84 protein-coding genes and 1 tRNA gene (2 of these 85 running past the window's edge) are annotated in these 115343 nt (G+C 64.7%); 36 read left to right on the forward strand and 49 right to left on the reverse strand.

The window, feature by feature from the left end; translation table 11 throughout:
* The 3 genes from ACN9MU_RS30130 to ACN9MU_RS30140 form a co-directional block, all read right to left on the reverse strand.
* On the reverse strand, positions 1-28295 hold the 5' portion of the coding sequence (locus ACN9MU_RS30130) for a LysM peptidoglycan-binding domain-containing protein (RefSeq protein WP_426343866.1). It extends 4714 nt beyond the left edge of the window; the window shows 28295 of its 33009 coding nt (coding positions 1-28295); its start codon is at positions 28293-28295; the stop codon falls past the left edge of the window.
* Positions 28296-28496: 201 nt separating this feature from the next.
* Positions 28497-28570 (reverse strand) — tRNA-Gly (locus ACN9MU_RS30135).
* 55 nt (positions 28571-28625) lie between these two features.
* Positions 28626-30140, reverse strand: coding sequence for a family 43 glycosylhydrolase (locus ACN9MU_RS30140; protein ID WP_426343867.1), 1515 nt, complete (start codon positions 30138-30140; stop codon positions 28626-28628).
* A 193-nt stretch (positions 30141-30333) separates the two neighbouring features.
* Between ACN9MU_RS30140 and ACN9MU_RS30145 the strand changes: the two genes are divergently transcribed.
* Complete coding sequence (locus ACN9MU_RS30145) at positions 30334-31581, forward strand: M28 family metallopeptidase (protein WP_426165702.1); 1248 nt, start codon at positions 30334-30336, stop codon at positions 31579-31581.
* Here the strand turns inward: ACN9MU_RS30145 and ACN9MU_RS30150 are convergent.
* A complete protein-coding gene (locus ACN9MU_RS30150) occupies positions 31578-32477 on the reverse strand; it encodes a LysR substrate-binding domain-containing protein (protein WP_426165704.1) in 900 nt (299 codons plus the stop codon). The genes ACN9MU_RS30145 and ACN9MU_RS30150 overlap by 4 nt on opposite strands.
* Before the next feature lie 93 nt (positions 32478-32570).
* Here ACN9MU_RS30150 and ACN9MU_RS30155 point away from each other — a divergent pair, with 93 nt between their 5' ends.
* Entirely contained in the window at positions 32571-33011 is a 441-nt protein-coding gene (locus ACN9MU_RS30155; protein WP_426172336.1) for a carboxymuconolactone decarboxylase family protein, read from the forward strand.
* A 116-nt stretch (positions 33012-33127) separates the two neighbouring features.
* Entirely contained in the window at positions 33128-34723 is a 1596-nt protein-coding gene (locus ACN9MU_RS30160) for a methyl-accepting chemotaxis protein (protein ID WP_426343868.1), read from the forward strand.
* Between the two features lie 11 nt (positions 34724-34734).
* Here ACN9MU_RS30160 and ACN9MU_RS30165 read toward each other — a convergent pair whose 3' ends face one another.
* From ACN9MU_RS30165 to ACN9MU_RS30180, 4 genes are all read right to left on the reverse strand, one after another.
* Entirely contained in the window at positions 34735-35721 is a 987-nt protein-coding gene (locus ACN9MU_RS30165) for a TraB/GumN family protein (protein ID WP_426165708.1), read from the reverse strand.
* A gap of 53 nt (positions 35722-35774) precedes the next feature.
* A complete protein-coding gene (locus ACN9MU_RS30170) occupies positions 35775-37139 on the reverse strand; it encodes a Gfo/Idh/MocA family protein (RefSeq protein WP_426165710.1) in 1365 nt (454 codons plus the stop codon).
* Positions 37140-37170: 31 nt separating this feature from the next.
* On the reverse strand, positions 37171-40146 hold the full coding sequence (locus ACN9MU_RS30175; protein ID WP_426319520.1) for a TonB-dependent receptor plug domain-containing protein: 2976 nt from the start codon (positions 40144-40146) through the stop codon (positions 37171-37173).
* Positions 40147-40220: 74 nt separating this feature from the next.
* The gene (locus ACN9MU_RS30180; RefSeq protein WP_426343869.1) at positions 40221-43541 is read right to left on the reverse strand and encodes a TIM-barrel domain-containing protein; all 3321 of its coding nucleotides are present in this window, start codon (positions 43539-43541) and stop codon (positions 40221-40223) included.
* 316 nt (positions 43542-43857) lie between these two features.
* Between ACN9MU_RS30180 and ACN9MU_RS30185 the strand changes: the two genes are divergently transcribed.
* The 8 genes from ACN9MU_RS30185 (at position 43858) to infA (ending at position 52541) form a co-directional block, all read left to right on the forward strand.
* Positions 43858-44994 (forward strand): SIS domain-containing protein, encoded by a 1137-nt coding sequence (locus ACN9MU_RS30185; RefSeq protein ID WP_426319522.1) that lies wholly within the window; start codon positions 43858-43860, stop codon positions 44992-44994.
* Positions 44981-45931 carry an ROK family protein gene (locus tag ACN9MU_RS30190; protein ID WP_426319523.1) on the forward strand — a complete coding sequence of 317 codons (951 nt, stop codon included), beginning with the start codon at positions 44981-44983 and terminating at the stop codon, positions 45929-45931. The genes ACN9MU_RS30185 and ACN9MU_RS30190 overlap by 14 nt, the downstream gene beginning before the upstream one ends.
* 7 nt (positions 45932-45938) lie before the next feature.
* Complete coding sequence (locus tag ACN9MU_RS30195; RefSeq protein WP_426319524.1) at positions 45939-47267, forward strand: D-tagatose-bisphosphate aldolase, class II, non-catalytic subunit; 1329 nt, start codon at positions 45939-45941, stop codon at positions 47265-47267.
* A gap of 32 nt (positions 47268-47299) precedes the next feature.
* A complete protein-coding gene (locus ACN9MU_RS30200; protein WP_426165722.1) occupies positions 47300-48067 on the forward strand; it encodes a DeoR family transcriptional regulator in 768 nt (255 codons plus the stop codon).
* Between the two features lie 2 nt (positions 48068-48069).
* Positions 48070-49155, forward strand: coding sequence for an N-acetylglucosamine-6-phosphate deacetylase (locus ACN9MU_RS30205; RefSeq protein WP_426165724.1), 1086 nt, complete (start codon positions 48070-48072; stop codon positions 49153-49155).
* Positions 49156-49171: 16 nt separating this feature from the next.
* Positions 49172-51034, forward strand: coding sequence for an MFS transporter (locus tag ACN9MU_RS30210; RefSeq protein WP_426343870.1), 1863 nt, complete (start codon positions 49172-49174; stop codon positions 51032-51034).
* 130 nt (positions 51035-51164) lie between these two features.
* Complete coding sequence (locus ACN9MU_RS30215) at positions 51165-52010, forward strand: TolB family protein (protein ID WP_426343871.1); 846 nt, start codon at positions 51165-51167, stop codon at positions 52008-52010.
* 267 nt (positions 52011-52277) lie between these two features.
* A complete protein-coding gene (gene infA, locus ACN9MU_RS30220) occupies positions 52278-52541 on the forward strand; it encodes a translation initiation factor IF-1 (protein ID WP_426165730.1) in 264 nt (87 codons plus the stop codon).
* Here the strand turns inward: infA and ACN9MU_RS30225 are convergent, their stop codons facing one another.
* The 10 genes from ACN9MU_RS30225 to leuS form a co-directional block, all read right to left on the reverse strand.
* Positions 52542-54149 (reverse strand): SEL1-like repeat protein, encoded by a 1608-nt coding sequence (locus tag ACN9MU_RS30225; protein ID WP_426343872.1) that lies wholly within the window; start codon positions 54147-54149, stop codon positions 52542-52544.
* A gap of 6 nt (positions 54150-54155) precedes the next feature.
* Positions 54156-56369 (reverse strand): putative bifunctional diguanylate cyclase/phosphodiesterase, encoded by a 2214-nt coding sequence (locus ACN9MU_RS30230; protein ID WP_426165734.1) that lies wholly within the window; start codon positions 56367-56369, stop codon positions 54156-54158.
* Positions 56370-56376: 7 nt separating this feature from the next.
* Entirely contained in the window at positions 56377-58545 is a 2169-nt protein-coding gene (locus tag ACN9MU_RS30235; protein WP_426165736.1) for an HDOD domain-containing protein, read from the reverse strand.
* A gap of 159 nt (positions 58546-58704) precedes the next feature.
* Positions 58705-59928 (reverse strand): multidrug effflux MFS transporter, encoded by a 1224-nt coding sequence (locus ACN9MU_RS30240; RefSeq protein ID WP_426344909.1) that lies wholly within the window; start codon positions 59926-59928, stop codon positions 58705-58707.
* Between the two features lie 181 nt (positions 59929-60109).
* The gene (locus tag ACN9MU_RS30245; RefSeq protein ID WP_426165738.1) at positions 60110-61300 is read right to left on the reverse strand and encodes a THUMP domain-containing class I SAM-dependent RNA methyltransferase; all 1191 of its coding nucleotides are present in this window, start codon (positions 61298-61300) and stop codon (positions 60110-60112) included.
* Between the two features lie 133 nt (positions 61301-61433).
* Complete coding sequence (locus ACN9MU_RS30250; RefSeq protein ID WP_426165740.1) at positions 61434-61850, reverse strand: CopD family protein; 417 nt, start codon at positions 61848-61850, stop codon at positions 61434-61436.
* Between the two features lie 2 nt (positions 61851-61852).
* Positions 61853-63124, reverse strand: a complete 1272-nt coding sequence (locus ACN9MU_RS30255; RefSeq protein ID WP_426343873.1) for a glutamate-5-semialdehyde dehydrogenase — start codon at positions 63122-63124, stop codon at positions 61853-61855.
* Positions 63125-63142: 18 nt separating this feature from the next.
* Entirely contained in the window at positions 63143-64159 is a 1017-nt protein-coding gene (gene holA, locus ACN9MU_RS30260) for a DNA polymerase III subunit delta (RefSeq protein ID WP_426336553.1), read from the reverse strand.
* A 9-nt stretch (positions 64160-64168) separates the two neighbouring features.
* A complete protein-coding gene (gene lptE / locus ACN9MU_RS30265) occupies positions 64169-64810 on the reverse strand; it encodes an LPS assembly lipoprotein LptE (protein WP_426165746.1) in 642 nt (213 codons plus the stop codon).
* Positions 64811-64817: 7 nt separating this feature from the next.
* Positions 64818-67448 (reverse strand): leucine--tRNA ligase, encoded by a 2631-nt coding sequence (gene leuS / locus ACN9MU_RS30270; protein ID WP_426165748.1) that lies wholly within the window; start codon positions 67446-67448, stop codon positions 64818-64820.
* Between the two features lie 69 nt (positions 67449-67517).
* On the opposite strand from leuS, the gene ACN9MU_RS30275 reads away from it, so the two are divergent.
* From ACN9MU_RS30275 to map, 4 genes are all read left to right on the forward strand, one after another.
* Positions 67518-68345 carry an AraC family transcriptional regulator gene (locus tag ACN9MU_RS30275; protein ID WP_426343874.1) on the forward strand — a complete coding sequence of 276 codons (828 nt, stop codon included), beginning with the start codon at positions 67518-67520 and terminating at the stop codon, positions 68343-68345.
* A 196-nt stretch (positions 68346-68541) separates the two neighbouring features.
* Positions 68542-69015 carry a hypothetical protein gene (locus tag ACN9MU_RS30280; RefSeq protein ID WP_426319532.1) on the forward strand — a complete coding sequence of 158 codons (474 nt, stop codon included), beginning with the start codon at positions 68542-68544 and terminating at the stop codon, positions 69013-69015.
* Positions 69016-69090: 75 nt separating this feature from the next.
* Complete coding sequence (locus tag ACN9MU_RS30285; protein WP_426343875.1) at positions 69091-69456, forward strand: VOC family protein; 366 nt, start codon at positions 69091-69093, stop codon at positions 69454-69456.
* Positions 69457-69471: 15 nt separating this feature from the next.
* Positions 69472-70263, forward strand: a complete 792-nt coding sequence (gene map, locus ACN9MU_RS30290) for a type I methionyl aminopeptidase (RefSeq protein WP_426343876.1) — start codon at positions 69472-69474, stop codon at positions 70261-70263.
* A 92-nt stretch (positions 70264-70355) separates the two neighbouring features.
* On the opposite strand, the gene ACN9MU_RS30295 is transcribed toward map, so the two are convergent.
* From ACN9MU_RS30295 to ACN9MU_RS30315, 5 genes are read right to left on the reverse strand one after another with little or no spacing between them, the layout of a single operon-like run.
* Entirely contained in the window at positions 70356-70673 is a 318-nt protein-coding gene (locus ACN9MU_RS30295; RefSeq protein WP_426319535.1) for a barstar family protein, read from the reverse strand.
* On the reverse strand, positions 70673-71095 hold the full coding sequence (locus ACN9MU_RS30300) for an ExbD/TolR family protein (protein ID WP_426165760.1): 423 nt from the start codon (positions 71093-71095) through the stop codon (positions 70673-70675). Before ACN9MU_RS30300 ends, ACN9MU_RS30295 begins: the two co-directional genes overlap by 1 nt.
* A gap of 4 nt (positions 71096-71099) precedes the next feature.
* Positions 71100-71756: a MotA/TolQ/ExbB proton channel family protein gene (locus ACN9MU_RS30305; protein WP_426165762.1), complete on the reverse strand. Its 657-nt coding sequence runs from the start codon at positions 71754-71756 to the stop codon at positions 71100-71102.
* 7 nt (positions 71757-71763) lie between these two features.
* The gene (gene dapB, locus ACN9MU_RS30310) at positions 71764-72573 is read right to left on the reverse strand and encodes a 4-hydroxy-tetrahydrodipicolinate reductase (RefSeq protein ID WP_426165764.1); all 810 of its coding nucleotides are present in this window, start codon (positions 72571-72573) and stop codon (positions 71764-71766) included.
* A 16-nt stretch (positions 72574-72589) separates the two neighbouring features.
* The gene (locus ACN9MU_RS30315) at positions 72590-73117 is read right to left on the reverse strand and encodes an outer membrane protein assembly factor BamE (RefSeq protein ID WP_426343877.1); all 528 of its coding nucleotides are present in this window, start codon (positions 73115-73117) and stop codon (positions 72590-72592) included.
* A 106-nt stretch (positions 73118-73223) separates the two neighbouring features.
* On the opposite strand from ACN9MU_RS30315, the gene fur reads away from it, so the two are divergent.
* The gene (fur, locus tag ACN9MU_RS30320; protein WP_090439976.1) at positions 73224-73652 is read left to right on the forward strand and encodes a ferric iron uptake transcriptional regulator; all 429 of its coding nucleotides are present in this window, start codon (positions 73224-73226) and stop codon (positions 73650-73652) included.
* A gap of 4 nt (positions 73653-73656) precedes the next feature.
* Here the strand turns inward: fur and hrcA are convergent, their stop codons facing one another.
* A complete protein-coding gene (hrcA, locus tag ACN9MU_RS30325) occupies positions 73657-74670 on the reverse strand; it encodes a heat-inducible transcriptional repressor HrcA (protein WP_426165769.1) in 1014 nt (337 codons plus the stop codon).
* Between the two features lie 4 nt (positions 74671-74674).
* Positions 74675-75370, reverse strand: a complete 696-nt coding sequence (locus ACN9MU_RS30330) for an HAD family hydrolase (protein WP_426165771.1) — start codon at positions 75368-75370, stop codon at positions 74675-74677.
* Between the two features lie 136 nt (positions 75371-75506).
* Between ACN9MU_RS30330 and ACN9MU_RS30335 the strand changes: the two genes are divergently transcribed.
* From ACN9MU_RS30335 to ACN9MU_RS30345, 3 genes are all read left to right on the forward strand, one after another.
* Entirely contained in the window at positions 75507-76118 is a 612-nt protein-coding gene (locus ACN9MU_RS30335) for a hypothetical protein (RefSeq protein ID WP_426165773.1), read from the forward strand.
* A gap of 12 nt (positions 76119-76130) precedes the next feature.
* Entirely contained in the window at positions 76131-76706 is a 576-nt protein-coding gene (locus ACN9MU_RS30340; protein WP_426165775.1) for a hypothetical protein, read from the forward strand.
* Positions 76707-76951: 245 nt separating this feature from the next.
* Complete coding sequence (locus ACN9MU_RS30345) at positions 76952-78043, forward strand: glycosyltransferase family 4 protein (RefSeq protein WP_426165777.1); 1092 nt, start codon at positions 76952-76954, stop codon at positions 78041-78043.
* An 85-nt stretch (positions 78044-78128) separates the two neighbouring features.
* Here the strand turns inward: ACN9MU_RS30345 and rsmA are convergent, their stop codons facing one another.
* The 4 genes from rsmA to ACN9MU_RS30365 are packed head-to-tail and all read right to left on the reverse strand — an operon-like array spanning position 78129 to position 83684.
* Positions 78129-78899 (reverse strand): 16S rRNA (adenine(1518)-N(6)/adenine(1519)-N(6))-dimethyltransferase RsmA, encoded by a 771-nt coding sequence (rsmA, locus tag ACN9MU_RS30350; RefSeq protein ID WP_426165779.1) that lies wholly within the window; start codon positions 78897-78899, stop codon positions 78129-78131.
* Between the two features lie 15 nt (positions 78900-78914).
* Positions 78915-79997, reverse strand: coding sequence for a 4-hydroxythreonine-4-phosphate dehydrogenase PdxA (gene pdxA / locus ACN9MU_RS30355; RefSeq protein ID WP_426336558.1), 1083 nt, complete (start codon positions 79995-79997; stop codon positions 78915-78917).
* Between the two features lie 16 nt (positions 79998-80013).
* Positions 80014-81408, reverse strand: a complete 1395-nt coding sequence (locus ACN9MU_RS30360) for a peptidylprolyl isomerase (protein ID WP_426343878.1) — start codon at positions 81406-81408, stop codon at positions 80014-80016.
* A 41-nt stretch (positions 81409-81449) separates the two neighbouring features.
* The gene (locus ACN9MU_RS30365; RefSeq protein ID WP_426343879.1) at positions 81450-83684 is read right to left on the reverse strand and encodes an LPS-assembly protein LptD; all 2235 of its coding nucleotides are present in this window, start codon (positions 83682-83684) and stop codon (positions 81450-81452) included.
* A gap of 98 nt (positions 83685-83782) precedes the next feature.
* Here ACN9MU_RS30365 and ACN9MU_RS30370 point away from each other — a divergent pair, with 98 nt between their 5' ends.
* From ACN9MU_RS30370 to ACN9MU_RS30390, 5 genes are read left to right on the forward strand one after another with little or no spacing between them, the layout of a single operon-like run.
* Positions 83783-84835 carry an aminoglycoside phosphotransferase family protein gene (locus tag ACN9MU_RS30370; RefSeq protein ID WP_426343880.1) on the forward strand — a complete coding sequence of 351 codons (1053 nt, stop codon included), beginning with the start codon at positions 83783-83785 and terminating at the stop codon, positions 84833-84835.
* A 10-nt stretch (positions 84836-84845) separates the two neighbouring features.
* Positions 84846-85541: an N-acetylmuramate alpha-1-phosphate uridylyltransferase MurU gene (gene murU / locus ACN9MU_RS30375; protein ID WP_426165789.1), complete on the forward strand. Its 696-nt coding sequence runs from the start codon at positions 84846-84848 to the stop codon at positions 85539-85541.
* Positions 85538-86854, forward strand: coding sequence for a Xaa-Pro aminopeptidase (gene pepP, locus ACN9MU_RS30380; protein ID WP_426319543.1), 1317 nt, complete (start codon positions 85538-85540; stop codon positions 86852-86854). Before murU ends, pepP begins: the two co-directional genes overlap by 4 nt.
* The gene (locus ACN9MU_RS30385; protein WP_426343881.1) at positions 86851-87987 is read left to right on the forward strand and encodes a UbiH/UbiF/VisC/COQ6 family ubiquinone biosynthesis hydroxylase; all 1137 of its coding nucleotides are present in this window, start codon (positions 86851-86853) and stop codon (positions 87985-87987) included. Before pepP ends, ACN9MU_RS30385 begins: the two co-directional genes overlap by 4 nt.
* Before the next feature lie 10 nt (positions 87988-87997).
* Positions 87998-88858: a TIGR02285 family protein gene (locus ACN9MU_RS30390; RefSeq protein WP_426319545.1), complete on the forward strand. Its 861-nt coding sequence runs from the start codon at positions 87998-88000 to the stop codon at positions 88856-88858.
* Between the two features lie 136 nt (positions 88859-88994).
* Here ACN9MU_RS30390 and ACN9MU_RS30395 read toward each other — a convergent pair whose 3' ends face one another.
* The 3 genes from ACN9MU_RS30395 to ACN9MU_RS30405 are packed head-to-tail and all read right to left on the reverse strand — an operon-like array spanning position 88995 to position 91990.
* Positions 88995-90527: an NAD(P)(+) transhydrogenase (Re/Si-specific) subunit beta gene (locus tag ACN9MU_RS30395; protein WP_426319546.1), complete on the reverse strand. Its 1533-nt coding sequence runs from the start codon at positions 90525-90527 to the stop codon at positions 88995-88997.
* Positions 90524-90868 carry an NAD(P) transhydrogenase subunit alpha gene (locus ACN9MU_RS30400; protein ID WP_426319547.1) on the reverse strand — a complete coding sequence of 115 codons (345 nt, stop codon included), beginning with the start codon at positions 90866-90868 and terminating at the stop codon, positions 90524-90526. The genes ACN9MU_RS30395 and ACN9MU_RS30400 overlap by 4 nt, the downstream gene beginning before the upstream one ends.
* A gap of 9 nt (positions 90869-90877) precedes the next feature.
* Entirely contained in the window at positions 90878-91990 is a 1113-nt protein-coding gene (locus ACN9MU_RS30405; RefSeq protein WP_426165801.1) for a Re/Si-specific NAD(P)(+) transhydrogenase subunit alpha, read from the reverse strand.
* A 165-nt stretch (positions 91991-92155) separates the two neighbouring features.
* Between ACN9MU_RS30405 and ACN9MU_RS30410 the strand changes: the two genes are divergently transcribed.
* Complete coding sequence (locus ACN9MU_RS30410; protein WP_426165803.1) at positions 92156-92638, forward strand: NUDIX hydrolase; 483 nt, start codon at positions 92156-92158, stop codon at positions 92636-92638.
* A 76-nt stretch (positions 92639-92714) separates the two neighbouring features.
* Complete coding sequence (mnmA, locus tag ACN9MU_RS30415; RefSeq protein WP_426165805.1) at positions 92715-93824, forward strand: tRNA 2-thiouridine(34) synthase MnmA; 1110 nt, start codon at positions 92715-92717, stop codon at positions 93822-93824.
* Here mnmA and ACN9MU_RS30420 read toward each other — a convergent pair.
* A complete protein-coding gene (locus ACN9MU_RS30420) occupies positions 93810-94241 on the reverse strand; it encodes a response regulator (RefSeq protein WP_426165807.1) in 432 nt (143 codons plus the stop codon). The genes mnmA and ACN9MU_RS30420 overlap by 15 nt on opposite strands.
* 8 nt (positions 94242-94249) lie before the next feature.
* Positions 94250-95029 (reverse strand): 5'-3' exonuclease, encoded by a 780-nt coding sequence (locus tag ACN9MU_RS30425; protein ID WP_426165809.1) that lies wholly within the window; start codon positions 95027-95029, stop codon positions 94250-94252.
* A 193-nt stretch (positions 95030-95222) separates the two neighbouring features.
* On the opposite strand from ACN9MU_RS30425, the gene ACN9MU_RS30430 reads away from it, so the two are divergent.
* The 3 genes from ACN9MU_RS30430 to ACN9MU_RS30440 are packed head-to-tail and all read left to right on the forward strand — an operon-like array spanning position 95223 to position 95846.
* Complete coding sequence (locus ACN9MU_RS30430) at positions 95223-95456, forward strand: hypothetical protein (protein WP_426336560.1); 234 nt, start codon at positions 95223-95225, stop codon at positions 95454-95456.
* Positions 95453-95656 (forward strand): PIN domain-containing protein, encoded by a 204-nt coding sequence (locus ACN9MU_RS30435; RefSeq protein ID WP_426319551.1) that lies wholly within the window; start codon positions 95453-95455, stop codon positions 95654-95656. Before ACN9MU_RS30430 ends, ACN9MU_RS30435 begins: the two co-directional genes overlap by 4 nt.
* Positions 95640-95846 (forward strand): PIN domain-containing protein, encoded by a 207-nt coding sequence (locus ACN9MU_RS30440; RefSeq protein ID WP_426319552.1) that lies wholly within the window; start codon positions 95640-95642, stop codon positions 95844-95846. Before ACN9MU_RS30435 ends, ACN9MU_RS30440 begins: the two co-directional genes overlap by 17 nt.
* 34 nt (positions 95847-95880) lie before the next feature.
* Here ACN9MU_RS30440 and ACN9MU_RS30445 read toward each other — a convergent pair whose 3' ends face one another.
* Both ACN9MU_RS30445 and ACN9MU_RS30450 read right to left on the reverse strand, forming a co-directional pair.
* A complete protein-coding gene (locus tag ACN9MU_RS30445) occupies positions 95881-96426 on the reverse strand; it encodes an NADAR family protein (protein ID WP_426319553.1) in 546 nt (181 codons plus the stop codon).
* A gap of 188 nt (positions 96427-96614) precedes the next feature.
* Positions 96615-97286 (reverse strand): glutathione S-transferase family protein, encoded by a 672-nt coding sequence (locus tag ACN9MU_RS30450; protein ID WP_426319554.1) that lies wholly within the window; start codon positions 97284-97286, stop codon positions 96615-96617.
* 28 nt (positions 97287-97314) lie between these two features.
* Between ACN9MU_RS30450 and ACN9MU_RS30455 the strand changes: the two genes are divergently transcribed.
* Positions 97315-97686, forward strand: coding sequence for a group III truncated hemoglobin (locus ACN9MU_RS30455; RefSeq protein ID WP_426165819.1), 372 nt, complete (start codon positions 97315-97317; stop codon positions 97684-97686).
* Here ACN9MU_RS30455 and ACN9MU_RS30460 read toward each other — a convergent pair.
* The 3 genes from ACN9MU_RS30460 to ACN9MU_RS30470 all read right to left on the reverse strand — a co-directional run bounded on the left by ACN9MU_RS30460 (position 97679) and on the right by ACN9MU_RS30470 (position 100951).
* Positions 97679-98242 (reverse strand): hypothetical protein, encoded by a 564-nt coding sequence (locus tag ACN9MU_RS30460; RefSeq protein ID WP_426319555.1) that lies wholly within the window; start codon positions 98240-98242, stop codon positions 97679-97681. The genes ACN9MU_RS30455 and ACN9MU_RS30460 overlap by 8 nt on opposite strands.
* Positions 98232-100520, reverse strand: a complete 2289-nt coding sequence (locus ACN9MU_RS30465; RefSeq protein ID WP_426343882.1) for a TonB-dependent receptor — start codon at positions 100518-100520, stop codon at positions 98232-98234. The genes ACN9MU_RS30460 and ACN9MU_RS30465 overlap by 11 nt, the downstream gene beginning before the upstream one ends.
* Before the next feature lie 95 nt (positions 100521-100615).
* Positions 100616-100951, reverse strand: a complete 336-nt coding sequence (locus ACN9MU_RS30470; RefSeq protein ID WP_426343883.1) for a DUF2946 family protein — start codon at positions 100949-100951, stop codon at positions 100616-100618.
* 139 nt (positions 100952-101090) lie between these two features.
* On the opposite strand from ACN9MU_RS30470, the gene ACN9MU_RS30475 reads away from it, so the two are divergent.
* Positions 101091-101375 (forward strand): hypothetical protein, encoded by a 285-nt coding sequence (locus ACN9MU_RS30475; RefSeq protein WP_426319558.1) that lies wholly within the window; start codon positions 101091-101093, stop codon positions 101373-101375.
* 43 nt (positions 101376-101418) lie between these two features.
* On the opposite strand, the gene ACN9MU_RS30480 is transcribed toward ACN9MU_RS30475, so the two are convergent.
* Genes ACN9MU_RS30480 through ACN9MU_RS30490 form a run of 3 tightly spaced genes read right to left on the reverse strand, consistent with a single transcriptional unit; the run spans position 101419 to position 103864 of the window.
* Positions 101419-101694, reverse strand: a complete 276-nt coding sequence (locus ACN9MU_RS30480) for a DUF6587 family protein (RefSeq protein ID WP_426319559.1) — start codon at positions 101692-101694, stop codon at positions 101419-101421.
* 3 nt (positions 101695-101697) lie between these two features.
* On the reverse strand, positions 101698-103587 hold the full coding sequence (gene feoB / locus ACN9MU_RS30485) for a ferrous iron transporter B (RefSeq protein ID WP_426165831.1): 1890 nt from the start codon (positions 103585-103587) through the stop codon (positions 101698-101700).
* A 4-nt stretch (positions 103588-103591) separates the two neighbouring features.
* A complete protein-coding gene (locus ACN9MU_RS30490) occupies positions 103592-103864 on the reverse strand; it encodes a FeoA family protein (protein ID WP_057261371.1) in 273 nt (90 codons plus the stop codon).
* 157 nt (positions 103865-104021) lie between these two features.
* On the opposite strand from ACN9MU_RS30490, the gene ACN9MU_RS30495 reads away from it, so the two are divergent.
* Positions 104022-104231: a (2Fe-2S)-binding protein gene (locus ACN9MU_RS30495; RefSeq protein WP_057261372.1), complete on the forward strand. Its 210-nt coding sequence runs from the start codon at positions 104022-104024 to the stop codon at positions 104229-104231.
* Positions 104232-104241: 10 nt separating this feature from the next.
* Positions 104242-104922 (forward strand): energy transducer TonB, encoded by a 681-nt coding sequence (locus tag ACN9MU_RS30500; RefSeq protein ID WP_426319560.1) that lies wholly within the window; start codon positions 104242-104244, stop codon positions 104920-104922.
* A 128-nt stretch (positions 104923-105050) separates the two neighbouring features.
* On the opposite strand, the gene ACN9MU_RS30505 is transcribed toward ACN9MU_RS30500, so the two are convergent.
* Positions 105051-105731, reverse strand: coding sequence for a Fe2+-dependent dioxygenase (locus tag ACN9MU_RS30505; protein ID WP_426336567.1), 681 nt, complete (start codon positions 105729-105731; stop codon positions 105051-105053).
* Positions 105732-105733: 2 nt separating this feature from the next.
* Complete coding sequence (locus tag ACN9MU_RS30510) at positions 105734-108028, reverse strand: TonB-dependent receptor (RefSeq protein WP_426165839.1); 2295 nt, start codon at positions 108026-108028, stop codon at positions 105734-105736.
* 156 nt (positions 108029-108184) lie between these two features.
* Between ACN9MU_RS30510 and bfr the strand changes: the two genes are divergently transcribed.
* The 3 genes from bfr to ACN9MU_RS30525 are packed head-to-tail and all read left to right on the forward strand — an operon-like array spanning position 108185 to position 109562.
* Positions 108185-108661, forward strand: a complete 477-nt coding sequence (gene bfr / locus ACN9MU_RS30515; protein WP_057261376.1) for a bacterioferritin — start codon at positions 108185-108187, stop codon at positions 108659-108661.
* A complete protein-coding gene (locus tag ACN9MU_RS30520; protein WP_426336568.1) occupies positions 108661-109143 on the forward strand; it encodes a helix-turn-helix domain-containing protein in 483 nt (160 codons plus the stop codon). The genes bfr and ACN9MU_RS30520 overlap by 1 nt, the downstream gene beginning before the upstream one ends.
* A complete protein-coding gene (locus ACN9MU_RS30525) occupies positions 109140-109562 on the forward strand; it encodes a VOC family protein (RefSeq protein ID WP_426165844.1) in 423 nt (140 codons plus the stop codon). The genes ACN9MU_RS30520 and ACN9MU_RS30525 overlap by 4 nt, the downstream gene beginning before the upstream one ends.
* Here the strand turns inward: ACN9MU_RS30525 and ACN9MU_RS30530 are convergent.
* The 5 genes in view from ACN9MU_RS30530 to ACN9MU_RS30550 are tightly spaced (at most 30 nt apart) and all read right to left on the reverse strand, a layout consistent with a single transcriptional unit that may run on beyond the window.
* Entirely contained in the window at positions 109559-110488 is a 930-nt protein-coding gene (locus tag ACN9MU_RS30530) for a PfkB family carbohydrate kinase (protein WP_426336569.1), read from the reverse strand. The two genes, ACN9MU_RS30525 and ACN9MU_RS30530, sit on opposite strands and share 4 nt — an antisense overlap.
* A gap of 30 nt (positions 110489-110518) precedes the next feature.
* Positions 110519-111871: an MFS transporter gene (locus ACN9MU_RS30535; protein ID WP_426336570.1), complete on the reverse strand. Its 1353-nt coding sequence runs from the start codon at positions 111869-111871 to the stop codon at positions 110519-110521.
* Complete coding sequence (locus ACN9MU_RS30540) at positions 111868-112809, reverse strand: PfkB family carbohydrate kinase (RefSeq protein WP_426343884.1); 942 nt, start codon at positions 112807-112809, stop codon at positions 111868-111870. Before ACN9MU_RS30540 ends, ACN9MU_RS30535 begins: the two co-directional genes overlap by 4 nt.
* A 21-nt stretch (positions 112810-112830) precedes the next feature.
* On the reverse strand, positions 112831-114687 hold the full coding sequence (locus ACN9MU_RS30545) for an alpha-amylase family protein (protein ID WP_426336572.1): 1857 nt from the start codon (positions 114685-114687) through the stop codon (positions 112831-112833).
* Between the two features lie 13 nt (positions 114688-114700).
* On the reverse strand, positions 114701-115343 hold the 3' end of the coding sequence (locus ACN9MU_RS30550) for a TonB-dependent receptor (RefSeq protein WP_426336573.1). 1685 nt of this gene lie beyond the right edge of the window; 643 of the gene's 2328 nt are visible here — the last part of the coding sequence; its start codon lies off the right edge, out of view — the gene reads right to left on this strand; its stop codon occupies positions 114701-114703.

The following is a 115343-nucleotide window of genomic DNA, read 5'->3' on the forward strand; positions in this document are numbered from 1 at the left end:
CCGGCGATATCAACGTTCTTCAGCAGGTCGCCGACCGCCGAGCTGGCGGCCGCTGCGACGCCGGATGCAGCCACCGAGCGCCAGTTGAAGTTCTTCTGCTGGCCGAAGGCGATGCTGATGCCCTGCGTTGCCACGTTCGATGCCATTGCCGTCAGGCCGGTATTGATCGCGGTGGACGGCGTCAGGTTGAACACGCCTGTGCCGCCGATGCCGGCTGCCACGCCGGAGCCGATAGCGCTCATGGCCACGCTCTTCCAGCTGAAGTGTTCCTGAATGCCGACCGCCATGCCAACGCCCTGGCTGACGATAGAGCCGATGGCGCCACCGATCATGGCCGCGCCCAGGCCGGCCATGCCGCCAGCACCGCCCAGCACGGCCAGGCCGGCGCTGAAGGTGGTTGCGCTGGCAGTCGCCGACAGCGACGCGCCCATCAGGCCAGCTGCCGCACCCGCGGTGTAGATCGTCACCACGATGGCAACGATGATCACCAGGATCTGCAGGAAGCCGCCGCACTTCTTGCCTTTCGGCGGTGGCGACTTCAGGTTCGGCAGCTTGCTGCCGACGATCTCGTTCTCGTTGTAGGTCTTGTGGGTCTGCGAGGTGATCGGCTCGGACTTGCCGTTGGACGGCACCACCAGCACTTGGCCAGCCTTCAGCTCCTCGGTGCCGGACAGGCCGTTGGCCTCGGCCAGCACGTACCACTGGCCTGGGTTGCCCCACAAGGTGTTGGCAATGCCCTGCAGCGTTTCGCCGCCCTTGACGGTGTAGCTGGAGGTCGCGCCGCCCGGGAAGTCCTTGCCGTAGTTCTCGAACAGGGCGTAGTTCTTGGTATCGATCGCGGTGTACGCGCCGCCCTGGATCGCGGTGCCGGTTTCGGCCACCGGATTGCCCTGGGCGTAGACATAGTCGATGCGGTCGCGCGCGCCGTCCTTGCCGTTGTCGTGCCACTTGGCGACGATGTGGTCGTCGTTGTCGTAGACGTAACGGGAGATCTCGTCACGGTCCTGGCCATCGCCGCGGCCCTGGTTCATCATCACCAGCTTGTCGTTGGCGTTGTAGGTGAAGGTCGCGTTGCCGCTGGCATCGCCGAAGGCGCGGATCGACCGCTCGCGGCCATCGCCGTAGTAGTCGTAGGTGTACTGGTAAGTCTTGGTCGACTTCGGCGTCACCGTGCGCATGGTGGTCTTGCTGACCTTTCCCGCCGCGTTGTACTGCTGCGAGAGTTCCTGGCTTTCGCTCTCGGTCTTGACCCATCCGGCCGGGCTGTAGCCCTTGTGGATGGCTTCCGCTGCGCTCATGCGGCGCAGGTCGAACAGGTGGCCGGTGATCGGCAGCGCGTTCGGATCAAAGTCGAGCTTCTTGAGCGTGTTGGTGTTGCTGGTCAGGTTGCCGTTCGACTGGTCGTAGGTCTTGGTCGCAGTGGACCAGGTCACGCCATCGCGCTTCTCGATGAACAGCGTGTTGTTGCCTGCAACGTCGTATTGCCAGATCAGCTCTTCGTCGCGCGACAGCTGCAGGGTACGGCCGCTCAGGGTCGCAAAGGCATCGGCATCGAAATCGACAATGCCGTTGTCCTGCGCGATCTTGGCCCAGCGGTTCGCATCGCGGTACTGGACGATGGCAATCGCCTGCAGCGCCTCGCGTACCGTCACGCTGGTGTAGACCGGATTGCCCATGTCGTCTTCGTGATCGGTGAAGCGCAGGTCGCTTTCGCTCACGGCGTAGGCATCGGGCTGCTTGACGCTGAGCGCCGTGGCAGGACGGTTATGGTCGTCGTAGGTGTAGGTGGTCACCACACCGCCGGCCGTGTAGGTGCTGCGGCGGCCTGCGGCGTCGTAGGTGTAATGGCCCACCACGGCATTGCTGTTGCGCAGCGCGATGACGCGGCCTGCACCATCGAAGTCGGTGCCATGGTCGACGCTGGTGCCGCCGCCATTGCCTTGCACCCGCACCTGGTTGCCCACTTCGTCGTAGCTGATGGTTTCTTCCAGGCCGGTGACGCTGTCCTTCCAGTACGTCATGCGGCCCAGTTCATCGAAGCGGTAGGCCAGCATGCGGTTATGGGTGGCGCTTTCGAAGTCGACCACGCCGGTGGTCTCCTCTTTCACGCGCTGGCCCATGATGTCGTAGCCGTAAGTGGTGCGCACGCCGGTGGCCAGGTCGAGGATCTCGACCAGGTGGCCGGCCTCGTCGTAGGCGCGGCGGATATTCTTGCCGCTGACGCTGGTCTGCGAAGTTTCGCGGCCGAAGTCGTCGTAGGTGTAGCTGGTGACGCGGCCGTCTTCGTCGATCGCGCGGCGCAGCTGGGCAAAGCCGCCGAACTGGCTTTGCTTGGTCTTGCCGTTGCCGTCGGTTTCCGCGATCAGGTTGCCGAATACGTCGTAGCTGCGGTAGCTGGTGGTGGCGATGTCCACCGAGCTGCCGTTGACACGGCGCCATTGGGTCACGGACTGCACGCGGCCCAGGCCGTCGTAACGCATCTCGATGCGGTGGCCGGACGGGTTGTTCAAGTCGTACGAGGCGGTGCGGTTGCCGCGGCCGTCGTAGCCGAACTGGTTGAAGCCCTGGCGCACCACGCGGCCCTGCGCGTCGTAGACGATAGGCGTGGTCTGGCCCACGCCGTCGGTCAGGGACGTGATGCGGCCCAGTGCATCGTAGCCGTACCTGGTCACCACGCCGCCGCCGTCGGTCTGCTCGACACGGTTGCCATGGCTGTCATAGCGCGACGTGCTGGTGAAGCCGCGTTCATCGGTGACCGCAATTTCGCGGCCCAGGTTGTCGTAGCTGAAGGACTTGCTGTGGCCCAGCGCGTCGGTCTGGCGCAGCAGGGTGCCCTGCACGTCGTATTCGCGGGTGCTGGTATTGCCTGCAGCATCGGTGCGCGACACCAGGTTGTTCAGGAAATCGTAGCTGGAACGGGTGACCGGACGGCGTGCGCTGCCCTCGCCGGATACCACGAAGGCGACATCCCACTTGGTCAGCTCGTTGCCGCGCAGGTCGTACTGCGAGTACGACACGGTCCCGTTGACGTTGCCCTTCTTGCCCAGGGTATGGGTGGCAACCGCATGGCCGGCGGCATCGACGTCGTACTCGCGCCAGATGCCATCGTTCTCGGTCGAGGCGATCTTGGCATTGAGCGCGTTGTAGCGCGTTTCGCTGAAGTAGCCGCTGTCGCTGGCCACCGCATCGAGCGCGCCGCCGGCCAGGCCGGTTTCCTCGCTGGCCAGCTGCATGCCCTGCAGGAAGTCGGCATTGCTCAATGGGCCGACGTAGGTGCCGGCGCTCATGGTGGCGCCGCTGATGCTGCCGCCGTCTTCGCCCGCCAGGACGATGTAGGACTCGCCGCTATGCAGGGTGTTGGCGTCGTCCGCCGCACGGTTCCAGTCGACGATCACTTCGCGGCCTTGCGCGTCCAGGTACCAGACCTTGTAGTCCAGCGACTTGGCCGGCAGCGGAATCTTCGCCACGGTGTGGTTGTACTGGCCGTTGCCCAGGTCCTGCATCAACTCGTCGTTGTCGAAGGCCACGCCGTTGCCGCTGCCGGTGCTGCGCCACGACAGGTGCAGGCCGCCCGTCACCAGCGCTGCTTCGCTCGGATGCAGCGTGGTGTTGAAGGCCAGGTTGTAGCCGCGTTGTTCCCAATGGCTGGTGTCCTTGCCTTGCGCGTCGGCCGAGACCACCCATTCCTTCCATTCGCTGGAAGTGGTGGAGGTGGTGTGGCTGGCCAGCACGCGGTTGGCGTAGTAGACCGCGGTGGCGCCGCTTGGGCTGCCGCTGGTGTGCACCAGCATGCGGCCTGCGTAGCGCTCCGCCACGACCGGCTGGCCCTGCACGATGACCAGCTGGTCGGTGCCGGCCGCCGGCGCCTCCCAGGTGGAGGCGTTGTACTGGCTGGACTTGCCCGCTTCGCCGGTCGGGGTGTAGACCAGGTGCTCGAGCACGACCTCGCGGCCGTCGGCGGTAATGCCGGTGATCTCGATCTCGTAAGCCTGGCCCACGGCCAGCGGCGCATCGGCGCCAATGGCCATCGCGCCGTTGGTGGAACCGTTCTGCGAGAACGGACGGTCGCTGCCCTGCACGCGCCACTTGGCCACGTACAGGTTGAACGCCAGGCCGCCGCCGTTGACTGACAGGCCCATGTTCAGCATCACGCCGCCCGGCTGCACGGATTCGTTCAGCGAAGTGCTGGTGCCCACGCGCTGGCCCGGCGCCTGGAAGGATTTCTCGCCGGTGCTGAACTGCACGCCGGCGGCATCCTGCCATTGCAGGCGGAAGCCCAGCTGGCCAGGGTCGCCGTTGACCGGCAGGGTGGTTTCGTAATAGCCGTCGCCAGCCAGCACCATCGGGCTGGCCGTGTTGGCGCCGCCATGCGGGCCGTAGAACAGGGTCGGCGACTGGCTGCCGGCGCCGAACTTGACGCGCACGCGCATGGTATTGGCATCAGGACGGCTGACCTGCACGTCGTCCACGGCAGGCGGCATCACCACCTTGCTCTCGCCGGTGTACACGCAGTTGCCCGCCACGTCCTGCGTGACGACGCGGTAGTACAGCGTGGTGCCCGCTGCCGGGCGTGGCAGCGCGGCGTGGCCGGAGCCCGCTTGCAGGTTGGTGCTGGTCTCGGTGCGGTTGGCGTAGCTGGCCGCATCGGCGTGCGAGACGGTGTCCCACACCACGTAGGACGCCATGCCGCTGGCGCCGGTGTTGTAGTCCAGCGCCAGGTCGTTGCCATCGACGCTGAGCTTGATGTCGCTGGCCGGAATCGCCTGGTTCTTCATTTCGCCGGTGTAGCGGAACACCACATTGCCGGCGGCATCGTAGAACTGGCGGCTGCCGCTGCCGTCCGGCTGCTGCACCTGCACGGTGCGGCCCATGCCGTCGAAGGCGCTCTTGACGGCGAAGCCGTCCTGGTCCTGCACCCAGCTGCGGTTGCCCACTGCATCGTACTGGTAGCTGCGGCGGGTATAGCCGTTGTAGCCCACGTTCAGCGTGTCGCCGGTGGCGCTGACCGAGACGCCGCCCAGGGCGTCGTCCTGGGTCGCCAGGCGGCCGCGCGCATCGTAGGAATACAGCGAAGCCTGGTCGGCCGGGTCGCTGGAGACCACGCCCAGCAGGGCGCCGTAGTTGTTGGCCAGGGCGCTGGCGTTGACGCCGTCCGCCACAGGGCGCGCGAAGTGCACGCTGCGCGTCATGCGGCCCTGGGCGTCGTAGTTGAACAGCGACAGGCCGCGATGGCTGTCGATGCTGCCGATCATGCGGTTGCGGCTGTCGTAGTAGTAGTACTCGACCGCTTGCTGCGCCGTGCCGGCTGCCATGGTCTTGGCCAGCACATTGCCGGCCTTGTCATAGGTGTAGCTGGTCACGCGCGCCTGCAGCGACACGGTGTTGGTGGCCGGGTCGGTCACTTCCACGGCCGGATCGCGCTGTTCGAGCAGGCGGTTGGCCAGGTCGTATTTGTAGCTGGTCACGGCCACCTTGCCGGCCGGCGCCGCCGGGACGCTGGCGGCGCTCAGGCCCGCCGTCGCCAGCGGGGTGGCGTAGACGCGCTTCTGCAGCACGTTGCCGCTCTTGTCGTAGTCGAACTGGGTCAGGTAGCCCATGGAGTCGACTTGCGCCGTCAGGCGGCCCAGCGCGTCGCGGTAGCTGAAGGTGTGGCCGCCGTCGATGCCGTCGTTCTGCACCAGGTTGCCCCAGGCGTCATAGGCGTTATGTTCTTCCGGCGTCACCATGGCCGTATTCACGGTCGGGTCGTTGCCGGCCGTGTTGGACAGGCTGCCCAGGCTGACCTGCGGGTAGACGGTGCGCAGTACGCGGCCGTTGATGTCGTGCTCGTACTTGTAGAGGCGCACTTCGCCTGCCGGCGCGGCCGGACGCTGCGCCGGGTTGTGGGCGGCGGCGGCCAGGCGCGTCATGTACAGGCGCTCGGCAACCTGGTTGCCGAAGCCGTCGTACTCGAATTCATGCAGCACGTTGTCGCCGTCGATCTGGGCCACCATGCGGCCCTTGGCGTCGTAATAGCTGGTGGTCGGCAGGCCGTTGGCATCCGTCACCTGTACCACGTTGCCCAGCGAGTCGTAGCGCACGGTGGACTGTGCGGTGCCGAAGCTGCTGCCGTTGGCGATGGAGAACTGCTGGGTCGCCGCCACGGTTGCAGTGATGCGGCGGTTGTTGCGGTCATAGGTGTAGGTCTTGAGGCCTTCCTTGCCCGATTCGGTGGCCACGTTGCCGGCCGCGTCGTAGGTATAGGACTGCACGACTCCGCCCATGCCGTCGCGCACGAAGGCCAGGCGGCCATTGCCGTTGTACTCGTAGCTGCTGCGGCGGCCTTCGCCGTCGGTGGTTTCGATCACGTTGCCCAGGTCGTCGTACTTGCTGGACTGGGCCACGCGCAGGCCGTTCGGGTCGAACACGGTGCTGGTGCGGCGGTTGTCCAGGTCGTAGCCGTAATTGGTCACGCGCACCGGCTCGCCGGCATAGGCCAGCGACTGCTGCACCTGGTTGCCCACGATGTCGTAGGCATAGGTGGTCACGCCGCCGTCGAAGCCGGCCTGGCGCAGCAGGCGGTTGCCCTTGTCGTAGGCGTAGTCGGTGGTGCGCGCCGAAGCAGTGCCGGCATGCTCCACCTGCTGCAGGCGGTTGCCCGCGGCATCCAGCACGTAGCTGGTGCGGAAACCGTCCGGCGTGGCCAGCAGGGTCTGGCGGTTCGCCAGGTCGTACTCGGCCAGCTGCACGCGGTCCATGGCGCTGGCCGCCACGGCCGGCGGCTGGGCCGGATCGAGGGCGCCGTGCCAGGCGTTGGCGAACTGGGTCACCGCCAGGCGGTTGCCCGCGAGGTCGTAGGTGATCTTGCTCAGGTAGCCCATGGCGTCGACCGTGGCCACCAGGCGGTTGCCCTGGTCGTACCAGTTGGTGGTGACGTTGCCCAGGCCATCCTTGGCGCTGATGCGGTTGCCCACCTTGTCATAGGTGTACTCGGTGCGGTTGCCTTCGCCGTCAATGAGGGCCGTTTCGCGGCCGTCCAGGTCGAACTCATGGCGCACGCCGGCGCCGCCGGCGCTGGTGGCGGCTTCGTTGCCCGCTGCATCGTAGGTATGGCTGGTGGTGACGCCGCCTTCCGTTTCGCTGATGACGCGGCCGTTGCCGTCGTAGGCATACAGCTTGGTGGTCGCGGCGCCGAAGCGGTTTTCGTGGGTTTCCTGGGTTGGCTTGTCCAGCTGGGCGCTGCCATACTCGTAGGTCACCACGGCGCCTTCCGGCGATTCGGTGCGGCGCAGGCGGCCTTCGGAATCGTAGCTGTAAAGCGTGGTGCGCGCGGCAGCAGTGCCGGCGCCCGCCGTGACAGCGCGGCGGTTGCCGAAATGGTCGTAGGCCGTGGTGGTCACCATGCCCATGGCGTCGGTCGCCGCCACCACGCGGTTCAGCGCGTCGTAGGCCAGCTTGACTTCGGCCGGACGGGCATGTGCCGCCAGCGCTGCGTCGTAGCCGGCATCGCCAGGCTGCAGCAGGTATTGGCCGCTGACGGCGGCAATGCGGTTGCCGAACAGGTCGTAGCTGGCCGTGGCGGTATAGCCCAACTGGTCGGTGCTGGACACCAGGCGGCCCATGATGTCGTACTGGCTGCGGGTGCTGCGCGCGTCGCTGCCATCGGCACGCGACAGCGTGCTGGAGGTCAGCTTGCCGTCGATGTTCCAGGCCTGGGTGGTCAGCGCGCCGGCCGCGTCGAGCGCGGTCAGCAGGCGATCCTTGACGTCGAAGGTCTGCACGGTGCTGCGGCCTTCGGCGTCGGTGATGCGCACGCGGTTGCCGTAGCCGTCCAGCTGGTAGCTGGTGGTGAAGCCCATCGGGTCGGTGACGCTGGTCAGGCGGCCGTCCAGGTCGTAGGCGTAGCGGGTATGGCGTTCGCTGCCGGCGACACCGGCCGCTTCCACCGTCTCCACCAGGTTGCCGGCGCCGTCGTAGCGGAACTGCGTGACGTTGCCGCTGCCGTCGGTGCTGCTGTCGACGCGCTTGTCCGCATCGTAGTGGTACTGCGTGCTGTGCGACTGGCCGGCGTTGCTGGTAGTGATCCTGTTACGGTTGCCGAAGGCATCGTACTCCATGGTCGTCGACTCATCGCGGAAGCCGTCGTTGGAGGTCCTGATCAGCTGGCGGTTGCCGTCGTACTGGAAGTGCCTGGTCCGCGCCTGCGTCAGGTCGTCCGACACGGTGCTTTCCACCACCAGGTTGCCGACCGCATCATAGCCGCGCTGCGTGCGCTGGCCCAAAGGATTGACCTCCAGCGCCAGGCGGTGCATGAAGTCGTACTCGTAGCGCGTGACGCGCACCTCCGGCGTGCCGGCGCCTTCGCTGGCGCTCAGCAGGTTGCCCATGCTGTCGTAGGTGAACTCGGTGCGCTTGCCGATCGCGTCGGTTTCGGAGGTCTTGCGGCCCAGCAGGTCGTAGCTGTAGCTGGTGGCGCGCTCGTTCGCCGTTCCGGCGAATTCCGCCACCTGGACGCGGTGGCCCAGCAGGTCATAGGCGAAACTGGTCACGCTGCCATCGACGCCAGTGCTGGACAGCATGCGGCCCATGATGTCGAACGAAGCGGACGTGGTGCGGCCCGCGTCGCCCGCCGCCGCTTGCGGCAGCGCGCCGTTGGCCGGCAGCGCTACGGCCTGGCCGTAGCGCGTCGAGGACACCACGTTGCCGGCCGCGTCGTAACGCTGCGTGCTCAGTTGGCCGGCAGCGCTGCGCTCGGCCACTTGCCGGTTCAGCGCATCGTAGTAATAGCTGGTCTTGGCCGTGGTGCCGGCCAAGTCGATCTGCTGGTGCTGCTCCAGCACGTTGCCGACCGCGTCGTTGACGAAATCGGTGCGCCAGCCGTTGCCGTCCACCGTCGACACCACGCGGTTGGCCGCGTCGTAGGCGCTGGTGGTGGTGAAGCCGCCGCGCGCCACGCTGATCTGGTTGCCGACCGCGTCGTAGCCGTAGCTGGTGGCGAAACCATTGGCGTCGGTGTGTTCCACCAGGCGGCCGTCGGCATCGTAGCGGTACTGGTTGTGCTTGCCGAGTTCATCCGACTTGTCGGTCAGGTTGCCCGCGGCGTCATAAGTGTAATTGACGGACTGGGTCCAGATCACGTACTCGCGCTTCAGGCGGTTGGCGTAATCGTATTCGTAGTTGCGTTCCAGGCCGAGCGCATCGGTCTTCTTGCTGACATTGCCGACCTCGTCGAACTCATAGCGCGTGGTGCCGCCGAGCGCGTCGGTCTCGCTGGTACGGCGGTTGTTTTCGTCGTAGGTCCAGCTGGTCTTCACAGCCAGCGCGGTGCCGGCGCCGAGCACGCGCTCGGTCTCGTTGCCCACCGCATCGTAGGCATGGGTGGTGCGCACGCCGTCGGCGTCCTTCTGCAGCACCAGGCGGCGGTTGCCGTCGTATTCGAAGACGGTGGTGGCGCCGGCGGTGCTGGTGGCGGTCAGGCGGTTGCCCACCGCATCGTAGCTGAAGCTGGTCTTTTGGCCCAGCGCGTCGGTCTGCTGCAGCAGGTCGCCGCGCGCATTGTAGGCGTAGCCGGTGCGGCGGCCCAGCGCGTCGACCGTGGCGGTGCGGCGGCCCAGCACGTCGTACTCGTAGCTGGTGGCCTGGCCCAGGGCGTTGGTGCTGGACAGCTGGCGGCGCAGGCCGTCAAAGGTGGCGGTGCTGGTATGGCCGTTGGCGTCGGTGACCGAAGTCTGGTTGCCGACCGCGTCGTAGCCGTAGCTGGTGACGTTGGACAGCGGATCGGTGCTGGTGGCCAGGCGGTTCAGCGCGTCGTAGCTGTAGTTCCAGGTACCGATGCCGTCCGCGTGCGTCAGCGTGTTGCCGACCTTGTCGTAGGTCCAGCGCTGGGAGTGGCCGCTGCTGTCCTGCTGGGTGAGACGGCCGAGGCCGTCGTAGTAGTAATAGGTGGTGAAGCCGCGCGTATTCCTCATGGAAGCACGGTTGCCCAGCTTGTCGTACGTGAACCAGGTGGTGTGGCCCAGGGCATCGGTGACGCTGGCCACGCGGTTGTCGGCGTCGTAGGCGTAGCTGGTGGTGTGGCCGTTGGCATCGGTCACGCCGACGCGGTTGCCCACGCCGTCGTAGCTGAAGCGGGTTACATTGCCCAAGGCGTCGGTGCTGCTGTCCTGGCGGTTCAGCGCATCGTAGCTGGCCAGCGTTGCGAAGCCGGCCGCGTCGACCGTGCGCAGGCGGTTGCCGTTCTGGTCGTACTCGTAGCGGGTCACGCCGCCCATCACGTCGGTCGTGCTCAGCAGGCGGTTGTCGGCGTCATAGGTATGGCTGGTGGCGTTGCCGGCAGCATCGGTTTCCTTGACCAGGTTGCCCAGCGCATCGTATGCGTAGCTGCGCTTGCCGCCCAGTGCATCGGTCTCGCCCACGACACGGCCCAGGCCGTCGTAGCTGTAGCGCGTGACGTTGCCGTTGGCGTCGGTCTGGCTGGTCACGTGGCCCAGGGCGTCGTACGCGAAGCGGGTCACGCCGCCCAGCGCGTCGGTGACGCTGGTCTGGCGGCGCAGCGCGTCGTAGCTGTAGCTGGTCGTGTTGCCGTTGGCGTCGGTGCGGCTGAGGCGGTTGCCCACCGCGTCCACCGTATAGCTTTCCTCGTTGCCGAGAACGTCCTTGGTGCGCACCAGCGCGCCGGCCTGGTTGTAGTAGTAGCTCGTGTACTTCTGGTTGGCATCGCGGACCTGGCTCAGGTTGCCAACACCGTCGTAACTCGTTTCGGTGTAGTTGCCCAGCGCGTCGATGACACTGACGCGGCGGTTCAACTTGTCGTAGCCATACTTCGTCGTGTTGCCGCGGGCATCCTGGACGCTGGTGCAACTGCCGTTGGCGTCGTAGCCGTACCTGGTCACATTGCCCAGGGCGTCGGTCTTGGTGCTGACGCGGTTGTCGGCATCGTAGGCCAGCGTCGTCACGTTGCCGCGGGCATCGGTGATGGCGACACGGTTGCCGGCCACATCGTACGCGTACGACACAGCAGCGCCCATGGCGTCGGTCTGCTTGACCAGGCGGTTGTCGCCGTCGTAGGCGAACAAGGTGCGGCCGCCGGCGGCATCCTGCGCCGCCAGGCGGTTGCCGACCGCATCGTACTCGTAGCTGGTCTCGCCGCCCAGGGCATTGGTTTCCTTCAGCAGGCGGCCCAGCAGGTCGTAGCTCCAGCGCGTGCTGAAGCCCAGCGCGTCGGTGCTGCTGGTTTCCTGGCCGGCGGCATCGTAGACGTGGGTGGTCACGCCGCCCATGGCGTCGGTCTCCTTCAGCAGGCGGCCGGCGGCATCGTAGCTGTACTCGGTGCGCGCGCCGTTGGCGTCGACCATGGCGGTGCGGTTGCCCAGGATGTCGTACTCGTAAGTGGTGACATTGCCCAGCGCGTCGGTCTTGCTGATGACGCGATTGCCTTTGTCGTAGGCATAGGTGCAAGGGTTGCCATTGCCGTCGCGGACGACGATCCGGTTGCCGAAGGCATCGAGCTCATAGGACTGCTGGCGCTCGTTGCCTTCGCGGAAGTCGGTCTCGACCAGGCGGCGGTCGGCGTCGACGCTCTGGCCGAAGTAGGAGCCGGTGCCGTCATAGGTATAGCGGCGGTCGCCATTCTTGTCGTAGGCGTGCTGGATCTTGTTGCCCAGCGCGTCGGTGACCATCAGCAGGCGGTGTTCGCCGTCGTACTGGTAGGTCGTGGCATTGCCCAGGGCATCGGTGACCTTGACCAGGTTGCCGACCGCGTCGTATTCGCTGCGCTGGACGTTGCCTTCCGCGCTGCGGCTGAGCACCTGGCGGTTGTTGGCATCATACTCATAGCTGGTGGTATGGCCGTTGGCGTCGGTAACGCTCAGGCGGTTGCCCACTGCGTCGTAGGTGTTGCCGCTGATGCCGCCCAGGGCATCGGTGGTGGACGTCACACGACCCAGGGCGTCGTAGGCGCTCCTGGTGACGCCGCCCAGCACGTCGGTCACGGCAACGCGCTGACCCAGCACGTCATAGCTGTAGCTGCTGGTCTGGCCCAGCACGTCGGTTGAGGACAGCAGCAGGTGGCCTTCGTCGTAGGTGTAGCTGACGGCATTGCCCTGTGCATTGACTTCGCGCACCAGGTTGCCGACCGCGTCGTACTCGCGGGTCGAAATGCCGCCCAGGCTGTCGACGCTGCGCACCAGGCGGTTCAGCGCGTCGTATTCGTAGGCCGTGACCTGGTCGTGCGCATCGTCGGCCAGCGGCAGGTCGATGCGGAAGCTGTCGCGGTCGCCCCACCATGGGTCCGGCAGCTGGCCGTCGACCTTGTTGGCATAGCGGGTCTGGCGCACCATGTTGCCGTTTTCGTCGTATTCGTAGTGGGTCAGGTAGCCCAGCGCCGACACGCTGTCCGTCAGGCGGTTGTTGTCGTCGTAGAAGTAGCGCGTGGCGTTCTGCAGCGCGTCCGTGCGCATCAGCACGTTGCCGTTACTGTCGCGCGTGAGATTGTCGCTCAGGCCATCGGTGCTGTCGTGCCCGCTCACCCGGCCGACCTGGTCATACCAGGTGCTCTTCCAGTTGTCGAGGGCATCCGTGACGCGCGACACCTGGTGGTGTTCGCGCACGTCGAACCTGGTGACATTGCCCAGCGCGTCGGTATGGCTGATGCGGTCATCGGCCGCATCGTAAGCATTGGTCGAGGTATGGCCGTTGGCGTCGGTCGTGCTGGTCAGGTTGCCGACCTTGTCGTAACCGTAGGTGGTGGCGCCGCCCAGGGCATCGGTGGTCTTGACCAGGCGGTCCAGTACATCGTAGGCATAGGCAGTGCTGTTGCCGGCGCCGTCGGTGGTGCTGGTACGGTTGCCGTTGACGTCGTAGGCGTAGCGGGTCACCGTGCCGCGTGCATCGGTTTGCTCCACCAGGCGGTTGTCGGCGTCGTACACGCTGGCCGTGGTGCGGCCCAGCGCATCGGTGGTGCCGATGCGGTTGCCCTTGGCGTCATAGCGGTACTGCGTCACGCCGCCCAGGGCGTCGGTGCTGCTGACCAGGCGGTTCAACAGGTCGTAGGTGTAGCGCGTGGTATTGCCGCGCGCGTCGGTCGAGGCGACCATGTTGCCGTTCGCGTCGTATTCGCTGCTGGTGGCAAAGCCCATCGGGTCGGTGCTGCCGATGCGGCGGTTCTCCTTGTCGTAGCTGTACGACGTCATGCGGCCGCGCGCATCCGTGACCATGGTGCGGTTGCCGGCGTCGTCGTAACGGTATTCGACCCGCCTCCAGTCTTCGTTGCGGTAGCCGACCAGGCGGCCTGCCGCGTCATGGGCGTAGCCGCCGTCCTTGTTCTCGGCTTCGTCGTAGTTGCGATAGAGATTGGCCTGGTGGATTGCGTTATAGGTATAACGCTCGCGTTCCTCCCAGTAGTCCCAGTTGCCGTTGTCGCGCAGCAGCGTCGAGCGGGTCATGCGGTGCAGCGGATCGTATTCGTACTCGCGGACATGGCCGTTCGCATCTTCGACCCGGGTGCGGTTGCCGCCGGCGTCGTACTCGTAGCGCGTCTCGCCGCCCAGGGCATCGGTGGCCAGCAGCAGCTGGTTGATCGCATCGTAGGCATAGGTGGTCACCGCGCCGTTCGGGCGCGTGCGGCTCAGCTGGTTGCCGACGGCGTCATAGGTGAAGGTGGTGGCGGCACCCAGCGCGTCGGTGCTCGCTACCATGCGATACAGCTTGTCGTAGGCGTACTGGGTGATGCCGCCGGCTGCGTCGGTCTGGCTCAGCACATTGCCAACCGCGTCATAGGTGGACGAGGTGACACCGCCCAGGGCGTCGGTAGTGCCGACCAGGCGGTTCAGTGCGTCCCAGCGCTGCAGCGTGGTCGCGCCGCGCGGATCGGTGGTGCTGACCAGGTTGGCATTGGCGTCGTAGGCATAGGTCGTGACATTGCCCAGCGCCGAGGTCTGGCTGATGCGGCGGTTCGCGGCATCATAGGCGAAGCTGGTCTCATTGCCGTTCGGATCGATGGAAGCGGTCATGTTGCCGTTCGCATCGTATTCGTATTCGGTCGGCGCCAGGCCGCCATGCGATTCGCTCGCCACGCGGTCGCACTCGTCGAACGTGCGGTTGATGGTGAAGTGCAGCTCCATGTCGTCGACGCCGCCACCCTCTTCGCCGCCCCAGATCTGCTCGTAGTAGCGGTCTTCGAAGATGATGTTGCCCACGCCGTCGTAGCCGTAGTCGGTCACATGGCGCGGCCCGTAGTGCGGCTCTTCCCAATCACCGCCGTAGGACAGTGCGCCAGGAACCAGCATCGCCTCGCCGCCGGCCCTGGTCAGCGTCAGGGATTCGCCCCAGCCGGGGGTATGCATCATGTGCTCTTCGCGTACCAGGCGGTCGTTGGCGTCGTAGTGATAGAACGTCTCGTAGCCGAGCGGATCGTCCTTCTCGATGCGGTTGCCGACTGCGTCGTAATAGTAGTAAGTCGTATTACGGTTGGCGTCGTATTCCCGGATCATCCGGTGCAGCGCATCGTAATGGAACTCCGATACGTTGCCGTTCTTGTCCTCCACGCTGATGCGGTTGCCCACTTCGTCGTAGGCGTAGCTCTCCTTGTTGCCCAGCGCGTCGACCAGCGTTGCGACGCGGTTCAGCGCATCGAAGTGGTATTCGGTGGCGTTGCCGTTCTTGTCGGTGATGCTGGTGCGGTTGCCGTTGGCGTCGTAGGTGTAGCTCTCGGTATGGCCCAGGGCGTCGGTGGTCGACAGCAGCTGGCTCAGCGCGTCGTAGCTGAACCTGGTCACATTGCCGTTGCGGTCCACCGTTTGCAGCATGTTGCCGGCCGCGTCGTAGCTGCTGGACACCGTATGGCCCAGCGGGTCGGCGGACAGCAGCAGGCGGTCGCTGGCATCGTATTCGAAGGTGGTGACGCCCCCGTTGCGGTCGGTGTAGCGCGTGCGGTTGCCGGCGGCGTCATACTCCACCTTGTCCGCATAGCCTTTCGGATCGGTGGTTTTCACCACGCGGTTGACGGCGTCGTACTCGTAGGTCGTGGTGTGGCCGTTGCCGTCGGTGCGCGCAATGCGGTTGCCTTCGGCGTCGAACTCGAGTTTGGTGGAGTAGCCCATCGGGTCTACCTTCTCCACCTGGCGGTTGACGGCGTCGTACAGGAACTGGGTGCGGTGGCCGTTGGCGTCGATGCGCGCGGTCAGGTTGTAGACCGCGTCGTATTCCTGGCGGGTGTGACCGTCCAGCGCGTCGATCGTGTCGACCAGGTTGTACACCGCATCGTAGACGTACCTGGTGGTGAACCCCAGCGCATCGGTGGTGCTGACGCGGTTGCCCACGGTGTCGTAGGCGTGGGTGGTCGCGTTGCCCAGCGCATCGACCTGCTTGACCATGCGGTTCAGCACATCGTAGTCGAAGCTGGTCTTGTTGCCGTTGCGGTCCGTGGTGCTGGTGCGGTTGCCCAGCACGTCGTAGGTGTAGCTCTCCTTGTTGCCCAGCGCATCGGTCTGCTCAACCAGGCGGTTGTTCAGGTCATAGGCGAAGCGGGTCACGCTGCCAAGCTGGTTGGTGGCCGACGTCTTGTTGCCGACGGCATCCCAGGTGAAGGACTGGGTGGCGCCCATCGGGTCGGTCTGGCGCAGCAGCTGGCCCAGTGCATCGTATTCGTACTTGGTCACATGGCCGTTGCGGTCCGTGTTGCTCAGGCGGTTGCCGACCGCGTCATAGCTGCTGCTCGACACATTGCCCAGCGCATCGATGGTGCGCAGCTGGCGGCCGGCATCGTCGAACTCGTAGCGCGTGGTGTGGCCGTTGCGGTCGGTGTAGGCGATGCGGTTGCCGGCGGCGTCGTAGGTCGTGCTGTCGGCATTGCCATTGCCGTCCACGGTGCCAACCAGCTGGTTGACGGCGTCGTAGCTGAAGCGGGTTTCGTTGCCGTTGCCGTCGACCAGCGAGGTGCGGTTGCCCACTGCGTCATACTGGTAGCTGGTGCTGTTGCCCAGCGCATCGGTGACCGTGGTCAGTCGGTACACCTTGTCGTACTCGTAGTTGGTGCTGTTCTGTTCCGCATCGACCATGGTGATGCGGTTGCCGACGCCGTCATACACGTAGCGGGTCGATACCACGCGCTGGTAGGTCTGCTCGTAGCCCTGGTTCCAGTAGTGCTCGTCGAAACGGTCGAAGATGGTCTTGACCAGGCGGTTCAGCTGGTCGAATTCGTATTCGGTGGCATGGCCCTTGGCATTGGTGCTGCGCACCAGGTTGCCGTTGGCGTCGTACGCGTTGGCGGTGACGTTGCCCAGCGCGTCGGTGACGGTCACGACGCGGTTTTCCTCGTCGTAGGCGTAGGCGGTAACGCCGCCATTGCGGTCGGTCACGGACAGGCGGTTGCCCACAGCGTCGTAGGCATAGCTTTCGGTCTTGCCCAGTGCATTGGTGACGGCGACCAACTGGTCGTTGGCGTCGTAGGCGTAGGTGGTGGCCTTGCCGTTGCGGTCGACCAGGGCAATGCGGTTGCCGACGGCGTCGTACTGGTATTGCTCCATGTCGCCCAGCGCATTGGTGACGGACAGCAGGCGGCCGTCCGCATCGTAAGCGAAACTGGTGGTGTGGCCGTTGCGGTCGGTCACGGAGGTGCGGTTGCCGGCGTCGTCGTAGGCGTACTGCTCCGCCTTGCCCAGCGCGTCGGTCGCTGCAATCATGCGGCCGGCCGCGTCGTAGCTGTAGCTGGTCTGGTTGCCGTTGGCGTCGGTGACCGAAGTGCGGTTCACGCCGTCGTAGGCGTTGACGGTCTCCCCGCCCAGCGCGTCCTTGGTGACGGTCAGGCGGTTGATCTGGTCGTAGCTGTATTCCGTGCGGTTTTCGTTCCGGTCGATCATTGCGACGCGGTTGCCCACGCCGTCATATTCAAAGCGGGTCACCAGTTCTACCGTGTAAGGGTCCTGGTAGCCGGTGAAATGGCCGCTGCCGTAACCGTAGCCATAGCCGTAGCCATAGCCGGAATCGTCGCCGCTGGAGACAGCGAGGCTGTTCATGCGGAGCATTGGAGGCCAGCCGCCAGGAGGCGGCTCTTCCGGTTCGCCCGGTTCTTCCGGGAACTCCGGCTCTTCCGGTTCGGTCGGCGGTTCGATATCGGGATCGACCACCCACTTGATGTCGCCGGCGGCGCTGGTCACGCTGTTGCGGATCGCGATCAGGCGGTCGTCGGCGTCGTATTCGAAGTAAGTGCTGTTGCCGTGGCGGTCGGTCAGCTGGATGCGGTTGCCCACGCCGTCGTAGGAATACACTTCGAGATGGCCCAGTGCATCGCGGCTGCCGATCAGGCGGTTGCCGGCGTCATAGCTGAACTGGCGGGTGTGGCCGTTGCGGTCGGTGGCCGAGAGGCGGTTGCCGACTGCGTCGTAGGCGTAGCTTTCCTGCTTGCCCAGCGCGTCGGTACGGCTGGCCACGCGGTTCAGCTTGTCGTAGGCCTGCTGCGTGGTGTGCCCGTTGCGGTCGACCGTGCTCAGCAAGTTGCCCATCGCATCGTAGGCATAGCTTTCCTGCTTGCCCAGCGCATCGGCCATCGTGACCTTGCGGTTGGCGGCGTCGTAGCCGAAGGTGGTGCGGGCGCCGTTCTTGTCGCTCCGGGCCAGCATATTGCCAACCGCGTCGTACTCGAACTGCTCGCGGTGGCCCAGCGCGTCTTTTGCTTCCAGCAGGCGGTCGGCAGCGTCGTAGCTGAAGGTGCTACGGGCGCCGTTCTTGTCGGTAAAGGCCAGGCGGTTGCCGGCGCCATCGTACTCGAACAGTTCGGTGTAGCCGAGGGCATCCTTGCTTTGCACCAAGCGGTCGGCGGCGTCGTAGCTGTAGCTGGTGGCGTGGCCGTTCTTGTCGGTGAAGCCGGTGCGGTTGCCGACGCCGTCGTAGACGTAGGCTTCGGTGTAGCCCAGCGGATCGGTCAGCCCGGTCAGGCGGTTGTCCTTGTCGTAGACGTAGCTGGTGGTGTGGCCGTTGGCATCGGTGGAGGAAACGCGGTTGTCCACCTTGTCGTATTGCCAGCTGTTGCTGAAGCCCAGCGCATTCAGGCTGGACGTCATGCGGTTCTTGGCGTCGAAACTGTAACGGGTCGTGTTGCCGTTGGCGTCCTCGAGCGCGATGCGGTTGCCGACCTTGTCGTATTCGTATGCGGTCACGCCGTCCAGGGCGTCGATCACTTGCAGCAGGCGGTTGTTGGCGTCGTAGGCGCGGCGCGTGACGTTGCCGTTGGCGTCGGTCTGCGCCAGCAGGTTGCCCACTGCGTCATAGGCGTAATCAAAGCCGTTGTCCAGCGCATCCTGCTGGCGCACCAGGCGATGTTCGGCATCGTACTTGCTGCGCTTGGTGTGGCCATTGGCGTCGGTCACGGCAACCTGGTTGCCGACCGCGTCGTAGCTCATGGTGGTGGTGTTGCCCAGCGCGTCGGTGCTGCTCACCATGCGGCCAGCCAGGTCATATGCGTAGCGGCGGGTATGGTCGTTGCCGTCGGTCTGTTCCAGCAGGCGGCCCACGGCGTCGTAGGCGTAGCGGCTGGCATTGCCCATGGCGTCGGTCTTGACGACCAGGCGGTTGCCGGCGTCGTACTGCGACAGGGTGGCATGGCCATTGGCGTCGGTCAGGTTCACCACGTTGCCCACGGCGTCGTAGAAGCGGCGGGTTTCGTAGCCCAGCGGGTCGGTCACCAGGGAGACGCGGTTCAGCGCGTCGTATGCGAAGGCGGTTACGCCGCCGTTGGCGTCGACCACCGAGGTGCGATTGCCGACCTGGTCGTAGCCGTAGGCGGTGACGCCGTCCAGCGGATCGGTCACCGAGACCAGCTGGTTCAGCGCGTTGAACGCGCGCCTGGTGGCGTTGCCGTTGCGGTCGCGCTCGAGCAACTGGTTGCCGACATTGTCGTACTCGAAGATGTTGGCGTTGCCCAAGGCGTCGGCATGCGCCACCAGGCGATTCAGCTCGTCGTATTCGAAGGTGTTGTCGTTGCCGTTGCGGTCCACGACCGACAGGCGGTTGCCGACGGCATCGTAGGTGTAGCTCTCGATCGCGCCCAGCGCGTCGGTGTGCTCCTGCAGGCGGTTGTTGGCGTCATAGGCGAACTTGTTCTCGGCGCCGATGGCGTCGATGACCGAGACGCGGTTGCCCACGGCATCGTAGGCGAAGCGCGTTTCCGCGCCCAGCGCGTCGACCTGCACTACCAGGCGGTTGGCGGCATCGTACTGCGCCGAGGTGCTGGCGCCGTTGGCGTCGATGCTGCCGACCAGGTTGCCGGCTCCGTCGTAGCTGTGGCGGGTCACGCCACCCAACGCGTCGGTCGCGCGCACCACGCGGTTGGCTGCGTCATACTCGCTGGCGGTGACGTTGCCGCGCGCATCGGTCACGCTCAGGCGATTGCCGGCGCGGTCGTAGGCATGGCGGGTCTTGCCGCCCAGGGCGTCGGTCACCTGCACCAGGCGGCCGTTGGCGTCATACTCGAAGGCGGTGGTGTTTCCGCGTGCGTCGGTGACGCCGGTGCGGTTGCCCACATGGTCGTAGGCGAACCCGGTCTGGTTGCCCAGCGCATCGGTGGTGACGGCCAGGCGGTTCAGCGCATCGTAGGCGAAGCTGGTGGTGTTGCCGTTGGCGTCGGTTGCGCTCAGGCGGTTGCCGACGGCGTCGTAGCTGACACTGCTGTCGTGGCCCAGGGCATCGGTCTGCTTGACCATGCGGCTCAATGCGTCGTAATGGAAGCTCGTGACGCGGCCCAGCGCGTCGACCACCGAGGTGCGGTTGCCCAGCACGTCGTAGGCGAAGGATGTGGCATTGCCCAGCGCGTCGGTCTGTTTCAACAGGCGGCGATTGGCGTCGTAGCTGAAGGCATTGGCATTGCCGTTGGCGTCGACCACGCGCACCTGGTTGCCGACGGCATCGTATTCGTGCTGCGTCGCGTTGCCAAGCGCGTCGGCCTGGCGCACCAGGCGATTGTTGGCGTCGTAAGCGGCGGTGCTGGTGTGGCCGTTGCCGTCCGTGACGGCGACGCGGTTGCCGACCTTGTCGTAGCCGTAACTGTTCATCTCGCCCAGCGCATTCTTCACCTGGACCAGGCGGTTGGCGGCGTCGAAGATGGACTCGACCATGTGGCCATTGCCATCGGTGACGCTCACCTGGTTGCCGGCCGCATCGTAGGCATAGGCGGTTTCCACGCCCAGCGCGTCCTGCAGCGACACCAGGCGGTTGGCCTGGTCGTAGGTAAAGCGGGTGGTATTGCCGTTGGCGTCGGTGCGCGCGATGCGGTTGCCGGCAGCGTCGAAGGCGACCGCCGTCACGCCGCCCAGCGCATCGGTGATGCCGACCTGGCGCTGCAGCTTGTCATAGGCGAAGCGGGTCACGCGGCCCAGGGCGTCGGTAGTGCTGGTGCGGTTGCCGACCGCGTCGTACGTGGCGCGCGTCATGCCGCCCAGGGCGTCGATGGCCGCTACCTGGCGGTGCAGGGCGTCGTATTCGAAGCGGGTCGGGTTGCCGGCGGCGTCGACGGTCTCCAGCAGGTTGCCGACCGCGTCGTAGCGCAGCTTGTCGGTCCCGCCCAGGGCGTCGATCGTCTCGATCACGCGGTGCAGCGCGTCGTATGCCGCGCGCACAGTGAAGCCGTTGGCGTCGGTGGTGCCGACGCGGTTGCCCACGGCGTCGTAGGCATAGCCGGTACGGTTGCCCAGCGGGTCGGTCTGGCCCACCATGCGATCGGCCGCGTCGAATTCGTAGCGGGTGGCGTGGCCGTTGGCATCGATGCTGGCGATGCGGTTGCCCACCTTGTCGTACTCGAAGCTGCTGGTATTGTTCAGCGCGTCGGTCACGCTTGCCACGCGGTTCAGCGCATCGTAACCGAAGCGGGTGTCGTGGCCATTGCCGTCGATCATGACGATGCGGTTGCCGGCGCCATCGTACATGAAGCGCACGGTATGTCCCAGGGCGTCACGCTGCTCATTGAGGCGGTTGGCGGCATCATAGGCAAAGCTGGTGCTGTTGCCATTCTCGTCGACGACCTGGATGCGGTTGCCGGCGGCGTCGTAGGCGAACGCTTTCTTGCCGCCCATGGCATCGGTCTGCGCTACCAGGCGGCCTGCTGCATCGTAGCTGAAGGACGTGGTGCTGCCGGCGGCATCGGTGGTCGATACACGCTGGCCGGCGGCATCATAGCTGTGGCGGGTGACGCCGCCCAGGGCGTCGGTGATGCTTTGCAGGCGGTCGGCCGCGTCGTAATCGAAGGCCGTGGCATTGCCCAGCGCGTCGGTGCTGTGGATACGGTTGCCGACGGCATCGTAGCTGTGCGTGGTGACCGCACCCAGCGCATCGGTCTCGCTGACCAGGCGGTAAGCGGCGTCATACGCGGCGCGGCTGGTGGCGCCGTTGGCGTCAGTGGTGGCCAGGCGATTGCCGACCTTGTCGTATTCGTAGCTGGTGGCGTTCCCCAGCCCGTCGATCTGTTTCACCAGGCGGTTTGCGAGGTCGTACACGTAGCTGGTGGCATGGTCGTTGGCGTCGATGCTGGCGATGCGGTTGCCCACCGCATCGTAGGCGAAGCGAGTCATGCCGCCCAGCGCATCGGTACGTACGGACAGGCGGCCGTTGGCGTCGTAGCTGAAGCGGGTGGCATTGCCGTTGCCGTCCGTGCTTTCCACCATGGAGCCGACGGCATCATAGGCGAAGCTGGTCGAGCGTCCGGTGCCGTCCGTCTGGCGCACCAGGCGGTTGTTGGCGTCGAACTCGAAGCCGGTCGCATGGCCGTTGGCATCGATTGCCCCCACGCGGTTGCCGGCGTTGTCGTAATGGTACTCGGCCCGGTTGCCCAGCGCATCGGTCTCGGAAACCAGGCGATCGGCCGCGTCATAGCCATAGCTGGTGACATGGCCGTTGGCGTTGACGGTGGCAACACGATTGCCGGCCTGGTCGTAACGGTGCTCCACACGGTTGCCCAAGGCGTCCGCGGTGGCGGCCAGGCGGCCGACGGCGTCGTAGCTGAAGGAGACAGTATGGCCGTTGGCATCGGTGGTGGACAGGCGCTGGCCGACGGCGTCGTAGGCGTGCGTGGTCCGGTGGCCCAGGGCATCGGTGCTGGACACCAGGCGGTTGACGGCGTCGTATGCAAACACTGTCTGGTTGCCGTTGGCGTCGGTCGTTGCCGTGCGGTTGCCAGCCGCATCGTAGCTGAAGGCGGTCACCTCGTTGCCGGGGGCGGTGACGGAAAGCAGGCGGCTGTTGGCGTCATAGGCGAACAGGGTGCCGCGGCCCAGCGCGTCGGTGGTGGCCACCCGGTTGCCCAGGCGGTCGTAATCGTGGCGGGTGATGTTGCCGAGCGCGTCAGTCTGGTTGACCAGTCGGCCGTTGGCGTCGTAGGCAAAGCGCGTTGCGTTGCCCAGTGCATCGGTGACGACGGTGCGGTTGCCCACGGCGTCGTAATCGAAGCGGGTAATGGCGCCCAGCGCATCGCCTGCTGCAGTCAGGCGGTTCAGTGCATCGTAATGGTTGAAGCGCTGGTGGCCGTTGCCATCGCGGGTCATGGTCAGGTTGCCCACGGCGTCATAGACATGCTGGACCGAGTCGCCCGCGGCGTTGGTCTCTTCGACCTTGCGGTTCAACGCGTCATAGCGGTAGCTGGTGGCATGGCCATTGGCATCGACGCTGGCCAAGCGGTTGCCCACCGCGTCGTAGCTGTAGCGCGTGCTCTGGCCCATCGCGTTGGTGTGCACCACCAGGCGATTGCTGCTGTCGTACTCAAAGCGGGTAGCGTTGCCCAGCGCATCGAAAGCTGCCGTGCGATTGCCCACAGCGTCGTATTCGTAGGAGGTACGGGCGCCCAAGGCGTCGATGGTCGCGGTCAGGCGGCCGTTTGCGTCGTATTCGAACTTGCTGTCGTGGCCGGCCGGATCGATGCTGCGTACCCGGCGGTTCAGTTGGTCGTACTCGTGGCTGGTGACCAGGCCGAGCGCGTCCACGCTGCGGGTCAGGCGGTTGCCGGCGTCGTATTCGAAGCGGCTGGTGTTGCCAGCGGCATCGGTCAGCGCGGTGCGGTTGCCGACCGCGTCGTACTGGTAGGCGGTGACAAAGCCCATGGCATCGGTGCGGCTTACCACGCGGTCCAATGCGTCGAGCACGTAGGTGGTGGCATTGCCGGCGGCGTCGGTGCTGCGCAGCAGGTTGCCCACTGCGTCGTATTCTTTGCGGGTGACTTGTCCCAGAGCGTCGGTGGTCTGCACCAGGCGGTTGGCCGCGTCGTAGCTGAAGCGCGTGGCGTGGCCGTTGGCGTCTACCACGGACGTGCGGTTGCCCGCCGCGTCGTAGGCGTAGACGGTGGTACCGCCTTGCGCGTCGGTCACGCGCACCAGGCGGTCCGCGCCGTCGTAGGCGAAGGTGGTGGTGTTGCCATTGGCATCGGTCAGGCCGGTGCGGTTGCCGCGCGCATCATAGCTGAAGCGCGTGGTGCCGGCCGCGTCGACCTGCTGGTCCATGCGGTTGGCGCCATCGTAGTGGAAGACTACGATGTGGCCGTTGGCATCCGTGGTGGCGATGCGGTTGCCGTTGGCATCGTACGCATAGCTGGTGCGGTTGCCCAGCGCATCGATGCTGGCGGCAAGGCGGCCAGCCGCGTCGTATTCGGCGCGGCTCACGCCGCCCTTGGCATCGGTCACGCTGAGGCGCTGGCCGTTCGCGTCGTAGGCGTAGGTGGTTTGCTGGCCCAGCGCGTCGATCTGGCTGGCCAGGCGGTTCAGCTTGTCGTATTCGAAGCGGCTGGTGCGGCCCAGTGCATCGGTGCTGGAAAGGCGGTTGCCGTTGGCGTCGTACGTGTAGGCAGTCACGCCGCCCATGGCGTCGGTCTGCGACAGCAGGCGGTTGCCGGCGTCGTAGACGAAGCTGGTGGCATGGCCGTTGGCGTCGACGGTGCGGGTACGGTTGCCGTCAGCGTCATACTCGAATTTCTGCACATGGCCCAGCGCATCCACCGATTCCAGCAGGCGGTCGTCGGCGTCGTAATGGAACTGGGTGACGTGGCCGTCCGGGTCGGTCATGCTGACACGGTTGCCTTCAGCGTCGTAGGCAAAGCGGGTGGTGACGGCCAGGCCGGCCGGGTCGACCACTTCGGCCACGCGGCGGCCCAGCTTGTCGTAGTCGTAGCGTACGCTGGCGCTGTCGACGCCGTTGGCGCCGCGGCTGACGGTCAGGGTGTGGCCCTGCGCGTCGTAGGTATAGCTGGTGTGCAGGTTCAGGCCGGCCGGATCGACCACCACGCGGGTAGCCTGGCCTTTCTGGTCGTAGCTGGTGACGGTCAGCACGCCGTTCGGGTCGCGCTGCGACACCACTTCGCCCTTGGCGTCGTAGGTCCAGGTGGTGGTCAGCGCCAGGCCGCCCGCATCGACCACCTGGCTCAGGCGGCGGTCGGCGGCATCGTAGGTGTAGCGCGTGGCGACGCCGTTGCGGTCGACGGTGGCGACCAGATGGCCGGCGGCGTCGTATTCATTATGCTCGGCCTTGCCGTTGGCATCGGTGGTGGCCAGCAGGCGGCCGTCGGCGTCGTAGCTGTAGCTGGTGGTGTTGCCATTGCCGTCGGCAAGGGCGATCACTTGCCCTTGCGCGTTGCGCGTGATGGTGGTCACGATGCCAAGCGGCGAAGTGACGGTGGTCTTGTGCAGCGCCGTGTCGTAGGCATAGCGGGTCACATTGCCGCGCGCATCGGTCTGGGTCAGCACGCGGTCGAAAGCGTCGTAGCTTGTGGAACGCACCTGGCCCATGGCGTCATAGCTGGCCACCACGCGGCCGTTGCGGTCAAACGTGCTGCGGGTGACCTGGCCGTTGGCGTCGGTCTGCGCCACGGCGCGGCCAAAGGCGTCGTATTCAGTGCTGCGCAGGGCGGCAATGCCGTCGGCGTCGCGCAGGATGGACGTCTGCAGGCCGCGCTTGTCGTAGGTATAGCGCACCAGTTCCTGCACAGCCGCGCTGATCGGGCGCATTTCCTTGCTCAACTGGCCGAAGGCGTCGTAGCTGCGCACGGTGGCATTGCCCAGCGCGTCGACCAGGCGGGTGGCCTGGCCGCGCACATCGTAATCGGTGTGCAGCAGGCTGTCGCGCAGCGGGTCGGCCGCCACCGCCAGCGCGGCCAGGACCGGGGCGTTGCTGCCGCCGGCCAGGCCGGCGGTATCGATGCGGTTGGCGTAGCTGATGGTGTCGGTGGCCTGGCCGAAGGCGTCGTAGCGGATGCCGCTTACCTCGCCCAGCGCGTTGACGCTATGGGTGCGGCGGCCGGCGCCGTCGTAGAAGTACAGCGTGGACGCACCAAGGGCGTCGGTGCTGCTGACCATGCGGCCGACGGCGTCATAGCCGTAGCGCTTGGCGTAGCCGGCCCAGATGCCGGTGTCGTGCACGGCGTCGCCGTTGAGCAGGCTGGCGCCCTGGCCGGACAGTTCGGCCACCAGGCGGCCCTGCACGTCGTAGCGCACCAGGGCCGTGCGCTGGTCGGCACTGCCGGCCGCCTGCACGGTCGATACCAGCTTGCCCACCTTGTCGTAGGCGAAATCGCTGCGCACGCCGGCGGCGTCGGTGCTCGATACGAGCTGGTTCAGCTTGTTGTAGCTGAAAGTCGCCTGCTGGTCGGCCGCGCTGGCTTGCGGCAGCATCTGCGCCAAGCGCGCGCCCGGCATGTAGTTGACCGGGTTGGCGAAGCGCTTGACGGCGCTGCGGTTGCCGGCAGCGTCATAGCTGAAGGTGCTCAGGTAGCCTTCGCCGTCGATGGCGCCGGTCTGCTGGCCGCGCGCATTGAAGAACTGGTGCACGCTGATGTCGGCGGCGGAAGCCTGTGGACGCAATTGTTCCAGCGAGCCGTTGCTGCGCAGGGCGGCATCGGTCAGGGTGGCATAGCGCACGGTCTCCACCAGCTGGCCGATGGCGTCGTATTTCTGCTCGGTCAGGATGCCCTGGGCATCGAGCTGGCCCACCAGGCGGCTGTCGGCATCGAAGAAGTTGCGGCTGTGGCGGTCCTCGGTGGACGACACCACCTGGATATCGGCCAGCTGCGGATTGGCCGGCAGCGCGGCGCGGCTGATGGCGTTGTTGTAGCGCACCAGGTCGGTGACGCGGTTGGCGGCGTCGAAGAACTGCTGGGTGACGAAGCCCGCTTCATCCACCGTGTAGACCAGGCGGTTGTCCTTGTCGTAGACCTGGTCGACGCGGCGGTCGGCGGCGCTGGCCAGCGGACGCAGCGCCGCCAGGGTCGCGGCTTGCGGCGCGCCGGCGGCATCCACCAGCTTGCTGCTGTCCACCAGGTTGGCGTAGCGGATGGTGCGCACCAGGTTGCCGGCGCCGTCGTACACGCTTTCGGTCAAGGCGCCGAAGCCGTCGATCATGCCGTTGCGGCGGCCCATCTCGTCGTACAGGAACGTGGTGCGCACGCCGGTCGCGTCCTGGGTGCAGAACAGGCGGCCGTCGGCATCGTAGAAGTTGCGCACGGTGCCCAGCTCGGCGCCGTTGGCGCTGTCGCTCTGGATCACGCTCACCAGTTCACCGGCGGCGTCGTAGGTGGAGGTGGTGGCCAGGCCGTTGGCCAGGGTCGACACGGTGCGGTTGTGCGCGTCGTCGTACTGCACCAGCGATTGCTGGCCCAGCGCGTCGGTGCTGGCCAGCAGGCGGTTCAGGCCATCGTAGGCGTAGCTGGTGGTGGCGCCGGCATTGATGGTCTTGAGCAGCAGGCCGGAGGCATCGTATACATAGTTGATGGTGTTGGCGCCATCGGCCACGCCGTTGCCGGCGCCATCCACTTCGGCATAGGTGGTGCTGGCGCTCACCAGGCCGCGGAAGTCGTAGGCGAAATCGCTGCGCGCACTGAGGGTCTTGTCCTGCGCCGCAGCCCAGGCAGTCATCTGGGCTTCGCCTGGCGCCGCCCCTTCCGCCAGGGCGGAGGTGTTGTAGGTGCCGCCGTTGTAGGCGATCTGCGCCACGCGCTGGCCCTTGGCGTCGTAGCGGTATTCCACCACGTCGCCGGCCGGGTTGATGCGGAAGCGCAGGTGGTTCTTGCTGTCGTAGACGTAGCGGGTGACCAGGGCGCCGCCATTGCCCATGCGCACCGACTCGCTCACCACGTGGTTGGCGCTGTTGTAGCTGCGTGCCACCACGTTGCCCAGCGCATCCTGCTGGGTGAGCTGGTTGCCGTTGCCATCGTAGGTCATGGTCACGGCATTGCCGTTGCCGTCGGTGACGCTGGTGACGTTGCCGCTGGCGTCATAGGCGTAGCTGGTGCGCACGCGAATGCCATTGACCGCAGGGCTGAGCACCTGGGTCAGCTGGTTCTTGGCGTCGTAGAAGAAGCTGGTGACAAAGCCCAGCGGATCGGTCATGTCGGTGCGGCCGTTGGCAACGTCGTAGCTCAGGCGGGTGACGCGTCCCAGGCCGTCGGTCATGCTGGCGACGCGGAAGTCCGTGCCCACCTGCACGTAGGTGAACGATTGCACCGTGCCGTCGCTCTGGGTCAGGGTGGCAATGCGGCGGCTGGTGCCGTCGTAGGTGTAACGGGTGGTGTAGGTGTTGCCGTCGGTCTTGCTGTTATCGTCCGGCGACAGGTCCACCTCCACGCTGGTCAGGCGCTTGCTGCTGTCGTAGGTGTAACGGGTGCGGCTGCGGGTGACGCCGCCGCTGACGGTGCGCAGGCCGACCAGGTTGTTGTCGCTGTAATCGAGGTAGAGCACATCGCCCGAAGCCATGGTCACGCTCTGCATCAGGCGGCCGGCATAGGTGAAGGTGGTGGTGTTGCCGTCCACGTCGGTGGCCGAGGTGATCAGCCCCGAGGTGTTGTAGGTCTCGCTGGCCTGGCTATCGCCGTCGCGCCAGGTCCAGCTCGACGGCACGCTGCCGTTGGCCGGGGTATAGGTCAGCGTGTCGTGGGCGCCGGCGCCGTCGGTGGTGACATAGCAGCCGCGCGCCGCGTCATAGGTATAGGTGGCGGTGCTGCCGTCTTCCTCGGTGCGGCTGGCGATACTGCCGGCCGTGTTCACCTTGCCGCTGACGAAGGCGACGCGCTTGTAGACGCCCAGGCGGAAGTTGTCGCCGTTATCGCCGTCGCCGAAGACGCCCAGGCGGTCGGTATAGATGCCCTGGCTGTTATACGTGCGCAGGAGCGCGGTGTCGATGCCGTTGGCAGCCAGGAACTCGTCGCGCGACTGGATGACCAGGTTGCCGTTGGCGGCGTTCAGATAGGCCTGGTCGCCATTACGCCCCAAGGCCGCATTACCGACCGTTCCCCGGTCTCCACCCAACACGAAACGGGAACCGCTTTGCAGGCCCAGTGCACCACCGCTGACAATCGCTACCATGAATTTCTCGTCCGAATAAATTGTTTGTTGGTAAAAGCGGGCATGGAGTCCTCCTCAACATGCCCTTCAAACAATATATCCAGCGTTTCCGGCAAGAATTTAGCGTTTTCTGCAATATTTTTTTTCTAATACACATTTATGCAGATGAATGTTGCTATTACAGCAATAAAAATGGCGCCTCGAGGGCGCCATTGCGTATTCTGGAGCGGGTGAAGGGAATCGAACCCTCGTATGAAGCTTGGGAAGCTGCCGTTCTACCATTGAACTACACCCGCGTGCCCCGCATTCTATGTGGCTTTGGCTGCGGTTGGCAAGACTGTAACGGTGGCCCTACTGGATGAACGGCCAGCCGTCGGCGGTAAAGCCAAGCGTATTGATGCCCAGCGTCGCCCGCCCGCCATTGTTGCCGTCGTAGTAATGGTAAACGTAGGTGGGCTTGTTATTGTTGCCAGGATCGGTGAACACGCTGCCGCCGCCCGGGCCGATGATATTGCCGTGGGTGCTGAGCAGGATGGTGCCGCCGCCTGCGGTCAGCGCCACGCCGCCGCGGTCCACATAGGGCCCGGTCACGCTGGTGGAGCGGCCGACGATGGTGCGGTAGGTGCTGGTCGAGCCTTTGCAGCATTCGTTGATCGGCGCGAAGTAATAGTAATAGCCGTTGTAGTAGTAGATGAACGGGCCTTCTTCGCCGGCCGACGGGTTGCCGCGCCTGGCCACTGTGTACACCGGGGCGTTGGCCTTGATCAAGCCGTTGGCCGGGTCGAGCTGCACCAGGTGCGTGCCGTCGGTCCAGGAGCCCCAGGCCATCCACCAGTTGCCGCTGGCGTCGCGGAACGGCGCCGGATCGATCGCATTGTCGGTGGTCGCCCAGAAGCCTGGCGGCGGCGAGGTGGTAGTGCTGTTCCAGGACTTGGTGACGAAACCCTTGTCGGTCCATGGCCCCTGCGGCGACGAGCTGGTGGCGACGCCGATCACCGCTTCCGCGCCGGTACTTGGCAGGTAGGGGATCGAGTAGTACTGGTAATAGGTGCCGTTCGCCACCATCAGGCTAGGCGCCCAGACGTCGGTGTTGGCGCCATTGTTCCATCCCTTCGGCGTCTGCAGGCCGCTCCAGGAACTGAAGTCCGGCCCGATGGCAGGGCAGTTCGGCGCATAGCCGCCCATCTGGGCCGTCGTGCAGCTGGTGTAATTGGTGAAGTTCACGCCGTCGGTCGATGTGGCCAGCGTCTGGTGCGAACCATACAGCCAGTACTTTCCGCTGCCGTCGCGCAGCATGTAGGGGTCGTGCACGAAGATGCCGTTGCCGGTGACGGCGCGCGGCGCAGGGTACGGGCTGGCCCCGGTGTTCACCAGCTGCCATTCCTGGCAGGTGCAGCCGGTCAGGCCCCATTGGTCGATGGTGGCGGTGTTGGCGGTACTCGCCATATACACCTCCAGGTACTTGCCGCTGTTGACGTTCTGGATCAGGAAGTTGCCGCTGGCCGCTTGCGTGACCACCCATAAGTGGTCCGAAGTGCCGTTGTCGGCCCACTGGACGACCTGCGCGCCGTCGGCGGTCGAAGCGTTGGTGACGCCCAGCACCTGGTGCGTCAACATGTTCTCGATGTTGTAGCGCCCATTCCCCATCGGCATGAAGTGCCACAGGTGGTCGGCGGTACCGTTGTCGGACCACTGGATCACCTTGGAGCCGGCAGCCTGGCTGGCGCCGTCAATGCCCAATACCAGGCCGCTGTTGACGTTCTTGATCTTGTACTGCACGCTGGTATTGATCGTGATCGGCGTGGCTGCGTGCGCGGAAAGCACCATGCCGATCAGCATGGCGAAACATGACAGAATTCTCTTCATAGATGGTCTCCTTGGAGTTTTTTTTTACTGCCAGACCATCGTAGTCATTGGTTCGCACGACCACCAATCGTATCTTTTACATCCGCAATACCCCTTTTGGTATCACGGTTATGGCGTCACGCCATTGAAAATTCACGCAGCGGCCAGCGCGGAAGGTGCAAAATGCCTGGACCACATCACCGGATAGCTCCCAATGAAAGCAACCGTCGCCCTCAGCATCGCACTGGCCTTCGCGGCAAATGCCGCCCACGCACAAACGCCAGCTGCAGCCGATCCGATCTCCACGCTGGTGAACCAGCTCGAACTCGAAAAGTACAAGGCCACCATCAAAAGCCTGACCAGGTTCGGCGACCGGCGCCAGGGCACGGAACGCAACCGCCAGGCGCTGGACTGGATCGAAGCGCAGTTGAAAGCGTATGGCTGCTCCAACGTGGAGCGCCTGCAGTACCAGTTCACCGAACCGGCCGTGCGCGGCAAGCCGGCGGTGGCGGCGGGAGGCGGCGCGGGCGGACCACCCGGCCAGGGCGGCAGCACGCTGTTCGGCAACCGCGCGCCCACCGGCGTGAACACCGATCCGATGAAGCAGCCCGATGAACGGCTGCGCGCACTCAACGCCGAACAGACGCCGCAAGGCACCTCGCTGCGCGAGAACGTCTACTGCACCAAGATCGGCAAGACCCGTCCCGACGAAATGATGATCGTCAGCGCGCACATGGACGGCATCGGCTTTGGCGAGGCTGCCAACGACGACGGTTCCGGCACAGCGCTGGTGATGGAGCTGGCGCGCATCTTCAATGCGCCGGGCGTGGAAACCGAGCGCTCGATCCGCTTCGCCCTGTGGAACAACGAGGAAACCGGCTTGAACGGCGCAGCCGCCTACGTCGAGCAGCGCAAGAACCTGCAAGGCATCGAGTCGCCGAAAGGCTCGGGCAAATACCCTGAACCGCGCTGGCTGGGCATGATCCAGCACGACATGATGCTGTTCGACCACGGCATGCCGGTCCCCAAGCTCGATGACGCCGGCAGGCCGGTGCTGGACGCGAAAGGCCATCCGGTCTACGTGCTGCCGAAAGAGCAGCGCGCGGAGGCGGACGTGAATATCGAGTTCCAGTCCAACTCGAAACAGGCCGAAGCTTCGGCCAGGCTGGCATGGGACTTCCGCGCGGCGAACGACAAGTACGCGACCAACTATCCGGCTGCGGTCGGCTTCCACATGACCAACACCGACTCCACACCCTTCATGGACCTGGTGCCCTCTATCTCGCTGCGCGAGAACGAGCGCGGGCAGCAGATCGGCGCCGGCTGGAACCCGCACTGGCACCAGCCGACCGACCTGTATTCGAACTATTCGGACAAGGACTTCCTGCTTGGCCTGAACGCTGCGCAGACCACGCTGGCCGGCGTCGCGAAGCTGGTTGGCGCCAGGGTCGCCAAGCCTTAGCGCCACAAAGGGTCGCTCGCCATCAAGGCGGTGGCCCAGTCGGTAAAGGCGCGCACGCGCGATGACAGCCTGCGTGCATACGGGTAGACAAGACTGATCGGCATGCTGCCCAGGTGCCAGTCCGCCAGTACTTCCACCAGCGCGCCGCTGCGCAAATGCAGCGCCGCTTCCGCACGCGGGATATTGAGGATGCCGAGACCCGCCACGCCCGCCGCGACGTAAGCAGCGGCGCTATTGAAGCGCATGGCAGGTAGCTGCTCGATCACGTAGCGCTGGTCGCCGCGCTGCAGCGACTGGACGTGCTGGCGGCCTGTCGCTGCAAACACGAAGCCAAGGTAGCGGTGCGCTGGCAGCTCCTCCACTGCCGCCAGCCTCGGGGCCGACGCCAGGTAGGAGGGCGCAGCGCACAGGCAAAAGCGCATATTCCCCACCGGCCTTGCCACCAGATCCTGGTCCGCCACCGGGCCGCCGCGCAAGGCGCAATCGATTCCCTCCTGCACCAGGTCCACCACGCGCTCGCCGCAGCCGATATCGAGCCGCACATCCGGATAGCGCGCCGCGAAATCCGGCAAGGCCGGGATGATCAGGCCCGTGCCGACCGGCGACGGCATTTCAACCCGCACCCGGCCGCGCGCATCGTGGCGCGAGGACTCCAGTTCATCCAGGTCGTCGAGCAGCGCGCGGGCGCCTTCGTAATAGGCCGCGCCGTCGGTGGTGGGCGACACGCGGCGGGTGGTCCGGTGCAGCAGCTTCATGCCCAGGTGCGCCTCCAGCCCCTGGATCTGGCCGGAGATGGTGGTCTTCGGCACGCCCAGTGCTTCGGCCGCGCCGACGAAACTCCCTACCTCGACGATGCGGCAGAAGGCGCGCATGGCCTCAAGACGGTCAAAAGCCATGATTGTTCGACTTTCCGTATATTCAAAACGATAAAGACCAGTTTATCCGCAATCTCGTCCGGACTAAAGTGGATTCATCGCTTCTCAGGAGATATCATGAAACGCATCAACTACTACGCCGCCGCCCCGACCGCCATGAAGGCCATGATGGGCCTCGAGCGCGCCATCGCCGAATCGCTGCTGCCGCTCTCGCTGCGCGAGCTGGTCAAGATCCGCGCTTCGCAGATCAATGGCTGCGCCTATTGCATCGACATGCACAGCAAGGACGCACTGAAGCACGGCGAAGACGTGCGCCGCCTGCTGGCGCTGCCAGCCTGGCGCGAAACGCCGTTCTTCGACGAGCGCGAACGCGCCGCGCTGCTGTGGACCGAAACGCTGACCGAGCTGTCCAAAAACGGCGCACCGGACGAGGTGTACGGCGAGGTCGCTGCCCAGTTCAGCGAACAGGAGCTGTCGGAACTGACCTTCGTCATCGGCGCCATCAACGCCTGGAACCGCTTTGGCGTCGGCTTTGCGATGGAATTGCCAGCTTAACTGCGTGACAACTGTTTTGGCGGAAAAACCACGAAATGGCCACGCTTTCGGCGCGGCCATTCGTCGATCTGCTAGTATGCTCTGCGATCTTTCCCAACTGAAACAAAGTGTCAAAAATGCGCAGCACACTCACCGCAGCCGAACACGAAACCCTGCTTGAAGACGGCAAGCCCATCGTCATCACCACCGACCTGCAGGGCCGCCTGACCTACACCAATTCGACGTTCATCGCTGTCGGCGACTACGCCGGCGAGGACCTGATCGGACGCCCGCAAAAGGCCTTCTATCACCCGGACATGCCGGCGCAAATCGACGAGGACATGCTGCGCACCACCATGTCGGGCGAACCATGGCGCGGCCTGGTCAAATACCGCCGCAGGAATGGCGGCTACTTCTGGTGCATCGCCAACGTTACCCCCGTGATCGAGAAGAACCGCACGACCGGCTTCATGTCGGTCTGCACCAAGCCGAAGCCGCAGCAGGTCAAGGATGCCGAGGCTTTGTACCGCACCGTCAAGGGCCCGAATCCGGATGGCGTGCGCATCGCACGCGGCGCCGCCGCACCGCGCGGTCGCAGGAAGATCGCCAATGCGCTGCGCGACATCTCCCTGTCGCAGCGCATGGCGCTGTGCTTCGGCAGCATGGCGCTGCTGGCGCTGGCGATGGCGCTGCATGCCGTGCTGCCCTACTCCGACTCCGCGCTGCACGTGCAGGCGTTGCTGCTGGCGGCGCTGGCGCTGTACGGCTGGTACAACCTGCACCGCGCCATCGTGGCGCCGGTCCAGGCCTGCATCAACGCCACCCGCATCCTGGCCGGCGGCGACCTGACCACACGCATGGCGGTCGACCGCCACGATGAATTGGGCCAACTGCAGGCCTTCGTACGCCAGCTGAACCTGAACCTGGCGTCGATACTGGGCGACATCCGCGGCAATTTCGCACTGACCCGCAGCACCACGACGCAGGTGCGCAGCGCCAACGTCGACCTGGCAGCGCGCACCGAAGCGCAGGCGGCAAACCTGGAACAGACCACGGCGCATATGGGGCTCATTACCGGCACCGTGAGCCAGACAGCCGACAACGTGAATATCGCCAATGGCGTGGCGACCGAAGCGACTGCGCTGGCCGAACGCACCGGCGTCGCCGTGGCGCAGGTGGTGACGGCGATGGACGAGATCCGGCAGTCCTCGCACAAGATCGTCGACATCATCGGCCTGATCGACGGCATCGCTTTCCAGACCAATATCCTGGCCCTCAATGCAGCGGTCGAAGCGGCGCGCGCCGGCGAAAGCGGCCGCGGTTTCGCGGTGGTAGCAAGCGAAGTGCGCAGCCTGGCGCAGCGCAGCGCGGCGGCGGCCAAGGACATCAAAGTACTGATCGATGCCTCTGCCGGCAAGATCGAAGGCGGCGCCAACGTGGCCACCGCGGCCGGCAAGGACATGGATGCGGTGATATCCTCGATCGGCCGCGTGGCCTCCATCATGGGCGATATCCGCGGCGCGACGCGCGAACAGAGCGACGGCGTCAACCAGGTGAAAGACGCCATCGTGCAGCTTGACGAAGTGACGCGCCAGAACAGCCAGATGGTGGAGGAAGCTTCCGCCGCCACCGGCGTGCTGGACCTGCAGGCGCAGGCCGTCGCCAAGGCACTGGAAGTGTTCAAGCTGCCGCCGCAAGCCGGTGCCGGCGCAAAGCGCGCCAGGCTTGCGTGAGGCGGGGGCGCTTACTCGGGCGCCTCCACCTTGTAGCCCTTGGCCTGCAGCTCGGCCAAGGGGCCTTTCGGATCGAGCAGGCGCACCAGCGGCAGCACAGCGAAGGTCGAATCATTGGCCGCCAGTGCGCGCTCGGCGTTGGCCAGCCAGTTCTTCTGCATCGTTTCCTTCACCTGCTTCAGCTTCTCGTTCGACTTGAACGCGTCGTTGTTCAGCACTGCGTCGGTGCATGCGGCTTCGCGGTCGGCAAAGCTCAGGGAAGAGATCTTCGACATGTCGCCGACCGCCCATGCATTGGCGCGCGCGCGCATCGCATCGAGATCGGACTCGAGGCGCTCCACGGTCCTGGCAAAGCAAAGCACGTCCGTTCCCGGTGAATTCTTGAATGCGCGCAGGGCCTCGGTCGGGCTTTCGAGTTCGGTCTGGACGTTACTGGACGTGACCTTCACCTTGTACTGCTTCACCAGCTTGTCGAGCTTCGAATAGACGTCGGTGCGCATGGTCAGGCCGTTCTTTTCCAGCCCTTGCTGGTACAGCGTGTCGGCAACGAACATCGGGCGTTCCCGCTCGATGCTGTCGTTCTTGCCGATGTATTTTGTCTTGAGCGCTTGCCAGCGGTCGTAAGTATCGGCTGGCAGCACGTCGATCAGCTTGCCGCCGTCCGGGTTATTCTTGATTCCGATGGCAAATGGCAGCATCTTGATGCCGCCCCACCAGCCGACGGAAATGCCAAACGACGGCTTGGGCAGGTATTCCTGGGACTTGGCGATGATGGCTTCCACTTCGTGGGAGCGCCAGTCCATCTTGATCGGCAGCGGTGCATAATCGCCGAAAACGTACATCACGTGTTCGCCTTTACTGACCTTCCACAGGCCCGGGCCGGGGCGCTGGCCCGTGATCACAATCGTATCGCCTTCTGGCGCCGGGGCCTCTTCCTGCGCCCAGGCGCTTGCCGCCAGCAGGCTCAATGCCACAGCGGTGAGTACTTTCCTTGTCATCCTCTTACGCTTTCTAAAATGGTTAAGAGAACGGCAATATTACCTCAGCGATGTCAGTAGCGATCGTCGAAAGCGAAGATCGGCTTGCGCTTGCTCCACTGGCCTCGTGTGAAGTCAGGGAAGTCCAGCGTCTGGAAGTTCTGCGCAATCGATTGCTCGGACAGTGGCGTGATGGCGCTCCACGTCACCGCGTCGTAGATATCGATCGGCATCGGCGCACGCGCCTTCAGCGCTGCCACGAAAGCGTGGATCACGAAGTAGTCCATGCCGCCGTGCCCCGCGCCCGCTGCGTCGCCTGCGTATTTGCGCCACAACGGGTGGTCGTACTGGTCCTGGTAGGCCTGGAAGTCGTCCCACTGGTGCGGCTTGCTCTTGCCTTCGATGTGGATGGAATGGTTCACGTCCATCCACAAGCCATTGGTGCCCTGCACGCGGAAGCCCAGCGAGTAAGGACGCGGCAGCGAAGTGTCGTGCTGCAGGATGATGGTCTCGCCGTTCTCGCAGGACAGCGTGGTGGTCACCACGTCGCCCAGGCTGAACTTCACCTTGCCGCTCGGATGATCGGCGCCGCCCTGCTTGACGATGTAGTCGTGCAGGCCGCGCGCCTTGGTGGCGAAGGTGTTGATGCGGGTGAAGCGGTTGCCGCGGTTGATATTGGTGTACATCGCGCACGGCCCGATGCCATGGCTTGGATACAGCTCGCCATTGCGCTGCACGGAGTGCTCGGTGCGCCACTTCGCTTCCGACCAGCCCTTGGCGCCGAACTCGATGCCGCTGCCGTATGGCTTGGCCGGGTCGCCGTTGTTGAACTTCACGGCGCGCAGGTCGTGCTGGTAGCCGCCCTGCAGGTGCACCAGTTCGCCGAACAGGCCGGAGCGCACCATCTGCAGCACCGCCATCACGTCGCGGCGGTAGCACACGTTTTCCAGCAGCATATACGGCGTGCCGGTCTTGAGCTGGGTGTCCAGCACGTCCCAGTGATCCTTCAGCGTCACGCCTGCTACTACCTCGCAGCCGACAGGCACTCTGGCTTGCATGGCGTCGATCGCCATTTGCGCATGCCATTCCCAAGGCGTGGCAATGATGACGCCATCGAGCTGTTTCGCGTCCAGCATGCGGCGGTAGGCGTGCTTGTCGCCATCCTCGCCGAAGGTGCGCGGCTTGGCCTTGCCGGCCTTCTCGAACTTCGCCATGGCCTTGCCCAGCATGATCGGCTCGATATCGCACAGCGCAGCGACTTCCACGTCGTCGCGGCGTATCAGTTCGCGCAGCAGCACCTGGCCGCGCATGCCGGTGCCGATCATGCCGAGCCGGAGCTTTTCGCGGCTGCCCGCCGCAAAGGCGGAAGGCAGCAGCAGGCTGCCCGCCAGCGCGGCGCCAGCGGTGAGGAAGTGTCGTCGATTGAATTGCTTGTCCATCTAGTCGTTACCTCTTTGGTTGGGTCGCAGGTTACCAGAACTTGTAGTTGGCCGAGAGCGAGAAGACGCGGCCGAACAGGTTTTGCTGGTGGTTGTATCCTTCCCATCCGTTCGGGTCGTAGTACGGCCTCTTGTTGGTGACGTTCTTGATGTTCAGGCCCAGGTCCAGGTTCTTGACCGGCTTCCAGTTGAAGCCAAGGTTGACGGTGTAGTACGAAGGCTGGCCGCCGCACAGGTCATCCGGCAATGCGACGCCGCCGGCGGTGCAATTCTCCGGTGCGTTGTCGGTGTCGTATGCGCCAAATGCCCATTTGGCCTTGCCGGTGTAGTTCACGAACAGGCTGGTGACCAGGTTCTGGTAGGTCCAGTCGGCGTTGAAGGTGGCGCGCAGGCGCGGCGAATCGTAGTAACCGACGTAGTTGCCGGAGAAGCCGCTGCCGTCTTCGTAGTTGTAGGTTTCGCGCTTGCGGATGGTGAATGCGGCGCCGGTACCCAGCTTGCCGTATTCGCCCAGCGAGAAGCGGGCACGCGCATCGATGTCTAAGCCGTCCAGCAGGGTGCGGCCGCGGTTCGAGTAGGAATTGATCAGGCCACCCAGGTTGCCCACCGAGTACTTCGGCAGCGGGCCGGTGCAGGCAGCGGCATTGGCGGGATTGGCGCACATGGCGGCCACGGCTGCCATATTGGCGCGGTCGGCATCGGAAAGCTCGTTGCGGATTGCCTTGTCGGTGCCGGCCAGGCTTGGGCCGTACTGGTCGACCAGCGCGGTGAACAGCTGGTTGAAGTCCTGGCGCACGATTTCGTTGCGGCGGTAGACGAACCAGTAGTCCAGTGAAATGCTGACGTCCTTGGCCGGCTGGAGCACCAGGCCAAGGGTCGAGATCTTGGCTTTCTCCGGCGTCAGGTTCGGGTTCGGCGGGGTCAGGCCGCCCACGGTGGTCGAGCAGTTGGAATTGAGCAGGGTCTTGCCCAGGTCGCGGTCGGTCGCGGTGACAGACATCTGCAGCAGCTTGGCGATGGCGTTGGTTTCGTCGCAGCGCACGGTGTCGCGGATGCCGCCCACCTGCGCGAACACGCCGCCGCTGCCCGATTCTGCCAGGTTGGGGGCACGGAAGCCTTCCGAGTAGGTGCCGCGCACCATGATTTCAGGACGCGCGCGCCATTGCACGCCGACCTTCGGCGCAAGGTTGGCGGAGAAGTGCGGGTATTTGTCCAGGCGCGCCGCGGCGTTGACTTCCAGCGTGTCGGTGACCGGAACCACCACTTCGCCGAACAGCGCGCTGACGGTGCGCTTGCCGTCGAACCAGGAACCGCCCTGCTGCGTGATCAGGCCATTGGCGGCATCCGGATTGCCGGGAGTATCGAAGCTTTCGCGCATCAGGTTGGTGCCGAAGGCAGCGCGCACTTCGCGTTCGCCCAGCTTGAACAGCGTGCCTTCCACCTTGGCGTCGAAGGTAATCAGCTTCGTCCAGGACTGGATGTCGAAGGTCGGATACGCTTCGCGGATCAGGGCCGCATTGGCTTCGCTGATTTCGCCGAACTTGTAGGCCGGGTTGTCAGCGATATAGGTGCGGCCGGTGACCGGGTCCTTGGTGAAGGGACCGAAGGCTTTCTCGAAGCCTTTGGTATTCACGTTGATGGTCTGGTACAGGGTGGAATGGCTGCCTGCGACACCCAGTGCGGTTTCGAAGTCCCAGCTGCCGGCCAGGTGCCCCTTCAGGCCGGCCAGCACGCGGTAGTTGTCGTCCAGGTTCTTCTGGCCGAAGTGGCCAGCCGCATCCTGCAGGACGTAGTTCAGGCCCGCCGCGCCGCCCATCTTGGCGGCCATGTCGGCATCGAGCTTGCCTTTCAGGTAGACGTTGTTGGGGCCAAGGTAAGGGTAGCTGAAGGTGTTCAAGGTGGTGCCGGTATTGCGGGAGAACCAGTTGTTGGTGGTGCCGCTGTTGAAGCTGCGCGGGCCGTTCTCGCCGCGCAGCTTGATGTGGGTAAAGGCTGCTTCGGCAAAGAATTCCAGGTCTTCGCCAAGCTTCTTGCGGCCGGACAGGAAGCCGGTTGCGCGGTCGGAAGTCGGGCCGGTATCGATGGAGTACGGCAGGTTGTTCCACACGCAGCGTGTACCGGATGCTTCGGTGATCATGGTGGAACAGCCGGTCACCGCACGCTGGGTGCGGGCATTGTTCCTGGCCGGATCGAATACGAAGAAGGTGCCCGGGTTAGGCTGGCCCGGTTCACTGCCGACGCCGACGCGGAAGTTCGAAATGAAGTTCGGGTTGTTGACGTAGTAGTAGTCCGGGCGCTTGTCGTAGGTATCGGCCAGCGCGATGCGGTCGCGCTTGTACACGTTCAGGGACGCCATGAAGTTGTAGCCGTCGCTGCCGAAGTCGCCCTTCCCGTACACCAGGCTGGCCTGGTGCTCGCCGTAGGCCGACACCTCCTGCGAATGGTCGGTGCTGACCTTCGCTTCCAGTCCCTGGTAGTTCTTCTTGGTGATGACGTTGATCACGCCGGCCACCGCGTCCGAGCCGTACACCGCAGACGCACCATCAGTCAGGATTTCCATGCGCTCGATCGCCGCAGCGGGAATCGAGTCGATATTGACGAACATGGTCTGGAAGCCGGCCGGTGCGCCGTAGAAGGACAGGCGGCGGCCGTTCAGCAGCACCAGGGTTCCTTGCGCGCCGAGGCCACGCAGGTTCGCTTGCGAGGCGCCGTCGGAGCCGGTGAACATGGAACGGAAGTCTTGCTGGGCCGGGCGCGCGGCTGGCAGGTTGTCCAGCACCTGCATCAGGGTGCGGGCGCCCATGTTTTCGATCTGCTTGGCGTCGATGACCTGCACCGGCGATGCGGTTTCGGCGTTGATGCGCTTCAGGCTCGAGCCGGTCACTTCGACGCGGTGGATCTTCTCGCCTTTCTCGTCCTTCTTGTCATCCGCCCCGTCTGCCAAGGCCCCGCCAGCACATCCAATGGCTGCCAGCGCAGCGATCAATTTCTTCAGTTCCACTTGCATCTCCTTTTTTTAGTTTGCAAAACGCCCTCCCCGGTCCGAAGAGGGGTTCGTTCTTGGTGACGAAAAATGTGCGGTCAGCGCGTCTTGGCGGTGGCGCCTTCTGTGCCCAGCAGTACGGCATTGGCCCAGTTGCCGCAAACCTGGGCTGGCTGGGCGCCGCGCGCACCCAGGGTCCGCAGGCTGAGTTGCCGCAACCCGCGTACATCGATTTCCGGCTTGACGACGGCAGGCGCCGTCACCAGGCCGCTGTCGTACAGCAGGCGCTCGCTGCTCCAGACCTGGAATTGCAGGCCGCCGGCGCTACGGCAGCTGTCGTCCACGCCCAGGTCGGCGCGCAGGAGGTTCCAGCTGCCTTCCAGCTGCAGGTCGATGCGGCTGGCGGGGCCGACGCCCAGTCCCTTGCGGAACCACAGGCCGTTCATGCGCATGTCCTTTCCCTTGCCGGCAGGACGATCGCGTCCGACGCCTTTCGGCAATGGCAGGTCCGACAGGAAGCTTTGCTGCTCCGTGCCTTCCTTCGCACGATGTTCGAGGATGCGGAAGCTGGACAACGCGATCGGCCCCACTTCGGCCGGCTGCATGGCGTTGATTGCCTTGGCCGGCGCTTGGACGGCGGCCGTCACCATCGGGTCGGTGGAAGCCGCGCCTTCTCCTTCCGGGTTCTGCGTGCTGAGCACGCGGAAGCGCAGCAGGCGGCCAGCTGTGGCCGGGAAGCTGATGGTCTGCGTTTCCTTCTGCAGCTTCAGGCGGCCGGTGAAGTTCGGCTTGCCCCATTCGCCGTTCGTGTCGGCGATGTAGATTTCATAGTCCCGCACCTGGCCGTGCTTCCAGTGCTCGTCGTTGCGCGGCGCGATCTCGATGCCGTCGACCAGGCGGCGCTCGGTGAAGCCGATGGTCCATTCGTGGGCGCCGGTGCGGATCGACTGGTTGCGGGTGGTTCGGAACCAGGCGGCCTCTTGGTCATCGAAGGCGTTTTCAAGCGGGTGTCCAGGCTCCTCTGCGGGGCGGTTCACCACCAGCAAGGCGTCCGGCGGCAAGGCGCGGCCCAGTTCAGGAGCTGGCGGGAAGCTTCCGTCCTGTGCGGCCAGTGCTTGCGCGCCCTGGACGCTGATTTGCAGCGGCTGGCGGATGTCCTGCTTCGCAGTCTTTACGTACAGCGTGCCGGTGCGCTCCTGCGGGTCGTAATACCAGCCTTCCGCGGCAGCGTCATAGGCGGCGCGGTCCGCGCATGCGGGCAGGGTGCGGCTTGCAGTGGCGACCGCCGCCGGGCGCTGGCGCGTCAGCATGCGCAGGACGTAGCTTCGGCGTGCCTCCTGGCCCGCGTAGCTGCCTTCCACCGGGGCGATGTCGACACTCACGGCGCCGCCGGATTCACGCATGCGCAGGACCTGCCGGCTGAATGCACCCTTCTGGTACTGGCGCGTGTTGCCGTCGTCCTCGTACAGCGTGAACGAGGATTCGCCGTGCGGATACAGGTCCAGCGTCAGCACGTCCTTCGGTTTTTCGCCGTCGTACAGGACTTCCGGATACATCGGCAGGATGGCGCCGGCGCGAACGAAGAGCGGCAGCTTGTCGAGCGTGACCTGCAGGTCGATGTCGCGCCCCGCGGCGCCGGCCGTTGCCTGGCGCCCGTCCCAGTACTCGAACCACGTTCCCTGCGGCAGGTGGATCGCCTTGCGCCAGCCTTGCGACACCGCCTGGCTGCGAAACACGGGCGCTACCAGCACCTCGCGGCCCAGCAGGAACTGGTACTTGTACGCTTCGGTGAAGGCGGCAGGGTCGGATGGGTAGTCCCACATCAGGCCGCGCACCAGCGGCGCGCCGGTCTGTTCCGCTTCGTGCGCCAGCGTGTACATGTAAGGCGTCAGGCGCAGCTTGAGTTTCAGGTAGCGGCGGTTGATGCTGCGGTAAGGCTCGTCGAACCACCATGGATGCTTGCGCGCGTTGGCGGACCAGCCCGACATCCCCATCAGCACCGGCGTGAATGCCTTCCACTGCAGGTCGCGGGTATAGGTTTCGGGGCTGCCGCCAAAGATCGCATCCACGTCGCCGGTCGCATACGCCTGGCCGGACAGGCCGGAGCCCACCAGCGTCGGCACGTGCCAGCGAATGTAGTCCCAGCTTGCACTCTGGTCGCCAGTCCATGCCACCGCATAGCGCTGCGTACCGGCCCATCCCATCACGGTCCAGATGAAAGGGCGGCTGTCGGAATTGTCCAGGATGCCGTCGTAGGCCGACTTGTTGGCATCCAGCGAGAACTGGTAGCCCTTGCCGGTCCAGGCCACGTCCAGCTTCTGCACCCGGCTGCCGGCGGCGCCTACTTCCCACTTGATCTTGTCGACGCCGTTCTCGGTCCACAGGCCGGTGCGAAAGCCGTATTTCGCCAGGCCCTGCACGGTTTCCGGCAGGCTGGTGTAGCCGCAACCGTAGCCGTCGTTGGGCAGGATCCAGCCGCCCGGCATATCGTTCTCACGGTATCTCCGCGCCACCGAATCGACAACGTCCGGCGTCTTGCCGCTTGGGCCATCGCTCCAGCCTTTCGGCACAGTGCCCGGCTTCTTCACGTTGTCGCCGTCGTTGTAGCAATCGGCATCGCCGTATTCCAGCGCCCAGCGCGGCAGCATGCGCGCGCGGCCGGTCCACTCGGTGTAGCGCGCCAGCACGTCGCGCACATCCTTGCCGACGAAGTAGTAGGCATCGAAGCGCGGTTCTGCGTGCTGCAAGGCGACGACGTCCTGCTGGCGCAAATCATAGCTGCCGTCGGACCAGGTGTTGCGCAGCATGCCCCAGCCGCGCGAACTCATGAGAAATGGCGCCGGGCTTGGGCGGTCGCCCTCTTCCCATCCGCCCGAATAGGATACGGCAAGCTGGCGCCCCTTGAACTCGAAGCGGCCATTCTGCTGGCCGCCGCCAAAGAAGCGTTCCGCCTTGTCGCTGGACAGGGTCTGCACGCTGGTCCTGTCCCCCAGCTCCAGCGGCTGTACTTCGCGCCACAGCGGCTGCGTTTCACCAGCGCGGAACAGGCTGAAACGCAAGGGGTTGCGGTCGATGCGCAAGGCCAGTTTCGCAGTGCGCAGCAAAATGTGGTCGGGCTGTTCGCTTACGCTATGCTCAATATGCGCGGCCGGCTTGCCGATCACGATGGCGGCCGCCTTGTCCCCGGCATCGGTCAGTTTGCCTTTGGGGCCAGCCCAGATGCGCAGCACGTCGTCCTGCAGCAGGCTGACGCGCACGATGGCGCCGGACTCGGTCGCGAGGTCCCAGGACAGGCCTTCCGCGGCAGCGGCCGGCGCGGCAGCAATGCTGCGCAGTTTTCCGAGCGGGGCAGCCAGGGCGGCGCCAGTGGCCAGCGCCATCGCGGCAGCGGCAATTGCAGTGCGGGTGAGTCTCTTCATAAGCCTGCCTAAGGTGCAATATTTTTCGTTTTGACGGTCCTACTTTAGGAATAAAAGCAAAAAAGGTCAACAAAAAGAAAGGAAACTGCGCTATCGCACCCATTTTTCACGCAATTTACTTTCGTTTGACCCAGCAAATCAGCGCAATATCTTTCGAATAGTAGCTATCACGCAACGTAGCATGCTGAATTATGAACGCTTCACCACCGTTCCGGCACACTGTTCATCCGGCCAGATCTTTCGTTTGTCTTTCGCATTTGACTTTTCGAAATATACTATTTATGCTTTCAGCCAACGAATAACTTTTCTTTTTTCGATGACTACCCTCCTCCAGCGTGACCCGCAATCCTGGCGCGATATCCGCGGCCTCGATACCGCCGAAGAGATTACGCAGCAGCCGGCTCTGTGGCGCGAACTGCGCAGCAGCCTGCAAAGCCGCGCGGCCGACGTTGCCGCTTTCGTCGGCGGCTGCCTGCACGATCCGCAGCAGCGCGTGATCCTGACTGGCGCCGGCAGCTCCTCTTATGTCGGCGAGATCGTTGCCGATGAACTGAACGCGGCCTGGCCAGCGCAGGTGCGCGCCGTGGCCACCACCAGCCTGCTGACCCACCCGGAGCTCTACCTCGACCCGGACGCGCCAACCCTGCTGGTGTCCTTCGCCCGCAGCGGCAGCAGCCCGGAAAGCCTGGCCGCGGTCGACCTGGTGCGCGAGCTGGTAGCCGACGCACGCTTCCTGAACATCACCTGCAATGCGCAAGGCCAGCTGGCACGCAAGGGCGATACCGACGCGCGCGCCTTCAACCTGCTGATGCCTGCCGCCAGCTGCGACCGTGGTTTCGCCATGACCAGCAGCTTCACCTGCATGCTGCTGGCCGCCCTGTGCGTGCTGGGCAAGGGCGAATGGCAGGAGCACCTGGCAGCGCTGGCGCAGGCCGGCGACACCGCATTGCGCGACTGGGCAGCGCCGGTGGCCACGCTGGCCGCGCAGCCGGTACAGCGCGTGGTCTACCTGGGCAGCGGTCCGCTGGAAGCACTTGCCAAGGAATCCGCGCTGAAAATACTGGAACTGACGGGCGGCCGCGTGCTGGCCATGTCGAACACCGCGCTCGGTTTCCGCCACGGCCCGAAGTCGGCGCTGAACAAGCAATCATTGGTTGTGCTGTTCCGCAGCGGCAAAGCGCTGGCGCGCCGGTATGAGGAAGACCTGCTGCAAGAGCTGCGCCGCGAAGGCGTGGCAGGTTCGGTGATCACCGTCGGCAGCGAATCCGACGTCACGGTCGCAGCGCCCGCCTTGCCGGACGCCTGGCTGGCGCCACTGTGGCTGCTGATGGCGCAGCAATACGCCCTGCACCAGTCGGCCACGCTGGGCCTGGCACCCGACAATCCCTTCGCCGACGGCACCGTCAACCGCGTGGTGCAAGGCGTCACCATCTACCGCCATGACCAGTTCTGAGCAAACCGGCTATCACGGCATCGATATCGGCGGCACCAAGATCGAACTGGTGTCGTGGATCGATGCCGGCGGCGAACTGCGGGAAGTGTTCCGCGAGCGCGTCGCGACGCCGGGCACCGACTTCAATGAATTCGTCGCCGCGATCGGCGGCCTGGCGGCGCGCGGCGACGCAGCGCTTGGCCCGCAGGCTCCGGCTGCCGCGGTCGGCATCGGCCTGCCCGGCGTGATCGACAGCGCCACCGGCCGCCAGCTCAGCTCCAACGTGCCGGCCCTGAACGGGCGCCTGGTCGCCGCCGCGCTGCAGGAAGCGCTGGCGCGTCCCGTCGTCATCGGCAACGACTGCCAATGCTTCGCCCTGTCGGAAGCGCAAGGCGGCGCTGCAGCAGGCCTGCCCACCATGTTTGGCGCCATCATCGGCACCGGCGCCGGCGGCGGCTACTGCGTCGACGGCCGCCTGCAACGCGGCTTCAACGCCATTGCCGGCGAGTGGGGCCACTGGACGATTCCCGCGCCGCTGCTGGCCCTCTACAAGCTGCCGGTGCTGGACTGCCCCTGCGGCAAGCAGGGCTGCCTCGAGCGCTACGTCTCCGGTCCCGGCCTGTCGCAGCTGCACGCCCACCTCGGCGGCGACGGCGCACAGCCGCTGGCGATCGTGGGCCGCGCCAACAACGGCGACGCCCTGGCCGCGCAAGCGCTGGCGATCCACCTCGACCTGCTGGGCCACGCCATGGCCGGCCTGGTGCTGGCCTACGACCCGCACGCCATCGTGCTGGGCGGCGGACTATCCAAGCTGTCGCACCTGTACCAGCAACTGCCGGCCGCCATGCGCCGCCACCTGTTCCGCGGCGTGCAAACTCCGCCAGTGCTGGCGCCGCGCTTCGGCGATGCCGGCGGTGCACGCGGCGCCGCCCTGCTGGCGCGCCAACAAACGAACTAAGACGACGATGAAACAGCCTGCCCAGCTTTCCCCAGTCCTGCAAATCGTCGAGGCGCACCGCGCCGGCAACGCCGTCGGCCTGTACAGCGTCTGCTGCAGCCACCCCGCCGTGCTGCGCGCCGCCATGCAGGTGGCCGCGCAATACGGCACGCTGCTGCTGGTGGAAGCCACCTCCAACCAGGTGGACCAGTTCGGCGGCTACACCGGCATGCAGCCGGCGCAATTCCGCGACTATGTGCATCGCCTGGCGCAGGAGCAGGGCTTCCCGGCCGACCGCCTGGTACTGGGCGGCGACCACCTCGGCCCCAACGCCTGGCAGTCGCAGGACGCGGCCAGCGCCATGGCGCATGCCGACGTGCTGATCGACGCCTACGTGTCGGCCGGCTTCCACAAGATCCACCTCGATTGCAGCATGCGCTGCGCCGACGACGAGCCGGTGCTGAGCGACGAAACCGTGGCCGCCCGCGCGGTCCGCCTGGCCGTCATCGCCGAGCAGTCGGCGGCCCGCGCCGGCCTGCCGCCGCCGGTGTATGTGATCGGCACTGAAGTGCCTGTGCCGGGCGGCGAGGCATCGCTGGAACAGGCGCTTGCCGTCACCGCGCCGCAGGCGGCGCAGCGCACGCTCGAGGTGCACCGCCGCGCCTTCGCCAAAGCCGGCCTGCACGCTGCATGGCAGCGCGTGATCGCCATGGTGGTGCAGCCGGGCGTCGATTTCGACCAGGCCAATGTGCAGCACTACGACGCGGTTGCGGCGGCCGGATTGTCCGCCTTCGCCGCCAGCCAGCCCGGCCTGGTGTTCGAAGCGCATTCCACCGACTACCAGCGCGAAGCGGGCCTGCACGAGATGGTGCGCGACCACTACGCCATACTCAAGGTCGGCCCGGCCGCCACCTTCGCCCTGCGCGAAGGCTTCCTGGCGCTGTGCCTGATCGAGGAAGCCCTGCTGGGCAGGGAGCAGGCCTCGCGCCTGATGGACGTGCTGGACGAGGCCATGCTGGCCAAGCCGCAGCACTGGCAAAAGCATTACCTGGGCAGCGCCGAGGAACAGCGCCTGATGCGCCGCTACGGCCTGTCCGACCGCTGCCGCTATTACTGGGGCGAACCGGCAGTGGCCGCCGCCGTCAGCCAGCTCCTGGCCAACCTGGCCGGCCGCAGCATCCCGCTGCCTTTGCTGAGCCAGTACCTGCCGGAGCAAGTGCCCGCCGTGCTGCAGGGAGAACTGGCGGCCGCGCCGCAATCCCTGCTGGAACACAAGGTCGGCCGCGTGCTGGCGCAATATGCGCGCGCCTGCAGCGCCAACGCCGCTGCCGGGCACAGGGCTGCCGCCATCTGTTAAGCTCGACGTTTTGACAGCCAGCGACAGAAGACATGCGAAATACCAGCCAACGCCGCGAAACCATCCTGCAGGCGATCGTACAACATGGTTCGGTCCAGGTCACCGACCTGGTGGACAAGCTAGGCGTCTCCGCCGTCACCATCCGCAGCGACCTCAGTGTGCTGGAATCCCAGGGCCTGGTGCAGCGCAGCCACGGCGGCGCCCTGCTGGCGCGCACGCCGCCGACCGAGCACACCATCCGCCAGAAGGATTCGCTGAACCAGGCGCAGAAAGAGCAAATCGGCCTGCTGGCCGCACGCATGGTGCAGCCGGGTGACAACGTGATCATCGACTCCGGCACCACCACCATCTCGCTGGCGCGCCAGCTGCGCGACGCCAGCGACGTGACGGTGCTGACCAACGGCCTGAACATCGCGTGGGAGCTGGCCGACGCGCCGGGCGTGGACCTGATCCTGACCGGCGGCCGCCTGCGCAAGCAATCGCTGTCGCTGCAGGGCGCCCAGGCCGAAGCCTGCCTGTCGGCCTACAACTTCGACAAGCTGTTCCTCGGCGTCGACGGCTTCGACCTGCAGTTCGGCATCACCACCCACCACGAAGCGGAAGCAAACCTGAACCACAAGATGGTGGAGCGCGCCAAGAAAGTCATCGTGCTGACCGACGCTTCCAAGTTCGGCCGCGTCTCGCTGCACCGCATCGTGCAACTGGACCGCGTGCACACCGTCGTCACCGACGCCAGCATCAGCGCCGAATACCGCGATGGGCTGGAGAAGCGCGGCATCGAAGTGATCGTCGCGGAGTAAAGATGCTGCAAGGTCGCATCCTCACTCCCGACGGCTGGATCAACGGCAGCATCGCCTTCGATCAGCGCATCACCAGCATCACCGAAGGCCCCCCCGGCGCAGGCCTGACCATCCTCCCCGGCTTTGTTGACCTGCACGTGCACGGCGCCGCCGGCGTCGACATCATGGAAGGCGGCGCAGCCGGCAGCGTGGTAGCGCGCAGCCACGCGCGGCACGGCACCACCGCGCTGCTCGGCACCACCTTGACCGCCAGGGAGGATTCGATCCGCCACGCACTGCAAGGCCTGGCCGGCGTCATCGCGCAACGCCCGCAACACGGCGCGCGCATGCTGGGCGTGCACCTGGAAGGCCCGTTCCTGAACCGCCGCCGCCTCGGCGCCCAGCCGCCCGACGTGGTGACCGGCAGCCGCGCACTGGTGGAGAGCTACCACGCCATCGCGCCGATCCGCGTGCTGACCATGGCGCCCGAAGTGACGGGCCACCTGGAACTGATCCCGCACCTGAAGAACATGGGCATCCGCGTCCAGATCGGCCACAGCGCCGGCAGCTACGACGACGGCGTGGCTGCCATGCGCGCCGGCGCCGCCGGCTTCACCCACCTGTTCAACGGCATGACCGGCATGAGCCACAAGGAGCCGGGCATGGTGGACGTGGCCATGGCGCATGCGGAATATGCCGAGATCATTCCCGACCTGCTGCACGTGCATCCGGGCGCCATGCGCGCCGCGCTGCGCGCCATTCCGCGCCTGTACGGCGTAACCGACGCCACCTCCGCCACCGGCATGCCGGACGGCGAGTACGCGCTCGGCACCCAGCGCGTGTTCAAGTGCATGGGCTGCGTGCGCCTTGCCACCGGTTCGCTGGCCGGCTCCGTGCTGACCATGGACCAGGCCTTGCGCAACTTCGTCAGCCTGGGCATGGACGTGGCGGAAGCTTCGCAGCGCTTGTCGCTCTTCCCTGCCGATTACCTGGGCGAGTCGCAGCGCGGCCGCCTGGCGCCGGGGGCCTGGGCCGACATCGTCGTGCTGGACCAGTCCTTACACCCCGTGGCCGTCTTCGTTGAAGGCGAGGCCATCCCGCTCTCATAACCATACAGGAGATCCAATGCAGGCCTTATCCATGCGCTATTTACTGTTTATCGCCGGGATGGGCGGCCTGCTTTACGGGATCGATGTCGGCATCATTGCCGGCGCCCTGCCTTACCTTGAGTCGACCGCCTCCGTCGCGTGGAAGCTGAGCGCCCAGCAACTGAGCTTCATCGTTGCTGCGGTGCTGCTCGGTTCCGTGCTGTCTTCGCTGTTTGCCGGCGCCATTGCCGACGCCATCGGACGCCGCTGGGCGATGGTGCTGGCCGGCGCCCTGTTCACCATCAGCATTCCCCTGATCGCGCTGTCGGACGGCTATACCCCACTGTTGCTGGGGCGCCTGCTGCAAGGGATCAGCGGCGGCTTGATCGGCGTAGTCGTGCCTTTGTACCTGGCCGAATGCCTGCGCGCCGAGCAGCGCGGCCGCGGCGCCGCCCTGTTCCAGCTCCTGCTCACCATCGGCCTGGTGGCGGCAGCCTTGATCGGCCTGGTGCAGGCGCGGCATGTCGAAGGCGCGACGCAAGCCGCGCAAGCCTTGGCGGAAACCGCGCGTGCCGCCGCAGTCTTCGACGCCAAGGATCACGCCTGGCGCAGCATCTTCTGGATGTGCCTTGCGCCGGGCCTGGTATTCACTTTCGGCAGCGCCTTGCTGGCTGAATCGCCGCGCTGGCTGGTGCAGCGCGGCCGCAGCGAACAAGCCCGCACCGCCCTGCTGCGCACCCGTGCCGCCGCCGAAGCCGATGCCGAACTGCGCGACATGCAAGCTGCCGCCGGCCTGGCCAGGCGTGGCGCTGCCGCTGCCGGCGCCGGCGAGCCCACCGCGGGCGACATCGCCGCCGCGCGCGGCGTGGTTGCCGGCCGTGGCGGCGCCGCTGCCACGGCCGCCGACGATCCCCTGCTGAGCCGCCGCTACGCCCTGCCTTTCCTGCTGGCCTGCCTGGTGCTGGCCTGCACGCAGGCGACCGGCATCAATTCCGTGCTGGCCTACGTCGTCAACATCCTGAACCAGGCCGGCCTGCCCGGCGCCACCGCCAACATGGCCGACGTCGGCCTCAAGCTGCTGAACGCCGTCATGACCGTGGTGGCCGTGCTGCTGGTCGACCGCAAGGGCCGCAAATTCCTGCTGATGCTGGGCAGCGGCGGCATCGTGGTCGCCCTGTTGGCCGCTGGCCTGCTGTTCCGCAGTGCGGAGAGCGGGCAGCGCGACGTGAGCGCCATCGTGGCAGCGCTGGCCAGGGGCGATACGCTGTCGCTGCGCCTCGACGCAAGGACCCTGAAGGCGCTTGGCGCCCAGCCCGGTGCCGATGCCGATGCCGCGCCGCAGCTGCTTACCGTGTCCTACTCCTACGGCCCGTTCACCAACGTGCAGACGCGGCGCAGCGACGACCCGGCACTGGCGCCAATGGTGCTGTCGCGCGACGACACCGTGCAGGCGGACAGCGTGATCGGCGCCTTCTTCCGCCGCCTGCACCTGAATCCCTTTGCCGACCCGGCAGAAGGGCGCAGCGCGCCGCTGAAAATACAGCAGGCACAGCTCGGCGCCCTGCCTTCGGCGACACACGGCTGGCAAGTGACGCTGGCAATCTGCCTGTTCGTGGCCAGCTTTGCCGTCGGCCCCGGCGTCTGCGTCTGGCTCGCGCTATCGGAGCTGATGCCAACCCGCATCCGCTCCAACGGCATGAGCATCGCGCTGCTGGTCAACCAGTTCGTCTCCACTACTATTGCGGCCGTGTTCCTGCCGACCGTTGGCCGGCATGGCTACGCGGCGATGTTCTTCTTCTGGGCTGGATGCACGGTGGTGTACTTCCTGGCCGCCGCCTTCCTGCTGCCGGAGACGAAAGGCAAGACGCTGGAAGAGATCGAAGCGCATTTCGCGCGTTGAAAGGCGTTGCACGCCTGGGGCAATTGCGTCACCATGGCGCTGCAATTGAGCCCCCCGGCGCTGTCGCTGTCCGGGTCACGCCGCTGTTGCGGTCGCGCGGCGGCAAACTTGATATCCTGGAATCACATTGATGAATATTTCCGCCCTGCTGCTAGCAACTGCGATTGCCGCTTCGCCCAATGATGGCATGTTCGAGCCAGGCCTGGTGTCGGACAACGGCGTATTCGGCTTCACGCTGTCGCCCGATGGCCAGCACGCGCTGTGGGTGCAGTCAGGCGGCGCCCGAACCAGGCTGGTGATCGTGGAATCGCACAAGGTCGATGGCAAGTGGCAGAAGCCGGCACCGGTGCCGTTCTCCGCCACCGATGGCTCGCGCGACATCGATCCGGCCTTTGCTCCCGACGGCAAGTCGATCATCTTCCAGTCCAACCGCCCGGTGCCGGACAAGCCTGCCCGCAAAGGCTTCGACATCTACTCGGTGGCGCTGCAGGATGGCCGCTGGGGGCCGCTGGTCCATCTCGGCCACGACATCAACAGCGATGAATCCGAGTCCTCAGGCTCGATTGCCGCCGACGGCACCATCTACTTCATGAAGAATGGCGCCGAAAGCAAATCGGACCTGTGGCGCTCGCGCCGCGTCGAAGGCAGGTACGTCGCGCCGGAGCGCATGCCCGAACCGGTCAATACCGGCCCATGGCGCGAATCGAATCCGTACATTGCCGCCGACCAGAGCTACCTGCTGTACTTCTCCGACGTCCCGGGCGGCGCGGGCGACATGGACCTCTACATCAGCTTCAACGGCAAGGACGGCTGGAGCACGCCGAAAAATATCGGCGCCCCATACAATACGGCGCAGGCCGAATTTACGCCCTTCGCGCACGGCAAGCGCCTGTACCTGGCGCGCCAGGCCAAGGAAGGCGAACGATTCATCGAAAACATTTACAGCTACCCGTTCGATCCTTCCCGCTATCGCTGACCGGGCCGGCAATGAAATAATTTGTGCACCGCACAAAACCTGTGTTATACTGCGCTCCGCGGTGAAGCACTCGAGAGCTTCACCCTGTAGCACCAAACATTGGTCACAGGCCGGCACCTTGCAGATAGCATTGGCTGACCGCTTCGCACCGTGCAGATAGCACGGGCTGTAGCAGCGATTGAAATATTGGCATTACATTGAAACGAAGCCCGCAACTACGCGGGCTTTTTTTTCGCACCTCGCTCCCCAATCGCAAAGGAAAGCAGCATGGCAAAAGAAGAACTCATCGAAATGAATGGCGTGGTCACCGAGATCCTGCCGGAGCAACGCTTCCGCGTGGACCTGGACAACGGCCACAAGCTGATTGCCTACACCGGCGGCCGCATGAAGAAGAACTTCATCCGTATCATCGCTGGCGACAGGGTAACGCTGGAGTTGTCTCCATATGACCTGAACAAAGGCCGCATCGTCTTCCGTCACATCGAGCAGCGCGGCACGTCCGGCCCGCGTCCGCCCCAGCGTCGCCGCTAATTACCCTGAAAGGGTTTGGGGGGCGGCGCGCAATGCGCTTAGCTGGTGCGGTGCAAGACGGGCGGCGGCGCTGGCGAGGTGGCGCGCGGCGGCGGGCTGGCCGTTGCGTTCGGCCAGCGACAGCCAGCGCCAGGCTTGCTCGGCGTCGGCTGGCGTGCCCTGGCCGGCCAGGAACATCAGGCCGGCATTGAGCTGGGCGCGGCCGTGGCCCTGGCGTGCGGCAGCCAGGTACCAGGACAGCGCTTGCGTGAAGTCGCGCGGCAGGCCTTGGCCGTTGTCGTAGCGCAGGCCGAGCGTGAAGCAGGCCAGCGTGTGGCCTTGCCCGGCGGCCTTGCGGTACCAGGCATTCGCCTGCGCCAGGTCGGGCGCCGGGCCGTCGTCGCGGTCGTGGACCTGGCCCAGCATGAATTGCGCCGCGACGTAATCCCGTTCGGCGGCGCGACGGAACCAGGCCAGCGCCTGGCGCGCGTCTTGCGGCACGCCCTGCCCCGTTTCATGGCGCAGGCCGAGGTCGAACTGCGCGCGCAGGTGGCCCTGGCCGGCGGCCTTGCGGTACCAGAAGATGGCTTCCTGCTGGTCGCGCGGCACGCCCTGGCCTTGTTCGTACAGCTGCGCAAGATGGTATTGCGCGGCAGGATGGCCGGCTTCGGCTGCCTTGCGGTACCAGTGCGCGGCTGCGCGGTGGTCCTGCGCCACGCCCTGGCCTTGCTCGTAGCGCTGGCCCAGGTTGTTCTGCGCGCCGGCGTGGCCCAGTTCCGCGGCGCGGCGGTACCACTTCAGCGCCAGCGCTTCGTCGCGCGGCACGCCGTTGCCGTTGTCGTAGATCAGGCCCAGGTTGAACTGCGAACTGACGTGGTCCTGCTGCGCCGCCAGGGTGTACCACTTGATGGCGCGCGCGGCGTCGGCCGCCACGTCCTGTCCCTTGTCGTAGCGCAGCGCGAGGTTGAACTGGGCGGCGGCGTAGCCTTGCTCGGCGGCCTTGCGGAACCAGCCCAGCGCCTGCTTGCCGTCCTGCGCCACGCCCTGCCCGTTGTCGTAGCGCAGGCCGAGGTTGAACTGGGCGCGGGCGTAGCCCTGGTCGGCGGCCTTGCGGTACCACATGATCGCTTGCGCGAAGTCCTGCGGCACGCCGCGGCCGCTGTCGTACATCATGCCGAGGTTGTTCTGCGCGCCGGGATCGCCCTGGTCGGCGGCCTTGGCGAACCAATAGCGCGCCTTCTCGGTATCGTGCGGCACGCCCTGACCCTTGGCGTACAGCCAGCCCAGGTTGTACTGCGCGGCGGCGTAGCCCTGCTCGGCGGCCAGCTGGTACCAGTGCGCTGCCTCGGCGAAATCGGCGTCCACGCCCTGCCCCTTCTGGAACATCACGCCCAGGTTGTATTGCGCGTGCTCCAGGCCTGCGTTGGCGGCCTGGCGGTACCAGGCCAGCGCCAGCTCGTGGCTTTGCGCCACGCCCTGGCCGTTGAAGTACATGAAGCCCAGGCTATGCTGGGCATTGGCCACGCCGCGTTCGGCCAGCTGGCGCACGCGCAGGAATTCGGCGACGTAATGCGCTTCGCTTGCCGCCGCGCCGGCGCCTCCTGCTTCAATCGTTGCGGGCCGCTGCATGGATGCCTAGGCCTGGCTCGCCAGGCGCAAGCCGGCCGGCAGGGCGATGGCGGGAGCGTCGGCCTGGTTCTGCGCCGCCAGCACTTCCATGAAGGCCGTCAGCGCGATCGGGCGGTAATACAGGTAGCCCTGCATGGTGGCGCAGCCGTTGGCGGCCAGGTAGCGCGCCTGCACTTCGGTCTCCACGCCTTCGGCCACCAGGTGCAGGCCCAGGCCGCGCGCAATCGAGATGATGGCCAGGATCACCGGGTAGTGCCCGTGCTCGTCGTGGATCTCCTTGACGAAGCTCTGGTCGATCTTGATGGTGTGGATCGGGAAGCGGTGCAGGTAGGACAGCGAGGAGTAGCCGGTGCCGAAATCGTCGATGGCCACCGATACGCCGAGCTGGCACAGCTTGTTCAACTGCTCGATGGCGTATTGCGGATTGCGGATGCAGATGTTCTCGGTGATCTCCACTTCGATCTGCGAGGGCGAGATCTGGTAGCGCAGCAGCGCATTGCGCATCTTTTCGAAGAAGTCGCCGCGGTCGAGGTATTGCGGCGACAGGTTCAGCGACAGGCGGATATTGTCGGCGCCGGCCGCGTTCCACAGCAGCAGGTCGCGGCACAGGGCACCGATCATCCAGTCCGAGATCGGCAGCATCAGGCCGTTTTCTTCGGCAAACGGCAGGAACTCGCCGGCCGACAGCAGGCCGCGCGTCGGGTGGTTCCAGCGCATCAGGCCTTCGGCGCCGATGATGCGGCCGCTGGCCATGTCGACCTGCGGCTGGTAGTACATTTCCAGCTCGTTGTTCTCGAGCGCCTTGCGCAGCGACTGCTCCAGCGCGATCTTCTGGTGCGACATGTCCTGCATCGAGGCGTGGTAGAAGCTGTGGCCGTTCTTGCCCTGCGCCTTGACCTGGTACATGGCGATGTCGGCGTGGCGCAGCAGCTCTTCGATCGAATCGCCGTCGTTCGGGTAGACCGCGATGCCGATCGAGGCCGAGATGTGCACCACGTGGCCGTCCAGGTCGAACGGCGCCTGCAGCACTTCCTGGAACTTGTCGGCAATGGCCCTGGCGTCGGCGCGGTCGCGCAGCTCGGGCAGCACGATGGTGAATTCGTCGCCGGAATGGCGCGCCAGCGTGTCGCCCTTGCGCAGGCATTCCTTCAGGCGCCGCGCGGCCTGCTGCAGCAGCTCGTCGCCTTTGACGTGGCCCAGCGTGTCGTTGACCAGCTTGAAGCGGTCAAGGTCGATGAACATCACGGCCAGCTCGGTGAGCTTGCGCTTGGCCTGGATCACGGCCAGCCCGAGGCGGTCCTTGAACAGGATGCGGTTGGGCAGGTCGGTCAGGATGTCGTGGTAGGCCTGGTAGGAGATCATCTCCTCGGCCCGCTTGCGGTCGGTGATGTCGCGCGCCACGCCGTAGGTGCCGAAGAACTCGTGCCGCGCCACTTCCTCGCCCGGCACGTGCATGCCGATCGCGTTGAGCGAAATCGTCATCAGGGTGTTGCTGAAGGTGCGGTCGCCGGCGGCGCTGTTGTTGCACTTGAGGCGCAGCTCGACGTTGCGCGAGGCGCGTTCGTCGACGCGGCGCTCGTTGAACACGTAGCGGGCGCGCTCCTGGTCTTCCTCGTGCACCAGCACCGAGTAGTGGCTGCCGATCAGCTCTTCGCGCGAGTAGCCCAGCAACTGGTAGGCGCGGTCGTTGACGAAGGTGAAGCAGCCCTCGTGGTTCAGGGTGTAGATGATGTCGGGCGAGCTGTCCACCAGGTAGCGGTACATCTTTTCCGAGTTTTCCAGGCGCTGGCCGATGCGCGTGTTCTCCACCGCCAGGCGGCGCTTTTGCAGCGCGTTCTCCACCGTCTTGAGCAGCTCGGGCGGGTTGTACGGCTTGCGCAGGTAGTCGTAGGCGCCGCGCTTCAAGGCGCCGATGGCGGCCTCGATGCCGGCCTCGCCGCTCATGACGATCACGTCGCAGTCGATCTCGCGCGCGTTCACGAAGTCCATGATGTCGTGGCCGCTCATGTCGGGCAGGCGCAGGTCCAGCAGCAGCAGGTCGAATTGCTGGCGGCTCAGGTGGGCCAGCGCTTCGGCGCCGGTGCTGGCGGTCACCAGCTGGTAGCTGTCCTGCACGCGCAGCAGCTCGTACAGGGAAGACAGCAGGCGCGGTTCGTCGTCGACCAGCAGCAGGCGTGGCTGGAATTCCGGCGGCGGGGGCGTCGGGATCATCGTGTTCATGCGGGCCTTATACGGAATCCACCGCGCCGCGCGCCTGCACCGGGGCGAGCTGGCTGGTGCTGCCGCGGGCCGGCAGCAGGAGTTCAAACGAGGTGCCGTTGGCGCCGCTGCGGCAACTGATCATGCCGTTCATCTTCTTGACCAGGTTGTGCACGATCGACAGGCCCAGGCCGTGATGCTTGCCTTCCTTGCTGCTCTTCACTGCGGTAAACAGGTTGGCCAGCACGTCCTGCGCCAGGCCCGGGCCGGCGTCGGCCACCACCAGCTCGACGTAGAGGCGGCGTTCGCGGTTGACCAGGCCGCGGTTGGCCAGCTCGATGCGGCCGCCGTTGGGCTGGGCCTCGATCGCGTTCTTGACCAGGTTGACCAGGATCTGCTTGAGCAGGTCGGCGTCGCCGTCGACTTCCTGCGGGCCGTCCTGCATGCGCGTGATCACCTGCACCGAGGCGGGCAGGAAGTCGGTGGCGCGGAACAGGCGCAGCACGTCTTCCACCACGCGCGCCACATTGGCGACGCAGCCGCCATCGGAGGGCTGCAGGTCGGCCAGGCCGTTGATCAGGTGGCCGACGCGGTCGATCTCCTCGTTCAGGATCGACATCTCGGACACCACCGGCTCGCGCCGCGCCAGCTTGGCGTCCAGCACCGACAGGTAGTTCTTGATGATCGACAGCGGGTTGTTCACCTCGTGCACCACGCGCCGTGACGCCTCCTTGTATTCCTCGGCCACGTGCGCCACCTGGCGGCGGACGTGGCCGCGTTCGGACAGGGCCGTTTCCAGCGCATTGGCCGCCTGGCTGCCGAAGGCTTGCAGGAAGCGCTCCTTCTTTTGCAGCAGCGGCAAATGCCAGGCCGGCAGGCCGCCGACGATCATGCCCAGACAGCGCTGGCCGGCCACCAGCGGCAGGCACACCAGCGCTTCGCTGCCGATGATGCGGAACAGCTGTTCTTCCGCGATGCCCAGGCCGGCGCCGGCGCCCCTGCCACTGCCAATACGGGCGGCAAACGCCAGCTGGCGGCCGTTGGCGGCATCGGACAGCAAGCCTGGCTTGTTGAGCGGCACGGCAAACTCGGCCAGGCGCTGCTGCGCTTCGCCGCTGCCGGCGCCCTGCAGCGCGTGGCCGGTCGGGCTTTCCAGCAGCATCACCGTGGTCTCCAGGTCAAACAGGATGCGCGCCGAGCGCGTCATCGCGTCCAGCATGCCGGCCTCGCCCTGCTGGCGCGCGAAGCTCTGGCCCATTTCCTGCACCAGCACCATGTTGCGCACTTCTTCCGACAGGCGCGCCTGCACCGGGTCGACCGGCGCGGGCGGCGCGGCGGGCGGCGCCGGCACGTCGTCGGCGCCGGCCAGGTCGATGCCCAGCGCTTCGGCGGCGCGCGCCACTTGCCGCGCGGCCGACTTGACGAAGGCGTCCAGCTTGTCTTCCTCGATGCCGCACAGGGCGGCCGCGTCGGCGGCGCCCTGCGACGCGTCGGCGTGGTAGCACAACTGGTGCGCCAGGCGCACGATGCGGATCAGGGGATGCGCCGCTTCCAGGCGCAGCACCGGCTCGTGGTGGTACAGCACGGAATCGGCCAGGAAGGAGTCGAGGTTCCAGCGCTCGATCAGCCAGGCGCCGGCTTCGGCGTGGGTGATTTCCAGCGTGCGCAGTTCCACCGCGCACAAGTCCTCGTCATCGCGCGCGGTGAAGTTGTAGGCGTATTCCTTGGGCGCGGTGGCCAGCAGTGCCAGGCGGCCGACATTGTGCAGCAGGCCGGCCAGGTAGGCTTCCTCCACGTGCGGGTAGTCGAGCGCGCGCGCGATATCGCGCGCGATGACGGCCGTGGTCAGCGAGCCTTTCCAGAAGGCGCGCAAGTCGGTGCTGCCGCTGTGCGGGAAACTGTTGAAGGTCTGGAACACCGATTCGGAAATCACCAGCGTCTTGATGGTGTCGGTGCCCAGCGAGACCAGGGCCTGCTCCAGGCCCACCGTGCGCTGGTGGCGCTGGTAGGCCGAGCTGTTGGCCACGGCCAGGATCTTGCTGGCCATCCCGGCATCCTTGGCGATCAGCGCGGCCAGCTCCGGCATGCCGGCATCGTCGGCTTGCAGGAGTTCAATCAGCTTGATCAGGATCTGCGGCATGGCGGGCAGCCGCGCGATCAGCAAGCGATTGCGGATGTCTTGGTCGGGATGTTGCATGGGGTCTTAGCGGCTGTATTCCGGCTTGCAATCCACTACGCAAATTGGCATAAATATACTATAACTTGGCGGCAATACAAATTTCTGACGGCAATAAAATGCATTTGTGTAGCAAGAACTACACTATTGGTAGTCATTTACTTTGTACCAACAATATTTTCAAATAGGCACTATCTTGCGCCGGAGTGCGCGCGCCGTCAACCACAGACCGAGTGCCGTCAGCGTCAGCGCCAGCTGGCCGCCGGCCAGCCACAGGAAGGAATGCGAAGCCAGCGGCGCCAGCACACCGGCCACCAGCGCCCCCAGCAGGGTGGTGGCGAACGATTGCACCGAGGCCACCGTGCCACGGATGTGGGGGAACAGGTCGAGCGCCAGCAGGGTGGCGGCCGGCGCCGCCATCGACATGCCAAAGGTGTAGAAGAACAGCGGCAGCACGCTCCACGGCAGCGCCGGCCCGGCCAGCAGGTGGTAGCCGACGTTGACGGTGGCGGCCGTGATCAGGAAGCAGAAGCCCATGCCGATCTGGCGCGCGAAGCTGGTCTTGCCTGCGATACGGTTGGCCGCCAGCGCGCCGAGGAAGATGCCGGATACGGCTGGCACGAACAGCCAGGCAAACTGCTCCGGGCCCAGGTGCAGGTGGGCCGGCAGCGCCACCGGTGCGGCCGTGATGTACAGGAACAGGCCGGCGAAGTTGAACGCCACCACCCCGGACTTCAAATGGAATAGCGGCGAAGCCAGGATGGACTTGTAGTTGCGCCACAGGTAGCGCGGGTTGAACGGCTGCCGCTTGTCGCGCGGCAGGGTGTCGGGCAGGCGCCGGTAGCAGACGATGAACAGCAGCACCGTGTAGCCGGCCAGCGCCAGGAAGATGGTGCGCCAGTCCGAATATTTGACGATGAAGCCGCCCAGCACCGGCGCCACGGCCGGCGCGATGGAGAAGATCATGGTCACCAGCGACAGCAGGCGCGCGGCGGCGGCATCGGCGTACAGGTCGCGGATGATGGCGCGGCCGACCACCACCCCGGCGCCGGCCGACACGCCCTGCAGCACGCGGAAGAACCACAGGTACTGCACCGAGTGGGCGGCGGCGCAGCCCACGGTGCCGAGCAGGAAGGCCACCAGCGACACCAGGATCACGTTGCGGCGCCCGAACGCGTCCGACAGCGCGCCATGCCACAGCACCATGCCGGCAAAGGCCAGCATGTAAGCCGTCAGCGATTGCTGGACTTCGATCGGCGTCGCATGCAGCGTGGCCTGGATGTTGGGGAAGGCGGGAAGATAGGCGTCAATCGAGAACGGGCCCAGCATCGACAGGCTGGCCAGCACCGCTGCCAGCGCGCCCGGTCCCAGCGGCTTACGCTGCGGCGCCTCCGGCTCGGGAATAAAAGACGTTTCGTCGGTCGGCGGCGTATGCAAGGGGTCAGGTCTGTCAAACGGACATATTGCGGCCCGGGGCTCGGGCCGCCAAGCCCCACACTGTACCCGCAAAATGTTCGTTTGTCAGACCTGACCCCGACTTAAGCAGCCGAGCCCGTGTCCGATTGCCAGACCTGACCCCGACTTTTTACTCGCTAGCCGGCTTGCGGTTGAAGCCGGCCACCATGTCGAAGCGGAACAGGCGGCATTCCAGCGCGCCGTTGAAGAACGGCGTCTTGCGCGATTCTTTCAGGCGCAGCATCTTCGGCAGGCCCAGGTCGGCGGTGAACAGGTAGGCGGTCCAGCCGGAGAAGCGCTGCTTGAGGGTGGTGGAAAACGCGCTGTAGAAGCTTTTCGCCAGCTCGTCTTCTTCCAGGCTGGCGTCGCCGCGCACGCCGATCCGCTCGCCGTACGGCGGGTTGGTCAAGAGGATGCCGGGCTCCTTGGTCGGTGCCTGCACCTGCTGCGCTTCGATCTGCTTGAGCGGCACGTCGAACAGGATGCCGGCGCTCTTCAGGTTGTGGCGCGCCATCGCCACCATGTCGCCGGAAATGTCGGAGCCGAAAATGGTCGGTTCGGCCGGCAGCGGGTTGGGCTTGAAGTCGGTCTTCATCTTCTGCCACGGCTCGGGGTCGAAGTCGTGGAATTTTTCGAAGGCGAAGCGGCGGCGGGCGCCGGGCGGGATCCCTTGCACCATCTGGGCGGCTTCGCACAGGATGGTGCCGGAGCCGCACATCGGGTCGAACAGCGGCACGCCCGGCTTCCAGCCGGACACGCGCAGCAGGCCGGCGGCCAGGTTTTCGCGCAGCGGGGCGTCGCCGGTCTCGGTGCGCCAGCCGCGCTTGAACAGCGCTTCGCCGGAGGTGTCGAGGTAGACCATGAACTGGCGCTGGTCGAGGAAGCCGAAGATGCGCATGTCGGGCTCGCGCGTGTTGACCGAGGGGCGCTTGCCGTACATGTCGCGGAAGCGGTCGCACACGGCGTCCTTGATCTTCAGCGTGGTGAATTCCAGCGACTTCAGCGGCGACTTGATGGCGGTGACGTCGACGCGGATGGTGTGGTGGATGCCGAACCATTCTTCCCACGGCTGGCCCAGCACCAGGTCGTAGATGTCGTTTTCGTTCTGGTAGTGGCACACGCCCATGCGCATCAGGACGCGCGAGGCGATGCGCGAGTGCAGGTTGATGCGGTAGGCGTCGTACAGGTCGCCGGAGGCGTGTACGCCGCCGGGGACCTGGTTGTGGACCTTCATGGTCGGGCTCATGGCCGCGATTTCGGTCAGTTCTTCCGCCAAGGCGGCTTCCAGGCCGCGCGGGCATGGGCAGAAATAGGATGGCATGTTGGGGGACCCTTTATCCGTTGTAAAAATCAAAACCGGTACATCGGTGTCTGACCCGCAGGGTCAGACACCGTTACGCGGCTGTCCCGGGCCTGGTGTCTGACCCTGCGGGTCAGACACCGGTTTGCCGGTTTTAGAAAGGCTTGACGACCACCAGGATGACAATCGCCAAGAGCATCAGCACCGGCACTTCATTGAACCACCGGTAAAACACATGGCCGCGCACATTGGCGCCGCGTTCAAACTTCTTCAGCAGCGCGCCGCAGGCGTGGTGGTAGCCCAGCAGCAGGAACACGAAGAACAACTTGGCGTGCAGCCAGCCCGGCATCTTCGCGCCGTACTGCAGCACCACCAGCCAGATGCCGAACACCACCGCCGGCAGCGCCAGCATGGTGGTGAAGCGGTACAGCTTGCGCGCCATCGTCAGCAGGCGTTCGGATGCCGGGCCCGGCGTTTCCATCGCCAGGTTGACGAAAATGCGCGGCAGGTAGAACAGCCCGGACATCCAGGACACGATGAAGACGATATGCAGCGCTTTGATCCAGAGCATATTTATTTTCTAGTTTCGCCGTGGCCGAACACCACGTATTTGAGGGAAGTCAGGCCTTCCAGGCCGACCGGGCCGCGCGCGTGCAGCTTGTCGTTGGAAATGCCGATCTCGGCGCCCAGGCCGTATTCGAAGCCGTCGGCAAAACGGGTCGAGGCGTTGATCATCACCGACGAGGAATCGACTTCACGCAGGAAGCGCATCGCGGCCGAGTAGTCCTCGGTGACGATGGCTTCGGTGTGCTTGGAGGACCAGGTGTTGCAATGCTCGATGGCGGCGTCCAGCCCGTCCACCACGCGCACCGCCAGGATCGGCGCCAGGTATTCGGTGGCCCAGTCTTCTTCGCTGGCGTGCGCCAGGCGCGGGTAGCCGGCAGCGGCCAGGATGGCGTGGCTTTCCGCGTCGGCGCGCAGCTCGACCTGCTCGGTGGCGTAGCGCGCGGCCAGCTGCGGCAGCACCTCGGCGGCGATGGCGCGCGCCACCAGCAGCGTTTCCATCGTGTTGCAGGTGCCGTAGCGGTGGCATTTCGCGTTGAAGCCGATGTCGAGCGCCTTGGCCATGTCGGCCCTGGCGTCGATGTAGACGTGGCAGATGCCGTCCAGGTGCTTGATCATCGGCACCGTGGCTTCTTCCATCAGGCGCGCGATCAGGCCCTTGCCGCCGCGCGGCACGATGACGTCGACGTACTGCGGCATGGTGATCAGGGCGCCGACGGCGGCGCGGTCGGTGGTGTCGACCACCTGCACTCCGTCAGCGGGCAGGCCGGCGCCTTGCAGGCCTTCGGCGACCAGCTTGGCCAGGGCGCGGTTGCAGTGGATCGCTTCCGAGCCGCCGCGCAGGATGGTGGCGTTGCCGCTCTTGATGCACAGGCCGGCCGCGTCCACCGTCACGTTGGGACGCGCTTCGTAGATGATGCCGATCACGCCCAGCGGCACGCGCATCTGGCCCACCTGGATGCCGGACGGGCGGATTTTCACGTTCGAGATTTCGCCCACCGGGTCGGGCAGCGAGACGATCTGGCGCAGGCCTTCCACCATGGTGGCAATGGCCTTGTCGCTCAGCGCCAGGCGGTCCAGCATGGCCGGCGCCAGGCCAGCGGCGCGCGCGGCGGCCAGGTCCTGCTCGTTGGCGGCGCGCAGGGCCGGCGCCTCGCGCTCGATGGCCTCGGCGATCAGTTGCAACGCGCGGTTGCGCGTGGCGCTGTCGGCGCGCGCCATGCCGCGCGAGGCGGCGCGGGCGCGGCGCCCGATATCTTGCATGTACTGCTTGATGTCCATCGCATTCATCCTAATTCGTTATCCTCTTGCGACGCGCAAAGCCAATTGCAGCATGGCATCCCACTGGTCGCCGGCGAACGCCTTGGCGCGCAGGCCCTTGACCATGCGGTCGACCTGGGCGGCCTGCTGCATCGCCGCCTCCAGCGTGGGCAGCGAGATGCGGCGCAGCGCCGGCTCCATCAGCCGTTCGCGCGGGCCCCAGATGCGGTATTCCTTCAGGAGCGCCGGCAGCGGACGGCCCTGGGCCATGCCTGCCTTTAATTTTAGCAGCGTGCGGATTTCTTCGGAGACGGCCCACAACACCAGCGGCAGCGCTTCGCCTTCGCCTTTCAGGCCTTCCAGCATGCGGATCAGGCGCGCGGTGTCGCCGGAGAGCATGGCTTCGGACAGCTTGAACACGTCGTAGCGCGCCACATTGAGCACGGCGTCCTGCACCTGCTCGTGGGCCAGCTTGCCCGGCTCGTGCAGCAAACCGAGTTTCTGGATTTCCTGGTGTGCCGCCAGCAGGTTGCCTTCAACGCGGTCGGCGATGAAGTCCAGGCTGGCGCGCTCCGCGCTCTGCCCTTGTGCGGCAAGGCGGTTCGCAATCCATCCCGGCAGCGCATTGCGCTCGATGTTCGGGATGTCGATGTACACGGCGGCCTGCTGCAAGGCCGCCACCCACGCCGCCTTCTGCGTCTGCCAGTCCAGCTTGGGCAGGGTGATCAGCGTGAGGTTGTCGGGCGACAAGTCTTTCGCGTAAGCCTGCAGGGCGGCGCCGCCGTCCTTGCCCGGCTTGCCGGTCGGGATGCGCAGTTCGATCAGCTTCTTGTCGCCAAACAGGCTCATGGCCTGGTTGGCGGCCAACAGCTCGCCCCACTTGAAATTGCGCTCGACGGTCAGCACGTCGCGCTCGGAATACCCTTGCGCGCGCGCGGCGCGGCGGATCTTGTCGGCCGCTTCCAGCGCCAGCAAGTGCTCGTCGCTGGTGATCACGTACAGCGGGGCCAGCGTCCTGGCGACGTGCTGGTCGAGGGCGTCGGCGCGCAACTGCATGGCGCGCCTTTAGCGGACCGGCGGCGCGGCCGGCGCGGTAGGGGCGGTGACGTCGGGCGCCGACAGCACGCCCGGCAGCACGCCGGACGGGGTGGGCGCCGGCGCCGGGCTGCCGAGCTTGATGGCGGCCATGCGTCGCATCATCTGCTGCACCAGGTCGGCCTGCATGTCCTTGTACAGCAAGGCTTCTTCCTGCTCTTTCGCCAGCAGCTGGGTTTCGCTGAAGGTGATCGGGCGGCCCAGCACGATATTGGTCGGCGCCAGCAGTTCGTTGCCGGCCTTGTCGGTCACGCGGAACAGGATGTTATAGCTGAGCAGGTATTCGCGCACACGGCCATTGCTGTTCAAGGACAGGATCGACTTGGTGCGGGTTTTTTCCGGATTGGTCAGCACTTCGATCACGCCGTCCGCCTCGGCCTTGCTCGACACCACGGTGGTGTGGCCGTTGACGCGGATATTGCGCTTGAGCTCAATCGCCAGCGGCGACGACTCCGGCAAGCCCACATACATGGCGTTGAACGGCAGCGTGTACGTGCCGCCGGCGCCGCGCAGGTGGAAGCCGCAGCCGGTGGCCACGGCAGCCATGCCCAGCGCGGCCAGCGCCAGCATGGAGCGGCGCAGGGCGCCGCGGGAGTTCAGAGTCGTCGTCATCTTTGCCTTACACCACGATATTGACCAATTTGCCCGGTACCACGATGACCTTCTTCGGCGCGCCTTCCAGGAATTTCTGCACGCTTTCCTCGGCCAGCGCGGCGGCTTCGATGGCGGCCTTGTCGGCGGCCTTCGGCACTTTCACGCTGCCGCGCAGCTTGCCGTTCACCTGGATCATCAGCTCGATTTCGGACTGCTCCAGCGCGGCCGGGTCGACCTGCGGCCATTGCGCGTCCAGGATGTCGCCATGGTTTTTACCATAGCCCATTTCCTGCCACAGCACGTGGGTGATGTGCGGCGCCACTGGGTTCAAGAGGCGCAGGAAGATGGCGTAGCCTTCGGCCAGCACGGCCGGCTCGACGCCCTTGGCCGATTCCAGGGTATTCAGCATCTTCATGCAGGCCGACACCACGGTGTTGTACTGGATGCGCTTGATGTCGTAGTCGGCCTGCTGCAGCACCTTGTGCACTTCGCGGCGCAGCGCCTTGCCGTCGTCGGTGGCGGCAGCGGCAGCCAGCGGCGAACCGGCGGCGCGGATCGCGTCGCGCTGGGCGAAGCCGAAGTTCCACACGCGCTTCAGGTAGCGGTTGGCGCCTTCCACGCCGGAACCGGACCATTCCAGGGTCTGCTCAGGCGGCGAAGCGAACATGGTGAACAGGCGCGCGGTGTCGGCGCCGTACTGCTCGATCTGTACCTGCGGGTCGATGCCGTTGTTCTTGGACTTGGACATCTTCTCGATGCCGCCCAGGCTGACCGGCTGGCCGTCGGCCTTCAGCACAGCCGATACAGGACGGCCGCGGTCGTCGGTGGTCAGCGTCACGTCGTCCGGGTTGAACCAGTGCTTCTTGCCGGAGGCTTCTTCGCGGTAGTAGGTCTCGTTCAGCACCATGCCTTGCGTCAGCAGGTTGGTGAACGGCTCGTCGAACTTGACCAGGCCGAAGTCGCGCATCACCTTGGTCCAGAAGCGCGCGTACAGCAGGTGCAGCACGGCGTGCTCGATGCCGCCGATGTACTGGTCCATCGGCATCCAGTAGTCGTTGCGCGCGTCGATCATCGCCTTGTCGGAACCCGGCGAGGTATAGCGCATGTAGTACCAGCACGAGTCGACGAAGGTGTCCATGGTGTCGGTCTCGCGGCGCGCAGGCTTGCCGCATTTCGGGCAGTCGCACTTGAGGAAGGCTTCATGCTTGTTCAGCGGGTTGCCGGTGCCGTCCGGCACGCAGTCTTCCGGCAGCACCACCGGCAGGTCCTTCTCAGGCACCGGCACCGAGCCGCAGGACTCGCAGTGGATCATCGGGATCGGGGTGCCCCAGTAGCGCTGGCGCGAAATGCCCCAGTCGCGCAGGCGGAAGGTGGTCTTCTTCTCGCCCAGGCCCTTGGCGGCCAGGTCGGCGGCGATGGCTTCCAGCGCTTCGCTGTAGCGCAGGCCGTCGTATTTGCCGGAGTTGGTGACCACGGAGACGGCTTTGTCGCCGTACCATTCCTGCCAGGCGTCGTCGGAATACGACTGGCCTTCAGCGGCGATCACCTGCTTGATTGGCAGATTGTATTTTTTGGCGAAGGCGAAATCGCGCTCGTCGTGCGCCGGCACGCCCATCACGGCGCCGTCGCCGTAGGTCATCAGGACGTAGTTGCCGATCCAGACTTCCACCTGCTCGCCGGTGATCGGGTGGGTCACGAACAGGCCTGTCGGCATGCCCTTCTTCTCCATCGTTGCCATGTCGGCTTCGATCACGGAGCCCATCTTGCATTCGGCGATGAAGGCTTGCAGTTCCGGCTTGTTTTGCGCGGCGTGGGCGGCCAACGGGTGCTCGGCGGCCACGGCGCAGAAGGTCACGCCCATGATGGTGTCAGGGCGGGTGGTGAACACGAACAGCTTGCCGTCGTTGATCAACTGGCCGTCGCCGCCGGCGATGTTGTGCGGGAAGGCGAAGCGCACGCCGGTCGACTTGCCGATCCAGTTCGACTGCATGATGCGCACGCGCTCAGGCCAGCCTGGCAGCTTGTTGTCGACGTAGTCCAGCAGCTCGTCGGCATAGTCGGTGATGCGCACGTAGTACATCGGGATTTCGCGCTTTTCGATCAGCGCGCCCGAACGCCAGCCCTTGCCGTCGACCACCTGCTCGTTGGCCAGCACGGTCTGGTCGACCGGGTCCCAGTTCACGGTGCCGGTCTTCTGGTAGATGATGCCTTTTTCCAGCATCTTCAGGAACATCCACTGGTTCCACTTGTAGTACTCGGGCTTGCAGGCAGCCATCTCGCGCGACCAGTCGATCGCCAGGCCCATCGACTGCATCTGCTCTTTCATGTGGTCGATATTGGAATAGGTCCACTTGGCTGGCGGCACATTGTTGGCCATGGCCGCATTTTCGGCCGGCATGCCGAAGGCGTCCCAGCCCATCGGCATCAGCACGTTGTAGCCGTTCATCCGCAAGTAGCGGTACATCACGTCATTGATCGTATAGTTGCGCACGTGGCCCATGTGCAGCTTGCCCGATGGGTAAGGCAGCATCGAGCAAGCGTAATACTTGCCTTTTGGGAAACGCGGGTCGTTTTCGACGGCTTTGTAGGCGTCGATCGCCTTCCAGTGCGATTGGGCGGCTTTTTCGACTTCTGCTGGACTATATTTTTCTTGCATGATGGAGCGCACTAAAATTGGTGGATATGAACCCTTCATTATAACAATGCATTGGTGCGGCGCGTCAGAATGAGATATCAAGAATTTCCGCCCCCGCCGGGGCTGGCCGGGCTGGTCGACTGCCTGTGGCTGTCCGAAGCCCCTGCCGCGCCTGCCGACCCGGCGCTTTTGCCCGTCGCGCACCGCGTTTTGCCGGACAATTGCACCGATATCCTGTGGCAGGACAGCGGCAATGCCTTCTTCGTCGGCATGATGAGCACGTGGTTCGATGTGCCGGCGGCGCGCCGCGTGCGCACGGTAGCGGTGCGCTTCCGCCCGGGCGCAGCCAGCCTGTTCGTGGGGCCGGTGCCGCTGGCGAGCCTCATCGACCAGCGCGCCGGCCTGGACCAGCTTTGGGGCCGCTCGGCGGCGGACCGGTTCGGCGACAAGCTTTGGTCGGTCGCGCGCAGCGATGCGGAACGCTTGGCGCTGCTGACGGAAGCGCTTTACGCCCGCCTTTCGCTTGCCCCGGCCGGCGCCCGCGCCGCCAGCGCCCTTGCCTCGCGCGTGGCAGCTGCCGCGCCAGCCGGCCAAGTGCTCGCCCTGCATGCCGTGGCGCAGCTTGAAGCCAGCGGCGGCGCCTTGCGCGTCGAATCGCTGGCAGCGGCGCTGGGCGTTTCGCGCCAGTACCTCGCCAACCAGTTCCGCGACCATGTCGGCCTGTCGCCCAAACTCTTCGCCCGCATCTGCCGCTTCCGGGCCGCCCGCACTGCCGCCCTTGCAGCCGAGCCTGGACGGCATGGCCACGACTGGGCCACCCTGGCCCTCGACAGCGGCTATTTCGACCAATCCCACCTGATCCGCGATTTCCAGGACTTCACCGGCGCCTCGCCAGACGCCCATTTAGGTAATCCGTAGGCCTTCGCGCCCTGTCGCGAGAACCTTAGATTTTCGGGCCAAATTGGTCTGACCAAAGTGAGATTTCGGTAGATTTTTCCGGAACTTTCGGCGTTTCGCTTGTCTAAAGTTTCGCGCTCTCAAAAATCTACCAAAATCTAACTTTGGTCAGACCAATTGAGGGCAAAAATCTAAGGTTCTCGCGAAGGAGACGAACGTGTTACCGACCCTCTGTATAGCGCTTTCCGCGCCCACGCTGCGCGCCTTCCTGGAATACCAGGGCGAACACAGCGAAGTTGCCCCCGCCATCGTCGCCGATCTCGCCATTCGGGACTGGCTGGAACGCCAGCGCGAGTTGGCCAAGCCTGCCTCACAGCGAGGCTATCGCTGGAAATCACTGTTCCTGCCAGAAGGCACGCGGCTAAGGACCTCCAATTACGCTGTGACCCGCTATGCCGTCATCGTCGGTGACGACCTGGTCCACCAAGGCAGGACCATGTCACCCAACCAATTCGTACAAGTGTCGCTGGGCTCAACGCGTAGCGCATGGGATGCCATTTACATCCAGATGCCCGGCTCGCGCGAATGGACGCTGGCCCTGCGCCTGCGCTACGCACAGGAAGCCGAAGCGCGCCGCGCTGCCTATCGTGCGGCAAATGCGCAGAAAGAACAGGCCAACAAGCGCGACTAGTTTCCATTTTTCCAATCGCAGCCGCGGCCGGCATGGCAAGATGCGGCCATCAACCACCCACTGGAGGAGAACACCATGATCAAAGGCCTGCGCACCGCGATTTACCCCACCCCCGACCTGGCAGCCGGCAAAGCCTGGTACAGCAAGGTATTCCAGAAGGAGCCCTACTTCGACCAGCCCTTCTACGTCGGCTTTGAAATTGGCGGCTTCGAGCTGGGCCTGCTGCCGGACGGCGAACCCGGCAAGGCCGGCAGCCAGGTCTACTGGGGCGTGGAAGACATTGCCAAAGAAGTCCAGCGCATCATCGCACTGGGAGCAAGCACTCACTCAGAAATCCAGGAAGTGGGCGAAGGCATCAAGGTGGCCGAGCCGGCCGACCCGTTCGGCAATGTCCTCGGCCTGATTGAGAACCCGCATTTCGACAGGGCCAAGGTCGCGTGATACCATGCACCCCCTATGCGCAAACGCAATAACAAATCCATCCTGATCAAGACGCCCGACCAGGTCGAGCTGGCCCGCGTGGCCGGCCAACTGGCGGCCGACGTGCTGACCTTCATCGCACCGCACGTCAAGCCGGGCGTCTCGACCGCCCAGCTGGACCAGCTGTGCAACGACTACATCGTCAACACCCAGAAAGTCATCCCGGCCAACGTCGGCTACGGCGGCTTCACCGGCACCGTCTGCACCTCGGTCAACGAGGTGGTATGCCACGGCATCCCGACCCCGAAGAAGGTGCTGAAGGATGGCGACATCATCAACATCGACGTGGCCGTCATCAAGGACGAATGGTTCGGCGACACCAGCCGCATGTACTACGTCGGCACGCCGTCGAAAGCGGCGCAGAAGCTGTGCGAACTGACGTATGACGCGATGTGGGCCGGCATTCGCGCGGTCAAGCCGGGCAACCGCCTGGGCGACGTCGGGCACGCGATCCAGAAGCTGGCCGAAGCGGCCGGCTACAGCGTGGTGCGCGACTATTGCGGCCACGGCATCGGCATGGTGTATCACGAAGACCCGCAGGTGCTGCATTACGGCCGCCCGGGCACCGGGCTGCTGCTGGAGCCGGGCATGGTGTTTACCATCGAACCGATGATCAATGCAGGCAAGCACGCCACGCGCGCACTGCCGGACGGCTGGACCGTGGTCACGGCCGACAGGTCGCTGTCGGCGCAGTGGGAGCATATGGTGGCGGTGACCGAGACCGGCTTCGACGTGTTGACGCTGGCGCCCGGCGAGCAAAACCGGTAATTCGATGTCTGACCCGCAGGGTCAGACACCTGGCCTGCGGCGGCCGCGTACCCGGTGTCTGACCCTGCGGATCAGACACCGGTTTACCGGTTCTAGCGCAAAGTCAGTTTCAACGCCGGCTTCTCGCCATAATCCTCATAGCGCTCATTGATCCCGCCGACGCAATAGCTGATCTCTTCCAGCAAATCCGCCGGCATCTTCCTCGCATCGGTAATAACAATCTCCAGCACCTCATTGGGCTTGAGCCGGAAGCGCGTCATATTGTCCTCATCGCGCAGATAGGACAGGCAATCGACCCAGGCATCAATCGTCGCGCCATACCCCGACGGGAACCCGAGTTCCGCCTGGCAGGCAGCATGAAAAGCCGCCTCATCGCCGATTACGGCCCCGTTTAACGTAGCAACAGCCATTATTTCTTTTCCTTCGGATCGGTGACGAAACCAAGACGGGTCAGGCCATGCGACTGCGCCGCCGCCATCACCTGCGCCACCACTTCATAGCGGGTATCCTTGTCCGCCCGCAGCTGCAACTCCGGCTGCTGCGGCAAGCCCGCCGCCTCGGCCAGGCGCTCCTCAAGCTCGCCCGGCTGCAAGGCATCGTTATTCCAGTAAACCGTGCCGGCGGCATCGATGGCCAGGGTCACGGTATCGGCCTCCTGCTGCAGCGCCTTGGCCTGCGCCTTGGGCAGTTCCAGCTGAACTGCATTGGTAAACATCGGCGCGCTGATGATGAAGATCACCAGCAGCACCAGCATCACGTCCACCATCGGCGTGACGTTAATGTCCGCCATGGATTCCTTCTGCCGGTGATGGTTGAAGGAGCCGAATGCCATCAGTTCAATCCCTGGCCAGGTAAGCGTGCAAGTCGTGCGCGAAGGCGTCGAGCTCGGACAGCGTGATGCGGTTGATGCGGTTAAAGCCGTTATACGCCAGCACCGCCGGAATCGCCACGGTCAGGCCGACGCCGGTCATGATCAGCGCCTCGCCCACCGGACCGGCCACCTTGTCGATCTGCACCGTGCCCTGCGCCGACACCGCCGCCAGCGCATGGTAGATGCCCCACACGGTGCCCAGCAAGCCGACAAACGGCGCGGTCGACGCGATCGACGCCAGCAAGGTCAGGCCCGATTCCAGCCGCGTGGTCGAGACATGGATCGCATCGCGCAGCACGCGCGTGACCTGCTCCGAGCGCCCCATTTCGGCGGCGATGCTGCCGCCCTTGGCATGCGCCAGCTGGTGCGCCCCGGCCTGCGCCACAGCCGCAAAGATTCGCTCCTGGTCGCGCGCCACCATCAGCGCCACGCCATCGGCCACTGAGGGCGCGTCCCAGAACGCCTGCACCACCGGCGCCGCGCGCCGGATGCGCCACGAAGCCCAGCCCTTCCACAGGATGAAGAACCAGGAGGCCAGCGACATCGCCAGCAGCAGGTAGGCCACGGCATGGCTGATTGCGTCGCCGCGCTGCCAGTAGCTGGCGAAGGTAAAGTGCTCCATCAGCCGATCAGCCGTTCAGGCCCAGCACGTCGTACATATCGTACAAGCCGGTCTTCTTGTCGGCCAGCCATTGTGCCGCGCGCAGCGAGCCGTTGGCGTAGTGCTGGCGCGAAGAGGACTTGTGGCTGATTTCAATGCGCTCGCCCTCGGTGGCAAACATCACGGTATGGTCGCCGATGATGTCGCCGCCGCGCACGGTGGCAAAGCCGATCGAGGACGGATCGCGCGGGCCGGTCACGCCTTCGCGCGCGAACACGCCGCACTCCTTCAGGTCGCGCCCCAGCGCATCGGCAATCACCTCGCCCATTTTCAGCGCGGTGCCGGACGGCGCATCGACCTTGTGGCGGTGGTGCGCCTCGATGATCTCGATGTCGTAGCCCAGGTCGAACTGCTTGGCGGCGAACTCCAGCAGCTTCAGCGTCACGTTGACGCCCACGCTCATGTTCGGCGCGAACACGATCGCGGTCTTTTGCGCCGCTGCCGCGATGGCCGCCTTGCCCGCTTCATCGAAGCCGGTGGTGCCGATCACCATCTTCACGCCATGCTCGGCGCAGTAGGCCAGGTGGGCCAGGGTCCCTTCCGGGCGGGTGAAGTCGATCAGCACGTCGGCGCCGGCCAGACCGGCGGCCAGGTCGGCGGTGATGGCCACGCCGGCCGGCTGGCCGGTAAAGGCAGCGGCATCGCTGCCCAGGGCCGGCGCGCCTTCGCGGTCCAGCGCGCCGGACAGGCGTGCCTCGGGCGCCTTCTGCACCGCCTCGATCAACATATGGCCCATGCGGCCGCTGGCGCCGGCGATGGCGATATTCAGTTGCGTCATCTCGCTGTTTCCTCGGTTATTGCTTGGTGCCCGATTCCTGGCCGCCCGGCAGCGGCGCCTTGCCCGGCGCCAGGTTGCCCTTGGCATCCTCGGACTTCTTGAATTCCTTGATCGGGCCGGCGATGCGCGCGATGTATTCCTGTTCGGTCGGCAGGTCGCCGCCCTCGAAGCTGGCCACCTTGTCCTCCTGGTCGAAGAACACCACCACCGTGCTGGTGGTCAGCTCGCCATTGCCCTTGGCCAGGCGGAACGGGTAGTCCCAGCGCTTGCCGTGGAAGGCATCGGCCATCAGCGGCGTGCCGAGCAGGAACTTGACCTGGTCCTTCGTCATGCCGTTCTTGAGCTGGGCCAGCATCTCCTTCGACACGAAATTGCCCTGCTGGATATCGGGGCGGTAGGGCGAGAAGAACCACAGGAATTTCTGCGTCTTGGTGATCTGGGTGGTCTGGGCCCCCTGCGAGGCTTCCACCGGGGCCACGGTGGCTGGCTTGCTGGCGCAGGCAGCCAACAGGGCGGCAGCCAGCAGCGGAGTGCTACGTTGCAACAAAGACAGCGGGGTCAAACGCATATTATGCATACCTCAATTCCGTGAGCAGAAGTGCCTAAAACGCTATATCATAAAGCACTTCCCGCAACTGACGTTAGCAAACATGAGTAACAGCCCTACCGACCTGAAGGCCTCCGGCCTGAAGGCTACCCTGCCGCGCCTGAAGATCCTCGATATTTTCCAGAGCAGCCCCGTGCGCCACCTGACGGCGGAAGACGTGTACAAGCTGCTGCTGGCCGAAAACATGGACGTCGGCCTGGCCACGGTGTACCGCGTGCTGACCCAGTTCGAACAGGCCGGCTTGCTCAACCGCAACCATTTCGAAAGCGGCAAGGCGATTTTCGAGCTCAACGAAGGCTCGCACCACGACCACCTGGTCTGCCTCGATTGCGGCCGGGTGGAAGAATTCGTCGACGAAGAGATTGAAAAGCGCCAGCAAAGCATCGCCGCCGAGCGCGGCTTCAAGATCGCCGAACACGCGCTGGCCATCTACGGCAGCTGCACCAAGGTCAACTGCCCGCACAAGCATTGATTTTTCAGTGGTTGCTCAGCGCGTTCGACAGCAGCCGCGACGTGATATCGACAATCGGGATCACTCGCTCGTACGCCATGCGGGTCGGCCCGATCACCCCCAGCGTCCCCACGATCTTGCCGTTGGCCTCATAGGGCGCGGTGACCACGCTCATTTCATCCATCGGCACCAGCTGCGATTCGCCGCCGATGAAGATCTGCACGCCGGAGGCCTTGGACGACACGTCCAATAGCTGCATCAGCCCGGTCTTTTGCTCGAACAGGTCGAACATCGCGCGCAGCGAGCTCATGTTCGAGGACAGGTCGGCCACCGACAGCAGGTTGCGCTCGCCGGCGATCACCATGTCTTCCGATTCGGCCATGGCCTCGCTGCCCGCCTCCACCGCCGCCTGCATCAGGCGCCCCATATCGTCGCGCAACTGGCGCAGCTCATGCTGCAGGCGCCCGCGCACGTCCTCGAACGACAGCCCGGAATAGTGCTGGTTGATGAAATTGGCCGACTGCTGCAACTGGGCCGGCGTGTAATCGACGTCGGTCAGCAGGATGCGGTTTTGCACGTCGCCGCCGGGTGAAACAATCACCAGCAGCACCCGCTTTTCGCCCAGGCGCAGGAATTCGATCTGCTGGAACACCGACTCGTGGCGCGGCGCCAGCACCACGCCGGCAAACTGGGTCAGCGACGACAGCATCTGGGCCGCATTGGCAATCAGCTTTTGCGGCTGCGGCGAGGCCGCGCGCAGGCTGGCCTGCACCGCGCTTTCATCGATGTGCTGCACCGTCAGCAGGGTGTCGACAAAGATGCGGTAGCCGCGCGGGGTCGGCACCCGTCCCGCCGAAGTATGCGGGCTGGCCACATAGCCCTGCTCTTCCAGGTCGGCCATGATGTTGCGGATGGTGGCCGGCGACAGCTCCAGCCCGGAGATCTTGGACAGGGCGCGCGAGCCCACCGGCTGGCCGTCGGCGATGTAACGCTCAACCAGGGCTTTGAGCAGGGTTTGGGCACGGATATCGAGATGCATAGGCCTATTCTGCCAACTGTTGTTCCAGCCACGCAAGCAATTCATCGAGCGTGGCGCAAATCGCGTCCGGCTGCGGCGCACCGTCCGGCAGGCCGGCGCCGTGCCGGTTCATCCACACCGCGCGCAAGCCGGCCGCCTGCGCCCCCGCCACGTCCAGCGCCAGGTCGTCGCCCACGTACACCGCATCGTGCGGCGCCACGCCCAGCGCCTGGCAGGCCGCGCGGAAGATGTCCGGCGCCGGCTTGGCCGCGCCGAAACGAGCCGCCGCCAGCGATACCTCGAAATGGTGGGCCAGGCCGATCACTTCCAGGTCGGCATTGCCATTGGAAATCGTGCCCAGCTGCACATGCTGGCGCAGCTTGAGCAAGCCCGGCAGTACATCGTCATACGGCGTGACTGCATTGCGCGCGGCAAAGAAGTGCGCCATCGCGCCCTCGACATGGGCCGCGTCCTCGCCGGCCGCGGCAAAGGCCGCGTGCAAGCTGGCGCGGCGCAGCTGGCCCAGGTCGATCAGCAGTTCCGGCTGGGCCGCCGCCAGTTCGGCACGGTGCGCGCGCAAGGCATCGATCGACCATTGCGCCGCCACCCTGGGCGCATGAGCCGCCAGCCAGGCGTGCAGCGTCAGCTCCGCTTCAGCGATGACGGGCGCGATCGGCCACAGGGTGTCGTCCAGGTCGAACAGGATGGCTTTCGGCTTCATGGGCGCATTGTACCGCGCCGCGGTTGCAAGCTGTTACAAGGGAAAAGCTGGCCAAATCGGCTATGGATGGTGCAAATGCACTAAAATAGGCGCCGATTTGACCGCGCGACGCGCGCAACCGACTGGAGAAAGTGGAATGAAGAGTAAGTATCTGTCTGCCGCCGCCGCGCTGCTGTGCGTCGCCGGACTGGCCGCCTGCGGCGGCAAGGGCAATGGCAGCATCGCCCTGGTAGTCCAGGTCCTCGGACTGGACCGCGGCGACCTGGTGCTGCAGAACAATGGCGGCGACGACCTGACCATCACCACCGCTGGCAACGGCAGTTATTCCTTCAAGACGCTGATGGCTCCGGACTCCCAGTTCAATGTGAGCATCAAGAGCGTGCCGGCCAACGTCAGCTGCAAGCTGGCCAACAACACCGGCAAGATCAACTACTACACCTACAACCAGACCGTCGTGACCTGCACCCCCGACCCGTACCCGCTGGGCGGCACGGTCAGCGGCCTGGCCGGCAGCGGCCTGGTGCTGGCCAACGGGGCCCAGACCGTGAACGTGGCCGCCAACGGCAGCTGGCAGTTCGCCACCCCGATCGGCAACGGCAGCGTGTATGGGGTCACCGTGCTGAACCAACCGACCAACCCCAGCCAGAAATGCACGGTCGCCGGTGGCACCAACGGCAACGGTACCGGCAAAATCGAGCCAAGTAAGGATATCAATTTCAACTTGATCGTGACTGTTACCTGCAACTAAGAAAGAGTCCAGATGAAAGCAAAATTCCTTGTCGCGGCCCTGCTGGCCGTCGCCCTGGCAGCCTGCGGCGGCAAAGCCAGTTTCACCATTGGCGGCACCATTTCCGGCCTGAACAACAGTGGCCTGAAGCTGAAAACCGCTGCCGGCGACACCGTCGAAGTGCCAGCTGGCGCCACCACCTTCAGCTTCCCCAACAGCATCAGCTACGGCACCGAATACAAGGTCGAGATCGTGCAGCAGCCGGCGCACATGACCTGTGACTTCCTGGGCGGCACCAATGTCGGTTCGGCTGGCCACACCACCTCGATCAACATCCAGATCAGTTGCGTCCAGAACGCCTACGCCGTCACCGGCACCGTGGAACGCTTGACCACTGGCGACTTGACGCTGGTCAACGGTAGTTCGAGCATTGTGGTCGCCAAGGGCGCCACCACCTTCGCCCTGCCCAACCTGCTCCCGGTCGGCACCGCCTACGGCATCAGCGTCCTGACCCAGCCGCCCGGCCTGAAGTGCGAAGTCCTCAACGGTAGCGGCGTAATGGGCGACGAGCCCCGCAACAACGTGCAAGTGGTCTGCAACCCGGCGTGATATAAGCAAGTGGAATGACTGGAATTCCAAAAATAAATTGGAACAATATGCCGCGACGCAGCATAATTACACCTGTCTCCTCCACTTCTTAACAGAAATGGATTCAGCCCGCTCCCTGAGCGGGCTTTTTTTTGTTCCGGCGCCGACCACCTTGCCCTCGCCGGGTCAGCCTTGCTGGCTGCGCCGCTGGTAAGCTATAGTCGGCTACTTTTCGAGAGCGTCCCCAAGTAGAAGGCAAGCACCGCTTGAAACAAGAAAAACTACACCTGCTGTTCATTTGCCCCACCGTTGCCGGCTATATTGGCGGCACCGAAACGGTGGTCAGCCAGTTCTGCCAGCGCCTCAAGCACAAGGCGCAGATCACCCTGCTCAGCGGCGAGCCCGGCGCAGGCCGCAAGCGCCTGGTCGACCTGGAAGGCGTCAAGCTGCTTACCCTGCCGTTCATCGCCCGCGACAGCAAGCTGAACCGAGTGCTCAGCAAGCTGCTCATGACCAGTCCGTTCAAGATCGAGAGCTACAGCTTTTTCCGCTCGCTCGGGCAAAGCGGCATGGACCTGTCGCGCTACGACTACATCGTGACCTTCTACGAAGCCGATGCCTACCTCTTGTCGAAGCGCTACCCGGCGCTGCGCCAGCGTTGCCGCCATTTCCTGCCGGGCGTATCGCTGCGCGGCTTCTTCAAGCGCGTGCCGGCCAAGGACGTGTTTTACCTCGGATACCGCGCAGCGGAAAAGACCCGACGGAAATGGGGCCTGGAGATCCAGTCGCTGCCGCTGGGCGTGGACGGCGCCTTCTTCCCGCCCAGCCCACCGGCCTACCCGGCCGGCAAGCGCCTGCTGTACATCGGCCGCCTGGATGGCAGCAAGAACGTGGACTGGCTGGCGGACTTTTTCATGCAAAGCGGCCTGGCCCGGCAAGGCTACCACCTCGACATCGTCGGCGACGGCCCGCTGCTGGACAGCCTGCTGGCCAAGTACGGCAACGAGCCAAGCATGACTTTCCACGGCAGAAAGCGCCAGGAAGAAGTGATCGGCATCCTGCGCCAGGCCTTCCTGCTGCTGCACCCGACCGACCACGAAAGCTTTGGCCTGACCATCCTGGAAGCGATGGCAGCCGGGATTCCCGTCCTGACCCACGGGCTCGACAGCATCAAGGCCTGGGCCGGGGAACACCCGCGCTACGCCGCCCACCTCGATGCCGCCGCCTGGACCCGGGAAATCCAGAAATTCGAGCAGCCCGCCTACTGGCTCAGCGCCAGCGCCGGCAGCCTCGAGTACGCCAAATCGTTCACCTGGGAGCGCGTGGCAGACCAGGTGCTGGAACTGATCGCCACATGAAAGTCGGGGTCAGGTCTGGCAATCCGCCACAAATTTCGCATAGCGAAATTTGTGGCGGATTGCCAGACCTGACCCCGACTTTCAATCAGACAGGCAGGTTGGCCAGCGCGACGTAGGCTTCCACCGGCACCATTTCCGGGCGGTCTTGCGGGTTGATGCCGGCCGCTTCCAGCTGCTCCGGCGTGAACATGCCAGCCACGCAGTTGCGGATTACTTTCCGGCGCTGCGAGAAGGCTTTCTGCACCACCGCTTCCAGCCGTGCCGGGTCGCAGGCCAGCGGCTGCTCGATCGGGATCATGCGCACGATGGCCGAATCGACTTTCGGCGGCGGGTCGAAGGCGTCCGGCGGCACGATGAACAGCAGGGCCATGCGGTAGCGCCATTGCAGCATCACCGACAGCCGGCTGTAGGCCTTGGTGCCGGGTTCGGCCACCATGCGCTCCACCACTTCCTTTTGCAGCATGAAATGCTGGTCCTGCACGATGGGGGCGAATTCGGCCAGGTGGAACAGCAGCGGCGAAGAGATGTTGTACGGCAGGTTGCCCACCACGCGCAGCTTTTTCCCTTCCGGCACCGGGATGTAGCCAAAGTCGAACTTCAGCGCGTCGCCGGCGTGGATGGTCAGTTTTTCGCGTGGGTAGCGCTTTTCCAGGCGCGCCACCAGGTCGCGGTCCAGTTCCACCACGTGCATGTGCGGCAGGGACTTGAGCAGCAGGTCGGTCATGGCGGCCAGTCCGGGGCCGATTTCCACCATGGTGTCGCCGGCGGCCGGCGCAATGGAATCGATGATGTCGCCGAGGACGCGGTCGTCCTGCAGGAAGTTCTGGCCGAAGCGTTTGCGGGCAATGTGTTTCATGGTTGTTCTTTCTGCTTATTGGCTGGCCTGCGCCATCTGCAGCGCCGCCTCCAGTGCGGCCTGCATGCTGGAGCAGTCGGCGCGGCCCAGGCCTTGCGCGGCCAGGTCGAGCGCAGTGCCGTGGTCGACCGAGGTGCGGATCAGCGGCAGGCCGAGCGTGATGTTGATGCCGTGGCCGAAGGTGGCGTACTTCAGCACCGGCAAGCCCTGGTCGTGGTACATGGCCAGCACGCAGTCGGCGTCTTTCAGATACTTGGGCTGGAACAGGGTGTCGGCCGGGTACGGGCCGCGCGCATCGATGCCGCGCGCGCGCGCAGCGTCCAGCGCCGGGGTGATGGTATCGATCTCCTCGCGCCCCAGGTAGCCGTTTTCGCCGGCATGCGGGTTCAGGCCCGCCACCAGGATGCGCGGCGCGGCGATGCCGAACTTGCCGCGCAGGTCGGCCTGGATGATGTCCAGCGTTTGCGCCAGGCTCTCTTGCGTGAGCGCGGCGCTGACCTCCTTCAGCGGCAAGTGGGTGGTTGCCAGCGCCACGCGCAAGGGCGGTGCATCTTCTGCGCGGGCGGCTGCACGCGGCTGGCCGGCCAGCATCATCACCACGCGCGCGGTGCCGGTCTGCTCGGCAAAGTATTCGGTGTGGCCGGAAAAGGGCACGCCGGCGTCGTTGATGGTGGATTTCTGCACCGGGGCGGTGGCCACGGCTTCGAACCAGCCGGCGCGGATGCCTTCGATGGCGGCGTCCAGCGTGGCCAGCACGTAGCGGCCGTTTTCCTTGTCCAAGACGCCCGGCTGCACATGGGCGCCGAGCGGGATGTCCAGCGCGCACAGGCGGTCCGCGCCGAAGTGCGGCAGGCCGGCATTGCGCGCCGCCATGGTGGTGACGGCGCTGATGCGGATCTCGGGATCGATGGCCGAGGCGGTCATGGCCAGGAAGGCGGCGTCGCCCACCAGCACCGCATTGACCTGGTGCCGCATGGCCCAGGCGGCGCGGATGGCGATTTCCGGCCCGATGCCGGCCGGCTCGCCGGTGGTGATGGCAATCACCGGACGAACCCCGGGGCGCACACCTGGGCGACGTGCTTGCAGGTTGGCGCTCATGGTGTCCCCCGCCTGCTTATTTCAACGATTCGTCGCGGAACTCGACGTAGGCGCGGTCGCGCACCTGGCGCTGCCAGTCTTCCACCGCTTCCACCAGCTTGCGCTCGCGCAGGGCGTTGCGGGCCGCGGCGCGCTGCTTCTCTTTCGAGACGTCGTCGGTCTTGCGCTCCAGCACCTCGATCAGGTGGTAGCCGAAGGACGATTCGACCGGTTCGGACACCTGGCCCAGTTTCAGGCCGTTCATGGCCTGCTCGAATTCGGGCACGGTGTCGCCAGGGTACAGCCAACCGAGGTCGCCGCCCTTGCTGGCGGTGCTGTCGTTGGAGAACAGGCGCGCCAGCTCCTCGAACTTGGCCGCCTTGTTGTCCAGGCGCTCCTTCAGTTCCAGCAGCTTGCGCTTGGCGTCGGCCGCGCTCATGGTCGGCGTGACTTTCAGCAGGATGTGGCGGGCATGGGTCTGCTGCACGGTTTCCTGGGCAGCCGCTTCGGCCATGCTGCGCTTGTCGACCAGCTTCAGGATGTGGAAGCCGGCTGCGCTCTTGATGATCGGGGTGTTCTGGCCCGGCTTCAGCTTGTTCAGCGCCTCGGCGAAGATCGGCGGCAGCGCGCTGCCCGGGCGCCAGCCCACGGCGCCGCCCTGCAGCGCGTCGGACGCGTCGGAATAGGTGGCGGCCATCTTGGCGAAGTCGGCGCCGGTGCGCAGCTGGCGCAGCACTTCTTCGGCGCGCTTCTGGCGCTGGCCCAGCACTTCGGGCGAAGCATTTTCCGGGATGCGCACCATGATCTGCGAGATGTTCAGCTCGAACTGCTCGGACGCCGCCGCTTTCTCGGCAGCGATGAAGCTGTCCACTTCCGCTTCGCCGATGGTGATCTTGTTGTCGACCTCATACTCGCGCAGGCGCTGCATGATGATCTCTTCGCGGATCTCTTCGCGGAAGGAGGCGAAGGTGGTGCCCTCCTTCTCCATCTGGTTGCGCAGCTGCTGCACCGTCATCTTTTGCTGCTCGGCGATGCGGGCAATGGCGCGGTCGAGCATATTGTCGTCCACCCGCACCCCCATTTCCTTGGCCAGCTGCAGCTGGGCGCGCTCCACGATCATGCGCTCGAGCACCTGCTTGCGCAGTTCGGCCTGGTCAGGCACGGCCAGCTTCTGCTGCTGCATGCGCGCCACGATGGTGGCCGCGCGTTCGTTCAGTTCACGCTGGGTGATCACTTCATCGTTGACGATGACGGCGATGGCGTCGATCGGCGCGTTGGCCGACTGGCCCGGCGGCGTGAAGCCCTTCGATGGCGCCGCCTTGGCAGCAGCGGCTGCCGGCACTGCCGGCTTGGCAGGCTTGGCGTCCTGCGCCAGGGCCGGGACGGCAAGGGAAGCACACAGCAGGGCAACAGCTAATTTGATCGGGTGCATATCTGAAACGCTCATGTATCAGTGTGGATGAAATCGAAAGCTTAACGGCCTTCATTGACGCGGCGATAGCCAGGAATGCTGTTCTTCAGCACCTCCAGCGGGTTGCCGAAACCGAGCTTGGACAAGCCGTTCAACTCCAGCTGGAAGAAGAACTGGGTCGAGGTCTTCTTGGCCGTGGTGACGAAGCGCTGCGCGCCCATGCGGAATACCCAGCAATCGCAGTTGTATTCCAGCCCCACCACGCTTTCCAGCATCTTGTGCTCGCGCAGCGAGTATGACACGCGGCCGACGCCGAACCACTTGTCCGAGATCGGCCACTGGGTCGACAGGTCGGCATTCTTGAAGCTGTCGCGCACATAGCGGTAGCCGGCGTTGAGCACCTTGTAGGTGCCCGGCTGGTACTGCAGCGACATATTCGAGGTGGTGACCTTGCTGGTGCTCGGGTTGTACTGCACCAGGCTGTCGATGCCCCAGGAATTGGAGATGCGGCCGGTGGCCGCCAGCAGCATGTCGGAACGGGTGCTGTTGACCGGCGTTGAATTGTCGATCTGCACGCGCTGGTCGGCGAAGTAGAAGCGCTGGCCGAACGCCAGGCGCAGGCGCTCGGCGCCGGACGACTCCAGGAAGCGCGACACGACTGCCGCCGTCACCTGGTTGGCGTCGCCGATGCGGTCGGAACCGACAAAGCGGTTCTCGCTGAAGATCTGCGAGAAGTTGAAGGTGGCCGGCGCGGTGTCGAAGTTCGGGTACTGGTCCTGCTTGCGGTACGGCGTGTAGACGTAGAACAGGCGCGGCTCCAGGGTCTGCGTCAGCTTCTTGCCGGCAAACTTGGTATCGCGCTCGAAGATCAGGCCCGAGTCGAGCGAGAAGGTCGGCACCGCGCGCTGCAGCGAGCGCGACGGGTCGCTGCCGAAGGCGTCAAGCTGGTAGGCGCTGGCGTTCAGCATCACTTTCGGCGTCACGAAATAGGAAGCGCCGATGATCGGGTAGCTGACCTGCGGCACCGCCACCAGGCGGTTGCCCTTGATCATGTCCGGGTGCCAGAAGCGGGTCAGCTCGGAATCGAGCTGCCAGTCGAAGCCGCCGACGTCGTAACGCGCCGCGTGCAGGTTGATGGCCGGCAGGCGGTCGTAGGGACGCGAGACGAACAGCGATGGGTCCGCGGGATAACCCGGATCCTGCAGCACATGGTATTTCTGCGCGCGCGCTGTCAGGCTCCAGTATTCGCCGCCGTAGTCGGTGCGCAGTTCCTTGAGTAGCTGGCGCTCGGACGAGGAGGCCACAGTCTTGGAAAAGTCGCTCGGGTAGTTGTTGTCCGAAGCGGCGCGCAGGTTCCAGCCATAGGTCCAGTCCTCGGTCAGGTGCTGGGTGTGCACCGTATGCAGCTGCCAGCGGTCGCGGTTGGCTTCCTTGTCGTTGGGCAGGTACTCGAGCAGGGTCCTGCCCTCGTAGTAGTTGCCACCGTCGGTCTCGCCCATGTAGCGGGCCACCGCGCCCAGTTGCAGGCCGCGGCGCGCGATATAGCGCGGGTACAGCGTCAGGTCGCGGTTGGGCGCGATATTGAAGTAATACGGCAGCACCAGCTCGGCCCCGCCGCGCGAGGAGTACGACGGGGTCGGCGGCAGCCAGCCGGAGCGGCGCGCGCCCGAGAGCGAGAACGACATGGCCGGCGTCCCCAGAATCGGCACGTCCTTGAAATAGATCAGGGTGGCGCCGGCGGTGCCGACGTCGCGCCCCTGGTCCAGGTTCAGCGAACGCGCCTTCACATACCAGTCCGGGTTCGGGCCCTGGCAGGTGCTGTAGGTGCCATCCACCACCTGGGCTTCGTCGTCGTTCAGGAAGTTGATGCGCTGCGCCTTGCCTTGGGCGTTATTGGCTTCCAGCTGGTAGGTCGGCTGCAGCGCATAGCCGCGCGCGGTTTCCAGGTTCAGTTTCAGTTCATCGGCCGTGTAATAGTCGCCGAAGCGCCACAGGCGCACATTGCCCTTGGCCTCAAGCTCCTGCTCCACCTGCTGGAAGCTGGCCGAGTCGGCGGTCACGCGCGTCTTGTCGTGCACAACTTCCACGTCGCGCAGCAGGCGCAAGTCGCGTTCGGGGCGGCCGGCCATGTCTTCGGCGCGTATGGTGGTCGGGGCATTCTTGTCTTCCACATGCGGCGGGCGTTTGGCCGCTGGATGCGACTGCGCATGGGCGGACATCGCCGCGGTGGCGGCGGCAATGGCGGTCAAGGCGAACGCCCAGCGCTTTGGGTTGGGGGGTGCCAGGAACCGGGTCATGGGGGGGACGCGTGAAACACCATAAAGGCGATTTTTTAATGTGAATCCCTTATTATATGGGAATCTTTACCACTCACTGGATTTCGCAGGCTGCTTTAATGTCTTTATTGTCTAATTCACCATCCCCAGCCGCCGATCCACGCCTTGCCGAGCTTACCGAATGGCTGCAAGGCACCGGCCTGGTGGACGCCGCTTCGGCGCGCCCTGCCTCCGAGGATGCCAGCTTCCGCCGCTATTTCCGCGTTGACGTGCTGCCGGCGCACCGTGCCGCGCACGGCGCCACCCTGGTCGCCATGGACGCCCCGCCGCAGCGCGAAAACGTGCCGGCTTACGTGAAGGTCCAGGGCTTGCTGGAAGCTGCCGGCGTGTCGGTGCCGAAAATCGCCGCCGAGAACGTCGCGCAGGGCTTCCTGCTGCTGTCCGATCTGGGCACCACCACCTACCTGCAGGCGCTGAACCACGATTCGGCCGCCACCCTGTATGCCGAAGCGCTGTCGTCGCTGGTCAAGATCCAGCAGGCGAGCCAGCCCGGCGTGCTGCCGGAATTCGACCGCGCCTTCATGCTGCGAGAATTGAATATCTTCCCCGAGTGGTATATCGGCAAGCACCTGGCCGCCACCCTGAGCGAAAAGCAGCAGCAGGAACTGGACAAGGTATTCGAGGCGATCCTGGCCAACTGCCTGGCGCAGACCCAGGTCTATATGCACCGCGACTACCACTCGCGCAACCTGATGTGGATGGACGAGGGCAACCCCGGCATCCTCGACTTCCAGGACGCTGTGTGGGGCCCGATCACCTACGACGCCGCCTCGCTGCTGCGCGACGCCTACGTGTCGTGGGACGAGGAACTGGTGCTCGACTGGCTGATCCGCTACTGGCAGCACGCGCGCAGCGCCGGCCTGCCGGTGAAGAAGGACTTTGACGATTTCTACAAGGACTTCGAATACATGGCCTTGCAGCGCCACCTGAAGATCCTCGGCATTTTCTGCCGCCTGAACTACCGCGACGGCAAGCCGCACTACCTGGGCGACCTGCCGACCGTGATGGAATACGTGCGCAAGACCGCCAACCGCTACCGCGAACTGAAGCCGCTGATCAAGCTGCTCGACTCGCTGGAAGGCACCGCGCCGCAAGTCGGCTACACCTTCTGAGGGGCGACGCATGAAAGCCATGATCCTCGCCGCCGGCCGCGGCGAACGCATGCGGCCCCTGACCGACACCTGCCCCAAGCCGCTGCTGAAAGTGCGCGGCCGGCCGCTGATCGTCTGGCATATCCTGAACCTGGTGCGCGCCGGGATCACGGAGATCGTCATCAACCACGCCCACCTCGGCCACATGATCGAGCAAGCGCTGGGCGACGGCTCGCAGTTCGGCGCCCAGATCCAGTATTCGCCGGAAGCGGAAGCGCTGGAAACGGCAGGCGGCATCGCCAATGCCCTGCACCTGCTGGGCGACCAGCCCTTCCTGGTGCTGTCGGGCGATATCTACTGCCCGCACTTCGACTTTTCCGAAGCGCTGGACGTGCTGAAGGACAAGGACCACCGCGGCGACCCGTACCCCGCCCACGTGCGCGACATCGCCTGGATCTGGCTGACGCCCAACCCGTGGCACAACCCGGAAGGCGACTTCGCCCTGAACCTGTACACCGTTTCCGGCCAGGGCTCGCCGAAGTGGAACTTCGCCAATATCGGCGTGTACCGTCCCGAGATGTTCGCCGGTATCACGCCGGGCCAGAAGGCCGGCCTGGGCAAGCTGCTGTTCGAATACGCCGACCAGGGCCGCATCGGCGGCGAGATCTACCAGGATGAATGGGTCAACGTCGGCACCGTGCGCCAACTGGAAGAACTGAACGCATGAAACCCTACTCCGACCGCCGCGCGCGCCTGCTGGCCCAGATGGAAGCGGGCAGCGTGGCAGTCATCGGCACCGCGCCCGAAGCGACGCGCAATGCCGACACCGAATACCCCTACCGCCACGACAGCTCCTTCTACTACCTGACCGGCTTCACCGAGCCGGAAGCTGTGCTGGTGCTGGTGGCGCCGCGCGGCAACGCCGCCGCGCAATCGATATTGTTCTGCCGCGAAAAGCACCTCGAATCCGAAATCTGGGACGGCTACCGCTACGGCCCCGAGGCCGCACGCGAGGCGTTCGGCTTCGACGCCGCCCACCCGGTCGGCGCGCTGGACGAGCACATGGTGCGACACCTGTCCAACGCCAGCGCCCTGTACGCCTCGCTGGCACGCGGCGGCGAAGAGCAGCAGCGACGCTGGTTCGACGGCGTGCGCAGGCTGTCGCGCAGCGGCACCACCGCGCCGCCCGCGCTGCGCGACCTGCCTTCCCTGGTCGATGAAATGCGGCTGTTCAAGGACGAACACGAGCGTGCCATCATGCTGCGCGCCGGCGAGATCTCGGCAGGCGCCCACGCCCGAGCCATGCGCTTTGCCGGCGCCCATGGCGCTGGCGCCTTCGAATACGAACTGGAAGCCGAACTGCTGCACGAGTTCCGCCGCCATGGCGCCCAGTTCCCCGCTTACACGCCGATCGTGGCCTCCGGTCCCAACGCCTGCGTCCTGCACTACAACGCCAACAACCGCCGCACCCAGGACGGCGACCTGGTGCTGATCGACGCCGGCTGCGAACTCGATGGCTACGCCTCCGACATTACCCGCACCTTTCCGGTCAACGGCCGCTTTAGCCCCGCCCAGCGCGAGCTGTACGAGCTGGTGCTGGCCGCGCAACAAGCCGCCTTCGCCGCCATTAGGCCCGGCCGCAAATACCACGACGCCCACGACGCCGCCGTGCAAGTGCTGGCGCAGGGCATGCTGGACTGCGGCCTGCTGCAAGGCACGCTGGACGAAGTGCTGGCCGAGAAAAAATACACGCAGTTCTACATGCACGGCACCGGCCACTGGATCGGCATGGACGTGCATGACGTCGGCCTGTACCGCGACGTAAGTCGCGAAGACAAGCCTTCGCGCCTGCTGCAAGCCGGCATGGCGATGACGGTGGAACCTGGCATCTACGTGCGCCCGGCCGAAGACGTGCCGGAAAAGTACTGGAACATCGGCATCCGCATCGAAGACGACGTGATCGTCACCGATGGCGGCTTCCAGCTGTTGACGGGCGGCGCGCCCAAGACAGTGGCCGAGATTGAAGCTTTGATGAAATGACTGATTACGATATCGCCATTTGCGGCGCCGGCCCGGCCGGCATGGCCCTGGCAGCAATGCTGGTAAAACGCGGCGTCGACGCCGCCCGCATCGTGCTGGTGGACGCCAAGCCGCTCGAACAAGCCATGCAGGACCCGCGCACCCTGGCCCTGTCCTACGGCAGCCGCCAGATCCTCGAGCAGGTCGGTGCCTGGCCGATCCACGCCACCGCGATTCACGAGATTCACGTTTCGCGGCGCGGCCAGTTCGGCCGCAGCATGATCACGCGCGACGAACACAGGCTGCCCGCGCTGGGCTACGTCACGCGCTATGGCGCCATCGTCGAAGCACTGGGCAACGTCTGCCAGCGCCTCGGCATCGCCGCCTTGCGCCCGGTGCGCGTCAGCGGCAGCGTCGAAGCCGCCGACAGCGCCACGCTGCACCTTGAAAGCGAAGGCCAAAGCCCGCGCGTGCTGCGCGCCGCCGTGGTAGTGCAAGCCGAGGGCGGATTGTTCGGCGAGCAGGCCGACAAGGCCGAAACGCGCGACTACCGGCAGACCGCCATCATCGCCCAGGTCAACACCAGCGCCCCGCTGGCGCACCGCGCTTACGAACGCTTTACCAGCGAAGGCCCGCTAGCCCTGCTGCCCCAGGACGACGGCTACTCGCTGGTCTGGTGCGCGCGCCCCGCCAGCGCGCAAGCCATCCTCGCACTGGACGATGCCGCCTTCCTTGCCAAGCTGGGAGAGACCTTCGGCGAGCGCCTGGGCAAGTTCACGCACGCCACGCGCCGCCTGGCCTTCCCGCTCGGCCTGAACGCAGGCGTCACCGGCAGCGCGCGCAGCGTCGCCATCGGCAATGCCGCGCAGACCCTGCACCCGGTAGCCGGCCAGGGCCTCAACCTCGGCCTGCGCGACGCCACCGAACTGGCACGCGCACTGGCACGCGGCGCCACCCCACAGGCATTGGAAGAATACGCCGCCCAGCGCCGCCGCGACCGCAAACTGACTGTGCGCCTGACTGACACGATGGCCCGCGTCTTCGCCAACGAATCGCTGCTGCAGCCCCTGCTCGGCCTCGGCCTGGCCGCCATCGACCTCGCAGCCCCAGCGCGCGCCGTGCTGGCCGAATTGATGATGTACGGCCGCCGCTAAGGGAAACACCATGCGCCGCCCTGCCTTCGCGCTGCTCGCCGCCCTGCTGGTGCCAGGCGTGCAGGCACGCGACAGGATGTCCTGGCTGATGCCCGACGTGCCGCCTGCCTCGATGCCGGTGGACGGCAAGCCCACCACCGGCATCGCCGACCAGATCGCGCTATACATCAGCGCCCGCTGGCCCGAAGCCGAGCACCGCTTCATCTACGCCAATCCCAAACGCACCTGGCTGATGATCGAGCGCGGCGAGCAAGCCTGCGTGGTGGCCGCCTTGCGCAATGCCGAAAGGGACAAGCTGGCCTACTTCGTCAACACCAACCTGGTGCCGCCGCTGCAGCTGGTGGCGCAGGCCAGCACCCTGCCGCGCCTGCCGCTGAACGCCCATGGCGAAGCCGACCTGCAGAAATTATTGTCCGATCCCGTCTTGCGCGGCATCGTGGTGGAACGCCGCAGCTACGGCGCAGCAGTGGACGAATTGCTGGCCGGGCGCCCCGCCAATTCAAGGCTGGAGACCACCTCGGTCGGCGATTACGGCCGCAATGTGCTGAAGCTGGTGGTGCACGGCCGCGCCGACTACACCCTCGACTACGACTACGCGCTGCAATACGCCAGCAAAGCCGAGCCTGAGATCGGCGCGCTGAAAACGGTACCGATCGCGCAAAACAACAAACCCATGCTGGGCGGCATCGCCTGCCCGCGCAACGCCTGGGGCATGGCGGCAGCGAAACGCATCGACCAGATCGTCGGCACCCCCGAAGGCGCCGCCGCCATGATCAAAGCGCAGAACAGCTGGCACACCCCGGCCTCCCAGCAACGCTACGCCGCCCAGATCAGCGAATTCCAGCGCCAGCGCGCCAAACCCACCCACTAAAACAGAAGAGCCCGTGTCACACCTTGGGGTCACACCCCAACTGTGCCACGAGCTCATCCTTGGTAACACTTGGGCCCGTGTCACACTAGGGGTGTGACCCCAGGGTGTGACACGGACTCGGCTGTGAGTGCAGGCCTTATTCGACGGCCTTCACCATGTCTTCCAGCACTTTCTTGGCGTCGCCAAATACCATCATGGTCTTGTCCATGTAGAACAGCTCGTTGTCCAGGCCTGCATAGCCGGACGCCATCGAGCGCTTGTTAACGATGATGGTCTTGGCCTTGTAGGCCTCGAGAATGGGCATGCCGGCAATCGGGGACTTGGGGTCTTTCGCCGCCGGGTTCACCACGTCGTTCGCGCCCAGCACCAGTACCACGTCTGCCTGCGCGAACTCGCTGTTGATGTCTTCCATCTCGAATACCTGGTCATAAGGCACTTCGGCTTCCGCCAGCAGCACGTTCATATGGCCCGGCATGCGGCCGGCGACCGGGTGGATCGCATACTTCACCGTCACGCCGTGGTGGCCAAGTTTTTCGACCAGTTCCTTCAGCGCGTGCTGGGCGCGTGCCACCGCCAGGCCATATCCAGGAACGATGATCACGGTTTCGGCGTTCTGCATCAGGAACACGGCGTCATCCGACGAACCCGACTTCACATTGCGCTGCGCTTGCGCGCCGCCTGCCGCCGCAGCGGAGGTGTCGCCGCCGAAGCCGCCCAGGATCACGTTGAAGAACGAACGATTCATGGCCTTGCACATGATGTAGGACAGGATCGCGCCAGAGGAACCCACCAGCGAACCGGCGATGATCAGCATCGAGTTGTTGAGCGAGAAGCCAATGCCTGCCGCCGCCCAGCCCGAGTAGGAGTTCAGCATCGACACCACCACCGGCATGTCGGCGCCGCCGATCGGGATAATGATCAGCACGCCCAGCACGAAAGCAATCGCAGTCATGACCAGGAATGGGCCCCAGGCCGGCTCGCTGCCGCCGCTGAACACGAATACCAGGCCCAGGCCAATCATCACCAGCGCCAGCACCAGGTTCAGCATGTGCTGGCCGCTGAATACGACAGGTGCGCCCTGGAACAGGCGGAACTTGTACTTGCCGGCCAGCTTGCCGAAAGCGATCACCGAGCCGCTGAAGGTAATCGCCCCGACAAAGGTGCCGATGAACAGCTCGATGCGGTTACCGACCGGCAGTGCCTGGCCGCGTGCTGCGATGCCGAAGGCATGCGGCTCGGCCACGGCTGCGATGGCGATGCAGACCGCCGCCATGCCGATCAGCGAGTGCATTGCCGCCACCAGCTCGGGCATCTTGGTCATTTCGACGCGCTTGGCCAGGACCGCTCCAATGCCGCCCCCGACCAGCACGCCCAGCGCCACCAGGCCGAGGCCCAGGCTGCCCGACCCGCTACGGGCATGCACGTCCAGACCCATCGAGCGCGCCAGGGCCGCAACCGCCTCCGCGCTTTCCGCTGCCGCAGCAGCGTCGTGCTTGAGGCGCAGGATCAGCGCGATGGTGGTCACGGCGGCAATCGCCATGCCGGCCATGCCGAAGGCATTGCCCTTGCGTGCCGACGCCGGCGACGACAACCCTTTCAGCGCCTGGATGAAGCAGACAGACGCGATCAGGTACATCATCGTGACAAGGTTCATGGTGATGAAGCTCATGCCTTGGCCTCCTTCTCGGCCGCCGCTGCAGCACCGGCCGCAGGCACCGCTTTCTTCTCCTTCTTCTTGAACATCTCCAGCATGCGCTGGGTGACCAGGAATCCGCCGAACACATTGACCGCGGCCAGCGCCACGGCGATGGTGCCCATGATTTGCCCAACCAGGCCCTCGGTCAGCGCAGCCGCCAGCATGGCGCCCACGATGATGATGGCCGATACTGCATTCGTTACCGCCATCAGCGGCGTATGCAGCGCCGGCGTGACGTTCCAGACCACGTGATAGCCCACGTACACGGCCAGCACGAAGATGATCAGGTTGATGATGGTGTGACTGACTTCCATTCGTCTCTCCTATTTCCGCAACTGCTCGCCGCCATGGCAGACCAGCGTTGCTTTGATGATTTCATCCTCACGGTCGATGACCAGCCTGTCCTCCTTGTCGAAGACCAGCTTGAGGAAGTCCAGCACATTGCGCGCATACAGGGCGGAGGCGTCCGCCGCCACGTGGCAGGCCAGGTTCGGCTCGCCCACGATGTACACGCCATGCTTGACCACCGTCTTGCCCAGTTCGGACAAGGGGCAATTGCCGCCCTGCTCCACCGCCAGGTCGACGATGACGGACCCGGGCTTCATGGCCTTCACGGTTTCTTCGGAGATCAGCACCGGCGCCGGGCGGCCCGGAATCAGTGCCGTGGTAATGACGATGTCAGCCTGCTTGGCGCGTTCATGCACCAGCTCCGCCTGGCGTTTCATCCATTCAGGCGGCATCGGGCGCGCATAGCCGCCTACGCCCTGCGCGATCTCGCGCTCTTCGTCGGTCAGGTAAGGCACGTCGATGAATTTTGCGCCGAGCGACTCCACCTGTTCTTTCACTGGCGGACGCACGTCGGACGCCTCGATCACGGCGCCCAGGCGCTTGGCGGTCGCAATCGCTTGCAGGCCGGCCACGCCGACGCCCATGATCAGCACACGGGCAGCTTTCACGGTACCCGCTGCGGTCATCAGCATGGGCATGAAACGCTGGTAGGTATTCGCGCCAACCATCACGGCCTTGTAGCCCGCGATATTGGCCTGGGAGGACAGCACGTCCATCGACTGCGCGCGCGTGATACGCGGCACAGCTTCCAATGCAAACGCGGACAGGCCGGAAGCCGCCATGGCCGCAATGTTTTCCCCGTCAAAAGGATTCAGCATGCCGACCAGCACGGCGCCCGGTTTCATCAGGCTGCGCTCCTCGGCGTTCGGGGCGCGTACCTTCAGTACCATTTCCGCACCCAGTGCCTCTGCCGCGGTGCCAATGGTGGCGCCGGCAGCGGCATATGCTTCATCCGTCACCGAGGCTGGAATGCCGGCTCCCGCCTGCACGATCACCTGGTGCTTGACTGCTAGTTTCTTGACCGTCTCGGGCGTTGCCGCCACCCTGGTCTCCCCCGGCCTTGACTCGGCCGGTACGCCAATCTTCATAATGCCTCCAAATAGTGGGAAAAACTGACTAAAATCTAACATGAAATGTTCTACGGCCAACATTACCTATGCCGAATTGTTGCAATGCACAAGCATTTCACGCCGTGGTCACAACGAAGAGGCAAGATCAGGCTACAATGTCGGGTCTTCTGAGGATGGACTAACATGCCGCGCACCTGGAAACCGAATGTCACAGTCGCCGCCGTCATCGAGCGCGACGGGAAGTTTCTCCTGATCGAGGAAGAAACCAGTGACGGCATTCGCCTGAACCAGCCCGCCGGCCACCTCGATCCCCTGGAGTCGCTGGAACAGGCTGTCATCCGCGAAACGCTGGAAGAAACCGCTTACGATTTCACCCCGACCGCCCTGGTAGGCATGTATATGTCGCGCTACCGCTCGGCGCGTACCGGCCAGCTGGTGACGTTCCTGCGCTTTGCCTTCTGCGGCGAGGTTGGCGCTTACTATCCGGATCGCCCACTCGATGAGGGCATCCTGCGCACGCATTGGATGACGCGCGATGAAATCGCGGCCTGCCGCGAACGCCACCGCAGCCCCCTGCTGCTGACTTGCGTGGACGAATACCTGGCGGGCAAGCGCGCTCCGCTGGAGATCCTGCACACCCACGTGTCGGTATTCGAAGAAGTCTGAAGGTTTCTTCTAGTTTGGATAATTTGCAACACCCTGCCTGGGGCGCGCCGCTCCCATGGCTCAATTGGACCGCATCATGAGCAAGAAAAAAGTAGTCATCGGCATGTCCGGTGGCGTTGATTCCTCCGTTTCCGCTTGGTTACTGAAAGAACAAGGCTATGAAGTTGTCGGCCTGTTCATGAAGAACTGGGAAGACGACGACGATTCCGAATACTGTTCCTCGCGCCAGGACTGGATCGACGCGGCCAGCGTGGCCGATGTGGTGGGCGTGGACATCGAAGCCGTCAACTTTGCCGCCGAATACAAAGACCGCGTGTTTGCCGAGTTCCTGCGCGAATACCAGGCCGGCCGCACCCCGAACCCGGACGTTTTGTGCAATGCGGAGATCAAGTTCAAGGCCTTCCTCGACCACGCCATGCACCTGGGCGCGGACCTGATCGCCACCGGCCACTATGCGCGCGTGCGCCACAACACCGCCACCGGCCGCCATGAACTGCTGAAAGCCGTCGACCACACCAAGGACCAGAGCTACTTCCTGCACCGCCTGAACCAGGCGCAGTTGTCGAAGACCCTGTTCCCGCTGGGCGAAATCCCGAAAACCGAAGTGCGCAAGATCGCAGAGAAGCTGCAGCTGCCGAACGCAGCCAAGAAGGATTCCACCGGCATCTGCTTCATCGGCGAGCGTCCGTTCCGCGAATTCCTGAACCGCTACCTGTCCTACAAGGCTGGTCCGATCAAGACGCCGGACGGCAAGGTGGTGGGCGAGCACGTCGGCCTGTCCTTCTACACCCTGGGCCAGCGCAAGGGCATCGGCATCGGCGGCGTGAAGACTTACCAGAACGCGGACGGTTCCTCCGACGCCTGGTATGTGGCGCGCAAGGACGTTGAAAACAATACGCTGTGGGTAGTGCAGGGCCATGACCACCCGTGGCTGCTGTCGGAAGCGCTGCATGCCGGCCAGGCAAGCTGGGTTGCCGGCGTGGCGCCGGAGGCAGGCCGCATCAGCGCCAAGACCCGCTACCGCCAGGCCGACGTGCCGTGCGACGTTGCCGCCAACGGCGACAGCGAATTCGCGCTGAAATTCATGGATGCCCAGTGGGCAGTCACCCCGGGCCAGTCGGCCGTGCTGTACGACGGCGACGTCTGCCTGGGCGGCGGCATCATCGACGGCTCAAACTTCGTCTGATCCCCCGGCCGGGGCGGCGCCCTGCGCGTCGGCCTGCGCCTTCTGCTGCCGCTTCACCGTTGCGATAATGGTGTTGCGGATGGTCTTCAATACCGTACCGCCATTGAACGGCTTCACGATATAGCCGTTGATGCCCATTGCATGGGCCTTCTGGATCGTCGCCTGGTCGAATTCCGACGACACCATGAAGATCATGGCTTTCGGCCAATCCTTGCGCATGGCCAGCATGGACGGCTCGTCGGCCTCGATGCAGTCGCGCGAGATGCAGATGATCTGGGGCTGGTGCTTGATCAGCAGCACATTGCCCGCCACGCAGGTGTGCGCCTGGCCGACCACGTCGTAGCCGCCGTCGATCAGCACCGTGTTGAGCAGGCCGCGGGCAATGGCACTGCTGTCGATAAGAACCGCTTTTAACATCAGGAGGTTTAACGGTGGTCCCAGGCCAGCATATTCCAGCTCACGCCGATCCGGACGTCCGTTTTCAGTTGTACCAATTGACGAGAAAGATACAACATCTCGCGCTCTTTTCGTAGGCTTTCGCCGACTTTGTCCTTCAGGATGCCTGCGCCGGCCATGATTGCGTCCAGAGTGCCGTAAGTTCGCAACAGTTTGGCGGCGGTCTTCACGCCCACATTGGAGACGCCGGGGATGGAGTCGGTCTCGTCGCCCATCAGCGCCAGCAGGTCGGGCAGCATGCCGGGCGTGACGCCCCACTTCTGCTCGACCCAGGTGCGGTCGTGCCATTCGGACTTGAAGTGGTCCCAGATGCGGGCGCCTTCGGCGATCAGGCAATGCAGGTCCTTATCGGTGGTGGCCACCACCGCCTCGCCGCGGTTCTCGCTGAGCCAGCGCGTGACCACGGTGCCGATCACGTCGTCGGCCTCCACTTCGGGGATGGCGATCGGGCACATGCCGATCCTGGTCAGCTGCATATAGAACTCGGGCAGCGCCTCGCGCAGTACTTCCGGCATCGGCTGGCGGCCTTCTCGGTAGCCCTTGTACAGGCTATGGCGCCAGGTGGGACCGCCGTAATCGAAGGCTGGCAGGATATGGGTCGGTTCGTGGCCGTTGACCAGGCGCTGGAAAGCGTTGAACGCATGGCGCATGGCGATCTCGGCTTTGAGGTCCGAGTCCGGCTCCGGACTTGCCTCATACACACGCCGCACAATATTCAAACCGTCAATGGCCAGCAATCTTCCTGTCATAGCCGGCATTTTACCGCACAGCTACTTGCTGTTCCGTATCGCCGCGTGCAAAGTCAGCACAGCTACAGATCCCTTCAAGCAGACTGATCGACAATGGCGCAACACAGCTCTGACCCTGTTCTGCGTTCCCTCAAATTGCCTCCACCTGCATCAGGATTAAGATGATGAATCAAGATTGCGAATGGAGGCTGAGATGGAGCCAACTGTTTCAATGGAAGAGTTCGCACGTGACCCGATCAAATGGTTGGAACAGGCTCGGGCGAAGGAGGAAAATTTCCTGATTTCAGATCAGGGGGAATTGATTGCGCAGGTCACCCCGTTCCCAGTTCCCGATCCGACCGCAATTGATCGATTGCGTGAAATGACAATGAGTTACGGAGACGTGTTATCGCCCGCCTGGGAAGCTGAGCCAGAGACGAGCAAATGATATTGCTCGATACGCACACGCTAATCTGGTGGTATGAGAGAGATTCGCGTCTTTCGAACCACGCCGCGACGGCAATTGAACTTGGACAGGCGCAAAGCAGAGTGCTGGTTTCTACTATCACTAGCTGGGAAGTTGCACTCTTGCTTTGGAAAGGACGTTTAGCGCTGCATTGCGGAATCACCAATGGATTGCTGGCGTAGCACGCTTGCCAGTTTTTCGCTTTATCCCGTTGACAGCGCGATCGCCATTGACGCAGTTCATTTACCCAACTATTCTCCGCGTGACCCTGCTGATCGCATCATCATTGCAACTGCCCTACGATACGATGCCTCCATCGTGACGGCAGATCGAGAAATGCAAGGTTATCCGAACATCGCCACAATCTGGTAAGAACGCTCCCCTTTAATCAGTTTCACCAGCCGTTTCACTCGCTGAGACGCGATCGCACTTCCATCAAGGCAAACCCGAGCAGATTCATTCCCGTCCATTCGGATGGGTTCTCTGCATACGGCGAATCTGCAGCAAAGCCTGTACCCCAGACGAAATCAACGGGACTTGCTTCCACCAGGACTTGTTCGCCAGTGGCGAGCAGGAAGCCGCGCAACGGGGCGTTCTGCGCGAACTTTGCATAGTTGGCCTGGACCACGATATCCCAACGGTTCGCGGCCCAGATTTCTTCATCGAACCCTTGTACTTCGCGGCCGGCGGCTTTGGCGACTGCCGGGTTGCGAGCCTGCAGGATACGATCCAGCGCAACTGCGTCACTGAACAAGCGGGCCTTTTCCGCCATCATGAAATGTTCGGCTGTCGGGTACCGTGTGCCATCGATAACAAACTCCGCTTCGAACCATTGGCTGAAGCAAGTCTTCGTGATCGAACCATTCTGTGATGGTTGATGCCCCCAGAACAGAACCATCCTGGGTTGCCCATGATTGCGAACATGCTCGCACAGCTCGACGACATTCCTCATTTAATTTCTTCTCCAGTGAACTCCGCTTCAAAGGCGGCAACCGCTGCCCCCTTCCGGTCAAGCACCGCAAAGACCACGTGCTCGACCGCATCCCTTTATTGTTATTGGTTTTTTTTTGATCAAGCAGGAACATCATAAGCCACTTAGTGCAATTTCACAACTAAGTTAGACTATTTTTACACTAAGCCTTAGCGCAACAGTTCGTACGGGCCGCCGCGCTCTAGGGCACGCTGGTAGGCCGGGCGGGCGTGGATGCGCTGCAGGAAGGCTTGCAGGCGCGGGTAGTTGGCGCCAAGGCCGGCGCGCGAGGCGGCCGCTTCAAGGGGGAAGCTCATCTGGATATCGGCAGCGCTGAACTCGTTGCCAGCGAACCAGTCGCGGTTGGCGAGTTCGGACTCCAGGAAGGCCAGGTGGCGGTCGATATTGGGCTGCACGAAGCTCGACATCACCTTCTGCGCGATGGCGCGCTTGATCGGCTTGACGAAGAATGGCGCCGGCGAGGATTCAACCTTGTCGAACACGAGCTTCATCAGCAGCGGCGACATCAGCGAGCCTTCGGCGTAATGCATGAAGTAGCGCCAGCGCAGCTTGTCCGGCGTGCCGGCCGGCGGCACCAGCCGGTCATTGCCGTGCTTCTCCACCAGGTACTCGAGAATGGCGCCCGACTCCGCGACGATATTGCCTTCATGTTCGATGACGGGCGACTTGCCCAGCGGGTGCACCCTGGTCAGCTCCGGCGGTGCCAGCATGGTCTTCGGGTCACGCTGGTAATGCTTGATCTCATAGGCCAGCCCCAGCTCTTCCAGCAACCACAACACGCGCTGGGAACGAGAGTTATTGAGGTGGTGAACGATGATCATGGGCGCTCCGCAAGGTTAAAATGGAGCCATGACTTTACCACTGACCCAGGAATCCATCGCGACACTGGTCCACGAGTTCTACGACGGCGTGCGCGCCGATCCGGAACTGGGCCCGGTGTTCAATGCTGCCATCGACGACTGGGAGCCGCACCTGGCGCGCATGGTGGAGTTCTGGAGCACTACCATGCTGGGCACCAAGAGCTTCCAGGGCAATGTCTACGGCAAGCACATGGCGCTGCCGGGCGTACAGCCGCAGCACTTCCAGCGCTGGCTTGCGCTGTTCCAGTCGACGGTGGACCGCCTGTTCGAGCCAGCCGTGGCGGAAGAATTCCGCATCGTCGCCAGCCGTATTGCGCAAAGCCTGCAATACGGCTTCTTCGGCCAGGTGCATTTCAGCTGAAGGCGTCGGCGGCGCTCATCACCGAGTAACTGGCTTGCCAGCGGCGCAGTGCAGCCGGCAATACCTGCATCGGCTGCGGCGCCGCAATGAAGTCGCCGGAAGCCTGCGTGCACCCTTCTTCCCGCACTTGCAGCCAGTCCAGCAGGTTGGACACCTCACAGCAGCCTGCATGACCTTCATCGCGCAGTTCGAGCCGGTGTTGCGCAATGCCTGCCTGCAGCATCAGCCCCTGGATATCGGCCGCAAGCGCGATGGCGTCCGGCGTATCCTTGCTGAATGCCAGCGGCGGCAGGCACAACACCATGTCCAGCTTGAAGCCTTCCGCCTCCCACATCCTTAACGCAGCCAGCGCATCGCACACCATGTGCAGCAGGAAGACCCGTTCCAGTCCCGAAGCCGACAACTCGCCGGCAAAATCGCAGTAGTGCAGGACGCCGCTGCCGGGGCGGCGCCAATGGACGGCCGCCAGCACGCTGCCGATGCTGCCGTCACGCGCGGCAACCTGGGGCTGGCACCACAGTTCAAACTGGCCCAGCTCGAGCGCATTACCAATCAAATTTCACCTCCGCAGAGTAAGAGCGTTGTGGGTAAGGGTGGAAGTTCCAGTACTTGTAGTTGTTGGCGTTGTCGATGCCGAAGGCGGCGCTCCAGTGCTTGTCGATGCGGTAGCGCAGGCGCGCGTCGACCGTGAAGTATTTGCTGGCGCCCTGGTAGGCAAAGCCGTTGATGTCGGTGTTGTCCAGCGTCGAGTATTGCTTGCCGCTGTAGCGGGCTGCCAGCGTGGCGCTCAGCTTGTCGTTCACGCGGTAGGTTGCCACTGCACTGGCACGCCATTCGGGAATGCGCGGCTGCCATTTGCCGACGCTGGCCGGGAACTTCTCGTTGCGCTTGATCTTCGAATCGGTCCAGGTCAGGCTGGCCTGCATGTCGAGTCCTTCGACCAGCACGTTTTCGTTGGACCAGGCAGTCTCCAGGCCATGGGTGCGGATCAGGTCGACGTTCTGCACATTGGTCACGTTCGGCGTCACCAGCACATTGGTTTGCGAATACAGCGCGTCGCGGTTGCGCTCGAAGAAGGCCGTGATGCGCAAGGCGGAATTGCCGACCAGACGCTCGGCGCTCAGCTCCGTAGTCCAGGAGCGCTCGGCCTTCAGGTCCGGATCGTTGTTGATCAGGGTGCCAGTGTTGTTGATGCCGCCCTGGTACAGCTCGGACACGGTCGGCATGCGGATCGCGCGTCCGGTGGAAGCTTTCAACGTCCAGTCCTCGTTGGCCTGGAAGGCCAGCGCCACCTTGGGCGAGATAAAGTTGTCGCTGCGTTTGGCATGGCGCACCACGGTGGTCGCGTTGGCGGTTTCTCCATCACGGCCCTCCCAATGCTCGAAGCGCGCACCGAGCACGGTCTTCCAGTCTGGCGACAACTTCCAGGTGTCCTGCAAGTACAGGCTGTCGATGCTGGTGCGGCCGGAGAAAGCCTGATTGCGCGCGCCCGGCTCGCCGTTCAGCCAGTCGCTGGTGGCGCGCTCGATTGTCGATAGCTTGTAGGCGGCGCGCTGGAAGCCAAAATCGAAGATGTGGCTGCCGCGCATGCCGTCCGGGCGATACACACCTTTCAGGGACAAGGTATTCCAGCCGGTGCCGCCCTGGTCGACGATGCGGCCGGCGCCGCCGCTTGCGGCAGCCGGGCGCGCCGTGGTCGGTGCGCGCAGGATGTCGCGGCTGTAGTCATACAGGCTGGCCGCCACTTCCCAGTCGAACACGCCTTTGGTATTGCTCTTTACCGTCAAGCCGTGCATCAGGTGGCGCAACTCTTCCTTCGTCGAATTGAAGTCGGAAGCAGCCAGCGTGAAGCTGCGGCCATTGATCGAGACCGGCCCGCTGAACACCGGCTTGCCTGTCGTATCCCGCAGGTAGGTATCGGGCGAGCCGCTCGAATCGTTCTGCCACCAGCCCAGGGAGTAGCTGGCGCGCACGGTCGGCGAGAAATCGTATGCCACTTTGAACTTGGCGTGATCCTGCACCGTGCTGTACTGGGTCGCGGTGCCGAGGATGTAGATGTCGCGGTTGCTGCGGTCCTTGTCCACTACGGCGCCGGTGACCTGAACACCCGTTCCAGCCGCCGTGCCGCTCGCGATCGCACGCGTGGTGTAGGTCTGCGGCTGGCCATCGCTGTCGGTGCGGTTCACGCTGACAAACCAGGACCAGGCGCCGTGGCGGTCGCCAAGCGACATGCTGGACTGGCGTGCAGTCGAAGTCATGTTCGTGTTGTGCAGCTCAAACGGCTGGCGCACATAGGCGACGCGCGCATGCGCTTCGAACTGTTTCGGCATGCGCGTCACGTAATCCACCACGGCGCCGACCGAGTTGCCGCCATAGGCTGCCGAGAACGGGCCATACAGGACGTCGACACGTTCGATTTCTTCCGGCGCCACCATACCCCAGCGCGGCGCGAAGGTGGCGCCGTTGCCCAGGTAATTCGACAGCAGCACGCCATCCGCATACACCGCCGAGCGCGCGCTGTTGCCGGTGCCGGAAGCGCGGGTGGACAGCACGGCATGGTTGTAGTCGCCGATATAGCGCTTGCGCACCAGCAGGCTTGGCAGGTATTTCAGCGCGTCTTCCGCATCGCTGGCGTTGACCTGCTCTTCAATCTGCGCACGGGTGACGCCTTCGATCGTGGTCGGAATCTGGGTCGGCAGAGAAGTCGGATGGCTGCCGGCAATGACGACGGTGCCAACCATCTTCAGCGGCGATTCCCCTTCATGATCGGCAAATGCCGGGGCCGAAAAGACGGCCAGCAGCGCGGCGGCCAGGGGAATGAGGCGGGTGTTCATGATGCTTCCTTTCTTGTTCTTGCGAGCGAAGGCCTTGCGACCGCGCAGCCAAAGGGCGCGTGCAATGCAAAGCCGGGGAGTACTGCTGCGAAGATTCAAGCGGAAGGCGGGGCGCGCGACGGCGGCGCAAGGGAGACTTGCTGCGGCAACGCGGCCGCAGCCAGCAACGCCGGTTCAATGCGCGATGCCGCCACGAGTGCCAAGGCCGGGCCGGCACGCGGCGGCACGGCGGGCAAGTCGGCCTGCACCATGCAGTAGCCGCATTTCTGGACGACGTGGTGGGCTTTTGGCTGGGCGTGGCAATGCGCGACGCTGTTATCGCCGCAGGCCGCCGCCAGAAAAGTGGACAGCGTTGGCGCGGAGACGGCCATCAGCATCGCAAACAGCGCGATCCTGACAATCCCGGCAATCTGTCTCCTGCTCCAGCCCACGATGGCTCCCACAATGCAACCTCAATAAGTCGCATTGTAGGTACACGTTTGAGGCGGCGATATGCCCTAGATCAAGTTTTCACTTGCCCGCAGCGCGAGGGAACTGCTATCGTAAATCTTTCAGTCCTGACAACATGCTATGGATCATCTAGTAGCTCTCGAGTTGGTAGCTCTGTTCGTCGGCCTGTCATGCCTGCCCAACTGGCTCATCGCCCAATGGTATGCCGCTCATGGCTGCCGGCCGGCACTCAAGCGCTCCGCCGCCATCAGCGCCGTGCTGGCGCTCATTGGCATCAGCCTCGTCCTCGGTTCAGTTGCGCTGGAATTGCGCCACGCCAAACCCATGCTCACTTACGCATTCGGCTTGCTGGGCATTGCGGGCTTGCTGGTCTCTGCCGCGCTGCACACTTTCGACGAGGATTAAGCCGGCCCTGCGCCCCGGAACGGATCGCAGGACAGATAGTTATTCAGCGCTGGACGTGCAACTTGATCACGCGATGCACCGGCCCGCCGTCGGCAGGAGGGGCTGAAGACGCGGGCGAATCGCCACAACCGCCGCAGGAGCCGCAGCCGCTGCCGCAGCTCGATTCGGTATTGAAGAAGCGCGCCAGCTTTTCCTGCGGCAAGCCACGGCGCGACAGGGCATGGACGATCTGCTGGCGCCAGGCGGACGGCAGGTATTTCCGCGCCGCGTGCAGCGCGGCAGCTGCCACGATGATGCCGACGACGATTTCCTGCCACATGGTTCAGCCTCCCAGCGCCAGGGCGACGCGGTAAGTGATGAATGTGGCGGTGTACGCCAGCACGAACATGTAACCCGCCATCATCAGCGGATACTTCATCGAATTGGTTTCGCGGCGCACCACGGTCAGCGTGGACAGGCATTGCGGCGCAAAGACGTACCAGGCCAACAGCGCCAGCGCGGTCGGCAGGCCCCAGCTGGCCTGGATCACCGGCGCCAGGGAATTGGCCAGCTCGTCGCCGGTCTGCGACAGCGCATAAACGGTGCCCAGCGCGCCGACCGCCACTTCACGCGCCGCCATGCCCGGCACCAGCGCAATGCAGATCTGCCAGTTGAAGCCGATCGGCGCGAAGATGAATTCCAGTGCGCGGCCCAGCATGCCGGCCACGCTGTAGTAGATCGGCGGATGGGTCGCGCCTTCCGGTGCGCCCGGGAAGCTGGACAAGGCCCACAACAGCACCATCAAGGTCAGGATGGTGGTACCGACGCGCATCAGGAAGATCTTGGCGCGCTCGTACAGGCCGATGGCCAGGTTGCGCATGTGCGGCCAGTGGTAGGCCGGCAGCTCCAGCATGAGCGGCTGGTTGCGCTTGGCTTTCATGGAGCGCTTCATGACCCAGGCCACTGCCATGGCGGAGATGATGCCGGCAAAGTAGAGGCAGAACAGCACCAGGCCTTGCAGGTTGAACATGCCCCACACTTCGCGGTCCGGGATGAAAGCGGCGATCACCAGTGCATACACCGGCAGGCGCGCCGAGCAGGTCATCAGTGGCGCAATCATGATGGTCACGATGCGGTCGCGCGGGTTCTGGATGGTACGCGCTGCCATGATGCCGGGAATGGCGCAGGCAAACGACGACAGCAGCGGGATGAAGGCGCGGCCGGAGAGACCGACGCCACCCATCAGGCGGTCCAGCAGGAAGGCGGCGCGCGGCAGGTAGCCGCAGTCTTCCAGCACCAGGATGAAAAAGAACAGGATCAGGATCTGCGGCAGGAAGACCAGCACGGCGCCAACGCCGCCCAGCACACCGTCCACCAGCAGGGAGCGCAGCACGCCGTCGGCCATATGCGCTTTGACCAGCACGCCGAGGTGCTCGACGCCGCCGCTGATCATGTCCATCGGAACTTCAGCCCAGCTGAACACGGCCTGGAATACGCAGAACATCAGGACCGCCAGGATGATCGGCCCCATGAACGGGTGCAGCACGAAGTGGTCGATCTTTTCGGAGCGGTTGCCGCGGTCGTCGGCATCCTTGACGGCGACCGACAGGATGCGGCGCACTTCGCGCTGGGTTTCCTCAACGCTCACGGCATCGATGGCGGACAGCGGGTTGGCGACGCTTTCATAGAACGGCCACAGGCCGTCCAGTGCATCGACCAAGGCTTTCTCGCCGCCGCTCTTCACGGCCACGGTTTCCACCACCGGCATGCCCAGTTCCTGCGACAGCTTGCCCGCATCGACCACGATGCCGCGTTTCTTCGCGACGTCGACCATGTTCAGGCACAGCACCATCGGCAGGCCGAGGCGCTTGATTTCGAGGACCAGGCGCAGGTTCAGGCGCAGGTTCGTGGCATCGACCACGCACACCACGACGTCGGGCGAACGCTCGCCTTCGCGCAGGCCGGCCACCACGTCGCGCGTGATCATTTCATCAGGAGTATGGGCCGACAGGCTGTAGGCGCCCGGCAGGTCGAGCAGGCGGTACTGGTTGCCGGCACTGGAAGTGAACTGGCCTTCCTTGCGCTCGATGGTCACGCCGGCATAGTTGGCGACCTTCTGGCGCGCGCCGGTCAAACGGTTGAACAGCGCGGTCTTGCCGCAATTCGGGTTGCCCAGCAGGGCGACCATTGGCTGCTGCGCGATGGCTTGCGCGGCCTTTTCTACTGCACCCATTGATTTATTCCGGTTGGATCGAGATCAGCGCGGCCTCGAAGCGGCGCAGGGCAAACGTGGCATTGCCGACTTTGATGGCGAGGGGTTCGCCGCCTGGCAGGCCACGCTTGAGCATGCGGATGCGCTCACCGGGCACGAAGCCCAGCTCCATCAGGCGGCGCGCCAGGTCAGCGCCGTCCTCGGTATCTTCAGGATTGCCCGGAGCGATATGGATCACCGTTCCGCTCTGCCCCACCGGCAGGGAATCAAGCTTGATCAGGGTAGGAGCAAGGGTCATGGTGAACTTTCCAGGGCGAAATACAACCTCGCCATTATAAATGAGAATGGTTTTCAATTTCGCTTGCATTGTAGCCCTGTTCGGGTAGAATGGGAACCGTAATGATAATGATTCTCAATAACGGAATCACAATCTTAGCCAGAAGGTAATCTCTGAAATGATCGTTTGTGTCTGCAACAACATCTCTGATCGAGAAATCCGTCAAGCCATAGATATGGGTATCAGCTCCATGGACGAGTTGCGCGAAGCGCTCGGCGTGGCCACCTGCTGCGGCAACTGCCTCAGCTATGCGGTGGAAGTGCTGGACGAACATCTGGGCAGCGGAATACAGGAGACTGTGCTCAAGCGCCCATCACTGACCGTGTAAGGAGCGCTTCATGCAATCGATGACTTTCCCGGCCGGCGGCGATTTCGGCGCCGGCGTTGGCGGCGCCAAGCTGACCAAGATCGCAGCGGTCGTCGCCTTGCATGCAGTCCTCGGTTATGCCTTTATTAACGGCACCATGCATCGCCTGGTGGACCGTATCCCGGAAGTGGTGAATGTCACGTTTGTGGCGCCGCCGCCACCTCCCCCGCCAGCTTCGCAGCCCAAGACCGTAGAAATCGCGCAGAAAGCGCCTTCGATCACCCCACCGCCGCTGCCGATGCTGCCGATCGTGATTGAAAATACCATCACCCCGCCGCCTTCGCAGGCGCGCGTGACCGAGCCTGCACCGGCAACGCCGGTCGTGGTGGCGCCGGTTGCTGCGGCGCCGGCGGCACCTGCCGCACCGGCTGGCCCGCGTGTGATCTCCGCTGTTGAGTATATCCGTGCGCCGCAGCCGGTGTACCCGTCGGTGTCGCGCCGCATGGGCGAACAGGGCGTGGTGACCTTGCGCGTGCTGGTCAATGAGAAGGGTTATGCCGAGCAGGCCTCGGTACAGAAATCGTCCGGCTTCAACAACCTGGACGAGGCTGGCCGCGCTGCTGTCATGCGTGCGCTGTTTAAGCCTTATGTGGAAGATGGCAAGGCGCAGCCGGTGTATGTGGTTGTGCCGATCAATTTCCAGATGTCCTGAAAACCGGTAAACCGATGTCAGACCCGCAGGGTCTGACACCTATGTGCAAACGCCGCGGCTTCTCTCGAAGTCCGCGGCGTTTGTGTTTCAGTGTCTGACCCTGCGGGTCAGACACTGGTTTACCGGTTTTAAAGGTCAGCCCACATCCGCAACAGATTGTGATAATGGCCCGCCAGGCCGACAGTGGCCTCGTCATCGCCATGCGAAGCGCGCAGCTTCTGGATATTCTGGTCCAGCTCGAACAGCATGGCGCGCTTCCAGTCGTCGCGCACCATCGACTGCGTCCACAGGAAAGACGCCACGCGCTCGCCGGCAGTCACCGGATTCACGCGATGCACGCTGCTGGCCGGATAGATGATCGCATCGCCCGCTGGCAGCTTGACCTCGTGTGCACCGTAGCTGTCCATCACAGTCAGCTCGCCGCCTTCATACTCTTCGGGATCGGACAGGAACACGGTAGTGGAAACGTCCGAACGCATCACGTCCGACGAGCCCGCCATATGCCGGATCGCGCCATCGATATGCAGGCCGTAAGTCTCACCGCCCGCATAGCTATTGAAATACGGCGGCAAAATCTTCAGCGGCAGCGCCGCCGAATAGAACAGCGGGTTTTTCGCCAGCGCCTTGATGATGATATCCCCGAGTTCCAGCGCCAGCGGCGTCCCTTCCGCGATCTGGCGGTTGCGCTTGACTTGCGCCCCCTGCGATCCCACGCTGGCGCGGCCGTCGATCCATTCGGCGGCCGCCAGGCGTTGGCGGAAGAGTTTGACTTGCTCCGGCGTCAGCACGCCGGGGATATGCAGCATCATGATCAGTAGCGGAAGTTCGCAGTCAGGATTGCGGTACGGCCCACGCCAACACCGGCATAATGGTTGGAGCCGACCTTGTCGTAATACAGCTTGTCCGTCAGGTTCTGGATGTTCAACTGCAGGCTGATGTTCTTGTTCACATCATAGCTCGCCATCGCGTCGTAGCGGGTGTAGCCCGGCACGAACTTGGTGTTGTTGACGTTGCTCCATACCTTCGACACTGCATTCACGCCGCCGCCAATGACCAGGCCTTGCATGATCGTGTACGAAGTCCACAGCGAAGCGCTCTGCTTTGGCGTTGCCGGGAAGGCGTTGCCGTTGAACGGGGATGCAGCATACACCGGCTTGGCGGTGGTGCCGACGTTAACAAAGCCGTTGTCCTCAACTTCGGAATCGAGCCAGGTGTAGCCGCCGAAGACCTGCCAGTTGCTGGTCAGTGCGCCGCTCACGCCCAGCTCAAAGCCCTTGACGGATTTCTTGCCGACGTTCTGGGTGGTGCCATCCACGTTGGTCACGCGGGCGTTGTTCATCTTGCTGGAGAAGATGGCGCCGCTGACGGACAGCTTGCGTGCCAGAATTTCCCACTTGGTGCCCAGTTCGAAGTTCTTGCTGTCCTGCGGCTTCAGGTTCTGTACCGAGGTGGACAGCGCGTCCACGCCATCGCCGCCGTCGTTGCCCGGAGGAGTGGACGAGGTGCCGTACGACACGTAGATGCTGCTGTTGGCTGCTGGCTTGTACACCAGGCCCGCCTGGTAGTTGGCGAAGCTGGACTTGTTTTCCGCGTCAATCGCAGCCACAACCGGGGTGGCGGCGGTGTTGGCGTTGGTGTGCAGGCCGGTGCGGAACTCGTCCCAGCGCACACCTACGTTCAGCAACCACTGCGGGTTGAACTCGATGGTGTCGAAGCCGTAGGCCGAGCGGGTGTTGGTGTGCACCTTGGTGTCGTTCGGCGCCACGCTGCGTACCTGGCCGACGGTCCATGGATCGTACGGGTTCGGGTTGGACAAGGTTGTGCAGTTGTACAAGGTTTCCGCGCCTGCGGTAGGGCAGGTGGTGGTCTTGGTCAGCGGGTTGTTGGTGCCCGGGGTGAAGTTGTAGGTCGCGCGCTCGGTCACTTCGCGGCTCACTTCCACGCCGGCGGTGAAGCTGTGCTTGACGCCTGCTGCAATCAGGGAGCCGGTCAGGCTGGACGCATTGGCCAGCGACTCGGTTTCCGCATTGCGGCTGTTGTGGCGGCGCCATACGGTGCCATACAGCACCACGTTGCCCTTGGAGTCGTCCGGCAGGGTGTAGACGTATTCATTGCCGGTCTTGCCGTAACGGGTCACGTTGCGGAAGGCCAGGCCGCTGCTGAATTCGTGCTTGATGTCGATGGTGCCGATGTCGGACTTGGTGTCGCGGAAGTCGCGGTCGACCAGGCCGTAAAAGGTCTCGCTTGGCACGTTGACTGGCTTGCCGACGCCGTTCTTGGCCACGTTCGCGCCGGTGGTGAACGGATTGTCGAATGGCACGCCGGCGTCCGGCAGCTCGCTCGACTTGTAATGGTAGTAGCTCAGGTTGACTTTGGTCGGACCGGTCAGGCCGAAGGCCACGCTTGGCGCAAAGCCCCAGCGGTCGCTGTAAATCTCGTCGTGATGGCCAGCAACGTGGTTTTCATGGCCCATCAGGTTCAGGCGCACGGCGGCGTTATCGCCGATCATGCGGTTCACGTCGGCGGTCACACGGCGATATTTCGCGGTACCCAGGCCAACGCTGGCGTTACTGAAGGTTTCCGCCTTGGCGGTCTTGGAAACCATATTGATGCCGCCGCCAGCGGACGAGCGGCCGCCGTAAGCGGAATTCGGGCCTTTCACGACTTCGATCTGCTCCAGCGCGAAGATTTCGCGCGACTGGGAGCCGCTGTCGCGGATGCCGTCGATATAGGTGTCGGTCTGTGCGTTGTAGCCGCGGATGAACAGGTTGTCGCCCACTGGCTGGCCGCCTTCGGCAGCGCCGACGGTGATGCCCGGCACGGTGCGCAGCGCATCGGTCAGGGAGGTGGCGCCGGTCTGGGAAATCACCTCGGTCGGGATCACGGTCACCGATTTCGGGGTATCCAGCAGCGGGGCGGTGAATTTGTCGGATGCCGATTTCTTAACCTGGAAATCGCTGCCATTCTGGCCGGTAACGACCACTTCCTGCATTTTCTGCTCTGGTGCAGCGGTGTTGGTCTCGGCTTGCGCTACAGGCATCACCAGGGTGGCGGCGATGGCGGCGAGCGTAGCTGGCGCGTGCTTGCGGCTCTTAATGTAAGACATGGACAACTCTGAATTGTTGGGATAAAACGCAAATGATAATTGTTTTCATTTACATTAGCAATGTCGTTAGCAATCCTATGTTGCCCTCATGACTAGGTGGGAGCCCTGCTTCGTGGCAAAATGCCATTATTCCCAACCAAACAAGAAGGAAACCCCATGAAGGGCGACAAAGACGTTATCCGTCTGCTCAATGCGCAGCTGACCAACGAGCTGACAGCGATTAACCAGTACTTCCTGCATGCGCGCATGTACCGTCACTGGGGCTTCGACAAGCTGGGCAAGAAAGAGTACGACGAGTCGATCGGCGAGATGAAGCATGCCGACCGCCTGATCGACCGCATCCTGATGCTGGACGGCCTGCCGAACCTGCAAGCGCTGCACAAGCTGCTGATCGGCGAGAACACCGAAGAAATGCTGGCTGCCGACCTGAAGCTGGAAAAAGGTGCGCATGTGACCATCAAGGAAGGCATTGCGCAATCCGAGAAAGTCGGCGATTACGTGTCGCGCGACCTGCTGCTGGATATCCTCAAGGATACCGAGGAGCACATCGAATGGCTGGAAACCCAGATCGACCTGATCGGCAAGATCGGCATCCAGAACTATCTGCAATCGCAGATGTCGGAAGCCGAGTAATGCCCGGACAAAGTCCGGAACTCTTGCGGCGCCTGCTGCGCGCCAAAGACAAGATGGACGCCGCCTCGCAAGAGGAATGGCCGGTAAGCCGCCTGGCGGAAGTGAGCTGCGTTTCTGCAACTCACTTCGCCCGCTCCTTCAAGGAGGCGTTCGGCCTCCCTCCCCACCGCTACCTGCTGACGCGCCGCATCGAGCGCGCCGTGACGCTGCTGCGCGAAACCGACCTGCCCATCACCGAAATCGCCTACTCGACCGGCTGGAACAGCATCGGCACCTTCGGCCGCACCTTCCGCGACATCACCGGCAAGAACCCGGGCGACATCCGGGAACAGGTACGCCTCGAGGCTGAGCAGGCCGGACGGGTGCCGGCCTGCGTACTCAGCGCCGCGCACCGGCCGGACCTCACAATGGCAGTTTCGGAGAAGCGGCGCCAGGAGAGCGTCCCTACAATGGAGTCTCACTTAAAGGAGACCACCCCATGACTCAAGGTATTCAAACCGTCGGCCTGTATGTTCGCGACCAGGATGAAGCGCTGGCTTTCTATGTCGACAAGCTCGGCTTCAAGGTCCATACCGACGTGCGCAACGGCGACTACCGCTGGCTGACCGTGCAGCACCCAGACCAGCCATCGTTCCAGCTCGGCCTCTACGTGCCGGGTCCGCCCGTCCATGATGCGGCAACCGCGCAGGCGCTGAACGCACTGGTGGCCAAGGGCGCCATGCCGCCGATGGTGCTGGAAGTGGACGATTGTTTCGCCGCCTACGACAAGCTGCACCAGCAAGGCGTGGAATTCAACCAGGAGCCGGTGGAACGCTACGGCACGGTGGATGCGGGCTTCCGCGACCCGTCCGGCAACGGCTGGAAGATGATCCAGACCCGCCGCAAGGTGGCAGCGGCTTAAGCCAGGCCCCAGGCTGTGCGCCAGGGCGCGTAGAACGCCGGATCCGGCGATACCGCGCCCGCAATGCCGCACACGGCGCCGGCAAAGGCATTGGCGCGCTCCAGGATCAACGGCATCTCCCAGCCGCGCGCACGTCCGGCCAGCAACACGGCGGCAAACGCATCGCCCGCTCCCACCGAGTCGACGAACCGGGCCGGTTTGCTGGTGCGGTGGTCGACCACGCGCGAACCATCAGCGCCGAAATACATGGCGCCGCGCTCGCCCAGCGTGACCAGCACCCCCTGGATGGAGAAGTTGTGCATCATGGCACGGACCTCCGCTTCGACGGCGGCGCAGTCCATGTCCACCGTGTCAGGACAGGTGTGACAGTACCAGGAGAACAATGCCTGCAATTCATCCTCATTGACCTTGACGATATCGGCCCGCTGCAGCGCGGCGAACACCACTGCTTCATCCACCCCGTCGCGCAAGTTCAGGTCAAGGAAATGTTCAGCCTCGCTGGCGCCGTCCAGCACCGCGTTGAGCGCAGCGCGCGAAGCCGGCTCGCGCTGGGCCAGGGTCCCGAAATACACGGTGTCGGGAGAGAAGGCGCGCATCACGTCTACCGCGGCTGCCGCTTCGATATGGTCATAAGCCTGTTCGGCCAGGATGTGGAAGCGGTGGCCGCCATTGCCATCGCGCTCCACGAGCACGCGGCCGGTCGGCTGCGGGCCATGCTGCAAGCCCTCCGTGCTCATGCCGAAGCCTGCAAACGCCTCGCGCACCTGGTCGCCGTAACGGTCGTTGCCGACGCGCGTTACCATCAGTGCGGGCAGGCCCAGCGCAGCCAGGTTGCGCGCCACGTTGAAGGGGGCGCCGCCGACGATCTGCTGGTCGCCAAAGTCGTCCAGCAGGGCTTCGCCAAAAACCAGTACTCGCTCTGACATCGCTGCCCTCCCCACGTTGATCGGCTCGGGCTATTTTAGCAAAACAGCCTCCTGGCGCGGAGCAGTGTCGGACCGCGGTCGTGCGGCGCGCAGCTTGACGAACAGTACGGCCACGGCTGCGCATAGCAGCAGCGCACCGGCCAGGCGCACCACGTTGGCAGGGTCGCCGTGCAGCAAGCTGCGGTAATACAGTGGCAAGGTGAAAATCTGGATGATCATCGGAATCACGATGAACATATTGAAGATGCCCATGTACACGCCGGTGCGTTCGGGCGGTATGCTGCCTGCCAGCATCACGTAGGGATTGCCCATGATGCTGGCCCAGGCCAGCCCGATGCCCAGCATGGGCCACAGCAATTGCAGCGGTTCGCGGATCAGCGGAATGCTGAGCATGCCGATGCCGGCAGCCGCCAGGCAGATGCTGTGCGTGATTTTCGGGCCGAAGCGGCGCGTGAACGGTACCAGTGCAAAGGCAGCAAGGAAGGCGACGAAGTTGTAGAAAGCGCCCACCTGCCCGTTCAGCAAGCCCGCTTCGCGGAAACCGGCCGAAGCGGGGTCGGAAGTCTTGTAGATCGAAGACGCCAGCGCCAGCATGATGTACTGCCAGTAGCAGAACATGGCGTACCACTGGAACAGCTTGACCACGGCCAGTTGCTTCATGGTGGGCGGCATGTCGCGCAGCGCCTCGGCGATTTCCTGCAGGGTGTGGCGCCAGCCGGTGGGTTTCGCACGCAGTTCCGCTTCTTCTTGCGGCGACAGCGGCAATTCCGGCGTGGTCCAGCAGCTCCACAACACCGAGGCGATCGAGAAAACAGCCCCCAGCAGGAAGGCGCCGATCACCGTGTAGGGAATGTGGTGGCTGTTGACTGCGTCGCGGCTGATGCCGAGGTAAACCAGGATCGAGGGCGTGAGGTAGGCCAGCGTCTGTCCCAGTCCCGTGAACGCGCTCTGGGTCAGGAAGCCGAGCGAATGCTGGCGCACGGCCAGGCGATCGCTGACGAAGGCGCGGTACGGCTCCATCGTCACGTTGTTGGCCGCATCGAGTATCCACAGCAGGCCGGCGGCCATCCACAGCACAGGGCTGAAAGGCATGGCCAGCAGGCCCAGGCTGCAAATCAGGGCGCCGATCAGGAAGTACGGCGTGCGGCGTCCCCAGCGCGAAACGGTGCGGTCGCTCAGGGCGCCGATGACGGGTTGCACCAGCAGTCCGGTGACGGGACCGGCCAGCCACAGGTAAGGCAGGCTGGCTTCATCGGCGCCCAGGTATTTGTAAATCGGGCTCATGCTGCTCTGCTGCAGCCCAAAGCTGAACTGGATGCCGAAGAAGCCGATGTTCATGTTGACGATCTGCCGGAACGACAGATGCGGTTTATGCTGCGTCATCGCGTGGCTCCTTCCGCTGCGGCTTGCCAGCGCTGGGTCCATGGTTCGTAAAACGCCAGGTCCTGCGGTACTGCGCCGGACAGGCTGCATACGGCGCCGGCGAAGGCGTTGGCGCGCGCCATGGTCAGCGCCAAGTCCCAGCCTTGCACATGGCCGTGCAGGAAGACGGCGGAGAAAGCATCGCCAGCGCCCACCGTGTCGACCAGCTTGTACGGCTCTTCGTTGCCATGCTCGCGGATCACCCGGCCGTCTGCGCCAATATACATCGCGCCGCGCGGTCCTAACGTGACGACCATTGCCTGCAGGCTGAATTTCTCGATCAGCAGGGAGCACGCCGGCGGCAACTCCGGATCATGCGCCTTTACCAGGCGCGGACCGTCCGGCGCATACCAGGCCAGCAGGGCCGCCAGTTCGTCTTCGTTGACTTTCAGGATGTCGGCGTGGCGCAGCGATTCGTAGACGCTGCGCTCCGTGTACTGGCCTTCGCGCAGGTTCAGGTCGAGGTAGCGGGTCGCCTGGCTGGCTTCCAGCAGTTCGATCAGCGCCGTGCGCGAAGTCAGGTGGCGCTGGGCCAGGGTGCCGAAGTACAGCACCTGCGGCCTGGCCGGCTCGAACGCGGCGCGTGCCGAGGCGGCATCGATATGGTCATAGGCCTGGCCGGGCAGGATGTGGAAGGCGTGGCCTTGCAGGCCGCGCTCCACCACGACGCGGCCGGTCGGCCAGGCGGGGTCGGTCTGCAAGCCCCATTGCGGCATGCCGTAGCGCTCGAACTCTGCGCGCACGGCGGCGCCGTTGGCGTCCTGGCCGATGCGGGTGATCATCAGGGCCGGCGTGCCCAGGGCTGCCAGGTTGCGCGCCGCGTTGAAAGGCGCGCCGCCGACTACCTGCTCGCTGCCGAAATCATCGACGAGGGCTTCGCCGAACATTGCCACACACATGGCTGTCTCCATCATGTTTTTTCAGTGATCGCGCTCGAGCCAACACATGGCCCATGGCGCCAATGTGATCTTCCCGGACAGCGTGCCGCGCTCGATGGCGTCGGTCCATTGGCCTTGCAGCGCGAACTGCTGCGGCTTGCCCGAGAAGTTGTATAGCGCGAGGAAGGCATGGCCGCGCTGCAGCGCCAGCACCGCCGACACCGACGCAAGCAGCGAGCGCGGCTCGCCTGCCGCCAGTGCTGGGATGCGCTGGCGGGCCGCGACCAGGCCGCGCAAGGCCCCGTAGACGCGGCCCGCTTGCGTGCTGATGTCGTGGCGTTGCGCCAGGCGCTCTTCGTCGAGGGCGGGACGCTGCAGCCAGCGGCTATCCATCGCCCGGTCGGGGCGCTGGCGGAAACTGTAATCGTTGGCCTGCCCCAACTCGTCGCCCATGTACAGCACCGGCAGCGCACCAAAGCTTAACGCCAGGCCGTGCAGGAGCATCAGGCGCCGCATGGCCAGCCCTTCGGCCTCCGCGCCATCTGCGCCTTCGAGACCGACCAGGCTGGCCGCCATGCCGTTGCTGCCGTGCGCGGCGTTCGGATCGCTGCTCTGGAAAGCTTCGCCCCGTGCGTAGCTGCCGCCGTCACCCGCGAAGAAGCGCGAGATCGCGGCAAGGCGCGCTTGCGGATCGCCCGTCCCCGAGGCTTCCGCACGCAGGACGTTCCAGCCGATATCGTCATGGCAGCGCACGTAACTGAGCCAGCTTGCGTGCGGCGGCAGCGGCGGCGTGTCTTCGGCCACCTTGCGCACCAGTGCCGCGTCCTGCTCCGCCAGCGAGCCCCAGGCCGCCGCCATCAGGCTGCTGTGGTAAGCGATATGGCATTCCGGTTGCGCAGCCTGGCCGAAGTAGGCCGGCAGCTCGCGCATCGGCACGATCGCCTCCGCTTTCAACAGCACACCCGGCGCGGCGATGGAGGCCAGGGCACGCAGGGCCTGCAGGATCAGGTGCGCCTCCGGCTGGTTCATGCAATTGGTGCCTTCCCGTTTCCACAGGAACGCCGTGGAATCGAGGCGGAATACTTCGATCCCCCGGTTGGCCAGGCGCAGCAGCGTCGAGGCCATCTCGGCGAATACTTCCGGGTTGGACCAGTTCAAGTCCCACTGATAGGGATAGAAGGTGGTCCATGCCCAGCCGCCCGCTGCCGGCACTTCGGTGAAATTGCCGGGCGCCGCCTGAGGGAAGACCTGGCCCAGCGTCTTTTCGTAACGGTCGGGCAGCACGCGGTCCGGGAACAGGTGGAAGTAGCCGCGCAGGCGCTGGTCCCCGGCGCGGGCTCCCAGCGCCCACGGATGGTCGTCCGCCACATGGTTCAGGATGAAATCCGAGCACAGGCTGATGCCTGCTGCGCGCAGGTTTTCCGTCAGCGCCTCGAGGTCGGCATTGTTGCCGAAGCGCGGCTCCACTTCTTCGAAACTGGCTACCGCAAAGCCGCCGTCATTCTCGCCTTTGCGCATCTTCAGGAAAGGCAGCAGGTGCAGGTAGCGCACGCCCAGTTCCTGCAGGTGCGGAATGCGCCTTGCGACGCCGCGCAGGTCGCCGCCGAGGCGGTCGACGTAGGCGCAATAGCCCAGCATCTGCTGCCCGAGGAACCAGCCCGGCTGTGCAGCGCGTTCGGCGTCAAGCGCCGCCAGCGCCGGGCTGCGTGCGGCAAGCAGCTCCGCTACGGTAGACAGCAGGCGGCCATACCACAGCTCGAAGCCCGGAGTGCGCCCATACAGCGCATGCAGGCAACTGTGCAGTGCCGGCGCATGCTCCGCATAGCGGCGCACGGCTCGCGCACGGCGCCCCTCCGGCAAGACTTCGAACAGATGGTGGGAGGATGAAGACATCGGCATGACGGTTTCCAGGTCAGAAGGAGTAGCTCAGGCCCATCTTCACGGCGCGGCCGCCGATCGAACGCGCGGCATGGCCGTCGCCCTCAACCTCGGTGTAGCCGATCTTGTTGAACAGGTTATTGACGCTCAGCGACAGGCTCAGTTGCGAGTTGAACTGGTAGCGTGCGAACAGGTTCACGGTGCGGAAGGCCGGCATGTCGATGGTGTTGGCATCGTCCGCCCACGAGCGGCCAGTACCCACCAGGCTGCCGCCCACAGTCAGCGGGCCGGCGTTGTAGCTAGGCGCAATCTGGTAGGTGATGCGCGCCTGGCGGCGCGGCGTATGTCCAATGGTGGATTCCTGGCCAGCCGCAGCGCCGACGATCTCGGCATCGGTCCAGGTCAAGCCGCCGTTGATGCGGAAGTCGCCCAAGCTCCATGCCGCTTCCAGCTCGGCGCCCTTGGCGTCGTAGCGGTTGGCGGTGCTGATCTGCGTCGTCGCTTCGAAGTTCGATTCGTCGGTCTTGGCCCGGAACAGCGTCAGGAACGCACTGGTGCTGCCGGAACGCCATTTCACCCCGCCCTCCACCTGGCGCACAGTGTTGATGCTGATCGGCGCACTGCCATCGAGCGGCGTGCCGAACAAGATGCGGTCCGCATTGAAGGCTACGCCGTCG

Origin of the sequence: Pseudoduganella sp. R-32 (genome assembly GCF_049913245.1) — a bacterium.
In the GTDB taxonomy this organism is placed as follows: Bacteria; Pseudomonadota; Gammaproteobacteria; order Burkholderiales; family Burkholderiaceae_D; genus Rugamonas.

Coding starts and splice junctions, on each gene's coding strand:
- ACN9MU_RS30140 (WP_426343867.1), bottom strand. CDS start 30,140: ATGAAGAGAATTCTGTCATGTTTCGCCATGCTGATCGGCATGGTGCTT.
- ACN9MU_RS30145 (WP_426165702.1), top strand. CDS start 30,334: ATGAAAGCAACCGTCGCCCTCAGCATCGCACTGGCCTTCGCGGCAAAT.
- ACN9MU_RS30150 (WP_426165704.1), bottom strand. CDS start 32,477: ATGGCTTTTGACCGTCTTGAGGCCATGCGCGCCTTCTGCCGCATCGTC.
- ACN9MU_RS30160 (WP_426343868.1), top strand. CDS start 33,128: ATGCGCAGCACACTCACCGCAGCCGAACACGAAACCCTGCTTGAAGAC.
- ACN9MU_RS30165 (WP_426165708.1), bottom strand. CDS start 35,721: ATGACAAGGAAAGTACTCACCGCTGTGGCATTGAGCCTGCTGGCGGCA.
- ACN9MU_RS30170 (WP_426165710.1), bottom strand. CDS start 37,139: ATGGACAAGCAATTCAATCGACGACACTTCCTCACCGCTGGCGCCGCG.
- ACN9MU_RS30175 (WP_426319520.1), bottom strand. CDS start 40,146: ATGCAAGTGGAACTGAAGAAATTGATCGCTGCGCTGGCAGCCATTGGA.
- ACN9MU_RS30180 (WP_426343869.1), bottom strand. CDS start 43,541: ATGAAGAGACTCACCCGCACTGCAATTGCCGCTGCCGCGATGGCGCTG.
- ACN9MU_RS30185 (WP_426319522.1), top strand. CDS start 43,858: ATGACTACCCTCCTCCAGCGTGACCCGCAATCCTGGCGCGATATCCGC.
- ACN9MU_RS30190 (WP_426319523.1), top strand. CDS start 44,981: ATGACCAGTTCTGAGCAAACCGGCTATCACGGCATCGATATCGGCGGC.
- ACN9MU_RS30195 (WP_426319524.1), top strand. CDS start 45,939: ATGAAACAGCCTGCCCAGCTTTCCCCAGTCCTGCAAATCGTCGAGGCG.
- ACN9MU_RS30200 (WP_426165722.1), top strand. CDS start 47,300: ATGCGAAATACCAGCCAACGCCGCGAAACCATCCTGCAGGCGATCGTA.
- ACN9MU_RS30205 (WP_426165724.1), top strand. CDS start 48,070: ATGCTGCAAGGTCGCATCCTCACTCCCGACGGCTGGATCAACGGCAGC.
- ACN9MU_RS30210 (WP_426343870.1), top strand. CDS start 49,172: ATGCAGGCCTTATCCATGCGCTATTTACTGTTTATCGCCGGGATGGGC.
- ACN9MU_RS30215 (WP_426343871.1), top strand. CDS start 51,165: ATGAATATTTCCGCCCTGCTGCTAGCAACTGCGATTGCCGCTTCGCCC.
- infA (WP_426165730.1), top strand. CDS start 52,278: ATGGCAAAAGAAGAACTCATCGAAATGAATGGCGTGGTCACCGAGATC.
- ACN9MU_RS30225 (WP_426343872.1), bottom strand. CDS start 54,149: ATGCAGCGGCCCGCAACGATTGAAGCAGGAGGCGCCGGCGCGGCGGCA.
- ACN9MU_RS30230 (WP_426165734.1), bottom strand. CDS start 56,369: ATGAACACGATGATCCCGACGCCCCCGCCGCCGGAATTCCAGCCACGC.
- ACN9MU_RS30235 (WP_426165736.1), bottom strand. CDS start 58,545: ATGCAACATCCCGACCAAGACATCCGCAATCGCTTGCTGATCGCGCGG.
- ACN9MU_RS30245 (WP_426165738.1), bottom strand. CDS start 61,300: ATGCCATCCTATTTCTGCCCATGCCCGCGCGGCCTGGAAGCCGCCTTG.
- ACN9MU_RS30250 (WP_426165740.1), bottom strand. CDS start 61,850: ATGCTCTGGATCAAAGCGCTGCATATCGTCTTCATCGTGTCCTGGATG.
- ACN9MU_RS30255 (WP_426343873.1), bottom strand. CDS start 63,124: ATGGACATCAAGCAGTACATGCAAGATATCGGGCGCCGCGCCCGCGCC.
- holA (WP_426336553.1), bottom strand. CDS start 64,159: ATGCAGTTGCGCGCCGACGCCCTCGACCAGCACGTCGCCAGGACGCTG.
- lptE (WP_426165746.1), bottom strand. CDS start 64,810: ATGACGACGACTCTGAACTCCCGCGGCGCCCTGCGCCGCTCCATGCTG.
- leuS (WP_426165748.1), bottom strand. CDS start 67,448: ATGCAAGAAAAATATAGTCCAGCAGAAGTCGAAAAAGCCGCCCAATCG.
- ACN9MU_RS30275 (WP_426343874.1), top strand. CDS start 67,518: ATGAGATATCAAGAATTTCCGCCCCCGCCGGGGCTGGCCGGGCTGGTC.
- ACN9MU_RS30285 (WP_426343875.1), top strand. CDS start 69,091: ATGATCAAAGGCCTGCGCACCGCGATTTACCCCACCCCCGACCTGGCA.
- map (WP_426343876.1), top strand. CDS start 69,472: ATGCGCAAACGCAATAACAAATCCATCCTGATCAAGACGCCCGACCAG.
- ACN9MU_RS30295 (WP_426319535.1), bottom strand. CDS start 70,673: ATGGCTGTTGCTACGTTAAACGGGGCCGTAATCGGCGATGAGGCGGCT.
- ACN9MU_RS30300 (WP_426165760.1), bottom strand. CDS start 71,095: ATGGCATTCGGCTCCTTCAACCATCACCGGCAGAAGGAATCCATGGCG.
- ACN9MU_RS30305 (WP_426165762.1), bottom strand. CDS start 71,756: ATGGAGCACTTTACCTTCGCCAGCTACTGGCAGCGCGGCGACGCAATC.
- dapB (WP_426165764.1), bottom strand. CDS start 72,573: ATGACGCAACTGAATATCGCCATCGCCGGCGCCAGCGGCCGCATGGGC.
- fur (WP_090439976.1), top strand. CDS start 73,224: ATGAGTAACAGCCCTACCGACCTGAAGGCCTCCGGCCTGAAGGCTACC.
- hrcA (WP_426165769.1), bottom strand. CDS start 74,670: ATGCATCTCGATATCCGTGCCCAAACCCTGCTCAAAGCCCTGGTTGAG.
- ACN9MU_RS30330 (WP_426165771.1), bottom strand. CDS start 75,370: ATGAAGCCGAAAGCCATCCTGTTCGACCTGGACGACACCCTGTGGCCG.
- ACN9MU_RS30335 (WP_426165773.1), top strand. CDS start 75,507: ATGAAGAGTAAGTATCTGTCTGCCGCCGCCGCGCTGCTGTGCGTCGCC.
- ACN9MU_RS30340 (WP_426165775.1), top strand. CDS start 76,131: ATGAAAGCAAAATTCCTTGTCGCGGCCCTGCTGGCCGTCGCCCTGGCA.
- rsmA (WP_426165779.1), bottom strand. CDS start 78,899: ATGAAACACATTGCCCGCAAACGCTTCGGCCAGAACTTCCTGCAGGAC.
- pdxA (WP_426336558.1), bottom strand. CDS start 79,997: ATGAGCGCCAACCTGCAAGCACGTCGCCCAGGTGTGCGCCCCGGGGTT.
- ACN9MU_RS30360 (WP_426343878.1), bottom strand. CDS start 81,408: ATGCACCCGATCAAATTAGCTGTTGCCCTGCTGTGTGCTTCCCTTGCC.
- ACN9MU_RS30365 (WP_426343879.1), bottom strand. CDS start 83,684: ATGACCCGGTTCCTGGCACCCCCCAACCCAAAGCGCTGGGCGTTCGCC.
- ACN9MU_RS30370 (WP_426343880.1), top strand. CDS start 83,783: ATGTCTTTATTGTCTAATTCACCATCCCCAGCCGCCGATCCACGCCTT.
- murU (WP_426165789.1), top strand. CDS start 84,846: ATGAAAGCCATGATCCTCGCCGCCGGCCGCGGCGAACGCATGCGGCCC.
- pepP (WP_426319543.1), top strand. CDS start 85,538: ATGAAACCCTACTCCGACCGCCGCGCGCGCCTGCTGGCCCAGATGGAA.
- ACN9MU_RS30385 (WP_426343881.1), top strand. CDS start 86,851: ATGACTGATTACGATATCGCCATTTGCGGCGCCGGCCCGGCCGGCATG.
- ACN9MU_RS30390 (WP_426319545.1), top strand. CDS start 87,998: ATGCGCCGCCCTGCCTTCGCGCTGCTCGCCGCCCTGCTGGTGCCAGGC.
- ACN9MU_RS30395 (WP_426319546.1), bottom strand. CDS start 90,527: ATGAGCTTCATCACCATGAACCTTGTCACGATGATGTACCTGATCGCG.
- ACN9MU_RS30400 (WP_426319547.1), bottom strand. CDS start 90,868: ATGGAAGTCAGTCACACCATCATCAACCTGATCATCTTCGTGCTGGCC.
- ACN9MU_RS30405 (WP_426165801.1), bottom strand. CDS start 91,990: ATGAAGATTGGCGTACCGGCCGAGTCAAGGCCGGGGGAGACCAGGGTG.
- ACN9MU_RS30410 (WP_426165803.1), top strand. CDS start 92,156: ATGCCGCGCACCTGGAAACCGAATGTCACAGTCGCCGCCGTCATCGAG.
- mnmA (WP_426165805.1), top strand. CDS start 92,715: ATGAGCAAGAAAAAAGTAGTCATCGGCATGTCCGGTGGCGTTGATTCC.
- ACN9MU_RS30420 (WP_426165807.1), bottom strand. CDS start 94,241: ATGTTAAAAGCGGTTCTTATCGACAGCAGTGCCATTGCCCGCGGCCTG.
- ACN9MU_RS30425 (WP_426165809.1), bottom strand. CDS start 95,029: ATGACAGGAAGATTGCTGGCCATTGACGGTTTGAATATTGTGCGGCGT.
- ACN9MU_RS30430 (WP_426336560.1), top strand. CDS start 95,223: ATGGAGCCAACTGTTTCAATGGAAGAGTTCGCACGTGACCCGATCAAA.
- ACN9MU_RS30435 (WP_426319551.1), top strand. CDS start 95,453: ATGATATTGCTCGATACGCACACGCTAATCTGGTGGTATGAGAGAGAT.
- ACN9MU_RS30440 (WP_426319552.1), top strand. CDS start 95,640: ATGGATTGCTGGCGTAGCACGCTTGCCAGTTTTTCGCTTTATCCCGTT.
- ACN9MU_RS30445 (WP_426319553.1), bottom strand. CDS start 96,426: ATGAGGAATGTCGTCGAGCTGTGCGAGCATGTTCGCAATCATGGGCAA.
- ACN9MU_RS30450 (WP_426319554.1), bottom strand. CDS start 97,286: ATGATCATCGTTCACCACCTCAATAACTCTCGTTCCCAGCGCGTGTTG.
- ACN9MU_RS30455 (WP_426165819.1), top strand. CDS start 97,315: ATGACTTTACCACTGACCCAGGAATCCATCGCGACACTGGTCCACGAG.
- ACN9MU_RS30465 (WP_426343882.1), bottom strand. CDS start 100,520: ATGAACACCCGCCTCATTCCCCTGGCCGCCGCGCTGCTGGCCGTCTTT.
- ACN9MU_RS30475 (WP_426319558.1), top strand. CDS start 101,091: ATGGATCATCTAGTAGCTCTCGAGTTGGTAGCTCTGTTCGTCGGCCTG.
- ACN9MU_RS30480 (WP_426319559.1), bottom strand. CDS start 101,694: ATGTGGCAGGAAATCGTCGTCGGCATCATCGTGGCAGCTGCCGCGCTG.
- feoB (WP_426165831.1), bottom strand. CDS start 103,587: ATGGGTGCAGTAGAAAAGGCCGCGCAAGCCATCGCGCAGCAGCCAATG.
- ACN9MU_RS30490 (WP_057261371.1), bottom strand. CDS start 103,864: ATGACCCTTGCTCCTACCCTGATCAAGCTTGATTCCCTGCCGGTGGGG.
- ACN9MU_RS30495 (WP_057261372.1), top strand. CDS start 104,022: ATGATCGTTTGTGTCTGCAACAACATCTCTGATCGAGAAATCCGTCAA.
- ACN9MU_RS30500 (WP_426319560.1), top strand. CDS start 104,242: ATGCAATCGATGACTTTCCCGGCCGGCGGCGATTTCGGCGCCGGCGTT.
- ACN9MU_RS30505 (WP_426336567.1), bottom strand. CDS start 105,731: ATGATGCTGCATATCCCCGGCGTGCTGACGCCGGAGCAAGTCAAACTC.
- ACN9MU_RS30510 (WP_426165839.1), bottom strand. CDS start 108,028: ATGTCTTACATTAAGAGCCGCAAGCACGCGCCAGCTACGCTCGCCGCC.
- bfr (WP_057261376.1), top strand. CDS start 108,185: ATGAAGGGCGACAAAGACGTTATCCGTCTGCTCAATGCGCAGCTGACC.
- ACN9MU_RS30520 (WP_426336568.1), top strand. CDS start 108,661: ATGCCCGGACAAAGTCCGGAACTCTTGCGGCGCCTGCTGCGCGCCAAA.
- ACN9MU_RS30525 (WP_426165844.1), top strand. CDS start 109,140: ATGACTCAAGGTATTCAAACCGTCGGCCTGTATGTTCGCGACCAGGAT.
- ACN9MU_RS30530 (WP_426336569.1), bottom strand. CDS start 110,488: ATGTCAGAGCGAGTACTGGTTTTTGGCGAAGCCCTGCTGGACGACTTT.
- ACN9MU_RS30535 (WP_426336570.1), bottom strand. CDS start 111,871: ATGACGCAGCATAAACCGCATCTGTCGTTCCGGCAGATCGTCAACATG.
- ACN9MU_RS30540 (WP_426343884.1), bottom strand. CDS start 112,809: ATGTGTGTGGCAATGTTCGGCGAAGCCCTCGTCGATGATTTCGGCAGC.
- ACN9MU_RS30545 (WP_426336572.1), bottom strand. CDS start 114,687: ATGCCGATGTCTTCATCCTCCCACCATCTGTTCGAAGTCTTGCCGGAG.